Raw genomic sequence first — 115343 nt, 5'->3', positions numbered from 1 at the left:
CCACTTCCACTACTTCCGAATAAGGTTTGCGACGCACCAGAGCCAAACGAGGCCCCCATATCCGCACCCTTACCTTGCTGAACCAAAATCAAACCTATAATGGAAAGACCCGCCAACACATGTACTATTAAGATAATTTGTTCCATTACTCCGCCGCCCGACATATTGCGGAAAATTCCTGTGCATCAAGTGACGCACCACCAACTAACCCGCCATCAATATCCGCCTGAGCGAACAATTCACCTGCACTAGCAGCTTTAACACTGCCGCCGTACAGAATTCGCAAACCTTTAGCCAGCTGCTGATCTTTCTCTGCAAAAAGTGCACGAATAAATGCATGCACCTCTTGAGCCTGACTAGGGCTTGCCGTTTTACCTGTACCAATCGCCCAGACTGGCTCATAAGCAATCACAATAGATTGTAATTGCTCAAGACTCAAAGCCGAAAAAATCGGCTTAAGCTGGGCTGAAATCACATCAAGCGTAGCACCCTCATCGCGCTGTGATTCCGTCTCACCAACACAAACCAAAGGCACCAAACCCTGCAGCAAAGCCTGCTTGGCTTTCTCTGCAACTTGCTCACTACTTTCGCCATAAATGGCGCGACGCTCAGAGTGACCAACAATTACGTAGCGACAACCAATATCTGCCAGCATTAAAGCAGAGACTTCCCCAGTAAACGCGCCATCACTAGGCTGATCACACACATTTTGCCCTCCAACTGCTACTGGAGAGCCGGCTAAACCGGATAATACTGAACCCAAATACACCGTGGGAGGGAAAACTGCGATATCCACACCTGGCTCTGCAGGTAGCGATGTTTTCAAATCCGAGACCAACTGCTCAATGCTGGCACTATTGCCACACATCTTCCAGTTCCCAGCTACGAGATTACTCCGCATTCCATTTCCCTTAGCGCAAAATGGGCGCCAATCTTACATAAACTTACAAACACATACAAGAACAGCCACCACTTATGATGAAAGCTTTTGCACCTTTCCCGCCAAGCGCTGACAAAGGTCAGCAACTTGTGCAGCATTTTCACCTTCAACCATGACTCGCACTAAAGGCTCAGTTCCAGAGGCGCGCAATAATACCCTGCCTCGCCCTGCTAATTCCAGCTCTACTTGATCAACCTCTGCCCGCAATTCCGCATGATTCAAATCCATCGGCTTCTGAATACGGATATTCTGCATTATTTGCGGAAACTTACTTACCGGTCTTCGTAATTCATGCAAACTTTTACCGCTACCCACCACAGCTTGAACCACTTTTAACGCAGCAACTACACCATCACCGGTTGTACTTACATCGCCACAAATAATGTGCCCAGAGTTTTCCCCACCGAGCTGCCAATCAAGCTCATTCATACGCTCCTTGACATAGCGGTCACCCACATTTGCTCGCTCGAATGCAATACCTAAGGCTTTTAACGCTAATTCAAAACCAAGATTTGACATCAAGGTGCCAACAACACCACTACACTCTTTGCCCCGACGCAGGCGCTCAGCAGCAATAATATAAAGTATCTCATCGCCATCAACCAAATCGCCGGAAGCATCAGCAAACAATACGCGGTCGCCATCACCGTCAAAGGCAATCCCAAAATCAGCACACTCCTGAACCACCCTCGATTGCAATTCAGTGGGATGAGTCGATCCGACGTTAGCATTTATATTAAGGCCATCTGGCGAGACCCCCATTACAATGACCTCAGCACCCAATTCAGCAAAAACAGCTGGTGCAACGTGATACGTCGCTCCATTAGCGCAATCCAGAACAATTTTTAACCCGGCTAAAGACAAGCCAGTTTGCGCCGTAGATTTGCAATACTCTATATACCGCCCCGCCGCATCATCTATACGCCGGACCTTCCCCAGCTGCGCAGATTCCACTGTTGTCATTGACACATCAATTGCTTCTTCAATCGCCAACTCAAGTTCGTCTGGCAACTTCGTCCCATCAGCGGAGAAAAACTTTATCCCATTGTCATAATAGGGGTTGTGACTCGCACTAATAACAATTCCCGCGCGCGCTTGAAACGTCCTCGTGAGGTAGGCAATTGCAGGAGTAGGCATTGGCCCCAACAGCAACACATCCACACCCGCAGCAACCAAACCCGCCTCCAATGCAGATTCAAACATATAACCCGAAATACGCGTATCTTTGCCTATCAAAACCTTGCTTCGACCTTCACGAGCAAACACCTGCCCCACTGCCCAGCCCAGTTTAAGAACGAACTCTGGCGTAATGGCACCTTCGCCAACTCGACCACGTACGCCATCTGTTCCAAAATATTTTCTAGTCATTAGCCCGTTTCTCAAACATTACAGCCGCCGTCATTTTGACTGCATCAACCGTTTCTTTTACGTCATGTACTCGCACAATATGTGCACCGCGCTCCACAGCCATTACCGCCATGGCAACACTCGCCGCAACACGATCATCAACGCCACGCCCAGTAATTGCGCCCAACATGGACTTTCTCGACAAACCAACTAAAACCGGGAACCCCATTTCAACAAAGCTAGGCAGGCGTCGAAACAACTCAAGATTGTGAGCCACAGTTTTACCAAAACCAAAACCGGGGTCTATTAGAAAACGATCCCTAGCAATACCCATTGCCTCGCAGGCCAAAATGCGATCATTCAAGAAAGCACTAACCTCGTCAAAAACATTTTGATACTCTGGATTGCGCTGCATAGAACCAGGCTCACCATGCATATGCATTAAACACACTGGGAGACCATTCGCCGCGGCGACACTCTCAGCGCCGGGTCGTAACAAGGCACGCACGTCGTTAATCAAACCCGCACCCAAGCTCGCTGCGCCTCGCATGACTTCAGGTGTACTGGTATCAACAGAAACCACCACATCAAAGCGCTGAGCGATCGCCTCCACAACAGGCAAAACCCTTTCACACTCTTCGTCAACACCAACCGCTTGAGCGCCAGGTCGAGTTGACTCGCCACCAATATCAATGAGTGTTGCCCCCTGAGCGCAAGCCTCCTCAACACGACGCAATACCTTATCTAGCAGCAAACCACCAGCGTGGTAATCACCGCCATCAGAAAAGGAGTCGGGAGTAACATTGATAATTGCCATAACATGAGGCTCGCTTAGATCCAATAAGCGAGCACCGCAGCGAAGCTGCGGTGACGGGGAACTTAACAAGGGAGTCATTACAAACTCAGTGGTCACTCACAGAGCCAACAAAAGGATCTTCGGGACGATTTTTCTTATCTTCACTGGACTCTGAGCCTGACTCGCTCTCAGTCGCATCGGCTTTATGGCCACCAGTGCGGTCATCGTCATCCCAACCTGCAGGTTTACGCGGCTTACGCCCTGCCATTATATCGTCAATCTGCTTGGCATCGATGGTCTCGTACATCATCAGTGCTTCAGCCATCACATCAAGCTTACCACGGTTATCTTCAAGTATCTTTTGGGCAGTACCGTAACATTCGTCAATTATTCTGCGCACCTCTTCGTCAATCTGACGAGCGGTCTCTCCAGAAAAACTCTTACCCTGCTGACCGGCTGAACGCCCCAAGAACACCTCTTCTTCGGCCTCATCGTACATCAGCGGACCCATCTTTTCAGACAAACCCCACTTGGTAACCATTTTACGAGCGATATCAGTAGCACGCTGTATATCGTTAGACGCCCCGGTTGTTACACCGTCCACACCCAAGGTCATTTCCTCAGCGATCCGCCCACCAAACAACGAACAAATTTGGCTAATAATGTGTCGACGGCTCAAGCTATAACGATCTTCCTCTGGCAGGAACATAGTCACACCCAGAGCGCGACCTCGCGGAATAATACTGACTTTGTAAACAGGATCGTGCTCAGGCACTTCGCGACCAACAATAGCGTGTCCCGCCTCATGATAGGCCGTATTCAGCTTTTCTTTGTCAGACATCACCATTGATTTGCGCTCTGCGCCCATCATGATTTTATCTTTAGCTAAATTAAACTGCGCCATACTTACCAAGCGAGAATTAATACGAGCAGCAAACAAAGCAGCTTCGTTAGCAAGGTTGGCTAAATCTGCACCGGAAAAGCCTGGCGTGCCCCGCGCTATAATTGACGCTTCTACATCATCACCAAGAGGCAACTTACGCATATGAACTTTTAAGATTTGCTCACGACCACGAATATCTGGCAATCCAACCACAACCTGGCGATCAAAACGACCCGGACGCAGTAACGCGGGATCAAGCACATCAGGCCGGTTAGTCGCGGCAATCACAATAACGCCGTCATTCGCTTCAAAACCATCCATCTCAACAAGCAATTGGTTTAGGGTCTGCTCACGTTCATCGTGACCACCGCCCATTCCTGCACCGCGATGACGACCAACCGCATCGATTTCATCGATGAAAATAATACATGGCGCTTGTTTTTTAGCTTGCTCAAACATATCGCGAACACGAGATGCACCAACACCAACAAACATTTCAACAAAATCAGAGCCGGAAATTGAGAAGAAGGGCACCTTCGCCTCGCCAGCAATCGCCTTAGCAAGCAAGGTTTTACCTGTGCCCGGAGGACCGACCATTAATACGCCACGGGGGATACGCCCACCTAGGCGCTGAAATTTACCTGGATCACGCAAAAACTCAACAAGCTCTTGAACATCTTCCTTGGCCTCATCCACACCAGCCACATCAGCAAAGGTGGTCTTAATTTGGTCTTCACTTAAAAGTCGAGCCTTACTTTTCCCAAAGGCCATGGGGCCGCCCTTGCCACCACCAGCACCGCCCTGCATCTGGCGCATGAAAAACATGAAAATAGCCAGAATAATCAAAATCGGAAAACTAGCGACCAACAACTGGGTCCACAAGCTTTGGCGCTCAGGCTTGGTGCCCTCTACAACCACATTATGCTCTAATAAATCATCAATCAGCTTAGGGTCATCAAGAAGGGGCCGCACGCTCTCAAAACGACTGCTATCATTACGCTCACCGCTAATAACCAAGCCATCAATAACAACTTTGCGAACACGCTCATTCTGCACTTCAGTAATGAACTGCGAATAGTTGAGCTGTTCAGTCGGTGACTGGACGCTGAAGTTATTGAATACCGTCAACAAGACAGCAGCAATAACCAGCCACAATAATAAATTCTTTGCCATATCGTTCAAAAACCGATCCTCACGCTACACTGTTCGCAAAGTTCACAAAAGGGGAAATCAACCCCGACATTTGCCCACTCTACTACATTAATTGGGCACCCTCTACGCAATAATTAGCCGCGTAGACCAGTGGCTACTAGGTAAACCTCTCGTGACCTCGGCCTAGACGCCGCCGGCTTACGAGTAACTACCTTGCTAAACTGCTCTCGAAGAAGGCGCATATACTGATCAAAACCCTCCCCCTGAAATATTTTGGTGACAAATCCACCACCTGGACGTAATACTGAGCTAGCCATATCCAAAGCCAGCTCACATAAGTACATAGACTGCGGCTGATCAACATCCCTCATACCACTCATATTGGGGGCCATATCTGAAATTACAAGGTCAGCCTTCTGATTCCCCAAAAAAGCCATCAATTCATTAAAGACACTTTCTTCAGTAAAGTCGCCTTGAATAAACTCAACGCCAGCAATGGTATCCATTTCCAGAATATCAGACGCTAAGATCTGACCATGATGGCCCACCAACATAGCCGCAACCTGCGACCAACCGCCCGGTGCGCTGCCCAAGTCAACCACACTCATACCGGGCTTAATCAGACGATCTTTTTCTTGGATTTCCAATAATTTATAGCACGCCCGTGAGCGATAGCCATCTCTCTGGGCCATTTTGACGTAATGATCGTCAAAATGTTCCTTCATCCACGCGCCACTAGATCCAGTACGTTTAACCACGCTCACCCCATTATTAGCGAGAATTGATATTTCAGCTGGAACACCTTTCGAGTAAAATACTTAGCCACGCCTTTTTCGGTTTCAGAATATTATGTCTAAATTCAGCGCAAGCGATAAAAAACACCTCCGCAGTATCGGCCACAAACTCAATCCCGTGGTCATGATTGGCGACCGAGGATTAAGTGAAGGCGTCATGACCGAGATTGAACGCGCCTTAGATGATCACGAGCTCATCAAGGTTAAAGTAAATATAGCTGAACCTAGTGAACGTCGCGCAATGATTGACCAATTCTGTGCAAGTCATAAGGCACAACTAGTTCAAGCTATCGGAAAAATTGCTCTCGTTTACAGACCTGCAAAGAAACCAAACCCAAAGCTGTCCAACCTGCTTCGGGTATAGGCCAAAACCATATTACTCGGCGAGGTGTTGCACCTTGTCGATTTCATATTCGATAATCCCGCCAGGCGCTGTAACCATAGCGACATCACCCTCTTCCTTACCAATTAAAGCGCGAGCTATTGGCGAAGTCACTGAAATCTTGCCCTCTTTCACACTCGCCTCATCCTCACCAACAATACGGTAAGTGACTTCTTCATCAGTTTCGCAATTAATCAAGGTCACCGTAACCCCAAAAATCACTTTACCCGTGTAGGGAATCGCTGAAATATCGATAACTCGTACACCAGCAAGCTTGCTCTCTATTTCTTGAATACGACCTTCGCAAAAGCCCTGCTGCTCACGCGCAGCATGGTATTCCGCATTTTCCTTCAAATCGCCATGGGCTCGCGCTTCAGCAATTGCCTGAGTAATACGTGGACGCTCAACAGACTTTAATTTTTTTAATTCATCACGCAGCGCTTGTTCGCCGGCTACCGTCATTGGCACCTGATTCATTGCATCATACCCTCGTGTACGTCCTGTATACGACGCACTGTTTTCTCTTCACCAAAAGCCAAAGCCTGACAAATTGCCTCCGCTCCCGCAAGTGTTGTGGTGTAACTCACCTTATTTACCAAAGCACTTCGACGAATTAGCGACGAATCAGCAATCGCCTGCTTACCTTCGGTGGTATTAATAATTAAATTCACATCCCCATTTTTCACCATATCGACAATATGGGGGCGCCCTTCCAGCACTTTATTTACCCGCTTACACTCTAAGCCAGCCGCTGTCAGCACTTTGTGTGTTCCTCGGGTCGCGCACAAGACAAAACCTTGCTTAACTAGCTGCTCTGCAACGGCAACCACACCCTCTTTGTCAGGATCACGAACACTTATAAACGCTTTACCACTGGTTGGGAATACCTCACCCGCGCCAACGGCAGCTTTAGCAAACGCTTCTGCAAACGTTTCACCTAGGCCCATAACCTCGCCAGTCGACTTCATCTCTGGCCCCAAAATCGGATCTACGCCAGGAAACTTAGCAAAGGGGAAAACAGCCTCTTTCACTGAGAAGTATTTAGGAATAACTTCCGTTGTGAAGTTTTGCGCTGCCAAGCTTGTACCCGCCATACAGCGCGCAGCCACTTTAGCCAGGGACACACCAATGCATTTCGACACAAACGGTACGGTACGAGAAGCGCGAGGATTAACCTCAATAACGTAAATTTCGCCATCTTGCACCGCCAGCTGGACATTCATCAATCCAACCACGCCTAATTCCAGGGCCATTGCTTTAACAATCTCGCGCATGCGATTTTGCACATCTGCAGACAATGAATATGGGGGCAGTGAACACGCTGAATCGCCCGAGTGAACACCCGCCTGCTCAATGTGCTGCATGATCGCACCAATGACAACCTGCTTGCCATCAGACACCGCGTCAAGATCGACTTCTACTGCCGCGTTTAAAAAGTGATCCAGCAGTACCGGTGACTCATTAGAAACCCTTACCGCCTCACGCATATAGCGTTGCAGCTCTTCTTCTTTGTAAACAATTTCCATTGCTCGCCCGCCCAAAACATAAGATGGACGCACTACCAATGGATATCCAATTTTCGCGGCCGCCGATAACGCAGCCTCTTCCGAACGCACTGTAGTATTTGGCGGTTGCTTTAACTCTAGACGCTCGATCATTTGCTGGAATCGCTCACGATCTTCAGCACGATCAATCGCATCAGGCGATGTCCCAATAATAGGCACACCCGCCGCTTCAAGGTCTCGCGCCAACTTCAGTGGTGTCTGACCACCAAATTGAACGATAACCCCTTTTGGCTTCTCTTTAGCAACAATTTCTAACACGTCTTCTAGGGTAACGGGCTCAAAGTACAGGCGATCCGAGATGTCGTAATCAGTCGACACCGTCTCGGGGTTACAGTTGACCATAATGGTCTCGTAACCATCTTCACGCATTGCCAATGCCGCATGGACACAGCAGTAATCGAACTCTATGCCTTGGCCAATACGGTTAGGGCCGCCACCAATAACAAGAATTTTATCGCGACCAGTTGGCTGCGACTCGCATTCTTCTTCATACGTCGAATACATATACGCGGTCGATGTAGAAAACTCTGCCGCACAAGTATCCACCCGCTTATAAACAGGATGAATATCTAAACTATGTCTGAGGGTACGCAGTTGTTTTTCACTTACCGCCAACAGCACCGACAAGCGCTGATCAGAAAACCCTTTGCGCTTTAAACGCCACATTAAGTCCTTGGTAATATCAGTCAGTGCCAAGGTTTTAAGCGAGTTTTCGGTTTTGACAATATCTTCGATCTGCACCAAGAACCAAGGATCAATCCACGAGTGCTCAAAAACCTCTTCAACACTCATTCCAGCGCGGAAAGCATCGGCAACAAACCAAATACGCTCGGGACCAGGGTTCGTTAGCTCGGCTATCAAGATGTCACGCGCATCATCGCGATCTACATCAAGCTGATGTTCAAATCCTGCAGATCCCACTTCAAGGCCGCGCAATGCTTTTTGTAGAGACTCCTGGAAAGTTCGACCAATGGCCATTACCTCGCCAACAGATTTCATCTGCGTATGCAGTCGAGTCTGAGCCTCGCCAAACTTTTCAAAGGTAAATCGTGGAATTTTGGTGACGACATAATCGATAGCCGGCTCAAAGGACGCAGGTGTCGCACCGCCGGTAATATCGTTTTGCAATTCATCTAAGGTGTAACCGATCGCTAACTTGGCGGCCACTTTCGCTATGGGGAAACCAGTAGCCTTTGACGCCAAGGCCGAGGAACGACTCACCCGCGGGTTCATTTCAATAACTACTAAGCGCCCTGTATGCGGCTCCATACCAAACTGGACGTTTGAACCACCAGTTTCAACACCAATCTCACGCAATACCGCACACGAGGCGTTACGCATGATTTGGTACTCTTTATCGGTCAGGGTTTGTGCCGGTGCAACCGTAATGGAATCACCTGTATGCACACCCATTGGATCAAAGTTTTCTATCGCGCAAATGATAATGCAGTTGTCGTTTTTATCCCGGACAACCTCCATTTCAAATTCTTTCCAACCTATCAAGCTCTCATCAATTAGCAGCTCATTAGTGGGCGACAAATCTAGACCGCGAGTACAAATCTCCACGAACTCTTCTTTGTTATAGGCAATACCACCACCCGAGCCACCCATTGTGAAGCTGGGGCGAATAATCGCGGGATAACCGATGGAGTCCAAAACCTGCAATGCTTCTTCCATGCTATGAGCAATTGCCGACCTAGGGGTCTCTAGCCCGATACGCTTCATCGCCTTATCGAATAAAAGGCGGTCTTCCGCCATATCGATAGCATCTTTGGTTGCGCCAATCATCTCAACGTCATACTTGGCCAGCACACCTTCTCGATCTAGATCCAGCGCGCAGTTCAGCGCCGTTTGCCCACCCATGGTAGGAAGTATTGCGTCTGGGCGCTCTTTCTCAATGATCTTTGCAACCGTCTCCCAAACCACAGGCTCAATATAAGTGGCATCTGCCATAGACGGGTCGGTCATAATCGTTGCGGGGTTAGAATTCACCAAAATGACTCGGTAACCTTCTTCACGTAACGCTTTACACGCCTGAGCACCGGAATAATCAAACTCACAAGCTTGACCAATTACAATGGGGCCAGCTCCAAGGATAAGTATGCTTTGGATATCAGTTCTTTTTGGCATAAGTACTAATCATCTAACTCTGTGCTTCATAATAAACAGTCTGCTACTGGAAGCTAAGCAGCAGACACTAGCTAGTGTCGTTCTCTATCTACACCCGCCAAATGTGCAGGTGTGATCTAAGCCTTATTTAACCTGCTTAGCAGCCACAATCATATCAATGAATTGATTGAATAACGGCGCAATATCATGCGGGCCGGGACTCGCCTCTGGGTGGCCTTGAAAGCCAAACGCAGGAATGTCTGTACGCTGAATGCCTTGCAGTGAACCGTCAAATAAGGACTTATGACTGACTATGAGGTTTTCAGGTAATGAGTTTTCATCAACGGCAAAACCGTGATTCTGACTAGTGATATGCACCACCTTAGTGGTTAAATCTTGCACCGGATGGTTGGCACCATGATGACCAAATTTCATTTTTTGGGTTTTTGCGCCAGACGCCAAGCCAAGCAACTGATGCCCCAAGCAAATACCAAACACAGGCACAGCGGTTGCCAATATCTTTTTAATTGCTGAAATGGCGTAATCACATGGCTCTGGATCACCAGGGCCATTAGATAAAAAGACACCATCAGGATTCATCGCCAGCACTTCTGCAGCAGTTGTTTTGGCCGGCACCACGGTTAAGCGGCAGCCTCGATCCGTCAACATGCGTAAGATATTGCGCTTTACACCAAAGTCATAAGCAACAACATGATGAGGAAGTTCATCATCAGCATACGTTTTATGGCCTTCACCAAGCGTCCAGCTACCTTCGCGCCACTCATAACGCTCGGGTGTCGTCACTTCCTTGGCCAAATCCATGCCTTTTAAGCCGGCAAACTCTTTCGCCATGGCTAATGCTTTGGCGTCATCGATATCCCCCGCCATCAAGCAACCACTCTGGGCTCCTTTGTCACGCAAAATACGGGTTAAACGGCGAGTATCTATGTCCGCAATACCAACAATATTACGAGATTTCAGATATTCAGAAAGACTCTGTTCGCTACGAAAACTTGACGCAAGCATCGGCAAATCACGAATAACTAGGCCAGCAGACCAAATCGTTTCCGCTTCCTCATCTTCGCTATTCACGCCAGTATTGCCGATATGAGGGTAAGTGAGCGTCACAATTTGACGCGCATACGAGGGGTCGGTCAAAATTTCTTGGTAACCGGTCATTGCCGTATTAAATACGACCTCACCAACCGAATGCCCTTCGGCACCTATGGCGATGCCCCGAAAAATGCTGCCGTCTTCAAGGGCAAGTATGGCTGGAACCGTCAAGACTACCTCCTAGATAAAACTTGCAGCCGAGAGCCACCGCCGACACACACATCGGAACGACAACCTAGAGACCACAGAGGAAAATACGCGTGCAAAAAAGCGAGATGAAGATTGCTTCACCTCGCTTTTTTGCGGGGCTGCGGAGCTTATTCAGCTCGGCACCCTAATCTGATGCGCGATTTTACGCGAAATGCCCCCTGCACGTCCACCGCAATAAATACCACGCATTCACTTTGCCACCACTAAACCTTGGTCAACCGCTAACTAAAAGGGTATATAGGGCCAAATAAATACCAACTACTTTAAACCAAGCACATCTTGCATATCATAGCGCCCCGCAGACTGGGCACTAACCCAGGCCGCAGCACGCACCGCTCCGCGGCCAAATGACATACGAGAACTGGCCTTGTGGGTGATCTCCACGCGCTCACCTTCGGCACAGAACATGACAGTGTGATCACCCACCACATCCCCGCCTCGCACAGTCGCGAAGCCAATAGTGTCACGCTCGCGAGCTCCTGTTTGCCCTTCACGACCATAAACAGCCACTTTCTCTAAATCACGGCCTAGCGCATCGGCAACAACATGCCCCATGCTTAACGCCGTACCAGAAGGTGCATCAATTTTATGGCGGTGATGCGCCTCAACGATTTCAACGTCAACATCATCACCCAAGACCTTCGCAGCCATATCTAATAATTTAAAGCACAGGTTCACCCCAGTACTAAAATTAGAGGCCTGACAAATGGCAATCGGGGCGATAGCCGCCTCTAACTCGATTTTTTGCTCTTGATTAAAACCGGTTGTCCCAATCACCATCCCTTTACCAGCTGCACCACACGCCTTCGCATTGGCAAGCGTTGCCGCAGGCACTGTAAAATCAATCAACACATCAAAGTCTTCTAGCACCGAAGCCACATCGCCAACGATTGCCACCCCGTTTTTACCCAACCCCGCCAGCTCACCCGCATCCGCGCCCAATAAAGAGCTCTCTGGGCGCTCAATCGCTGCCGTTAATTCGCAATCATCATTCAGTGATACTGCTTCAATTAAAATGCGGCCCATCCGGCCTGCCGCACCTGTTACTGCTATCCGAACTGTCATAACACCTTCCAATATTTAAGAATTCAAACTCAATTTCTATCAACCCCNGCACTCACGCCCCCGCCATCGACCGCAACCTCTTCGTCATCAATGGCCATATCGCGAACAGTCGTCGATGCTAGCGCTTCTTCTAAAGCGGCATCAATAGCCGCCGTCACCTCAGCAACACCATGCACCGGCTTGCGAGGCACTCGCAGAGCAATCATTGGCACAGAACCGTCATTTCTTACTGCGTCAATTACGGTTTTTAATGACGTTTTCTCCAGGGGCACATTCGGCAAATATCGCGGCGGATCCTCGTGATCCTCTGCTACTAGGCCTGCCGCCCTTAATGCCCCAAGCACACGGGTTACACCTTGGATCTGCACCCGCAATCGATATACAAAATCACTTGCAGAAAATGGTTTTCGAGACTGATAGTGACGCTGCGCTATAATTGCCATTACCTGCAGCGCCAAGGTTTCTCGCTGCCGAATACTCAAATCACCGCTACGCCGCACTGGCGCAATATATTCTGGGTGCTGCACGTAAAAAGCCACACTGCTGCCCACCAGCAAAATTAACCAACTGATGTACATCCACATCATAAAAAGAATCAAGATTGCAAAACCAGAGTAAATTGCATATGTGCCGCTACCGCTAGCTGACACCACAACACTACCAAACCCCCAACCCAGGCTCTGAAACAAAATCCCTGACACCACCCCCGCCACAAAACCAGCACGGAAGGTAACTCTCGTGTTAGGAATAAACATATAAAAGAAAGTGAACGCCGCAATAATCATTAAATAAGGCGCGGCCTCCGTGGCAAATGCAATTAAATGCTGCACAAAGGGCAAATGGCTACTTAGGGTTTGCACAACACCACCGCTTAACACGCTGGCAGATAAACCAATTGCCGAAAACACTAATAACGGCCCAATCAACATCACACTGCCGTAATCCGCAAAACGACGACCAATACTGCGATGTTGGTCCAGACGCCAGATATAATTAAACGTCGCCTCAATTTTCTGGATCAGCGAGATCGCAGTATAAAATAACAGGGCAACGCCAAAAGTGCCCAAAACGCCAATTTTGACGTTATCAATAAATCCAATTATTTTTTCTGTAATCTCAACACCCTGAGCTCCCATGGGCGCAAGAAACTGAAGCATAACGGGCTCCAACTGCTTATTGTGCATCCCAAAGGCTTTCAGTACTGAAAAACTCACCGCCATCATCGGCACTAAGGACAGCAGAGTGGTATACACCAAGCTCATAGCGCGCAGTGTTAACTCACCCTTGGTTAGGTCATCCAACACCACATAAAGCAAGCGCAGCACATCAATGAGCTTTCGCTTCCACGCGCTGTAATGCACAACCTTATCTGACCACAGGTAGCTAGCTACAAATTTATTGAGGGTTTTATCCATTAATTCTGGCGCCTTTTATATAGATGGAAGCGTAGAATCTCCGCATTCACATGTCGCCAAGAATGGAGAAAAAATGGAGGGAAGTCGAGACCGGATTCCACTCAAAAGCAGAACCGGTCAATAAGAAGGGCAATTAATTAGAGCTTCATATCATCAAAAAAAGTTTTCACGCCATCGAACCACGTTTTCTTTCTTGGCGACTGCTTATCATCACCTTCCATACTAGCCTGCAATTCTTGAATTAACTCTTTTTGACGCTTGCTCAAGGAGACTGGCGTCTCCAATGTTACTTTGCAAATTAAATCACCGGTACTACCGCCACGCACAGGGGTAATCCCCTTACCACGCAAGCGAAATGATTTACCAGTCTGAGTCTCTGCTGGAATTTTTAGTTTTACCCGCCCTTCTAATGTGGGCACGTCTAACTCGCCCCCCAAAGCCGCATCAGCAAAACTAATTGGCACATCGCAATACAGGTTCTTACCATCGCGCTTAAATATGGGATGCGGCCGCACCGACATCTGCACGTATAAATCACCTGTTGGGCCACCATTGGGGCTGGCCTCGCCCTCGCCACTGAGGCGTATCCTGTCACCCGTGTCGACACCAGCAGGCACCTTCACAGACAATGTTTTAGTCTCTTCGATCAAGCCCTGACCATGACACGACGAGCACGGATCAGAAATAATGGTGCCTTTGCCACGGCACGTTGGACACGCTTGCTGGACAGCAAAAAAACCTTGCTGCATTCGCACTTGGCCAACACCGTTACAGGTGGAACAGGTTACCGGCTTAGAGCCTTTTTTAGCACCACTTCCATCGCAGGGCTTACACGCCACCAAAGTAGGTATACGAATTTTTGCCGTTGACCCGTGAACAGCCTGTTCAAGGTCAATTTCTAGGGTATAGCGAAGATCAGCTCCTGGTTGTGGCCCACGCTGACGACCGCCTCCACCGCCACCAAAGATATCACCAAAAACATCACCAAAAATATCACTAAAGCCGCCCGCCCCAGCGCCACCACCCGCGCCAGCATTAACACCCTCATGACCAAACCGGTCATATGTTGCGCGCTTTTCATCGTCAGAAAGCACTTCATAGGCTTCTGTCGCTTCTTTAAAAATATCTTCAGCCTTTGGATCATCGGGATTACGGTCGGGATGATTTTTCATCGCAATACGACGGTAGGCTTTTTTAATTTCCTTACTATCGGTATCCCGCGAGACACCCAGAATTTCGTAATAATCTCTTTTTGACATAGCTTTGTTTTTACACTGTCCAGGAGAGAAATAGCATCCAAGTGCCAATCCACTCTACTATATAAATTAATAACGTGGTTAAACGCCAAACGGGAAATCGATAGAACACCTACAGAACTTAACAGTCCCAGCGCCCCACGTCTCCCGTTAAGCAGAATGCAAGATTGGGGCCTTTCGACCCCAAAACTTACTTTTTATCGTCGTCTTTAACTTCTTCGAACTCAGCATCGACAACATCATCAGCACCCGATTGCGGTTGCTCAGCACCGCCCTCAGCTTCCGCTTGCGCAGCTTGCTCGGCATACATTTTCTGAGCCAAACCGCCCGATGCTTCAGTTAATTTCTTGGTGGCTTCTTCGATTTTCTCGACATCATCACCTTTAACTGCCTCATCAACCTCAGTCAACGCTGCTTCTATTGCCGCTTTCTCTTCTTCGGTAGCCTTATCGCCAGCTTCCTCAACTGTTTTACGAGTTGCGTTAGCCAAGCCTTCCGCCGTGTTACGTGCCGTGACTAAAGCTTCAAACTTTTTATCTGCCTCAGCATTAGCTTCTGCGTCACGAACCATTTGTTCAATTTCATCGTCGTTTAGACCACTAGACGCAGTGATGCGAATAGACTGCTCTTTGCCGGTAGCCTTGTCTTTAGCGGAAACATGCAAAATACCGTTGGCATCAATATCGAAAGTTACTTCGATTTGCGGCAAACCACGCGGTGCTGGTGGAATATCGGCCAAATCGAAACGTCCTAACGATTTGTTGGCTGCAGCTTGCTTACGCTCACCTTGAACAACATGAATCGTTACCGCTGTCTGGTTATCATCCGCTGTTGAGAATACCTGTGATTTCTTTGTAGGAATCGTGGTGTTTTTCTCAATCAAAGGTGTGGCAACGCCACCCATGGTCTCAATACCCAAGCTCAGTGGTGTTACATCAAGCAATAAAACGTCTTTTACTTCACCAGACAGTACCGCGCCCTGCAAAGCTGCACCCATCGCAACCGCTTCATCTGGGTTAACGTCACGACGCGCTTCTTTACCAAAGAACTCAGTCACCTTAGTTTGCACCAAAGGCATACGAGTCTGACCACCCACCAAAATTACTTCGTCAACCTCAGAAGCAGAAAGGCCAGCATCTTTTAATGCCACCTTCATAGGCTCTAAAGAGCGTGCAACTAGATCGCCAACCAATGACTCCAACTTGGCACGACTCAATTTCACAACCAAGTGCTTAGGACCAGTGGCATCTGCCGTGATGTAGGGCAGGTTAATTTCGGTCTGCTGACTAGAAGACAATTCAATCTTGGCTTTTTCAGCAGCTTCTTTTAAACGCTGCACAGCCAAAGAGTCACCCTTCAGGTCGATACTGTTTTCTTTCTTAAATTCTTCTGCCAAGTAATCAATCAGGCGCATGTCAAAATCTTCACCGCCCAAAAAGGTATCGCCGTTTGTAGACAACACTTCAAACTGGTGCTCACCATCAACTTCGGCAATCTCAATAATCGAGATATCAAAAGTACCACCACCAAGATCATATACTGCAACCGTGCGGTCACCTTTTGCTTTATCCATGCCGTAAGCCAATGCCGCTGCGGTTGGCTCATTGATAATCCGCTTCACATCCAAACCAGCTATGCGTCCCGCATCCTTTGTGGCCTGACGCTGAGAGTCATTAAAATAGGCAGGGACAGTAATAACTGCTTCAGTGATTTTCTCACCAAGGTAGTCTTCTGCCGTCTTCTTCATTTTCTTAAGAACTTCTGCAGAAATTTGTGGCGGCGCCAACTTCTCGCCTTTCACTTCTACCCAAGCATCGCCATTATCTGCCTTGCAGATACCGTAGGGCACCATGTTGATGTCTTTTTGCACAACATCATCTTCAAAGCGGCGACCGATTAAACGCTTCACTGCATAAAGCGTGTTATGCGGATTAGTAACCGCTTGGCGCTTAGCACTTTGGCCAACTAAAATTTCTTTGTCTTCTGTATAAGCGACAATAGAAGGTGTTGTACGCGCACCTTCTGAATTCTCGATTACCTTAACCTTGTCGCCGTCCATTACAGCAACACAAGAGTTAGTGGTACCCAAGTCTATACCAATAATTTTACCCATGATGATTCTCCACTTAACTAACTGTCGCCACATCTGGCGAAATGCTTTGTCTTGTTAACTAATATTGGCCCTTATCCACACATTTCAAGGGGACATAGCCTGTTTTTACTAAATTTACTTAGGGCGCTTTAGCAATCACGACCATCGCTGCACGCAGCAAGCGGCCATTCAAGGTGTACCCCTTCTGCATCACATCCATCACAGAGTTAGGCTCCACGTCCGGGTTAGGGACCATTGCCATCGCTTCGTGATACTCGGGATCAAAGGGCTCGCCAACAGGGTTCAACTGCTCAACATTGTGACGCGCCAACGCATCTACCAATGTTTTTCGAGTCAGCTCTACACCCTCTAAAATAGGTTTTAAGGCTTCATCTTCAACATCTGCAGAGGCCAATGCACGATCCAAGTTATCGACAACCGGCAGCATATCTCCAGCAAACTTCTCGAGCGCAAACTTACGTGCATTCTCGGCATCTTTTTCAGCGCGACGCCGAATATTCTGCGCCTCAGCTACCGCCCGTAACGACTGCTCCTGCGCATCAACAACCGCCTGTTTGGCCGCTTCAAGCTGCTCTTCCAAGCTTGGCCCCAGCTCGCCACTCAATTCAACGTCCTCTTGCTGCTCGTCAGGCTGAATATCTTCATCCTGCATTGCTGCTTTATCTTGTTCCTCTGTCACGTACCCAATCTCCGTCACATCCAATAGGTCTTGCGGACATTTTCCGCGTTGTCGCGTATATGGGGCTTAGCGCAAGTAATTCAAGGCAATTTCCAATATTTTTACATCAAGCGATTGACGGCTGCATCGAGCAGCAGTACTTTACTGTATATACATACAGACAACTTGTACGACAGCGAGCGACCATCATGCTGAGCAACCTCAATATCAGTAATTACGCCATTACCGAGCACCTCGACATTGAGCTCAAGGCTGGAATGACCGTACTAACCGGTGAAACCGGCGCGGGTAAATCCATTATGCTAGATGCGCTTGGCCTGGCACTGGGCGACCGAGCCGATAGCAATATTGTCCGCAATGGAAGTGATCGTGCAGATATTCATGCCCTATTTGACATCAGCGACATTCCAGCCGCCCACAAATGGCTAGAAGAACGTGATTTAGATGACAGTAATGAGTGTATGCTTAGGCGGGTGATTACCGCCGACGGTCGCTCACGCGCCTACATCAACGGTCAGCCCGCAACATTGCAAGACATTCGCGGACTCGGCAGCCTGCTCATCGACATTCACAGTCAGCACGCTCACCAATCACTACTCAAAAAATCTTACCAACGCGAGTTATTAGACGCTTACGCAGGCACCACGGAGCTAGCAAAGCAAGTCAATGAACACTGCCAACACTACCAGCGCAGTACCAAAACCCTCGCCGAACTAGAAGCAAATTTAGCCGAGCAAAACGCACAAGAACAACTCTTGCGCTACCAGCTTGAAGAGCTGCATCGCCTTGACCTAAAACCCGGTGAGGTCGACGAACTAGAAAATCTGCAAAAACAATTAGCCAATGCCGAGCAAATTCTTACCGCCAACCATCACAGCCTTAATCTCTGCCGCGAGGGCGAAGTTAACGCCATGGGCATTATTCACCAAGCCCTGTCTTCACTACAAAGCAGCCAGCACCAAAGTAACTCTCAGAATAACGCGGCCCAACTTTTAGAGAGCGCGCGAATTCAAATTGAAGAAGCCGCGAGCGAACTACAACGCGTCATTGATGACACCGAACTCGACCCAGAGCGCCTAACGGAAGTCGAAACACGACTTGACGCCATCTACCAAACTGCACGCAAACACCGAATCCAGGCTGATGACCTTCCGGACCTCCAAAACACCCTAGAACAGCAGCTCGAAGCTTTAAATGCTAGCGATGAAAAAATAGAGCAGCTGAGCAAAGAACAGGACCAAGCCCTTAAAGCATACTTAACGACATCCACCTCGCTGAGCAAAAAGCGTGAGAAAGCAGCCAAACTGATGAAACAAGGCATAGAAAAGCAGCTGCAGGCACTGGCCATGAAACACTGCGAAATTGAATTTGCCATGCACCCATTAAGTCACGATGAGCCCCACAGTCACGGCCAAGAAGATATCGAAATATTAATCAGTACCAATCCTACAACAGCAAAAGGCCCGCTGAGCAAAATTGCATCCGGCGGCGAATTGTCACGTATCAGCCTTGCCATTCAGGTCATTACCGCGCAAGTAGCCGCCATTCCAACGGTGGTATTTGACGAGATTGACGTCGGCATCGGCGGTGCTACCGCTGAAATTGTTGGCCAATTACTCAATGCACTAGGTAAACGCAGCCAAGTACTCTGTGTCACACATCAGCCGCAAGTAGCAAGCCAAGGCGACCACCACATCAAAGTCCAAAAAGTCGGCAGCAAAGCCAAGCTAACAACCAGCCTAGAACCACTAGAGGAAAATCAAAAAATCGAAGAAATTGCACGAATGCTAGGCGGCATAGCTATTACCGAAAATACCCTGGCCCACGCCAAAGAAATGCTGGGCACTCAACACTAAAGACTTACAACAGCCCAGATACAACAAAGGCGGCCTAAGCCGCCTCCAATAGAGCCAAGCTGTCATTAACTCTTTTTAGGACGCACGTACAACACCAAGCTGTGATCCACTAATTCATAACCACGCTCTTCAACCAGCTGATGCTGACGAGACTCGATCACCTCGTCGAAAAACTCGATAACGTCACCCGTCTCCATACATACAATATGGTCGTGATGATCACCCTTCTCTAATTCAAACACCGAATGACCCGTTTCAAAATTATGCCGCGTCACCAAGCCCGCCGCCTCAAACTGAGTTAAGACACGGTACACAGTCGCCAATCCGACGTCTTCACCAGACTCCATCAATGCACGATAGACATCTTCAGCGCTAAAATGCTGATTATCGCTCTCAGCCTGCTCCAGTAGCTGTAAAATCTTTACTCTGGGTAAAGTAACTTTGAGTCCCGCTTTACGAAGCTCTTGATTTTCTATAGACATATGCCCTGGACCTTAGCGTTGAGATTGGGTTTGCGCTATTATCCCACGCCTCTATAAGCGATTGGAACCCTTAGCATGTATAGACAACTTGCCACAGCCTGCCTGCTCGTATCCTTGGCCGCCTGCAGCTCTCTGGAATTTCCTGGTGTATACCGACTTCCCATTGACCAGGGCAACATTATCACCCAAGAAATGGTAGACCAATTAAAGATCGGTATGACCCGCAGCCAGGTTGAATACGTCATGGGCACACCACTGGTGCGCGACACATTCAGCCCAAACCGCTGGGATTACATTTATACCCTAAATGACCCCAATAATGAAAAGAAAGAGCACCACCAACTCACCGTCATCTTTAAAGATGACTTGCTTAGTGAATTCACCACTGACATCAAGCCAAGCGCTGCAGCGACCACCGACGTCGAAACTGAAATCACCTCCGACAGCGAGTAGTTACTGAGCCTCTTTGCGAGCCTTTACTTTGGCGGCTCGCTGCTTGCGGACTTCTTTGGGGTCCGCAATGAGAGGACGGTATATTTCAACGCGCTCACCGCTTTTCAAGGGTTGGGAATCCGGCGCGCCTACAGACTTACCAAAAACACCTAAATCCGCTGTGGCCAGATCCAAACCAGCAAATTGCTTATCAAGACCAGACTGTAAAGCCGCCTCACGTACCGTACACCCTTCTGGAACTTCTAAGGCAACAATTCGCTGCCTATCTGGTAGGGCGTAGGCCACCTCTACATGAATAGTACTATTTTTATTTTCCATATTGTTCATTCGCTCTTTTCACAAGGGCATCAACCAAATTATTTGCCACTGCATTAAATAACTGGCGCGTGGCCGCGCCAACCAAGCTATTTGTCAGCACAAATTGTAAATGCAAACTCACTTTACATGCATCTGCACCTAGCGGTAATAACGTCCACTCGCCACTCAAATTTTCAAATGGCCCTTCTAGCAAGGTCAGCTTCACGCTGCGATCAGGCGTTAATGTATTGCGTGTAACAAAACTTAACCGGATACCCGCGCGCGACAAATCCAAACGCGCATCCATTGCATCATCGCTTCGCGCCAACACCTCGGCACCGACACAACCGTCCATATACTGCGGATAAGCCTCAATATCATTTATCAGCCGATAAATAACCTCCGCAGGATATGGCAATAAAGCACTGCGTCGAATTTCATTCATAAGGAAGCCCTGAATCATTTGCACACATAAGCAAAATTTACTCAGTGAGCCGCAAATATAAACCAATAACCAACACTGCTAACACAGCAGGCGGCGCAATATACCGCAACAAGGCCTGCCAAAGCCAAAAAAACACCCTCTCCAACCAGCCATCGCGCACACCGTACACCAGCCTTGGCACCCGCCAGCCGGCAAACAAAACAAAACACCACGTACAAAGCGGCAAAATAATATTTGCCGCTGCAATATCTAGCCACTCCATTAAGCTTCGCGATAACCATCGCATTTCCGACTCTGCCGACATTGATAGCATCGCTAGATCGCTTACTATAAACACCAAGCTGCCGACCAATATCGCCGCCAACCAACGAAACACTCCCCAGCGCTCAACCAAATACGCAACCACGGGTTCCATCAGCGCAACCACCGTGGTCAGCGACAAGATAAACAGCAGCAAATAAAAAGCAGTACCGGCAATATCACCAAACACCAAATTCCCAAAAGAAAATGGTAGGCTAATAAACAACAAGGCAGGACCAGACCCCGGCACAATATGCTGATCAAACACAAGCGCCAAAATAGCCACGCCCGCCACAACCAGCACCACCACATCAAACACCGCCAATGCGATTAACTGACGCGCCACCGAGCGACCTGAGGGAAAGTAAGCACCGTAAGCCATCAATGCAGCAGTACCTATACACAAGGTATAAAAAGCATGCTGCAATGCAGAAAACACACTTCGCAAGGTTAAATCTTCAACACGCAAATCAAACATCCAGTGCAGCGCAGATTGAAAATCACCCAAAGCATAACCGTAATAAAGCAAGCCCAGTAACACCAACAGCAATATCGGCAATATCACCCTGAGCACAGCCGCCATGCCACGCACCACATTTAAAGCGGATAAAACAATCGCCATCAACAAAAATACTTGCTGCCAAAATCGCATCTCTTCAGGCGAGGCCAAAAGAGCCTGAAACTCTGCCGCAACCAAATCCAAACTAGCGGCATCCATCAGCCCAGAAGCCATTTTGACCACATAAGCCAGTAACCAGCCGGAAACCATTGAATAATTGACCGCTAATAACAAGGCACCTATACAAGCCAGCTGAGCGACCAGCGACCAATGTTTACTTGCCTTTGCGTAGTGTGCGACCTGATCCATGGCATGAACTGGGTTCCCGCGAGCGCGCACAGCAATACGCACCTCAGCCACCGCAATTGGCAACATCACAAAGAATAAGCAGGCGATGTACACAATAAGGTATGCACCCCCACCATTCTCGCCAAGCTCCTGTGGTGTCCTCCAGAAATTGCCTAAACTGACCACCAAGCCAGTAGCCGCCGCCAGAAACGTCCACCGACTGGCCCAGATACCTTGTATTTTTCGTTTTTTTAAAGCCATATGCCGTCGGTAACATCAATTTTTGCAAAGCAGCGGTCTTTTTACCTGACCCCAATAGGTTTTGCCAGCAACTCCCTCTATAATCGCCACCATGAGCAAAAAGAAACCTAAAAACACCAGCAGTACCATCGCCCAAAACAAAAAGGCGCGCCATGACTACAGCCTCACGGATAAGTTTGAAGCCGGTTTAGTGCTTCACGGCTGGGAGGTCAAAAGTCTGCGCCAGGGTAAAATCCAAATTACCGACACTTACGTCTTTCTTAAAGACGGTGAGGCGTTTTTACTCGGCTGTAACATCACCCCATTACTGAGTGCATCCACCCACTTTGTCACAGACCCAACCCGCACACGTAAACTCTTGCTACATGCAAAAGAACTGAGCAAACTGCAAGAGGCCGTTCAACAAAAAGGCTACACCTGTGTGTGCACTGCCCTGTATTGGAAAAAACACTTAGTAAAAGCTGAAATATGCCTAGCCAAAGGTAAGCAGGATCACGATAAACGTGAAACTGAGAAGAACCGAGACTGGGAACGACAGAAAATGCGCATTGTGCGCGACCATAACTAACACGAGCCACCCACGCCCGCTAATGAAAACGCTTTATTTGCTCCGCCACGCAAAATCCGACTGGGACGACGACGAGATTTCTGACGCCGACCGCCCTATTTCCAAGCGTGGCAAAAAGGACTGCCAGCTCATCGCCAACGAGCTACAGCGTAGTGAACATCACTTTAGTCACGTTTATTGCAGCCCCGCACGTCGCGCCCAAGACACCCTCAAGCGCTTTCAAGCATGCGCCAATGTATTTGACAGTGCCGAGATTGTTCACGAAAGTGCCATTTATACTTTTGAAGCAGAAGAACTACAGTCCTGGCTAAAAGAACTGCCGCAGTCGATAGAGCGCGCCCTACTTATTGGTCACAACCCCGCGCTTGCCGATCTCGCCAATTACTTATACGACGGTAAAATTGGCCATATAGGCACCTGCACCTTCATTGAACTAGAAATCAATATTGAATACTGGGACCAACTCAGAGCCGATAGCGCAAAGCTCTCAGGAATTATCCGCCCCAAACAATTCCGCTAAATCGCACTCGCCACAAAGGACACTAACCCGTAATGACTGCGCACCCGGCCTTAAAAGATATCAGTATTGTTAACGACATCCTCATTTTAAAGAAAAAGCACAAACTGATTCGCCGAATGCAAAGAGCATTACCAGGGCCAGAAATACACGGCTACCAAGTCTGGGGATCCTCGTTCTTGATCATGGACTACCTACTCGAAAACCCACCCAAGAAAAAGGCTAAAATGACCGAGATTGGCTGTGGCTGGGGCATATTGGGTATTTCATGCGCACAGCACTTTAAGGCGAAAGTGACCGCCGTTGATGCCGATGAGCATGTTTTCCCCTACCTGGAAGCCCACGCACTGCTTAACGATGTCAAAATAAGCAATCGCACAGCACGCTACGAACACCTAAAGCCAGCTGACCTAAAAGGTCACAGCCATATGCTGGGTGGCGACATTTGCTTTTGGGACAATCTAGTCAAACCACTGTATTCCGCCATAGAGGCAGCGTTAGACGCGGGCGTAGGCACCATCATTATCGCCGACCCTGGCCGCTCACCATTCCACAAACTAGCAAAACGCTGCCAAAAGGCATTTAACGCAGAATTACTAACGCGTGAAATCAGCAGCCCAAAAAAACTCAGCGGCGAGCTGCTGATCATACGCCAATAGACAAACCGCCTATTTCTTGGCTTTAGATTTACCGGGCTTTGCCTTCGCTTTTACCCTAGAGCGGTAATCTAACTTAGCCATTCTGGGTAACTTACCAGTACTCAAGAATTTATGCGTAAGCAGTTGTGAGCGAATTTTTGCAGAGCTCTTCTTTCTGGGTTTAAACGCATTACTTTGTGACGCATCTAAAATGCGTGCTTTCACATTATCAGCCCACTGCAAATCCAGAATCGACTGCAATGTTTGCTGCAAAGGCTCGCTGTAAACCGGACAGGTCACCTCCACCCGAAAATCTATATTCCGCGTCATTAAATCCGCAGAAGAAATAAAATAACGCGGCTTCCCAGCATTACGAAACACATAAACACGAGGGTGCTCTAAAAACCCATCAACAATACTAATGGCTTCAATATTTTCACTTAAGCCTTTAACACCCGGCACCAAGGAGCACATACCTCGCACAATCAAACGAACCGGAACCCCAACTGAACTCGCTTCATACAACTTATCAATTAGCTCACGGTCAACTAAATTATTGCACTTTAAAGTAATACCGCATTCAAGGCCCTTTTTCCCGTTGCGAATTTCACCTTCAACTAATTCCAGAATTCGATCCCGGCTATTCAAAGGTGACACCGCAAGATGTTTAAACTCATGGCGCTTGTAGTTATACGCAATAAAGTCAAAAACTTTTGCTACCTCGTCACCCAGCGCTTGATCATAAGTAAGCAGGCTAAAGTCGGTATAAATAGTCGCGGTTTTTTCATTAAAATTCCCAGTGCCAATATGAGAATAATACTTCTGAACATTACCCTCTTGACGCACAATAGAAATCAATTTGCTGTGAACTTTCAAACCCGGGACGCCCAAAATAACGTTTACACCGCCATCTGTAAGCCGCTGAGACAAGGCAATATTGGCCTCTTCATCAAAACGCGCCTGCAACTCAACCACTACCGTCACTTCTTTGTGATTGGCTACCGCATTCAATAAGGCATCAACCACGTGAGAATTTGAAGCCACACGATACAAGCTCGCCTTAATACTTTTTACTTGCGGATCAATTGCCGCCGTCTTAAGCAAATCAGTGAGGTAATTAAAACTGTGGTAAGGGTAATGTAGCAAAATATCCTGCTCTCGCAAACAGCTTAAAATATTCTCAGCATTATCAATAACCGGCACAGGCACGGCCGGCAAGCGCTTATTATCGAGATACGCAGGCCCTAAGTTGGGGAAGCGCATAAAATCTTTTGAGTTATGGTAGCGCCCACCAGGAATCATCGAATCCAAACGCCCCAAGCCCAAACGCTTAGTCAAATATTCCAGCAAATCATTAGGCATTGCGCTGTCGTAAACAAAACGAACCGGATCGCCTTTTTTACGACGCTTCAAACTTTGCGTCATTTTCTCTACAAACGTATGCGTAACTTCTTCACCCAACTCCAAGTCAGCATCACGAGTAAGCTTTATTGTAAAAGCGGCCGTTTCATCCATGGGAAAAATCCCACGAAAAACATCGGGTAAACAAACCCTGATCATATTCTCTAACGCTATTAATACTTTTCCACGGCGCCCTTTTCGGCCGGGGATACGAATAAACCGCTCGAGACGCGTAGTAGGAATTTCAAGTAACGCAAAACGCGTACTCTGTTCGCTACTCAACTTAATCGCTAAATATATTGACGCATCGTTAAGCTCTGGAATGGGGTTGGCATCATCCAGAATAATCGGCACTAACTCTTGCTGAATATGGGAATGGAAATAACGCCGCACAAAATCTGTTTGGGTAGTATCAAGCTGCTGCTCATTAACCAAATAAATTTTACGGCGTCGCAGCTCTTTTAAATTCTCGCGATACATCGCGTCAAAGCGATGCTGCAACTTCATTACCGATTGCCGAATTTCTTCCAGTAATACCTTATACTCTTCCTGCTTTGAGGGAGAAGAAAATGCCGCCAAACGCCGCACATCTGCAACCCGAACGCGGAAAAATTCATCTAAGTTATTAGAAAAAATCCCCAGATATCGAATGCGCTGAATGACTGGCACATCTGGATCAGCAGCCTCCTGCAACACTCTCTCATTAAACGAAAGCCAACTCAGCTCTTTTGCAATCCAGGTTGCCCCTTCGCTCTGCCCGATCATTACTCATCCTTTATATAAAATAACGCAACCAAAACAACCTACCAGTCTAATAAAAATATATGTCATTAATATGACTTATATAAGCAGTCGATTTTGCCTTGCTCAGCCGATACACTAAACCCTCACCAAGGAATTATTATTACAATGGCTCTAAATAACGACTCGTACGCTGCCCTCGACTTGGGATCCAACAGCTTTCATTTGCTCATCGCTCGTTTCCACGAAGACAAGCTCCGAGTTATCGATCGACACAAAGACATGGTTAGGCTTGCCGCAGGTTTAGATAATGATGGCCGGCTTAGCGACGATGCGCAAGAGCGAGCCCTAGCGAGCCTTGCCAAAATGGCCGATCGTCTACGCAGCGTGCCTCCACGACAAATCCGCATAGTTGGCACCAACACCCTCCGCGCCGCTACCAACGCCAACGACTTCATGGCAAAAGCAGAAGCGGTACTTGGTTTACCCATCAACATTATCTCCGGCACTGAGGAAGCCCGCTTAGTCTACCTAGGCGTTGCTAACGACTTCGCACCAGAAAAACAACGTCGCCTAGTCATCGACATTGGCGGTGGCTCCACTGAACTCGTCATAGGCACCAATGCACCGCGCCAGCTCGAAAGCTTGCCCATGGGCTGTGTTAGTTTCAGCATGCGCTATTTTGCAGACGGCAACATTTGCGACAAAGCCTTTAAGAAAGCCGTCAACGCCGCCAGACAAATGCTTAGCCCCTACGTCGAACCCTTTCGAGCCCAATGGGACGAAGCCGTTGGCTCCTCCGGCACGATTCGCAGTATCGGCAAAATATTAGCAGAACAACAACTCAGCGAAGCTGGCTATATCTCAGCCGATGGCCTGGAAAAATTAAAAAACCAAGTCTTAGCCATCGAAAACAATCAAAATCTAAACATTCCTGGCCTCAGCGACGATCGCAAAGAAGTCTTTATCGGCGGCCTTGCCGTGCTCTACGCCATATTTCAAGAGCTAGATATGCAAGGCCTACACGTCTCCGCCTATGCGATTCGCGAAGGCATTGTTCACGACCTAGCCGGCCGCCTACACCACCGCGACAAACGCGAAGACACCATAAAGCAATTAATAATTCAGTACGGCATCGACAGCGCACAAGGCGACCACGTTGCCGAATTATGTACTCGACTCCTGCCTGCGGTTTCCGCCCACTTAAATACCCCAGAATCAGAAGCCGAGGCGCTATTACGCTGGGCAGCCCAACTTCACGAACTTGGCCTTGCCATCGCCCACGGCGGCTATCACAAACACGGCGCCTATATTCTCGGCAATGCAGACATGCCCGGCTTCTCTCGCCAAGAACAAGCCCGCCTTAGCTTTCTGGTCGCCAATCATCGCCGCAAACCTAAGCAACCCAGCACGGTAACCTATGGCGTCACCGCCGACTGGCCACTGGTCTGCGTACTTCGCCTATCATGCATCCTTTATCGCCGCCGCCAACCCAAAGCCCTTCCAGAAAGCATCACCCTGGAAAACCCAAGCGCCGACGAACTCATACTATCAATCCCTGAAGACTGGCTCAGCATCAACCCACTCATTACCGCTGACTTAGAAGATGAAGCCGAGCTACTTAAAAAATCACTCGGCATCAAACTCCGCCTAGAAAGCAAAAGCGGATGAAGCCATAAACTAACTGGCCGCAGCCGATACAAAGCGTTACAATGTCCGGCCTGGGGCCGATTTGGATTCGACGCCGGTTACAACGCTCTGAGGTGCATGCCGTGATGACAGCCAATCACGTAAATCCAAAGCTGTAAACCTAATAGTTGCCAACGACGACAACTACGCTCTAGCCGCTTAAACCCCGGTTAGCGGTCGCTACCAGATGCTTGTAAATGGGACGCGACTGTCATATAGAACAAGCTAGCGAGTAAGGTATGTCTGAGACCGAGCCGCGAAACACCTTATCAGAATCGCCAATAACGTCCTGACCGTCGGGCTGTTTGCGGCTAAATTAATTGACGGAGACCAAGCATGTGAAGAGCCCTGAGTGGCGGACTGACGGACGCGGGTTCAATTCCCGCCGGCTCCACCAAAATTTTTTATATTTTTCAGCAACTTAGAGAGGTTTAAAATAGCAGGCGTCCACAAATCGTCCACATTACTTGAAGATACCACGCAGTAATATTGACAGGACGAGCGCGACGATAAGCCAGAATATTAATGACCGGATTGGATCGGTGGCCGCTGGCTCACCAATGGTATAGAGGGTTTCGCCGCGACGGTTAACAATGACAAGTCCGCTTTTGACGCCTAGGCGCTCCAGCAGGCTTGGCGGTGCATTTTCATCACTGCCGGTATAGACAGGTATGAATGGCCCCAGATTGGTTTTAGCGAATACGCGAACGTCACCGCCGGTCAGTGAATTAAGTAGGTACTGGCTGACGCTCATTTGCGTTTAGACGCTGTCCGCTTGCCACCTTTGCGGCCTGCTTTTTTGGCCGCTGGACTGCCCTTGATAAAACGCCCCTTACTGTTTCTGCCTTTCATTTTAGTTACCCAGTTTGATTTCTACTTGACGAATTCGATCACTGTGATTATTCAAGCGATCACCTTTTTTATTTAGATCATCCTTGATCCACTTTAGCTCTACGCGCATTGCCGCAAAGCTCCCCACAAAGCTAAAAACGGCCATGATTGCACCATACAGCAGGGTTTCAGCTAGTCCCACACTTTCACCTTTACCCACGCTACGAGCAAACCGGCCACCACGGCTGCGATAACTTGAATCAGCAGTGTTTGCCAGTTGATATTCACGCGCACCCCACCAGCGCACACACAAGCTCTACCGCAGCCGGTGCGAGCGCGATACTACCGCCACCCAACGAAATGCCCAGAATTACCAAACCACCCACTACGCGGCGATTTTTTAGCCGCTCATACCATTTCTGTTTATCGGTCATGCTAATGCCAACCCTTTGTTGATAGTGTCAATGCTTAGCGATGGATGCACCGCCCAAGCCACCCCGTTTTCATGTATCGCCATGGCGCGGAATAGCGCCGGTAAATCTGAATCACTGATCACACGATCATGTGCAAAGCCGGTACGGTTCGACACCGACGATATATAAGCAAAGGTCAGATTTTCAGACGATGGCGCAAACGTGGAAATTATCGCGGCCAAGGTTTTCACACCGCGCCGACGATAACTATCAATCACGCGCTTAGCTGCTCGGTACCCGTACTCGGGAGAAATGAACTCTTCAAAAGTGGCATCTGGATCAGTGTCTAATTCACCCACCCAGAAATCGCCGCCATCTTTCGGCTCTTTAATATTTAGCGGGTTATTGTTGCGAATCCCGCGAGGCGCTGCTAATGACATGATTGAATCCACCACTTTATCTATTACGTTATTTTCACCGCGAGCGGGGTTAACCTGACCGGCGATTTTAGGCGCGTTTTTTCGAGACTGAAAAACAAGAAGCCCGACCACAGACACCACAAGTCCAATAACCAGCATTACACGCCCGTTCCCCGCAATCACGACCTCCACCCACCATTTGTATCTATACAAATCCAAACAGACCCCAATCGCTCAAACGTCATACTTAACCTTTGCGATGCCAACCCAGCACCAATAGATGGCGCAGCCCTATAACTCGACCCCACAGCAAACGACACAGCACGCCCCCCCACCACATCTTGCTCTAGTATCATTCCGATCATGTCACCATCGACGAAACTTCCGACTGGCTCAAGCAGTTCCAAATCCCCCGATAAATTCATTTTATAATTTTCATCTGGCGCATAACTTGCGGCATACCCAACTACCTTTCGACACCGCTGAATTTTCCCTCTCAACAGCTCACTGGTTATAACCGTATTAAAAGTAGCATTTACCAGCGCCCCCCCAATTGCAGACTCACCAATAATGCACTTACCCACCACTCTTACAGGTCGCGTATTGCCAGACATTTTTAACTTTTCTATGCTGCTATTATTAGTCCTGAAAATCGCGGCATCAGCATTAGTTGTCTCACCGAATATATCTAGCTCTTTTAACTTAATCGCAGAATTTTCATTACTATCAACCAGCAACCCTGACGTACTAACAGCGTTTGATACTTTAATTTTTTCACCATCTAGCGATAGCGGCCAATTGCTTGCACCAAAATCCAACAACTTACCACCCGCCGTTCCCACTTTGACATTCAATCGCCCTAAAATTCGGACTCCCAATCCCGTCAATTTCACAGCCGACGAATAGCCGCCTGATCCGTTTTCACCATCCCAAGACTGCGCAGCCACTTCGACATTCCCAAACTTTGTCCCTCTTGATAACTCGCCCAACTGAACACACGCCACAGTGTAATAATCACCCACATCAAAATGACTGGCGTTAAGCCTCTGGACATCTGCATCCTCACTACCGAACGCGATTTCTATCGCCGTTCTTGTAAATTTCGACCGCTGTCTAAATACCGTTTCCCTTATACCGTTTCCAAAAACCCCGGCTTTACCTTCCGTTTCACACTCTATGACCCCACCGATAATTGCACCCGCATAGTATGCGTATCCATTATCCGACGACAATTTACCACCGATAATCGAAAAATTTTCTACGGCCTCCATTCGACCGACCCCGCCGTAGGTTGTCCTGTCGTACCCTAATCCCCTCGACATGGGAACGACCATAAACTCCCCCCCACCATCTATTGGCCTATCAACAATAATATCCAACCCGTCAACGCCGGTTACTTTTCGATGGAAAGTGAATGAAGGGATTCTCCTTGCCGGATCAGAAGACGTATTATCAGTAGTGCATACCACCACTAGATCGCCCGCCTGCGGCATATAATTTGCCGAACTCGTCCAATCCTCAGAAGTATTATTCCACCTCGGACCGATAGAGATAACCGAATCACCCTCCCCCAACACACCGGCTAAGTGTGCGGTCTCCTCTACTCCCGCAGCCCGACTAATGTCCTCCCTATTGCACTGACCTAGCAATATTCCGACATAATGAGGCGATGCAGCCGCACTATTATTTATCTCACCCCCAGAAAGCATTATCGTTACATTTGACCTTGCTTGAAGCGCAGACTGCAAACCGACAACATACTCCCCCCGTGCATCCAAAATCTCTAAACCGCCCTCAGACACATAATCCATTGCCGACTGTACATTCTCAAACGTATAGCCTCCGGCTTTCCACCAACTGAGCAACGGGAACCCACTGTATAATCTAACTAACACCTTAGTCGTGGCACTAAGATCATCAGCAACCGGAACAAAAATCGCCCCGGCAATATCTTTTGAAACCTGCTCAGAAAAATCCCCCGCAGCAACAACAAAGTCGCCTTGGTATCCGTCGCCTACTGCATTTAGCCCTAAACAATATATTTTCTGACCGACTTCCATTTTTGCAGCTTTTTGAACCATCAATGACTTGCTCGCCGCATTTTGCGATACACGACCCCGAACAATAAGCACCTCTGGACTTTGTACCGTGGCTTTTCCCACAATTACCCCTATCGCGGCACCAATGCCGCCAACTGATAAATACTTAAAAAACTGTCTACGTGTCTTCATCGCCGGCCCCTTTTCAATAGGGCCAGTATTACTAATTCTTATGCGCTAAGAAAGCGCCCTCTCAAACGGCAACACCTGAACCACGACATCATCGCCGTTCGGATTAAATGCATATAAGGCCGCTTCACAGTCTACGTAGTCGACCATGCCGATATCTAAATAGCCGCCCTGACCGGCAGCTATACTTGCTGCACCAAGATAAACGCCGCCGGCCTCGTCGCTTTTTATAGAGAGGCGCAAAGTCCTAGACGTACTAGCACCCGCTGCTGCAATTAAAATTTGATTGCTACCCGCTGGTACCGTCACTTCACCGATATTAGTAACCGAGTTTGCGCCTTGAATAATGCTAGTGGTATTGACGTTTACCGACTGGCTCCCGACCCTAATCTCTTCATTTGTCGCTTCAATTTCGTAATCTACTGCTACGCCATTTGCGTTATTTATCTGAATATCCAAGTTTTCAACGGTCGTGCTGAATTGATAGCTGTCATTTTCTTTAAGGCGAATAACACCGATCCCATTGGCGCTAATATCAATTGGCAACGTGGCCGACCGGATAAGAATAAACCGGCCCTGTATTGAGAATTTTTTAGATGCTCCCGCTGGCTGCGCATTGTTACCAAATAGCATTTTTTACCCCTTGTACACGTAGACGAGTGCAACCAGCACGACGCCGACGATTAACGCAATCGCGATTAATTTTGCTGTTTGTTCGTCGCCAAGTTTTAGCGACTCGGCCAGATTTTTAACCGCGTCAACTTGGTCATTGAGAATATTTCTAGTGGTATTTAAAACCGAACCTTGAGAGGCCGCGCTTCTCGCGCCCGCCTTGTCTGCCGCATCTAATGCCGCTGATGTCACGTTTTCATTTGCACGCAATGCTTGAGCAATTGCGCCATGATCCGTCACATTTAAATAATTATTACTACCTTCAATTCCTACAGTGGAATTAACCGCCACCGCAGAATCACGCGCCGCCGCGCCCTTGGTCGCTAATACCGCTTCGTCATTCAGCGCAGCATTAAGCGTTTCCGTTAACGTGTTACTCGTGCTACTGGTTGATGACTTCGACTTGCTGCCCATGCTAAACCCTTATCTGAAAAACATATTCGCGCAGCTCTGCACCCAATGGCGCCAATAATCTGCCTAACGCTGGACGCTCAGTATGAAACCGGATTGTTTTACAGCCTGACTTTTTAGCCGCCTGCACAATCACTTCACCGGCTCTTACTGCACCTTTACCGGCCATACACACCACCACAAGCTCTGAATCTTCACGCCGCGTTATGACGGCGGCTTGCCCTATTTCCCAGCATTGAGCAAAGCCCTTTTCCACTTCTTCGCGGATGATGTCGCGGTCATTGCCGAAGGCCGAAGACAACACACTGTCAACAGCACAGAACGGCACCCGCCGAACCATCAGCCCCAAATCAGCCACGCGACGAAAGCGACCAAGCCAATCAGCGCCACCCAAATGACCTGGCTTTCACTGCCGATATTTAAGCCGCCGATTTCCTGATTAAAACCAATTTGACTATCGCCACTTGTGGCCGACGCACTTGACGAGGCCGACAAACCGCCGCCACCCGTCAAGCTACCTAGACCACCTAATGCCGATACTGGATCGCCTGCCATAATTAACCCGCCAACGCTTTATAAGCGAAAAAGAACGCCATCAGCGTAAAGATAATTAACGCCATACGTAGCACGTTAGTTACACCATCAGACGAAAAGAAACCCAACACCCAACCAGCAAGACCAATCGCGGGATAGATTAGCAAGGGCATTAGAATGCCCTCGCCACTAGCACCGCCAAGACAATCAACACAATCAATGCGGCAATCATCATCGGCCAATATTGCGCGACATAGCCGCCAACATCGCCGCCAGCGATGTACGGCTGTCCTGTAGGCTGCAAACCTGTCTGCAAATACTCAGACGTTGAAGGATTCGCGCTGGCGTTTTCTTTGGTGATTTTCTCGTTCTTCACGACTTCAAGCGCCAAATCAGCCGCCTTTTTGCCGTACTCCCCGAAGAAATCACCCAAGCCACTAAGCCAGCTCGAATCGTCACCCACTACCTGCTCTGCCATGACAGACCCCTAATTAATTAACCGCTTCCACAGTTTCAAACAGCACATCAAAATCACCGGCACTAGATACAGTTGGGTTAATCTCGAAATTCTTACCCGCTGCCGTTTGTAACATGTCCGAAATGGCAAAGTGATACATCAGTGGATCAAAGTGATACCAACCCGATTGAGGTGATAACTGCTGACGAGCCAAGAGATAATCTTGCAACACCTTGTCACGCTCAAAACGAATAATATCGTCACGGATAATTTCTAAATCAGTGACCGGCCCGTTAAGGTGCAAACGACGAATACGAGGCCCACGCGGAAAGTTCCGGTATTTATTTTTACCGGTAGCACCAACAGGTATTAACTCTTTGTACATACGAGGCAAAAGCACACGCGCCGGCTGAGCAACGCCCATCACCGCATCAGCTTGCATAGTCGGCACAAGGCTACCTGAAATCTGACCAGCAGTAGCCGCAGCGGTACGCACCTCAAGCACCAAGTTATCACCGGCAACCGTTACCAGACCGGAAAGGTCTTGGCCTTCCTGCGATTTGTTGGTGAAGTCGGCAAGCGGAATGACGAAAAAGCTAGTTGGCTGCGTATAACCTTCGGCTGCATGCTTATAGTCTTCCACCATCCGCAAATCTTCGCCGGTCACATCATAAATAGCATCACCGTTCAGGGTTAACGTCACACGCGGAAGCTGATCATTATTCAGATTCGTGCGTAAATGGATTTCTTTGTAAGTCGGACCTACATCCATATTCAACGTGAAACGACTGGAAAAACCGCCGCCGTTAAAGCTGGATAGTTCCTTTGGAATATCGCGCATTTTTTGGTCTCCGGTTAACCGATCACGTTTTCAACAGCATCAACATTGTTTGATGCCCAGACGACAACTGCGGCAACCACAGCGGCCACAATTGCAAAATAAATTAAATCTTGTGTATCTGGCATGACTGCCCCCTATCAATGAATTTAAAAATCGCTTTTTGTTTGAATGCGATGGCAGAACCCTGCATTTGTTTGCAGAAGCCTGCAATGAGCTTTCCAAAAACGGGAGCGAACTTTTCCAAAAAACGGGGATTGCAGACGAAAAAAAAACCGCCCTTGGGCGGCTATCGATAAACGACGTTTTCAAACATTCCAATTCCAGAAGGCACCAATTCTTTTCCTGTTAAGTCCCTAAACCGAGGCCCACCCCTAGGCCATGATTTACGGGTTCTCGACTTCATAAAATCGACACTACCGCGAGTCACCACGCCTTTATCACTTGTCCACTGCAAAAATTTAAGCGGTTCACTAGGGATATTCTCGGTATCAATATCCAGCATTTCCCCTATATATTTCCGATCCTTTTGGGTAGTGTGCTTAGCGATATGAACATAAGTCGCATTGCTCAAAATCGATTTATCAACCTCCTGACCACGTTGGACAGTCCCGACAATGATCGGCCCCTCAGCCAAACCCTGCGACACCAACACACCCCATTTACCGGACGCTTTTCCGCTATTGGTCACATTCGCCAGCTCTTCACAAACAATCACCGCCATTTTTTGCCGGTTCCACTGCTTAGCCACTTGGCAAAAAAATTGAAAATCGTTTTTCTCAATAGCCACAAATGCAATTTTTGCATCACCCTTGGATGACGCCAGCGCCGATATTAATTGCGCTTGTGTATGACAAGCCTTAAAACCCAGCTCTCGCACATACTCGCCTTTTGGATCAAACGCGACAATTCGCCCGACCCGCTCTATCAGTGATTTCAAATACACCGACTTACCCGAACGAGAAACCCCGATCAGGATAGCCAGCACGCCATCAGGCCGGTTCAACATCGCCAGCCTCCACATCTTCCGGTGTCACGTCTTTGGCCTTTTTGGCCTTGCTCGCTTCACGCACTGCCGCGATGAACATCAACGTCGCGCCAATTGCGGCCAGTTCTTCCCGAAACACTGCCAGAAACTCAAACACACCGCCCCGATAATGCTTAACAATTAACGCGGCCCATGCCTTTGACGTATCCTCATATTTTTCCGGATTAATATCCAAACCGCTAATAGTGGACACGGCAAATTGCAGACCCGCAGATATTGCCATCTGCGCTGCCGCTATTTTCTCCGCCTCGCTTGCTGGATCAGGCCCAGTACTGGCCCCCTCACCACCAACCGTAGAACCCTGAAAATCGACGCCCTCAACATCATCAAAATTCAAGCCCCACTCAGCGCCAATTTTTTGCCATTCTTCCGAATCTGACGCCTCGATATTTTCCGGCTCTTCCGTTTCGTGTTTTTCCAAAACATCACCTGTCATACGGCCCCCTTAGCCACTCTGCGCAATTCTCTGCGCTGGCGACTCCGCTCAAAATAACTCGCTTTTTTTGGGGCTTTTTCCAAAGCCGGTTTTTTGGGAATTACCGGCGCTTTCACTTCCGGTTTAACGTGCTCCGGCTCCGGCTCTTCAATAGCGATTTTTTCGGGAATAACCTCACCGCCGCCCAAAAATTCACCGGCCTTTTCTGGCTGCTCTTTCCGCCACCGCGCCTTTATTTTTTCCTGACCAGACTTGCTCTGATATTTGAAAATGCCACAGGCACAATCTAAATAGATGAATTTGCGCTTATCGGCCTTTACAGCGCACGACTCGCCACACTCAGGACAGCCCACTTCTCCGACATGCTCAGCCATGACCAACGCCCTCTACATTCAATTTAATAAATCCGGCGATAATTTCATCGCTCAGCGCCTCAATTTTTTGAGACTGCCCAAACGCGGCTTTTAAAGCCGGTAATTTAGGAAGAATCCCCACTACCGCCGCTGGATTACTGCCAATTTTTTGCGGATCAATATCCGAAAATTCCCGCAAAACCGCATTGCGCTGACGCTGCAAAAGCCCGCGCTCGCGTATTTTTTCCTGAATCTCTTTTTTATTCACGACTGCACCCCCGTTTTATAAACCGCGTCAAAATCTGCCGCGCTCATTTCCCATTTAGCACCATAGGAATTTTTCACAACCACATCACCGGCCTCTATCATGCGGCCCCAATACATCGTTTTACCGCCGGTATTGTTAACCCAATAATCGACAATCTCGCGAGGCGCTGCCGGTTTTCTTACTGCTTTTGATGACTGCATTTTTCTAATCTCCGATCAGTTTATTAATTGACCATGCCAAGCGATTGCGCCAAGTCCACGGACGATTTACCCACTCTTTAAATTTTAAAAACTCTCTAACATGGAAATCATGCAGCACCGGGAACGGCTCGCTATCCTCAAATAGCGGCCCGTAAATCGTTCGGTCAGTAGTTGTCGTTCTTACTGACGATTTAGAACCCATAAATCACCTCTTAAAATTTATCGACATCCGTAACGATTTCAAAACTGGCACCTGCTGCCGATCGGCAAACCGAACCCCATTTAGCACGGTGCCGGTACACCCGCTGGCGACATGCATCACTGCAAAATATTCGATTTGTTCTCACCCGCCCCAACTGCTTTAAACACCCTTTGCAAATTTTGCTCATATCGAAACCCGTACAGTTATTGACACAAGTCCAAGTGCTACGCGCTAACCATCGCGTAAAACTCATAATCGTTAGCGGCTTGCCTAAATTCCAAATCAGACAGAACCGGAATGCGCCGCAAAGCCCTGCGCCAATAGTGCTGACGCTTAAATTCTGCGAACCATTGCGTATCTGGCCGTTCACCGTCGCGGTATTGCTCGCCCATTGGCTTTTCTGGCAACCAAGCAACCGCCGCCTCTGGCCAATGATGCCCAGCACGCGCCCACGCCATAAAATCGCGGAATGCGTCTTTTCCCTTAAGTAATACTTGATACTTGCTCGCCACTATCGGCAGTTCTGCGATCCGCTGCCGTACCCGCTGCAATCTATGGCCCAGTGAATAGCGTTTTTTGGTGCCTTTCGGCGCTTCGTCCATGCGCTGCTTTAATGCCCTGCGCTTGTTGTAAAGCTCGCCATATTTAACGGTTAGGTGGTCGTGAACGTCTGCAATTAGCCGCCCCATTATGTGTAGCTGTTTTTCTGCCAGTGTCGCCCAGTCTGGCGCCCTGGCCGCTGCGCTGATCCCGTACCGATTACCTCGGATTGTGCCTTGATCGTTTTTGCCCTGCGCTTTGCACAGATAACCCGCCGCTTTCATCATGTACGACGCTGCCGCCTCGCTGTCTTTGATTTTTTCGATATGCGCCACACCTTGGCCCCACAATGACTCGATACGCTTTGCCCACGCGGGAAATAGGGCATATTTAACGCGCCAATTTATTAATACGTGAACGTGTGGATTTATTTCGCCCTTGTCGTTATCGGGTGCCTCGGCCACCCACACATACAACAAATCGCGCTTTTGTGCCGGTTCGCCCTGTGGGAATCCATCGCGATCAGCGCAAAACATTTTGCGGCCATTAACGTCAAACTCTGCCACCCAACCGCGCCGCCACATTTTTTGCAGGCCATCCATAAACCGCGATACTTCTTTTTGAATGCTGGTTTCACCGGCTGCGATTGCTGCGCGGCTCTCGGTGTCAAAGGTCAACGTGAAAAACGTCCGGTAGCCGCCCTTTTTCAATGCGACATAGCTGCACGACTCCGCAACCTTACGCGCCGCCCTTGGTGTTAGGTTCTCGCTGATACGCGGCCCGCACTGTTCGGGGGGCTTAGTGCCTGCCGTTGTCTCGACTCTGGTTGAAATACGGTATTCGTCTGACCAATCTCTAAACTGAATCACGGTATACGCGGCAATCTGGCCCTCTGGTGTCGCCTTCACATCGTCAAACGTATGACCGGCCCACTGGCCACCTTTCACTTGCTTGACGCTGATCCCGTCAACCTCGACAAAACCACGCGGCCCACCGCTCAAAGCGCCGAAATTAGCCGGTTTGGTCGCTGTCGGACATTTGGAACCCTTGACTAGCCTATGCCGTTTCGCTTCGCTCAACGGCTCCCGCGCATCGGCTTGCACCTCTGCCAGCGTCATATAATCGGGAAACAAAAAAGCCGGATTCGTAGAACCGGCATAAGGTGGGATTGTTGATAAATCTAGTAAAGGCGACCTCATTGGCGCGCCTTTTTCGGCTTAGGGTAAACCGGCAATAATTGCGGCGAGGCCATCACGCCGCCACCTCCCTATCATCTTCATACGGGAAATTATGCGCCTCGCAAAACTCAATCATTTCCTGCGCTGTACTAAAAGCAATAGACAAACTCAGATCACCTATATCCAAATCTAAATAAGCTACCGGCCCCTTTATTTCTGGGTTTGGATGCGTACTTATGCGCGAATATCTAACCTCTATTTTCTCGCCATTAGTTCTAGCAGTAACATTGACCATCACGAAGCCCTCCGCAACATTGGACGCTTAGCGTCTTCTTGAGATTGACGCTGGCATTCCTGCCCCAGCGCGGTTAATAAAATCCCGTGGCCGTTACAATCTGGACACGGCAAGAACACGCCGCCTTCACAAATCACTTCACCATCGCCGCGAATGTATCGACGCTGGCACCGGATAAACCCCGTACCGCGTGACTGATCCTTTCCTGCACAGGTTAAGCAGCAAACGAAGTGGTGCGGCGACAAAGGCAACGGCGACACCCGCGCCCTGTCAATCTGGTCTTTGGTTTTAAAATTGGTTTGCTCGTGATTTTTGAAAATAGCTGCCGTGGTGCGGTCTTGGTCTTTGTAGCTGGCTCTTAGTGGCTCGTACATGGTTCAGCCCCCGTTAACGCTTTTGCGCGCACTATAGGATTCTATTTCGTCGGCTTGCTTCTCAGCCATGCGCTGGAGGTAAACCATATTCACATAACGCTTACCGCGCTTGCCGGCTTCGGTGAAATTCATCGTTGGCAAAACGCCAGAATCCACCATGTTTGAAACTGCCGCCTCTGACATTCCCCACTGTCGCGCCAGCTCTTTTACTGGAAGCATGGGAGGTAAATTTTCTGACGCCATGATAGGATTCTCCGTTGGCTTGCTTAGATATGCTTTAAATTGCCTAACAAGTACAATTGCACTTAATGAAGCAAAGATTAAGTGCAATTGGACTTAACGTCAATGGAGTTTCAATTGAATTTTTCTATCGAAATGACGCTTCGCGATAAGTTAAAACTATTGCGGAAAGCGGAAGGGCTTAGCCAACAAGAACTTTGCGACCTTGTCGACGTTCCTCAATCGACACTAGCCAAGATCGAAAATGGCCGCAATAAGTCCACCAGTGTCGACTTTCTTAATAAAATCAGCTCTCACCCTCGCCTTGTAAAATATGCAATTTGGTTGATGTTTGACCAGATAACCGAGGCTCAAGCACTGGACGCCCTCGAATTTCTAAAGAGCTTGCCTGAATACGTCGAACCGCCAGAAGGCGATTAAGGTCTGTTTGATGGCTCCACAGCAGGAGCAGCGCTTTTTTGTTTTTCATACTGTATGAATATACATGTAATTTTTAGTCTGGCAAATGAGAGTGCACATGCCAAAAAAAACCGAAAAAGGCTGGCTAGTAGACATGCGACCAGACGGGCGCGACGGCAGACGAGTGCGCCGAACCTTTGAGACTAAAGCCGAAGCCCTGCGCTTTAAAGCCTTCACCAAGGCCCAAGCCGACAAAGGCGAATGGAACCCGACGCCTGCCGACACCCGCCGACTCTCTGAACTCTGCCAACTTTGGTTTGATCACCATGGCAACCACTTAACGGATGGGGTTCGCCGCCTAAGTATTTTGAACCTGATCACCTCGGCTATGAATAACCCCATCGCAAGCCAAATAAAGCCCGATCATTATTTACGCTATAGGGCAAAAAAAGAGGCCCAGCCAAAAACCCACAATAACGAACTAGGCTACCTAAACTCTGTTTTTAATGAGCTGCACCGGCTGAATCATATCGACTATCCAAACCCATTAGCTGCAGTTAAACCCATAAAGCTATCTGAAAATGAACTTGCGTTTTTGACCGGCCAACAAATAACGGAATTGCTCGACTCTATACGCGCCAAGTCCGATAACAAGCACGTTTTATTAATCACAAAAATCTGTCTTTCTACTGGGTGCCGTTGGGGCGAAGCCGAAAGCCTACACCGCCGACAACTGCAAAGCGGAAAACTGACGTTCACTGATACAAAATCAAAGCGTAATAGATCGGTTCCGATATCGGCTGAACTAGAACGGGAAATAATCGCACATGGTAAAGGCCAGCTTTTCAGCAGCTCGCTAACATCGTTTAGACGTGCACTGGCACGAACCACAATAGAACTACCCAAGGGCCAAGCTGCCCACGTATTGCGTCACACCTTCGCATCACACTTTATGATGAATGGCGGCGATATCATCAGCCTTCAACGAATTTTAGGACACGCCAGTATTACAATGACCATGCGCTATGCTCACCTGTCACCGAGTCACCTAGCCGAAGCCGTAAAGCTAAACCCCCTGACAACACCCGCCGCATAGCGTCCACAAATTGACCACAATAGACACGCTTTAGCATGCTTTACGATGCCTGTTGTGAATTGTAAGTGTTTGATTTTGTTGTAAGTGCTTGATTTATAAGATGCGGCATTAGGGTTCAATTCCCGCCGGCTCCACCAAAATAACTTCCGAGAGATACCACGGAAGGCCTAGAACCCCAGTAAATCTGGGGTTTTTTGTGCCTGAATGGTCTATACGGTTCTGGGGGCATCTATTGAAACCCGGTAACAAGTGGGGGCACATACAGCCCTCATCGGATGATACTCGGCTTTCGCCTCGACAACTGCGGGTATCTAAAAGCCCAGAAGCTTCGCTCCATTGGCCACGATCAATAAACGGCTCGTGCGCACCTTCTTGCCATGCGCCACCGCAAAAAATCTCTCCCTAATAGACTCGATTCTTCAACAGCGTATAAATCGCATTGCGATTAAAAGCCTTACTAGTTTTAAGCTTTCCGGTTCAAGTACGCCAACGCTTAGTCTTCACATCTCTCACATACAAATCATTAAGAATCGCATTGATCGATTCATTGCTGGTGTATCTAGTGAAATTTCCTGCACTATTGTCGAATCCACTTGATCAACCACCAAACGATCACCCTTAACAACGTAAGCTAACGGGCATGAAGTCCCTTGTCAGCAGCCAAGCTTCTGGTGAACCGGTCCAGCCGATGCACAACCACGACAGAAGTCATTAAGAAGCGAACGAAAACCAGCCTACCGTATATGACTACCGGGCTACCCTCTATCCTCATAGGTGGTATCGACCACCCCCACCTTTTACTGACCTGAACCCCGATAAATTCTGCGCAAGCCATAAATTGGACGTTCACAGATTCAAAAGGATCGCTATTATCTTTTTCTAAGGACGAATGGGAGTTAGATTGCACAGCGTTTAATCTGGAGCTGAGATGAGTTGTCTACGCCACGAAGATCATATATGGCAATAATTTACGCTTGAAGCAAACGACGCAGAAGAAGAGATTGCATATCGCGGCGGCCATCAGCGATCACCATCACATAAACATGCTTACCAATAATTCGATAAATAATACGGTAGGGCTTGAAATAGAGCTCGCGATACTCTCGCAGGCCGACAGCGAGCAATTCATTTGGGTAAGTTCCGCGCTCTGGATTATTGGCTAGGCTTGAAAACGCCTCCTCGATTTTGTCGAGAACGTAATCAGCTTTTTCGGGCGCATCATGAGATTCGATATAGTCGTATAAATTTTCAAGATCGAAAGCAGCATCGTCAGTGAGAGATACCTGATAACTCATTAGCGATTCTTGCTCCGGCTACGAAGTTTGGCAACAACATCACCCGCAGGCTGAACTTTCCCTTCGTCGATCTGACGCTGACCCAGTGCCAACATCTTAAGCAGCGCCATAGTCTCTTGTGTTTGCTCATAGCTTTTGATGTCCTGCATTACAGCCTTAGCCTCACCGTTTTGAGTGATCACCAAGGGCTCCATTTGAGTCGACAGGTTACGTACGACTTCTGCAGCATGAGCCTTCAAATAGCTAATAGGTTTAATTTGGTCTGATAATTTCATAAGTACCTCTCATTAGGACTAAATATAGTCCGAAAACAGGTCGTCAGTCAATTTAAAAGGTCCTTTGATACTTTCCCTCGAACGACTTTTCATATTGATAATTGCCACCAAAAAACTCCAACAGATCGACTTTGTTGGTTTTTTTTACATTAAAAACAAATAACACGCCTCGCTGACCATATTTTGACTACAGGCTCTCGCCAAAGCTATCAACATTTTGCAGTACTTGCCTCGCTATCAGCCAATGAAGCCTTTCTTATAATTCTGGGAAAAGTATCCAAACTAGCCGCTACTTGGCACATACGATCAAACAGCTTGCCCTCTAGGTAACTTTATCTTCGACGCTTTTAGAGCCCGACGAAATACACTATGAGATAGTGAAAAAATTGGTATTTATCTAAATGCCAAAATACCTCTCAATGCGATTGATCAGATGCCGAAACACTCCGATTTTTTACCACTTTTTGTACTAATGAATGACACCTGTTTCAAAACGGGTAACGCTCTCTTTTTTAAGAAGATGCGTCAGATCAGACTTGGACTTCCACAATTTAGGGTATCGAGTAGATCGCTATGAATTTGGTAGCAATACCCTGATATCAGAAGACCTATTTTTGGTCGATTGCAAAGGCTGGTCACTGCACCGGCCTTGATCTTTAAAAATTGAAAGTTACCGGCAATCTTTGTAGTAGCGCTCTGAGATATCACGCTTTCGCTTATGGTAATAATTACTCTCACGCACGTTATAACCTTTACGCATTGCTTCTTGAATTCTCTCTAAAGTTTCCAGATAACCTTTACATGGGTAAGTATCATCTCGAGAGCGCCCAATCCCAGCCCGTTTTATTAGTGTTGCTTGAGGCCCACTCGATTTAACTTTTTTAGGTTGGCTGTATTTCTGTGGTTTAACAGGCTCAGCCGTATGAACATAGGGTAAATCGAATTCGGTACGAGATTTATAGGGTGTTCCATCTGGCGGTTTTACGTCAGAGTATTGAACACGGCCATCTGCATCGGTCCACTGATAGACCTCTGCAGATAACGCCGAAGTGAAACCGCCAACCACCAGAACAAGTAGCAAGCTGATAAACCGCATATTTCTTCCTTGATAACTTAGATAGCATTACGGTTGTGAAGAATTGTCCAACCGCTCAGCCAACCAAACCTTGATAATAGATTGGCGAGTCACGCCTAAACGGGCCGCCTCCATATCCAAAGAATTAATCATCCACTCTGGAAAATCCACATTCACGCGACGTGACGCCTGATTAGTACGTTTCGCCGTAGACAAATCGAGATCATCTAAAATATCTGTCTCGTTGTCATCAAATTTTTTGTCAAAGCTGTTAGCCTTCATATAGTGCCACCCCCGCCTGCCGTGATCGTCGCACAGAAATAATCCGGACCCGCGAATCACGATAGGTAATAACTGCCGACCAGTACTTACCTTGTATTTTACCTACGACCACAAAACGCGATCCATCATCTGAGCGAGCAGCCACACAAGTAAATTAAAATCGCTGCACAAAATCGATTCCATGCCTTGCCAAATTAGCGAGACGTTTATCTTGATTAAACTCTATCATGGTATATAAATTATACCTTTATTACTCAACCGACAAATAGTACCCACTTTTACGAAATGGCACCTCGAAGTTGCCAAATAAGGTCAAAGGATTAGATATGCTCTACAGACGCTGTACTCATAAAATTGATTAGACTAAACCCCCTCACCAATTAACGTTTAATGTACTTTAAGCCGGAGCAATAAAAGTCACCGTTCATTGCCTGTTAAATCACAATCTACTTTTCAGACTTAAAGCTTTTGCTGTTTCCATAGCCGGTGCGTTACATTAAGGCGAGTAAAGCTCTTCCTACAAAACGGAAGGTCACGGATACAGAGCACAATATGACATTGAGGGAACAATGGCGCCGGGCAAACAAAACCATAATAGCGGCAACTTCGCGTTCTTAAGTGAACACGATCCTATATTGATCCAGCTAGCAACAACCGCCGAGAATGCGTTTTTCAGCGACCCTAACACCACGCTCATCAAACTGCGGCAACTCGGTGAAGCCTTAGCACAGGATGTTGCCTTACGCGCGGGCGTGGACTTTGACGCCAGCACCAGCCAAGCAGACTTACTTTATCGGCTCTGCCCCGCCATCAACCTAGACCCAGATGTTCGCAAACTTTTTCATGTTCTACGCATTGAAGGCAATAAAGCCACGCACCAATTTCAAACCCAGCATAAAGAGGCCATACAAGGCCTAAAAGTGGGTAAAGAGCTCGCCGTTTGGTACCACAGAGCCTTTGGCAAACAAGAAACCGCCTTTAAGGCTGGTCCTTTCTTGCCACCACCAGATCCAAGTCAAAAACTGCGAGACCTGCAAACACAAATCGACCAGCTCAATGCCGAACACAGCGCGCAGGCAGACCAACAAAACATTGACCAGCAGCGTGACGATCTACTTGAACAAGAAAAAGTAGAGTACCAGCAGCTCGCCGAATTAATGGATCAAGAGGCCCAGCAGTTCAGGCAACAAGCGGAAGATGCCGAGCAGGCGCTTTCAACTCAAAGATCACAGTTCGAAGCGCAAATCGCTGAGCTAAAACAACAGCTTGCCGACAACCCCTCACCCATAGAGAACCAACGCCAAGCAGTACAAAACAAAACCCAGTCCGCCAGTAAAACCCTGGTCATGGACGAAGAACTCACCCGCGTTGTCATTGACCTGTTACTCATTGATGCCGGCTGGGAAACCGACAGCCAAGAACTCAGCTATAAATCCGGCACGCGTCCAGAAAAAGGCAAAAACAAAGCCATTGCCGAATGGCCCACCGTCACCGGCCCCGCAGACTATATTTTATTCGCCGGACTCACCCCCATTGCCGTGGTGGAAGCCAAGCGCGAAAACAAAAATGTGGCAGGTATGATCCCCCAAGCCGAGCGCTACGCAAAAGGCTTTACGCCCAATGCCAATATTATTCCCGCGTGGCAACTTGCAGGTCGCACCATTGCCTGGCCCGATGAAAACACCGGCCACTACCAAATTCCCTTTGTTTACTCCTGCAATGGCCGCGACTTCATCAAGCAACTGGCCGAACAGTCCGGCACATGGTTTCGGGATGTGAGAGAAACCAGCAATCTCAGCCGCGCCCTGCAAAGCTTTCACAGTCCCGCAGGCTTGTTAGACCTTCTCGCCCGCGACAAACACAAAGCCGAACAAGAGCTACAAAATGAAGGCTTCGGCTATTTACGCCTGCGCGACTACCAAGAGAAAGCCATCGTTGAAGTGGAGTCAGCGCTAGAGCACGAACAACGCGAATGCCTGCTCGCCATGGCCACCGGTACCGGTAAAACCCGCACCATCATTAGCCTCATGTACCGCTTTCTCAAAGCCGAGCGCTTTAAGCGTATTTTGTTTTTGGTAGACCGCAGCGCACTAGGCCAACAAGCTATAGACGCCTTCAATGAAGCGCCATTGGAACAAAACCAGCCACTCAGCAAAATTTACAATATCAAAGAACTGGGCGATATGGCCGCCGAAGCCGAAACCCGCATCCAAGTCGCCACCGTGCAAGCCATGGTGAAACGGATTTTTAGCAGCGACAATCCACCGCCGGTAGATCAGTTTGATTGCATCATCATCGACGAAGCGCATCGGGGCTACACCCTCGACCAAGAAATGACCGATGGCGAAATGGCCCTGCGCGATACCCGCCAATACCTGTCCAGCTACCGCCGCGTACTAGACTATTTTGATGCCATTAAAGTCGGCCTCACCGCCACCCCCGCCAAACACACCAGCGACATTTTTGGCAAACCGGTCTACACCTACTCTTACCGCGAAGCAGTAGCCGACGACTGGCTAATTGATCACGAGCCACCCATACGCTATGAAACCTTGCTCAGCCAAAACGGTATCAAGTTTGATAAAGGCGACACCATCCACGCCATTAATACCGCCACCGGCGAAGTTGAAGCCTCAGAGTTAGAAGACGACCTCGGCTTTGAAGTAGAGTCCTTCAACCGCCGCGTTATCAATGAGAATTTCAACCGGGTTATTTGCCAGCAACTCGTCCATGAGCTAGATCCCTTCGGTGATGAAAAGACTCTGATTTTCTGCGCCACCGACCTTCACGCCGACATGGTAAAACGCCTGCTCGACGAAGCCTTTGTCGACATTTACAACGGCGACTACCCCGAGGCCGCCGTTGCCAAAATTACCGGCCAAAGTGATAAAGTCAGCCAGCTAATACGCCGCTACAAAAACGAGCGCTACCCCAATATCGCCATTACCGTAGACCTACTTACCACCGGCATCGACGTACCCAAAATCGCCCACATCGTCTTTTTGCGTCGCGTGCGCTCACGTATCTTGTACGAGCAAATGGTCGGCCGCGCCACCCGCCGCTGCGACGAGATTGGCAAAACCGTGTTTCGTATTTACGACCCGGTAGGTATATACGCCGCACTAGAAGATGTCTCCACCATGAAGCCACTGGTGAAGAACCCCAATATCACCCTAGAACAACTTTGCGACGAACTCACCAACCCCGCCAAACTAGAGCAAAGCCTAAACGCACCCGGCGAAGCCCACGACACCAGCCACGCCGACACCGTATTGAGTCAGCTCGGCCAAAAAGTCATGCAAGTGCTACGCAAGGCAGAGAATAGAGCCGAGAACAATCCGCAAGTCCGTGAAAAATTAAACGAACTGCAATACAGCTGGGGCGTAGAGCCCGCCAAGCTCCACCAACACTTGCACACCCTCGGCCCCACCCAAGCCGCCGCATTTTTGCACCAACACAGCGGCTTTATCGACCAACTCGCTCAAGTCAAAGCCATTATGGGCAGCGAGCGGCTACCGATTATTTCTGAGCACGAAGACGAGCTGCTGGTGCGCGAACAAAACTACGGCCAATACGACAAACCCCAAGACTACCTAGACAGCTTCAATCAATTTGTTCGCCAGCAAATGAACGAATCAGCCGCCCTCAGCGCCGTGGTCAATAAGCCCCGCGACCTCACTCGCCAGCAACTTAAAGACATTCGCCTGCTGCTCGACAGCAAGGGCTACACCGAAGCCAGCCTGCAATCAGCGTGGCGCCAACAAACCAACCAAGACATTGCCGCCAGCATCATTGGCCATATTCGCCGCGCCGCCATAGGCGAAGCCATGATCCCCTTTGAGCAACGCGTACAACAGGCCGTGAACACCATTCTAGGCCAACAAAGCTGGACCGCCCCACAGCGTAAATGGCTAGAGCGCCTGGGCAAACAACTCACCCACGAAATCATCATCAACCGCGACACCATCAACCAACTCCCCGCGTTTCAGGGTGGCGCCAANCAGCTCGACAAAATACTCAACAACCAGCTCGACAGCGTGCTAGAGGCCATTAATGACGAACTGTGGGAAGCCTCTTAGCCCTATATGTATACAAAACCCGTTTATTTATACATATTTTCAAAACGTGTCTATTTTTAGCCGTTTTTTATACATAACACAAAAACATGTCGATTATTTTAACTTTTTTGAACACGTTTTCTTGTCATGTCGATACTATCGACAAGATAAAATAACGCCACCCTTTATTTTACGTTTAGCCTTAAGTTAAAATAAAAACCCGCTTATTTTACGGACACCACAATGGATAGAGGTCTTACAGGGCATTACGTAGCGAGCGTCGCAGGTGGCGTAAACTGCAAGGCGTTTGTTCCCGCCCCGCTACCACCACGGCCCGAATTAAACATTAGCGGCAAGCTACAAACACGGATTAATCAGGCCATGCTCGCCCTTGGCCGACTCGACGCCATCAGCATTCTGTTACCCGACGCCCAGCTGTTTTTATATAGCTATGTTCGCAAAGAGGCCGTTATGTCGTCACAGATCGAGGGCACCCAGTCCTCGCTGAGCGACTTAATGATCTATGAGATGGACGGAATGCCCGGCGTGCCAATGGATGACGTGCAAGAAGTGTCCTGCTATGTCAACGCCCTGTCATTAGGTATGCAGCGCATTGATGAAGGCCACCCCATCGCCTTTCGGCTACTCATGGAGCTCCACCAATCTTTGATGACCTCCGGCAGAGGCATTAACAAACAACCCGGCGCATTCCGTAACAATCAAGTGTGGATTGGTGGCCACCGCGCCGACGAAGCCACGTTTGTGCCCGCGCCCGCCAATGAGCTTGCACATTGCTGGGCCGATCTAGAACGCTTTATTAACGATGTACCAGACGCAACAGACCCACTGATCAAAGCGGCGCTGGCCCACGTTCAATTTGAAACCATTCACCCCTTTTTAGACGGCAACGGCCGCCTGGGGCGGTTGCTCATACCGCTCATATTGGTCTCCAGCGGCGTACTCAGCCAACCCCTGCTGTATCTTTCTGTGTTTTTCAAAAAACACCGTCAAACCTACTACGACCGCCTCCAGCAAGTGCGCTTAACCGGCGATTGGGAAAGCTGGCTACTGTTTTTTGTCGATGCCGTTGCTGACACCGCCAGCCAAGCGGTCGCCACGGCGCAGCAACTTAGCGAAATGCGTCAGCAACATCGCGAGCAACTTTTGACCCTAGGCCGTATAGCACCCTCGGCACAACAGGTACTAGACGTTTTGTTTGAACACCCTATTGCCAACATCAATACCCTTGTGCAAGGCAGCCAGCTCACCCCCGCCACCGTCGGCAAGGTCATGGACCGCATGGCGCAAGCAGACTGCGCGCTAGTGCGCGAACTTACCGGCCAAAAGCGCAACCGCGTATTTGCCTACAGCGCTTACATCGATATTTTGAATCAGGAATAACAATGACCCAAAACGACATCGTTCAAAAACTCTGGAACCTCTGCGACGTTTTAAAAGACGACGGCATTAACTACAGCGACTACGTCACCGAGCTGGTGATGCTGCTGTTTATGAAAATGGTGCACGAAAACACCGAGTCCGGCATTCTCAAAAAACACACCCTGCCCGAAGGCTGCCGCTGGACCGACCTCAACACCAAGTCTGGCATCAATCTAATGGACAGCTACAAGCGGGTGCTGTTATCGCTGTCTAGCGGCAAAGACGATGCCGGCAATCAAGTGCATGAAAACCAGCTCATCTCCGCCATTTACGCCGACGCCCAAACCCGTTTGCGCGAACCCCGCCATTTAGAACAACTAATAAGATCGCTAGACCAAATCGACTGGTATAGCGCCCAACAAGACGGCTTGGGCGATCTTTACGAAGGTCTGCTGCAAAAGAACTCCACCGAAACCAAATCTGGCGCCGGCCAATACTTTACTCCGCGCCCGCTTATTAACAGCATGGTGCGCTGTATTCAGCCCCAAGCCGGTGAGGTAATACAAGACCCCGCCGCCGGCACCGCCGGTTTCCTGATTGCCGCCGACCGCTATATAAAAGACCACACCGACGAACTCTTTAACCTCGACGCCAAAGCGCAAAACTTTCAGCGTAACAAGGCCTTTCTCGGTGTAGAACTGGTGCCCAGCACCCGCCGCATGGCCTTAATGAACTGCCTTCTGCACGGCATGGAGGGCGACGACGAAGGCGTCGTTCACCTCGGTAATAGCTTGGGCATGGTCGGCGCCAACTTAGCCAAGGCCGATATTATTCTCGCCAACCCGCCCTTTGGTTCCTCTAAAGGCGGCGAGGCCAGCATCACCCGCGACGACCTCACCTACAAAACCAGCAACAAACAACTGGCCTTTTTGCAGCATATTTACCGCAACCTCAAACCCGGTGGCCGGGCCGCCGTGGTCTTACCAGACAACGTTTTGTTTGAAGCGGGCGTGGGCACCGAAGTCCGCCGCGACCTAATGAACAAGTGCAATCTGCACACCATACTGCGCCTGCCCACCGGCATCTTTTACGCCCAAGGCGTAAAGACCAATGTTTTGTTCTTCACCAAAGGCCACCCCAAAGATAAACTCCAAGACGAACACTGCACCGAAAACGTCTGGGTCTACGACCTACGAACCAATATGCCCAGCTTTGGCAAACGCACACCCTTTACCGAAGAACACTTAAAGCCCTTTGAAAAGGTTTACGGCAAAAAATCTGATGGCAGCTCAAAGCGCAATGAAGGTGAGTGGAGCTTTAACGCTAAAGAAGCCGACGTTGCTGAGGGCGCAGAAAATAGCGACCTAGCCAAAAGCCGCTGGCGGATCTTCACCCGCGACTGGATACGCGACAGCAAAGGCGACTCTCTCGACATCAGCTGGTTGAAAGACGCGGACAGCGTAGACGCCGCCAACCTGCCAGAACCGGAAATATTGGCCGCAGAAGCCATGTCGGAACTTACCGAGGCATTAAGAGAAATTGATGGCTTAATGCGAACGCTAGGGGCGGGGGATGAGGCCGATAGCCAGAAGCAATTATTGCAAGATGTACTGGGTGTTGGGAGTGAGACAGTTTAATGAGCAATACCAATTCCCAAGATAAGGTCGCGGAAGTAACAGCAAATTATGCCGCTATTACGCCTGAAGCCAAGCGTCATTCCCGCGAAAGCGGGAATCTAGAGATACCCAATTGTTGGACAAGTGCCAAACTAACCGATATTGCTATACTAAACATGGGGCAATCTCCATCTAGTTCTGATGTAAATACCAATGGAACTGGCATTGTATTTTTCCAAGGAAAAGCTGAATTTGGAAAGCTCTATCCAACCCCAAAGAAATACTGCACAGCCCCCAAAAAAATTGCCGAATCAGGCGACATCTTATTATCAATAAGAGCTCCGGTCGGCCCAACCAATCTCGCTAATCAAAAGACTGCTATTGGACGAGGATTAGCGGCTATAAAAGCAACCCCTAGTTTAACGGATCCTAAATTTCTCCTACATTACTTTCGCGCACTCGAACCTTGGTTGAGTCAACAAGGCACGGGCACGACATTTAAAGCCGTATCAGGTCAGTTTTTGAAAGAAATAACAGCCACACTCCCTCCCCTAGCCGAACAAAAAGTCATCGCCGACAAACTCGACGAATTACTGGCGCAGGTCGACACCCTAAAAACCCGCCTCGACGCCATCCCCGCCATCCTGAAACGCTTCCGCCAATCCGTGCTCGCCGCAGCCGTGAGCGGGAAATTGACGGAGGAGTGGCGCGACAACAAGCATTCTTTCACTACGAAGGAGCTTATAAAAAAATTAGATGCCGAACGAAGGGAAGTTTTAGAACAAGAAATTTCGCAAGGTAATAAAGAGACAGCTAGGCTTTTAAAGAAAATAAAATCTCACTCACCGAAGCTTCCAGACGAAACCCTACCCACCAACTGGGAATGGACTACTTTCATGCAAGCTATGGAAAGAGTAGTTGATTGTCACAATAAGACCGCGCCATATGAAAATGATGGAATTCCTTTAATAAGGACACCAGACATCCGAGATGGAAAAATTTCCCTCGACGGCGCGAGATACATTTCTCAAAAAACTTATGAATACTGGTCAAGAAGGTGCCCCCCTGAACAAGGCGATATTATTTTCACTAGAGAGGCTCCAATGGGTGAGGCTGGCATCGTCCCCAAGGGCGTAACCCTATGTATGGGCCAAAGAATGATGCTTTTACGGCCTATGCCCAAATTCGTAAACCCAGAGTACACACTCCTAAATATACAATCGGTGCAATTTCAGGAACGAATGTTAAAACAAGCCATTGGCACTGGAGTAAAACATTTAAGGGTGGCCGATGTTGAAGCACTAGTATTCCCATTAGCCCCTCTAGCAGAACAAACCGAAATAGTCCGCCGCGTAGACCAGCTCTTCGCCTACGCTGACCAAATCGAACAACAGGTCAAAAACGCCCAAGCCCGCGTTAATCAACTCACCCAGTCCATCCTCGCCAAAGCGTTCAGGGGCGAACTCACCGCGCAGTGGCGTGAGGAAAACCCCGAACTGATCAGCGGCGAAAACTCCGCCGAGGCTTTACTTGAGCGCATTAAAGCCGAGCGGGCTGCGGCCACCACGAAAAAAACCCGAACAAAGAAACCCGCCACAAGGAAGACCAAGGCATGAGCGACATCAAACTCTTTCAATTATCAGGGCAAGCCGCCGTAGAGCTGCCGGGCAAAGTCGCCAAGCTAGAAAAACACCTGCAAGAGCATATTGAAAAAAACATGGATGTGCTGCTGGGCGTGCGCTACTTGGCATCAGAATACAGCACCGGCAAAACTCATAAAGGCCGCATCGACTCACTGGGCCTAGACGAAAACAACTGTCCCGTTATTGTGGAATACAAACGCCACAGCAACGAGAACGTAATAAACCAAGGCCTGTTCTACCTAGACTGGCTGCTAGACCACCAAGCCGAATTTAAATGGTTGGTCATGGAAAAAATCGGCAAAAAAGAGGCCGCCAATATTGAATGGAACGGCACGCGACTCATCTGCATCGCCTCTGACTTTAACCGCTACGACGAACACGCCGTACAACAGATTAACCGCAACGTAGAACTCATGCGCTACCGCTACTTTGGCGACGAACTGCTCTTACTAGAGCTCATCAATGCGCAAACTGCTCAACACCCAACCGCTACGCCACAAAAAACCATTTTAACACCAACCCCCAAAACAAGTAGCAGAGACAAAACCCAGCAAGAACGACTAAGCGAAGCTCCGCCGGAATTACTCGCACTCTATCAAACCGTCTGCCACTACATCGACCAACTCGGCGACGAAGTACAGCAAACCGAATTAAAGCTCTACACCGCCTTTAAACGCATACGTAACTTCGTCACCATTTTGATGCAATCCGGCAAAGATGCCCGCCTGCAGATATACCTAAAACTCCCCGGCGAGCTTGGAGAAGAAAACGAATTTAGCCGCGATGTTACCAACATCGGTCACTGGGGTACTGGCAATCTAGAAATCAATGTACGCACTGCTGAAGATTGGGAAAAAGCGAGACCGCTAGTCGAGCGGGCATATAACGAAAGTTAAAGGCTCACTCATAATGCCTCTTGAGCATTCGACAACTAACATATAAGCTCAGCTTTGCCAGTGATCTAGAAAATCAACATAAGGAAAGCCCGTGATCGTAAGGAAGGCACTCATTATTGACAGCCCATGGATCGAGAAAATACTCACCGGTGAAAAAACCTGGGAAATGCGTTCAACCAGAGCAACTCACCGCGGCCCTTTCGCCTTAATACAAAAAGGTAGCGGCCAAGTAAAAGGCATTGCTCATCTAGATAGTGTGTCTGGCCCATACAGTAACGCCGAAATTGGCCAGTTTTTTCATAAACACCACGTTGGGCCAAGCATTTATGAGCAAGCCGACTATAAATGGCGTTATGCGTGGGAACTAAGCCAAGCAAATAAGCTTAAGCAACCAGTAGATTACCGACACAAGAACGGGGCTGTAACGTGGGTTGATCTCGACGACGACGACGCCACCCATGCCATAGCCATACAGCTAGGTGCAGAGATCAAAAATGCACCGGTAGACATACCGCCTTCTACATCTCTCGCTAAGAAGCATTTCTCGTCCAATCACAGTACCATGGTACCTGTTGCCAAAGATGGCTCTTTCTTTTCCCCGACCTGTAATCGATCTGGCACGTTCACTGTTGGCGAGAAAGGTAACGAAGTTCGATTCAACAGTTTTTCCGAAGCACTCAAATACCTTCAAAAAATGCCAACTGCCAAATGGCGACGCCCCAACAGTAACGGAAATTGGGGCATTGTAAGTGCGCGCGAATGGCAAACCATGGACGAAATAGAGGCAATTAAGCAATGAGCAACCAAGTATTAGATGTATCCAGCCTTATACCTGACTTAGCATTAATTGCTCAGGGTGATTTCAGGACGCCCGACGGTTTCAGTGCTTTTTTGGTTGCCGCCCTATTCACAATTTTTCTGATTTTTCTTGTACTGACTATTACCAGCTATTTCCGCGCAAGAAAACAACTTGGTTTCTACAGTCGCCTAGTCAAAGATTTAAAGGCAGAAGAGCTCTTAACACAACGGCAAGATATTACTAACCGCGCGAAGGAACACAAAACTTACCGGCAACTTTGGCAAGAATTCAATGAATCACTTGTAGAAGTGAATAAGTCCAATCGTTTATGTAACACTATTGACGCTGCACATTTCTTTAATACGCATACCCTAGCAAAAGGACTTACCGAGAATCGCCTTATTGCAGCCGTACCAGGCTTTTTAACCGCGATTGGGGTTATAGGAACCTTTGCGGGGTTGCAAATGGGGTTAGATAAATTAGGTGTATCAAGCTCGGAAACGGCCAGCTCGAGCGAATTAACCAAGGGCATATTTGGCATGATAGGTGGCGCGTCGATTGCCTTTATGACCTCTGTATGGGGCATCTTTTTCAGTGTTTTATTTAACTTCATAGAAAAGTCATTTGAACGCAATATCCGCAATGCCATATCTGCTTTTCAGAATAAGATTGATTATCTCTATCCCCGTATTACCGCTGAGCAAAGCCTGTCTCATATCGAAGAGTTCAGCCGTCAAAGCAATGAGCGCCTAGCCGAGTTAGATGAGAAAATTGGCAACCGGCTCCAGGAGGCAGTTCGCGAAAGCTCCGCGGCCATTCAGCAAGGCATACAAGACAGCCTACATAAAGTATTGGCCCCAGCTATAGAGCAGCTTGTTAACAATGCTAATAGTGGATCAGAAAAAGCACTTGGTTCACTGCTCGACAAATACATGTCGGGAATGGGGGATATGGGCTCTCAGCATCAAAAGTTGATTGACGGGGCAACTGAGCAACTTGGCAATGCCGCCCAGAATATGACTCAGGGCATGGACGGTTTCCTTGGCAAGCTGGATGAGCATGTTGGCAATATTTCTAAGCAGAACGATTCCGCACTTGAGAATATGCAAAGCAAGCTAGCTAGCCAGCTTGAAGTCCAACAAGAGAAAGACGATAACCGCCAGCTTTTAATTAACGAACAAATACGAAAAGTTGATCATTCTCAATCAGCACTGAGTGAAAAGTTAGGACAAATCGTTGAGGGACATGATGTTCAATACTCTAAAATTTCTGCAAGTATTGACGCGCTCCTATCTAGGTTTCAGCAGCTTATGGATAGTCACACTCTTGCCACAAACTCAATGAAGTCAATCTCAGGGGAAATTCAGGGGGCGTCCAATCAATTAGGCGTACTTTCACAAAACACAAAAGAAGCCAATTCGGCGATGAAAGAGGGTGTAGAGCATCTATCTGACTCGTTAGAGCGCACAACAAGTGAAAACCGTAAAACCTTTGAAGAGAGCCAAAAAGTCCAAGAGAATATTAGTAAGTTGCTGTTATCAGTGGAGGAAGTGAGCAATAAGTTACAGAGGACAGCAGAGTTCGCAGATTTAGGCCTAAAATCAGTCGGCCAACATTTTAACGAGCTAGGAACAAGCCTACACGAACACGTCGATAAATTAGAAAGCCAAGTTAGCCATCTACTTAATGAATATTCATCTCAGGTTCAAGCGCAGACAACAGAACGACTCAACCATTGGAATAATCAAACCGCGCAATATACCGGAGAAATGACTCGAGCAGTACAAACTCTAAGTAGTATTGTGGATGAAATGGAAAGCAAGCTAGACGCTTGAAGGAGAGCTTGCGATGGGATTTTCTAGAACAAGCCAGAACAATACTCACCTCGAGGAAGATAACCCATACTGGGTGTCTTTCTCTGACATCATGGCAGGGTTATTGGTTATTTTTATTCTGGCATCAATGGCCTTAATACTGCAGCTACAAGATAAAAACGAGCAAGTTAACGATGCAATTAAAGATTACAAAAAAGCAGACGCAGTAAGGCGAACTATTATTGAAGAAATCGTCACTGAACTTAAAATTGCGAATATAGAGGTCACAGTCGGAGAGAATCACACCGTGATTCGGATACCAGAAGATGTGATTTCATTTGATCAAGGCCGCTTCACACTACCCAGAAATCCAAATATCCGTAAAAATATACTTAAAATTGGTGAAGTATTGGGCGAGTCGATTAGGAAAGACAAGCGCTGGGAGCAACTCGACACAGTATTTGTTGAAGGGCATACTGATGAGCTTCATTGCCCTAAGCGACTTTGTCCATTAGGTAACTGGGGGCTTTCGGCAAATAGAGCAATATCAGTCTGGCGATTTTGGGACGAAGGGCTAGCCGACGAAAAGAAGCTAGATCAATTAGAGAATCACATTGGCGACAAACTTTTTTCAGTGAGTGGTTATGCAGAAACTCGACCAGAAGAGAGCACTGTTGGCATCCCCCCAACAAGGGAAAGCCGCGCAAAAAATCGCCGTATTGATGTTCGCTTTACTATTCGACGACCCAATCTCACAGAGTTCGAAGATATGAAGGCAGGGCTCTGATGGCTAGCCTTCCAAATGAACTGTCATTTACCCTTCCAGACTGGAAAACGTCGAGTTTCGAGGCATTCCGGCAAAATGAACGAAAAATGAAGTCGCTTGTTAAACGTGCCGGAACAAACTCAGAAAAATTTACCCGTCGCTGCCAATACTTACGATCAGTTGTTCAACAAGGTTCCAGCGTAGGCTTGGTAGAAGCTCTTAGTACACCAATTGATGCACGCGCATTCACCTACCTACTTGCGTCAAATCAAAATTTCGCAAAATCTGTATCTATATCAACCGCACTCCTCGATGCACTAAAGGCTTCACGCAAGTACCTTAGTAGATTGACTCTACTGCAGCTAATTCATGCTTTTTTCAATTTTTTTGATGACGCCTTCTCATCAGATAATTTGAGGTTATTGAGCGGCTTTATAAAGTCTCAATTAGATAAGTTTAAGACTTCCGATAGCAACGATGAGTTCTCTACATTTTCTACCCACGCAAACACATTATTTTCAGCTAATGGAGCGGCTAATGTTGTCCAGTTCGCAATCGACAATGGCATTGATTTAGACGATGCTTTCGCTCGATTAGATCTTACGCCACTCGCAAGTTCTCGTTTCGCTACTATTTGCAACTACCACTACTACCTTGAAACACTTCGAATCATTCCAGTAGGAGATGACCACGCTATTCTTAGCGAAATTGTAAAACCTGATGTTAAACTTTCACCACAGGCGGATGGCGAAGGCTTACTCGGCCACGAATTCCTTAGGATTCTTATTGATCGAAGTGGCAACTCAGTTAGTGATCGATGGCAAAGTATAGTACTCGACATCGCAGGTGACCCACGGGTACCAAAAACAAATGAAAAATATCGCAGATGGTGGGCATTTTTAGACGAAAACCAGATAGCAAAGGTTCGTGGTTGGCTCAGTAAATTAGACTTAGCCTTATTCCTCAAGATCCTTGAACAAAGCGCCATTGACTCTGGAAATCAAGACATGATCAATATGTTTAAACCTCGGCGGAAGTTTATGGAAGGACTACTTGACCAAGGGGCTGTATCAGAAACCCGTCTTTTCCTCAGTAGCTGGGCCACGCAGTACCTTCGTAAGCATTACAACGCTAGCGAGCTTCCATCTTACGCAGAAGTACACAGCGGCCAAACATCAATGATTTACCTAAACTTACAATCAAAAGTGCACATGATTGAAGGCAGCCACAGCTTTAAATTAACTCTGCTTGACCGACTGCCAAGTAGATTTAAATTAACTAATTATGGGTTCACCAAATTTCGAGACAGCCAGATAAGAAAAGAGCCATTCGAGCTATATATGTCAGAGTATATGAATGATGAGGGTGCTCAACAATATGTTCATGACAAACCCGGTAACTGGCGAGGAAAAGCAATTAACTATATGAGAACTGTTGGGCTTGATATCGATAATTCAAAGCTGATGACCGTTCAAGAAAGTCGCAGCTTCCATCAAAAATACGGATACTAAGCAATGGCTCTAAAGGACTTTATCAAGCGGTTTAGGTCGAACGACGCAGAACCAAAGCTGAGCTGGAAGATAGACCCCTTTGAAGGGGTTGCCTTCGTTTTTGAAGAGTCTATTGTAAACTCCCCGGAAGACTACGCACTACAAGACCCACTCTTTGGTATGCAATATACCTACCTAAAAGGTCTTGAAGAACAAGGAATGGCAGAACGTTTTCGAAATGGCATATTGGTCTACTCACGATTTATTACCGAGCAAGACGATCAATTTGCGTTGTTGTTTGAATTACCTCCACTTTACTCTGGTAAATACCAAGCACGTATTGAAGGCAACTCTTCACGGGCTAACTTTTCAGTGGAGCTAGATCTTCTTCTACCAGACGGGTCCACCGTTACCCGCTATCAAATACAAGGGCCATTTCTGAAGCTAAGCGAATCCGAACTATTCAGAATGAGTACGGCTGACTGGTTAGCGTTAGAGCACCTCAAAAAGCATCAACAACTCCCCCCTGAAGAAAGAACAGAATTTGAAAACAATTGGCTTATATTTGAGCTACAAACTGCTGCAAAAGCAGGAATGCCTATTGATCTTGCGCAGTTCAAAAACATCGACATTGTTCATCCCGAATCGATAGGTGTCTCGATGGACCTTCTTAGCAATGGAGATCTATTACTTACCCCCTCATTTGGTGAAGGGGTTAACCCTGATGACGTTAGAGCTCGCCTCGGCCAGTTCAGGGGCTCAGATAAGCACGCGATACTCCGTGTTAAAAACAAGTTCGTCCTACTAGATGAAGATAGGATTAATGCGGCAGAAGAGATATTAACTCAAAAGCGTATACCCAAAGATCAAATTCAGCAGTTTTTAAAAACGCCTACTGCTTATCTAGATGCCGCTTTGATTGATTTAGACACTGGATTTTCTTTACGAGTTGATGGTGCGGAGCGATACGAGCATCATTATTTCGGTGAAGTAGAGCAGTCATCTACAGACTGGTTTGCAACATCACTCCGTGAAGTTGAACCGTTCAATCTAATCACAAGTCATTTAGATTCGTCAGAGAAAATTATTGAGATTGAGGAAATAATTGAAAATGCTAAAAAAACTTCTTCTGATGCTGTTGAGTTCGAAGGTAAAAAATATGACATAAGTAATTCCGAGAGTGTGTCTTCTACGCTCGATGTAGCAAAAAGCAGACTTAAAGAACATGCTCATCAAGGCATCACTAACGATGAAGCTGAAGATGACCACGGGCTGTCACTTGATAAAGCTGTTGTATCTATCAAAAAAAATGATGACGAAGCAGATTTTTCTCAATCATCAGTATCAAGACAACTAGATATAACCTCCCAATCTTTCGTCCGAGACAACTTAAAGCGTGATCCATATCCGCACCAAGAAGAAGGAATACAGTGGCTCCTTGCTCACCTCGAATCATCAAGACAAAGTGAAACAGCAAGCGGAGCTCTTCTAGCAGATGATATGGGGTTAGGTAAAACCTACATGGCATTAGTAGGTATCTCAGAATGGATTTACCGAATAAAAAAATCTGGTAAAGCTGGAAAACCATATCTCATAGTTGCGCCATTAAGCTTATTAGAAAATTGGGTTGCTGAAGTAGAGCAAACCTTCATTAAATCTCCCTTCAAAGACATTGTCACTCTGCAATCAAGCGTAGACCTAAATCGATTTCGTATTAAGGGTGCTGGACGGGAAACACAGCAATCATTCGGTGATGAAGAATTAATTGCCGGCGATGAGAAAATTCGCTACGCCCTAAAGATTGGCAGCCATTACGGTGTTGATCGCCTTGACGTCCCCGGACGGCTCGTATTAACAACTTACCAAACGCTCAGGGATTACCAGTTTTCACTGAGCCGAGTTGACTGGTCAATTGCCACTTTTGATGAAGCACAAAACATCAAAAACCCAAATTCTATGGCGACGATTGCAGCGAAAGCACTTAAGGCTGACTTCAAACTACTCGCAACAGGCACGCCAGTAGAGAACTCTCTTAAAGACTTTTGGTGCATTATGGACACTTCTGTACCGGGACTATTGGGGTCTTGGCAAGATTTTAGGAATAAATACATAGCCCCTATCACGTCTTCCGAAAATATTGACGCTGTGCGTGAGATAAAAGCAAAAATAGGCCGCCAGCTCAGGGAGCAAGTTGGTGACATTATGCTACGACGAACAAAAGCTGAAAAGCTCGATGGACTACCCAGTAAGCTAATTTATACCGGTGACACAAATTCTGAGGAAGGCGTATACCTTCAAGAGCTCGAAGGTATGATGACGGGAAGACAGCTTGCTTTCTACGATAATATTATCGACCAAGTAAATGCCGCACAAACTAGTGACAAACGCTCCATTGTATTATCCAGTCTCCATCAGATGAAGCTAGCAAGTATAGATCCCAGTATTGCAGCTAAAGAAACTATTCCAAGAAGCAAACAGGAGCTAGTCAAACAGGCTGAAGAATCTGTCAAAATTCAATCACTCCTTAAAATTTTAAGCGCTATCCAAGGCCGCAATGAAAAAGCGCTTGTATTTGCTATATCGAAGTCTGTTCAAGCCTATCTGGTCGCACTTGTTCAGACAGTGTTTGGTATTCCTGTGGAGATCATAAATGGCGATACTGCGGCCGTATCATTACGCGACCCCAGCCAAACCCGCAAAGGAATTATTGATACATTCCAAAACAAACCTGGATTCGGTGTAATCGTCATGTCTCCAGTCGCCGCAGGTGTCGGCTTGACAGTAGTTGGAGCTAATAACGTCATCCATTTAGAGCGTCATTGGAATCCAGCGAAAGAAGCCCAAGCTACAGATCGTGTATATCGCATTGGACAGACCAAGGACGTAAATGTGTACCTTCCCATTGCTTTACACCCAAATAAACGATCTTTCGATCAACACTTAAGCTACCTGCTTGCTGGAAAGATTGACCTCAGCGATGCCGTCGTTTCTCACGATACAGTAGAGCAAGATGAGATGATGGACTGTTTTTGATATTTTCTATTCTTATTACAAATAACATCTTAGGTAAACGGCCCGCTGGGTAATAAGAAGCCGTGAATATCTCAAAGAAATTTACTATCGACGCCAATAAACGGGGGTACATATAAATACCAATATTTTATTATCAATATAAAACAACAAGTTAACAATTAAGTTAAAGTGACGCCGGCCCACCAAGTATCAAACCCCAAGTCGCAAGACTTGGGGTTTTTTATTGCCCGCTTAAAATACTCAACAGTTTCTGGGCATTTCTCACAATTCTCCCTCTCCGGGAAACCAAAACAAACCCTTAAAATATCCGTAGTAATCTCCGGCAGCTCATCCATTAAGCGTGGCCGGAGTTTCAGTTCGATTAATACAGTTTTTACTGGGTAGTATCACAACTCTCGATTGGATCGCTACTAACACCTATGTGTGAAAAGTTTATTCAATCGCCTCATACAAAGCGGCGATGTCGTTATAGCGCTGTCGGTTTAGTCCCATGTCAGAATACCCTGCACGGCTTGATGAGCGATAGTGAACACGCTGAGCTTTTTCATCGAGCCAAAACTCTACGTCATCGTGATAATGCATCAAAGAAGTGGTAAACACCACGTATAAATAGTCCGCGTCCTCGGCCTCTATTTTGCCATTTCCATAGCTGGCAACGGCTTGTTTTAATGCGGTCATGGTGCTTTTCTTTGAAGACTTAAATGGCAGCGTGGCGACTTTTTTATCGGGGTCGTCGGTTTGGGTTGATACATTATTCGGTTTGCTGCTTATCTCTGTCAGCTTACCGTCTTTTACCCCCAGCTCTGGCACTTGGCTATTTTGAATCGTGACACGCACTATAAATGCGAAAGCTAAGACTCCGAAAACAATCAAAAGGAACCGCATATTTTTTCGCATATTTGCCTCTAACACCACCATTATTATGTACAGAAAATAGTGGCAGGCGGCTTTTAAACTGTCAATCATTTACGCATAAAGTAAGCCCCCTACTCCCCCCCTAGCCTGTTCACTCCCCCTCAACTGAAAGCCATACTAGAGTCGTTAAGTTTACCCACATCAGCGGTAAGTAAACTCAGCAACTTATTGGCAACGCGCCTGAATTTTACAGTTACTACACCCACAAGCACGCCTAAACACAATGGCACGAATTTTTAAATCGTGCATTTAGGCCTTGCATTTTAGCGGCAGGTTATAGGACTATTACTAACTCGTTACACATGGCGGCATCTGTGTATTAGCGTGATAGCGTAACGATGACGACTTAATACCCGCCCTCTAACTCTTCAGAGGCCGATTTTAAGTCATGTCACCTCATTGAATACGCCCACACATCACCCAACATTCCAGACGGCAGGTGAATGAATGAAATTCCAGCTATTAGCCCTAATTCTATGCTCTTCAACACTCGTCGCCTGTGGTGGCTCAAGCTCATCAAGCTCAGGAAATGGCGGCGGAAACCCAACCCCCGTCACTGATACGCCCATTACCCGCTATGACATGGCGAACGGTTGCTACGCCCTGCAGTCAGCAGACACTGAAATGTACACAGTGGCGGCATCTGACGGCACCTTCACAGCTAGCGTAGACTCAAGTGATGAAGCTGCCCCCTTGTTTATGCAGCCCGCCACGCTAGGCAAATACCTCTTTTACACTGCTGATCAAAAATTACTTACCGCTGCTGATGGTAGTGTTAGTGGCGAGACCACCGCGAGCGATGACGCGATTTGGACTATTGATACAGTAGAAGACAGCGAAGCATTTACCATTGTTTCAGAAAGCACCTCCCAAGCCATACTGGTTAACGAGAGCGGCCAATTAGTCACCAGCGACGATACTAGCGATCCAAGTGGTCAATTCAAATTCACGGCAACCACTAACTGTACAGACTACCCAGAAATGCCGACGGCAATTTCTGGTGAAACGTTTAAAGGTAACGGGATAGATAAGCCGCTGATTGGCTTTGCCGATGTTCATACCCACATGGGGATGTCTAGTGAGATGTCTTACGCCGGTGATGTTGGCCCCTCTGCTGGCGGGGTGTTTTACGGCGAGGTTATTCACCGTTTTGGGGTAGACCACGCCCTTGAAAACTGTGACGAAATACACGGCCCTAACGGGATTACTGACGGCAACAATGTAATTAGCGGCAACCCAACCGACACCCATGAAACAGAAGGATGGCCCACTTTTGTTGACTGGCCACGCCGAGACTACCTGACCCACCAAGTGATGTATTACAAATGGGTAGAGCGCGCCTATCTATCTGGTTTACGCCTAATGGTGAACCACGGAACAAACATTGCGGCACTCTGTAATGTAGGGAAAGTATTGGCGACCAACGCCACTGCAGACTGCGACGATATGAGCGTTGCCGTAAAACAACTTGAATACCTGTACGACGTACAAGACTACGTGGACGCACAATCTGGCGGTCCGGGAGAAGGCTGGTATCGTATCGTTGAGAGCCCTCAAGAAGCCCGCGAAGTAATTAATGATGGCAAAATGGCGGTTATTCTTGGTGTTGAAGTTGCTCAAGTATTTAACTGCGGGGTAACCATGCTACCCGGTGGCAACGAAGTACGCCAATGTGACGAAGCTCAAATTGACGCCGAAATTGATCGCCTTTGGGAGCTTGGTGTTCGTCATGTCTATCCCTTCCATGACATTGACAGCTCTCTGGGCGGTGCCGGTATTTTCAGCGGCGATGTGATTAACTTCCTCAACTTTTTGGATACTGGCGCATTTTGGACGACCACTGAATGCCGTGACTACCCAGAAGACGAACCCTCTGTTCGCACCCCCGGTCAGGAAATGACAACAGCTATTCCTGGCACCGGCAGTGACCCTCTCACCCAAATAATATTAGATGCCACCCAAGGTGTAACGCCACTTTATCCCGCTGGCCTGCGTTGTAATGCCCGCACAGTCACCGACCTTGGCGAATATGCACTGCGCGCCATAATGCAGCGGGGCATGGTTATCGACATAGACCACGCGGCCTATCACAGCAAAGATATTATGCTGGATATTGCCGATGAGCAGGTTCCTAGTTATCCGCTTTCATCTGGTCACGATGCTCACGGCGGTTTAACCAGCGACCAAGTAGCTCGGATGTTGAAAAACGGTGGCATAATTTACCCATATAAAGGCAACGGTATTAAGCACAAAGAATTTTTAGAGAAATTAAAATTCTGGCGCGATAAAGCCGGCATTAACGACGAAGATCATCTTTTGGCTCTTGGTTACGGCGCCGACGCTAACGGCTTTGGCGGCCACCCCGGTCCACGTGGCGGCGACTCAGACCCTGTCCAATATCCGTTTACCATATTTAGCGGCGACGATTGGGGCTCACAGTTTGACGACATTTCACCGGTTAATGTAGAAATGCTCTTAATACCAGAAAGCGGTAAATACTGGCATATTGATGAAACCGGCATGTCTCATTACGGTTTAGTCGCAGACTTTGTTGAAGAAGTGCGTCTTGAAGGTGGCAAAGAAGCCCTAGATGCCCTATACAATTCAGCAGAAGGCTATGTACAAATGTGGGAGCGCGCCTACTACCGCAACGGAAATGAATAAATGCGTCAAAAGCTGATTTTTTTACTCTGTGCGGTTTTCATACTCACCGGCCTTTGGCTGGTGATGAAACCCAAAATGACCACACCAACAGACGGGAGTAATACGGCCACCACCACAGCGTATTACTTTGCTATTCTCAGCGGCAGTATTCCAGAGCCGCAGGTCATCAAGCTCAAACTAGGTGATGTTGCCCAACTGGGTTTTGTGAGCGACAAAGACGCCGCCGTTCATATTCACGGCGTAGAAATGCATATTGAGCTAAGCGCAGGCGTAAAAGAAAATGTGACGTTTACCGCAACACAGGTAGGCCGGTTTGCCTTAGAAGTGCATGTTAGCGAAGTCCAACTTGGCACCATTGAGGTTTATCCGCGCTAATGCGCTATAAAATTCAAGCGCTCGCCACGGGGCTTTGCACACTGCCTTCTTATGCTCTTGGCCATTCCTTTGGCGAGCCTTATAAATTACCCATGCCCTATTGGATGTATATTTATGGGGCGATGGCCGCACTCATTTTATCATTTTTAATTTTAGGTTTTTTCTACAGCGCCGATAATGCAAACCGCCCCCACCGGCAAATACTCATCGCGACTCACCGCCTGCGTCGAATTATCCAGCGTTTAAAATTACTCACAATACTGCAAGTCCTACTCGCCTTGTGTTTTTGCCTAGCCATCATCAGCGGCATTATTGGCAGCCAAGATCGCTACCGCAATTTTAATATGACCTTTTTTTGGATTAGTTTTGCGCTTGGCGCATGCTATCTCAGCGCTATATTCGGCAATTGGTATCATTACCTTAACCCGTGGAAATTGCTGGCCATTAAGGCGCGTAATTTTAATCGTGGCCGTTACGACTACCCCAACCAGCTCGCCTATTGGCCAGCGGTATGGCTATACATGGGATTTATTTGCCTTGAATTATTTGGCAATACCAAGCCCTTTTCGCTCTCACTTATTTTAATTGCTTACACCATTTTAAATATCAGCTGCATTTATTTGATCGGCGCTAAAGCATGGTTTCGCTACGGTGAGTTATTCTCGGTTATGTTAAGACTCATTGCTAAAATGGCGCCCATACATCACTGCCATACCACACAACAACTCGCATTACGCATGCCATTTAGCGGCCTACTTCATCAGCGCATTGAGCATCGCAGCTTACTTATTTTTTTATTATTTATGTTGTCATCTACCGCTTACGATGGCCTTCGCGAAACCAGCTTGTGGTTTAACCTTTTCTGGAAAGATCCTTTTCATATTTTAGAACCCCTACTCGGGCAACACCCAATATACGCTTACGTCATGCTACGCCCTTGGTATATCGCATTTGAAACGCTGTGCCTTTTACTATCGCCCTTTCTTTACTTAGGTTTATTTTTATTTTTTCTTTGGCTTGGCAAAAAACTAACGCGTAGCTCATTATCTGTTACTGAACTATCACTGCGTTTTGGTTATAGCTTGCTACCCATTGCATTGGTTTACCACATCACCCATTACTACACCTTAGTGCTTAGCCAAGGTTTTAAACTACGCGGATTATTTTCAGACCCCTTTGGCTGGGGATGGGATCTATTTGGCACGGCCATTAGCGGAAGAATTCCAATTTTGCCGGACATGGGGTTTATCTGGAACAGCCAAGTATGGCTCATTTTGATCGGCCATGTGGCCAGTGTTTTTTTAGCCCATGCCGAAGCACTACGCAGTTTTTCAAACGCTAAACAAGCGAGTATCAGCCAGCTACCCATGTTACTACTTATGGTGATTTTTACAGGTGCGGGGCTGTGGATACTCGCTCAACCGTTACAAGGCTAAACCTTAGGCCCTCTATTTTTTGGGCGATATATGCATAGAGATTTCGGCATCAAATACCACATCACCCGCCGTATTTTTTACCTCTACCGTTACCGGCACCAGGCCTTTTTCACCCACAACAATATCGCGCATCGTCGCGTAACCCCGCAACACGCCCTTTGCACTCCCCAAATAGCGCACAGTCATACCAGCAGGAATCCAACGCATACCCGCAGGCATTGATGCCTCGCATACAACGCCTCCGGCCACTTCAGCCAAGTTACATAAGGCGATCGCATGAACACTGCGAATATGATTATGCAGGGCGCGGCGCTCTTTAATTCGCACCACAGCACGCCCCGTATCCAGCTCTTCAAACACCGGCTTAATCGTGCCAAAGTAAGGCGCTTTAAGACATACGCCCTTAGAAAATAACTGTCGACCAGCAGGATACGCAGCCATTTTCTGCCACAGTTTCAAGGTTGGGTTCATTGTTTCACTCTCCATCAATATTGAGTGAACATTAGCACGGCGCCCAATGTAGACCATTGACTACAGCACCAACCTTGCTACGCCATAACAGTCAATCGCTGGTAAGAACACCTGAGTATGGCTGCCAAGAGGCTCATTTTTAGAAAAGCAGAGAGGGTATAAGGTGAACAAAAAAAAGCCCAGTGCTATAAACACTGGGCTTTCAAAATAAAGAATTGCGATTAAAAACTTACTCAGCACTCGCCTGTGCTGTGGCGGTTTCTTGAACCAAAGTTTTCAGCTCACCGCTTTCGTGCATTTCACAAATAATATCGCAGCCACCCACCAATTCACCGGCTACCCATAATTGTGGGAAAGTTGGCCAATTAGCAAATTCTGGCAGCTTTGCGCGAATATCAGGGTTAGACAAAACATCCACAAACGCAAAACGCTCACCACACTCCATCAATGCCTGTGATGATCTTGCAGAAAATCCACACTGTGGTTGATTGGGAGAACCCTTCATATAAAGAATAATTGGGTTTGCTGTAATTTGCTGCTTGATTGCTTCAATCGTGTCCATGGGTCACCTGCTGTCGGATAACGGTGATAAGGCCTAATTCACGGGGCGCTTATCCGGGGAATGTTAGCGCCATTCTAGCAATTTCAATCGCAAAAGTAATGCCCACGTGTTTAAGCCTCACCCCAACCACCCCCGCCCGGGGTCTCAATGGTGAGTATATCGCCCATCGCGGCATGCTGACTCACCTTTGCTGGCAGCGAACGACCATTTAAATAGTTCATCCCAGGCTGTCCATCACCACCCCCTGCTAGCCCCCACGGCGCAAGTGAGCGGCGCTCTGTTAGCAAGGTGAATTGAGCTGGCGCTAAAAACTCAAATTCACGCACCACGCCCAACCCACCCTGATATTTTCCGCGTCCTCCCGAGCCTTCTCTTAAAGCATAGCGACGCAATCGCAGTGGATAATGCATTTCCAAACTCTCTACAGGGGTATTTAAGGTGTTTGTCATATGGCTCTGCACCGCACTCAGGCCATTGCCCTGCGCATGCGCCCCCATCCCCCCCGCGATAGTTTCATAATAATTCCAAGCCTCGTTTTTACCATGCGTGTTTACTGTCCCGCCCATCGCAATATTATTCATGGTCCCCTGGCTCGCCGCGGGAATACGTTCAGGAATAGCCTGCGCCAAGGCACCCAAAACCACGTCAGTAATTCTCATTGAGGTCTCAACATTACCGGCGGCTACCGCTGCAGGGCGATTAGCATTTAGCAGGGAACCCTTTGGAGCAGACAATGAAATTGGCCTAAACAACCCCATACAAACCGGAACCTCTCCCGGCATTAAACAACGGAAAACGTAATACACCGCCGCCGCTGCAACAGACAAAGGACAGTTAATATTACCCGCCACCTGGGGTGCCGTGCCGCTAAAATCGACGATGACACCGGCTTCAGTTAAATTAATGCACACCGCAATTGGCAGTTTTTCGCCACCAAAACCATCGTCATCCATGTAATCAACAAATCGATAAGTTCCTAGCGGCAACTCAGCCAAACGACGTCGAGCAATGTTTTCTGCATAATCTTGCAGCTGGGCAACGGCCTCAGAAAATAACACCGGTAATGCGCCAATAACCTCTGACAATCGCGTTAAGCCTGTACGATTAGCACTGACCTGAGCGATGAAGTCGCCGTGCTGACCATCACCAAACCAACCCGTTAACAGCGCCTCATTTAACTCGCCGTTACGCACCAAACAAGTAGGCGGAATCACCACACCCTCTTCATCCAGATGCCGAGACAATGGCATCGAACCCGGAGTGCTAGAACCAATATCGGCATGATGAGCTCGGTTAACCACAAAGGCCAACAGCTCATTCTGCTCGTCAAAAAAAGGCGCAATAACGGTAACGTCGGGTAAATGTGTGCCGCCCAAAAACGGATCGTTCACCACCACCATATCGCCAGCGCGCCACTCATAGGCGCTGACAATATCTGCCATGGCGTAGGCCATGCTGCCCAAATGAACGGGAATGTGTGCAGCCTGCGCGCACAAATCGCCAGCTGCATCAAATATGGCGCAGGAGAAATCCAAGCGATCTTTGATGTTTGGTGAGAAAGCCGCACGCTGCAATACGGCGCCCATTTCCTCACACACCGACTCCAAGCGGCTAACAAATAAGCCGAGCTTAACGGGGTCTAACTGAGGAGATGTAGCCATTAGATGTTTACTCAAAAATAAGAACTGTGATTATCGCTAATATGCCTAGTGATACCAACCATCCGCAAGTCCCTTGCTGCCGAATACAATTTTTCGCGTGGAAAACACCGAATGCACATCATCCAATATCGTCACTTTTGGCCTTACCGGTAAGTGCGAACTTTTCAATAACGCACACTCAACGATGGCAACTCACTTGCACTCAGCGCCTGACCAAGATTAAATCACCCCCATAAAAAATGACGAGAGTTCAACCATGACCGCGAATATCAACCTGCCTCGAATACTGCGTATTGGCTCCGGCGCCAGCCGCAATTTAACTGCGGTACTGACCGAACTCGGCCTTAAAAAACCCTTACTTGTTAGTGATGATTTTATCGTCAGCCTCGGTTGGCTAGGCGAGCTAGAGACTCAACTCAAGGACCAAGGGTTTAGCTACAATAGTTTTACCGGCGTGGTTCCCGACCCAACCACCGACGCCATCACCGAAGGCCTAGCAGTATTGCACCAAGACCAACATGACTGTGTGGTTGCTCTGGGTGGCGGCAGTACAATTGATACAGCCAAAATGATGGCGGTCATGGCTACTCGCGACCAGCCACTACGCAATTACAAAGTGCCGCACACACTGGATGACGGCCTGCCGATCATTGCCATTCCCACCACCGCAGGCACCGGCTCAGAAGCTACCCGCGCCGCCGTAGTCACCGACACCGAAACCCACGAAAAAATGCTGTGCATGGGGCTGGGCTTAATGCCGCTTGCCGCCCTAGTCGATTTTGAACTGACCATAACCATGCCGCTACGCTTAACCGCTGATACCGGCCTTGATAGCCTATGCCATTCATTAGAGGCTTACGTAAGCCGGCGCGCCAATAGCTTTGCTGACACCTTCGCACTCGCCTCCATGTCGGCCATCGCCAAACACTTGCGCAACGCCTGCAACGAACCCGACAATCGCGTAGCCAGAGAAGCCATGATGCTGGCCGCCACCCAAGGCGGAATTGCATTTTCTAATGCCTCGGTTACTCTCATTCACGGTATGAGCCGCCCTATTGGTGGCTTATTCCATGTGCCTCATGGCATGAGCAATGCCATGCTATTACCGGATATTACCGCGTGGTCAATCATCGGCGCGCCAGCGCGTTACGCCACCTGTGCACGTGCCATGCAGTTTGCTAGCGCCAGCGACAGTGATGAACAAGCCAATCACAAATTAATTGCCGGCCTTCGCCAACTGTGTTCAGACTTACAGGTGCCAACACCGGCGAGTTATGGCATTGATCAAAGCCAATGGCAGCAAGCCATCCCCATTATGACCCAGCAAGCACTGGACTCAGGTTCGCCAGCAAATAACCCCCACATACCCAGTGCCGAACAAATATCGGCGCTCTACCAAACCGTGTGGAACAACTAATTTGTTACGCCCCCAGCGCAAACGAACACAGCAACTCACTCAAGCTGGAATAACAAGGCCTGCACCGTAAGTTAATACTGACACCAAAAACCTGAAGATCGATGCTTTTCCACCACCTAGGCCTAGAATTTCGGCCTAGTTCCTTATATTATTGAGGGTCTGACTGGGCAGCGCTGGCTGCCCTTTTGCGTTTTAAATCCTTTGTACTGTTTTTTTGCACTGTTTATCGCACCTTGATGTGCTATTCACAGCGCATGGAGATCTGTTGATGACACAGCCGGCTATAATGAACACCTACGGACGTCTACCGGTATCGTTTACCCGGGGCGAGGGTGTTCGCCTGTTCGATACAGAAGGCAAGCGCTATCTCGACAGTATTAGTGGCATCGGCGTCAATGCGCTTGGGCACAGCCACCCCGCCGTTACCGAAGCCATTCAGCAACAAGCTGGCCAATTGCTGCATACATCCAATTTATACTCGGTGGAAAAACAGCAGGCACTCGCCGAGGCGCTGTGCAGCGTCAGCGGCATGGACAATGTGTTTTTCTCTAACTCTGGCGCCGAAGCCAACGAAGCCGCGATTAAATTGGCCCGCAAACACGGCCACAATCGCAACATCGAGATTCCCCACGTTGTCGTAATGGAGCAAGCCTTTCACGGCCGTACCTTAGCGACCTTAACGGCCTCGGGTAACCGCAAAATTCAAGCAGGTTTCGAACCACTGGTACGCGGTTTTATTCGCGCCCCCTTTGGCGATATTGCCGCCTTAGAAACCATTGCCCATAACAACGACAGTGTTTCTGCAATTTTAATTGAACCCATTCAAGGTGAAGGCGGCATACACACCCTGCCAGCGGAATACCTTGCGCAATTACGCGCCCTTTGCGACAGATACGACTGGCTACTTATGCTAGACGAAGTGCAAACCGGCAATGGTAGAACCGGCAAATATTTTGCCTACCAGCACACCGACATCATGCCGGATGTGGTAGCCACAGCTAAAGGCCTTGGCAATGGCGTGCCCATCGGCGCCTGTCTCGCCCACGGTAAAGCCGCCTCATTGCTTCAACCCGGTAATCACGGCTCTACATTTGGCGGCAACCCACTGGTTTGCGCCGCCAGCCTTGCCGTGGTCAACACGCTTACTAGCAATAACACCATTGAACAAATAGCGGAAAACGGCCACTATTTGCTAGCCGGCCTTAAACAACAACTCGCCGGTGCCCCGCATGTAAAAGAAGTGCGCGGCCAAGGTTTAATGATTGGTATAGAGCTGAACACACCCTGCGCGGGCCTTGTTTCACAAGCACTAGCCAAAGGCTTACTCATTAACGTGACAGCAGAGCGGGTGGTACGTTTATTACCACCCCTAATTATTAACCAACAAGAGATTGATGAATTGCTCTCTATTCTTTGCCCGCTTATTTTAGCGTGGCCAGAACAGAGCAGCGCGGCATAATGCCGGTTCAGCAGCAAAGGTAGCCGAATGGCCTTACGACACTTTTTAACTCTCACGGATTTGAGCCCCGCCGAACTGGAACAACTTATTCAGCGTGCCATTGAACTCAAAGCCGAACACAAAGCCCGTAAAACGAGCATTCAATTTCCTAACTATGTCTTGGGAATGGTGTTTGAGAAATCCTCTACCCGCACTCGTATTTCATTTGAAGCGGGCATGGCGCACTTGGGCGGCCACGCTATTTTCTTATCGTCACGCGACACCCAGTTAGGTCGCGGCGAACCCATAGAAGACAGCGCCAAAGTAATATCATCAATGTGCGACATTGTGATGATTCGTACCTTTGAGCACGACATTATCGAACGCTTTGCTGCCAACTCTCGCGTTCCCGTTATTAACGCACTCACCGACGACTACCACCCCTGCCAATTGCTTGCCGACATACAAACCTTTGTTGAAAATCGCGGCAGCATGAAAGGCAAACAAGTTGCTTGGGTTGGTGATGGCAACAATATGTGCCAGTCCTATATAAACGCTGCGGTGATGCTCGACTTTAAATTAATGGTGGCCTGCCCAGAGGGTTTTGACCCCCGCGCCGACCTTGTTGCCGCCGCCGGCGACCACGTTGAAATTGTTCGCGATCCCGTTGACGCCGCCCGCGGCTCCGACCTGCTAGTGACTGACGTTTGGGCCTCTATGGGCCAAGAAGAAGAAAAAGCAGAGCGCCGCCGCAAACTTGCTGGCTATCAAATCAATCGCACCCTCATGGACCTCGCTAATCCCGACGCCCTTTATATGCACTGCCTACCCGCCAAACGCGGCGAAGAAATCAGCGCAGAGTTAATGGATGACCCCAACACCGTCATTTGGGATGAAGCGGAAAATCGCCTGCACGCTCAAAAAGCGCTGCTCGAATTTTTACTCAAACAAGCTGAGGCATAACAGCAGCCCGGCAAGCTACGCTGATAACGTGGCTTGCCACTCACGCCAAACCAACCAACCCACAACTCATACCTGCATCCAGCAAGCACAACAAAACCTAGCCCATCACCGCAACAATAAACATAAATGATAAGCTTTAGCATGTACGCTAAGCGCAATATTGCTTACCATGGCGAGCTACCATTACGCCCTCACTACTAAGGCCCGTACATTGCTGCAAGTTCAAGAAATCCAGTGCCAATACGAGAGCGACATCGTTGTCGACAAAGTCAGTTTCCACGTTAACGACGGTGACATCTGTAGCTTACTCGGCCCCAGCGGTTGCGGAAAAACCACCATACTGAGAGCCATCGCCGGCTTTCAAGCGCTCACCCACGGCAACATCACACTGCGCGACCACTGCCTTAGCCAACCCAATCTACTTATCGCGCCAGAACAGCGTAATATCGGCATGGTCTTTCAAGACTACGCACTTTTTCCTCACTTAAGCGTTAAAGACAATATTTGCTTTGGTCTGCGTAAGCAGCCCAGCGCCCAGCAAAACAGCATTGCTAAACGCCTATTAGACTTAGTCCAACTTGGTAACGTAGCGCACCGCTACCCCCATGAATTATCTGGCGGCCAACAACAGCGCGTCGCACTTGCCCGCGCCCTGGCCCCCAGCCCCGACCTCTTGCTGCTAGACGAGCCCTTTTCAAACCTAGATGCCGAGTTACGCAAGCGCCTCAGCTTAGAAGTGCGCGACATTCTCAAAGAACTTCACATTAGCGCCATCTTAGTTACCCACGACCAACAAGAAGCCTTTGCCTTTAGTGATCAAGTTGGGCTGTTACACGGTGGCCAACTGCAACAATGGGATATTCCCTTTAACCTTTACCACGAACCCAGCAATCGCACCGTGGCCGACTTTATCGGCGAAGGCTGTTTTCTCCCCGGCGTGATCGGCACTGAAACCAACACCATCACCACCGAACTTGGCACCCTAATGGGCAACCGCCCCTACCCATGGCTACCCGGCTCACCAGTAGATGTATTATTACGCCCTGACGACATCGTATTGAGTGACTTCGGCGGTATCTCCGCCACCGTGGAGAAAAAGGTCTTTTCTGGTAGCGCTACGCTCTACACCTTAAGCCTACCCACCGGCAGTCGAGTAGAGGCCCTGCTTCCCAGCCACCGCAATTACGCCATTAAAGAAACCGTACAAATCACGACAGAGGCAGACCATCTAATCGCCTTCAGCCGCGAAGCGTAAAAACCTCATCTAACCTAAATTTTTACGCTATAAAAAAACTGTTTTTATTCACAATCCGTCTACCCACAGGCACCAGCTGCAGAGCACCACCCACAACCAAGCTGAAACCCACGCCTCATGGGCCTCTCCAACACCGCACCATTTTTACGCACCGGTTACCGACACTTTATCCACAGAAAACGCACTAAATCTAACACTTGCGAATTCAAGCAAACCGCATTATCTTGTATCCCAACTTCAACCGAACCCCATATATAGGGTTTCAGCCTAGTAAAATAACAACGGACTATGTATCCGACCTGAAACCATGTTTCAAGGTTGTTGAAGCCCCATACAAAGCCCTCCTCCTCGCCATCGGGGACAATAAGAGGCAACGCAGGACGACTGCCGTACAAACGTTAAAGAACATCAGCAAGGGCCCGGAGATATCATGCAAACCCAACAAGACAGCAGCACCAGCGCCACAACGATTCCCCCGCACAACAACAACGACGCAGAACTCAAAGCCACCGCGCCCGGACAATTACGGGTTATTAAACGCAATGGTTCTGTCGTGCCGTATACCGACGACAAAATCAGCGTCGCGATTACCAAAGCCTTTTTAGCCGTAGAGGGTGGCAATGCCGCCGCATCTACCCGCATACATGAAACGGTTGCCAAATTAACTGATCAAGTCAGCGCCACGTTCAAGCGTCGCATGCCGTCTGGCGGCACTATCCACATTGAAGAAATTCAAGACCAAGTGGAGCTGGCGCTCATGCGTAGCGGCGAGCATAAAATTGCCCGTGGCTATGTTTTGTATCGCGCGGCCCGCGCTGAAGAACGCAGCCAACTCGCTCCTGTTGGCGAAAAAATCCACCCCAGCATTCGCGTTAAACACGCTGACGGCAGCGAGTCGCCACTGGATCTGGGTCGCTTAGAATTCATCGTTCAAGAAGCCTGTGAAGGCTTACAAGATGTTTCTGCTCAAGCGGTTCAAGACGAAGCCCTAAAAAGCTTGTACAACGGTGTACCCGAAGACGAGGTCAACACCTCACTGGTAATCACCGCCCGCGCCATGGTTGAAAAAGAGCACAACTACAGCCTGGTGACAGCGCGCCTACTACTAGACAAACTACGCGCCGAAGCCCTGAGCTTTTTAAATATTGCGCAAAGTGCAACTCAGCACGACATGAGCATCTACTACCCACAGGCGCTGCCTATCTACTTAGCTAAAGGCGCTGAACTGGAATTGCTAGATCCCCGCCTAGCCTCTGAATACGACGTTGCCGCACTGGGCGAAGCCATCAAACCCGAGCGCGACATGCAGTTCCATTACCTTGGCCTGCAAACCCTGTACGACCGCTACTTTATTCACAGCAATGAAGTCCGTATCGAGCTGCCGCAAATCTTCTTTATGCGTGTTGCCATGGGTTTGGCAATGAACGAAGAAGACCGCAATGCCCGCGCTATTGAGTTCTACGACTTGCTCAGCTCTTTCGACTACATGAGCTCAACGCCGACCTTATTCAATGCCGGCACCCTGCGCCCACAATTGTCATCGTGCTACCTCACCACCGTGCCCGACGATCTGCACGGCATATACGGCGCGATTCAAGACAACGCCATGCTGTCTAAATTTGCTGGCGGCTTGGGTAACGACTGGACACCGGTTCGCGGTTTGGGCGCTTACATTAAAGGCACCAACGGCAAATCACAGGGTGTTGTACCTTTCCTAAAAGTGGTCAACGACACCGCAGTAGCGGTAAACCAAGGTGGTAAACGCAAAGGCGCGGTGTGTGCTTATTTAGAAAGCTGGCACATCGATATTGAAGAATTCTTGGAGCTGCGTAAAAACACCGGCGACGACCGCCGCCGCACCCATGACATGAACACCGCCAACTGGATTCCTGACTTATTCATGAAGCGGGTATTCCAAGACGGTGAATGGACGCTATTCTCGCCCAACGACGTGCCAGATCTTCACGACCTGTACGGCAAGGCCTTCGAAGAACGCTTTGAGCACTACGAAGAATTGACCCGCAAAGGTGAAGTCAAACTTTACAAACGCGTAAAAGCCGGCGACTTGTGGCGCAAAATATTGTCCATGCTGTTTGAAACAGGCCACCCATGGATCACCTTTAAAGACCCATGTAATCTGCGCAGCCCGCAGCAACACATTGGCGTGGTTCACTCATCCAATCTGTGTACAGAAATCACGCTGAACACCAATAAAGATGAAATCGCCGTCTGTAACCTCGGCTCGGTCAACCTCGCGCAACACACCGGCGACAGCGGCCTAGACTTGGTGAAATTAGAGAAAACCGTTAAGACCGCGGTGCGTATGCTCGACAATGTCATCGACATTAACTACTACAGCGTGCCCCAGGCTAAAAACTCAAACTTCAAGCACCGCCCTGTCGGTCTTGGTTTAATGGGTTTCCAAGACGCGCTGTACAAGCAGCACATTCCCTACTCGTCTGACGAAGCGGTGGAATTTGCCGACCGCTCAATGGAAGCCATCAGCTACTACGCCATTAAATCCTCAAGCGATCTCGCGGCGGAACGCGGTTCTTACCAAAGCTACGAAGGCTCATTGTGGAGCCGTGGCATTCTGCCCATCGACTCTGTTGGCATCTTGGCTGAAGAGCGCGGCGCGGATTACATTGAAGTAGACCGCAGCGAAACCTTAGACTGGGCAGGCCTGCGCGCCACGGTTAAATCACAGGGCATGCGCAACTCAAACGTCATGGCGATTGCACCAACGGCCACCATTGCTAACATCACAGGTGTGTCGCAGTCTATCGAACCAACTTACCAAAACCTGTATGTGAAATCTAACCTGTCTGGCGAGTTCACAGTAGTAAACCCTTACTTGGTAAAAGACCTTAAAGCACGCGGCCTCTGGGACGCGGTCATGGTCAACGACCTTAAATACTACGAAGGCTCGGTAAACAAAATTGACCGCATACCAGACGACCTAAAAGCACTGTACGCCACCGCGTTTGAAGTAGAGCCGCGCTGGCTGGTAGACGCTGCAAGTCGTCGTCAAAAGTGGTTAGACCAAGCCCAGTCATTGAACCTTTACATAGCGGGCGCATCCGGTAAAAAGCTGGACATCACCTACCGCATGGCATGGTACCGTGGCCTAAAAACCACTTACTACCTCCGCGCCCTTGCTGCCAGCTCCACCGAGAAATCCACGGTTTCTCAAGGCTCAATGAACAAGGTGTCATCGCAATCTGCCGCACCCAAAGCCGCCGCCACGGCGTCTGCAGCAGAACCACAAGCAGCGCCCGTACCCTTGGCCTGCTCGCTGGACGATCCAGACTGCGAAGCTTGCCAGTAGCCACAACTAAGCGCTCCCAAGTTTGAACGGGAGCGCTTATAAACGCCTAGCGTTTACAAACAAACACCAACACACCAAGAATACAGAGGTTTTACCATGCTAAGTTGGGACGAATTCGACAAAGACGAAGCACCCGCACCTGCGTCAGCAGCCAAGCCCCAAGAGCCTGCCGCGGAACCCGTTGTCAGCGCAGCACTAGACAGCATGAACCAAGAAGATGCCGCCAGCGTTGCCGACCAATCCGTGCTCGACAAAGCTAACAGCGCCATCGAACACCTAGACGTTGCCGCCGGTTTAGAAGAACTGGAAATGGGCGCCGCACGCCTGCGCGTAGAAGATAAGCGCATCATTAACTGCCACCTCGACTTAAACCAACTCGTTCCTTTTAAATACGATTGGGCATGGCAGAAATACCTCGACGGCTGCGCCAACCACTGGATGCCGCAAGAAGTTAACATGACCGCCGACATCGCCTGCTGGAAAAACCCAGAAGGCCTAACCGACGACGAACGCCGCATCATCATGCGCTCGCTGGGTTACTTCTCAACCGCCGACTCTCTGGTTGCCAACAACTTGGTACTGGCGGTATATCGCCACATCACCAACCCAGAGTGCCGCCAATACCTATTGCGCCAAGCCTTTGAAGAAGCCATTCACACCCACGCCTACCAATACTGCGTAGAGTCACTGGGCATGGACGAGGCCGAAGTCTTCAATATGTACCGTGAACTGCCCTCCATCGCCAAAAAAGCCGCGTGGAGCCTGCAGCACACCCAAGCCCTGGGCGACCCCAACTTCCACACTGGCACCCCAGAAACAGACCAAGAACTGCTCCGCAACCTGATCGGCTTTTACGCCGTAACAGAAGGCATCTTCTTCTACTGTGGCTTCACCCAAATACTGTCTATGGGTCGTCGCAACAAAATGACCGGCGTCGCCGAACAGTTCCAATACATCCTTCGTGACGAGTCCATGCACCTCAACTTCGGCATCGACATGATCAACCAAATCAAATTGGAAAACCCACACCTCTGGAGCGAAAAATTCCAAGGCGAAGTGACCCAAATGATCGTAGAAGGCATGCAGCTAGAAATTGAATACGCCAAAGACTCCATGCCCCGCGGCGTACTCGGCATGAACGCTGGCATGATGGAAGAATACCTGCAATTCATCGCCAACCGTCGCCTAAGCCAACTCGGCTTAAAAGAGCAATTCCCCGGCGCGCAAAACCCCTTCCCATGGATGAGCGAAATCATGGACTTGCGCAAAGAGAAGAACTTTTTTGAGACTCGGGTTATTGAGTATCAGACTGGTGGGGCGTTGAGTTGGTAGGTTAAAACCATCCCCCTAATTCGCGCTAGAGGAAATATTTTAGCGCTAATTAGAGACTGCGCCCGGAAGGATTCACTGGGCGTAAACTCAATCAGCTAAACTCTCTTGATAAAGAGTCCGACAAAAGGGATCTACGGTTGAACGGCTGGCATGAATACAACTCATCAAATACGGTTTTTATTTACATACACGGATTGTTTTCAAATTCAGAGAAATGCTGGACGACGAGCGAAGGAGTGTTTTGGCCTGACTTGCTAAAAGCAGACCCCCGATTCAATAAACCCAGCATTTATCTTGCGGAATTTTACACCTCGATAAAATCCAACGATTACGGCATTAAAAATTGCGCAACTGAGGTTTTTAGCGCGCTATCTCGAACATGCAACAACAACCATCCCGCACCAATAGAGAAAACAAATATTATATTTGTTGGGCATAGTACCGGAGGGATAATCGCACGATATATTATTGAAGCCAATTCCGATGCATTCATCGGAAAAAAAATTGGCCTTTGCCTATACGCCTCACCGTCCTACGGCTCCAAGTTATCAAATAGCCTAGGATGGCTAGCCTCACTATTCAACAACAAACTAGCCAAAGAACTAAGCTGGGGAAGCAGCATACTAGATGATTTAGACGATCGATTTCTTACCTTACTAGAAAGCAAACAGATTGATATCTCAGGTATGGAAGCATACGAAAACAAAGCCCCATTCAAAATTCCATTTTCCAGAAAAAGAGTTGTACCAAAAATTTCGGCTGCAAGATACTTCTCCAAAAGAGTATTAGTTCCAAACACCGACCACTCGTCAATTTCAAAACCAACGTCTACAGATTCACTTTCCCATCAATATCTATTTGACTTTTGCAAGCACTCCGACCTCCTCACATCAAACAGGACAGGACTAATTAGCAGAGATTCTCTTTTCGATCGATATGAACCAAAGTATGAGAATTACTATATCGAGAGAGAAGCTGACATCGAACTTTCAAACCAGATAAAAAACTACAGCATCTGGGTTTGCGGAGAATCAGGGACAGGAAAGACAGCGTCAATCACAAGAATGTTCTCACTTCAAAAACAAACCCCTCAATTTATCTCACTTGGTCGATACATCGATCACTCACCCGAAAGTCTAATACAAGAAACGTACATAGAGATATCAAACAAGCAAGACTTAGGAAAAGTTATCGGAGTAAATGAATGTCTTTCGAGAATAATTAATGAAATTAATTATCTAACCAGAGAATCGACATACCTTTTATTCATTGAAGAAATTCCAATTACAGATCAAGAAATGTTTTCGAAGTTTTCAAATTTTATATACATAATTATCTCTTCGATAGAGAAGCAAAAAAATTTCAGAATCGTTTTGTCCTCCATCTACAAACCGAATATCGATTTAGACCCCGAGCTTATAAAAACTTTCGAACGGTTCAAAATTCTGGAATGGAATCGCTGGAACGAAAAAGACATAGATCGACTTATTATGACAATTTCAAAAGATCTGAATTTAAACGAAAATCCATTAACAGCAGCCGATTTCAATGGGACGCCACGAAGCGTAAAAAACAAATTCAGAGAATTAATTTCGAGAGTACGATAGGAATATGAAGCAAAAAAAACTAATACCAAGCACAATCATACCTAAAAATTTGTACATTGACCGCCTTGCCGACAAACAGCTGCGAGAAGTGATCGAAGATATGGGGCGACCTGGCTACATATTAGTTGCACGACAAATGGGAAAAACGAACCTCCTAATCAATGCCAAGAGAACACTGGAGGGAAAAAATGACATCATTTGCTACATTGACCTTTCAAACAGAAGCAGCTCAGACAGGGAATGCTTCAGAAATATTATTGATAAAATATTAGAAACAAATACTGAAAAACTAAGTGAAATAACTGATGAAATCCACAAAAAGAGAGAAGAATTAAACTCCAACCCTCAAAGAGAGCACGTAAGAGAACTAAGACTAATTTTGGGGGAAATCCAAGGGAAACTAATTATCAATCTTGACGAGATTGACTCACTCACAACTGCAGATTACTCCGACAAAATATTCGCACATGTTAGAAGTATTTATTTCGAAAGAATAAATTTCAAAGAATTCGAGAGACTTAGCTATATCATTTCAGGGGTTGCTGAACCTAGTGAAATAATAAAAGATAAATCCATATCGCCCTTCAATATAGGGCAAAAAATACTACTCGGAGACTTTAATTACAAAGAGTTCGAAGAACTTCTAAAAAAAGCCGACATCGAATTATCTAGAGATGTAAAAGATAGGATATTTTATTGGGCAAATGGAAACCCTAGATTGACATGGGAAATTTGCTCTGCGGTCGAGGACAATATAATCGAAGGACTTAATCTTTGCGGCGAATCTGTCGATGAAATTGTATTTAACAATTACCTGACGAGTTTTAACAAGCCGCCAGTAGACCATATAAGAGCGTTAGTGCGAGCCGACAAAGAACTACGTGAAGCAGTTGTCGCTATTAATTATGACAAATCAGACATTCTTTCCGACAGAGTCAAAAGCAGACTTTATCTCGCCGGAATATTGGGATCAGACTACGAATACGGCGATATTCGAATTAAAAACAGAATCATAGAACACGCCCTGGATGAGACATGGCTTGCGGATATAGATAGAGCAGAAAAACTATCCTTTAACAAAGCGGAAGAGTATTTCGAAAAAAGAAGATATGGCGACGCAATAGAAATTTACAAACAAGTCAAATCTGAAGCCAAAGATGGTGACCAAGAATTTATGGCCGCATCTTACAAGCTAGGTCTTAGCAACTTCCACTTAGGCAACTATCAAAAATCAATTAATGAAATGGCGGATGCCCTTTACGATAAAAAAGGTTATCGCGATTTATATATGGATCAAATTTATACTTTAGGCATGTGTAACTATAAAATCGAAAAAGACGAGCAATCTCTTAATTATTTCAATGAAATAATTTCAGATAAAAACAATCCTTTTTACCATGAGGCACTTATAAATAAAGCGGCCATTCTAGTAAGAAGTGGTCAAGATGACTCAAGAAATGAAGCTATATCACTAAATAAAGTCGTCATAAACTTACATGAGCAAGGCGAAATTATAAAGAGTCAAGCCATTTCAGGCGCTTACTACAATGTAGCCACTCTCTCAAAAGAAGACCCTGAATATTCGTACGCTAATTTCTGTAAAGCAGCAACTGCGGCCGAACCTAAAAATTCAGTATCACCTTTAATAGAAGCAATAAACCTAAATTCAAAATCAATAGCGACTCACTTCCCAGAAATTATTGAGGCACTAAAATTTAATGAGATAAAGCTGGATGAGGCAGGATTCAAATCAGGGCTAGAGCTAAGCGGAGCCAAGCTGGCAGATCTTATCACTACTCTGCACACAGCCAAGAAAATTGATCTAGTAGATGAACTATTTTCAATCATACAAAATCATTGCTTCAATGAGATATCAAACTGCGCTGAAGCAATTCTTGATATTTCATTGCTATGCCTTAATTCAAATGAAATTGACACAGCTAAGCTAGCCCTCAACAAACTCAAGGGGCTTGACCGAAAGTTCAGCACTCCAGAAGCGGTGTTTTTAGGAAACAAATACCTTTCTTTCATCGATCCAAATGATGAAACAGCAATAGACTTCTATCTCAAAGGCTTTCAAAATTATATTGAAACTACTGATCACGTTGATGTAGCAATATTTGAACGTGAAATTTCGAAGTTGATATCTAACAGTGAAAATGATAAAGCTGTTAAATATGCAAACTTAATTATCAATCTTGATGGTTTAAATCATGGAACTATTGGTGCTAAGCTGCTTACCATACTTTTTTTAAAAATGAATGCCCAAAAAGAGCAATCAAAAGTAGTAGAAGAAGCGCTGACTATTAGGAAAATAATTTCGAACATTGAGAAGGACGGGCTCCCATTGTCGCCCTCTGGCAAGGACAATCTCCCTTACATCAAGAGGACCACAGAGCGGATGTTGATTTCCAATCAACCCATTAAACAATTTATAAGAGAAGAAAAGAAATATGGGCGAAATGATATAATAAAGGTTAAATATGAAGACGGGAGGATGGAAACCAAAAAATTCAAGTATGTTCAGGAATCCATAAAAGCAGGTCTATGTATAATTGTTGAATAATACTTAGTCATCCTACTCAACGCATGAGGGTCAAGTCTTGAGAGGAAACGGGGTCGGGTCTTGCCTTTTGCCCCGCTAACCACAAGACCAAAGAACTCCCGGGACAATTTACTTATTTCCAGCACATCGCGGCTTTGTCACGAAAACCACGATCACGTAATTTTTGAGAAAAGCGATGATAGTCCACTCGGGTAGCTACATCGATAATGACATCTACATCATCAGCTCTACGAATGCCAAATCGCGCTGACTCGTCCACCAATAATATGGTTGTACTGCCACCAACAAACGTGACCTGTGGCAGCAAATCACCTAAAGCTTTTGCGGCCGCCTCTAGTTGCAGCAAGTTAAGATCTTTCATCGACTATCAATTCCCTTTGATCAGTTGCGTTAACATCTCCCTAGCAATAGCAAGCTCTCGCGGCTTCCCGCCTCGAATAGCTTCTACCAAAGCCAGCGCCTTATACAGCCTGTCATTTTTGCTAGTGGCGATTGGCACGGCGTTATGAATTGGCCGAACCCACGCACCCTCTACTGAGCCACCACTAACCGGCCAAACTTGCGCGGGAGCCGGAGGGCTAAGATCGCTATTAAGTAACGGGCAGTTCCACGATGTTGGCATCCCTCGCCCATAACCCACCACCTCTTGAGGGTAAGCATAACGAAGCCCATAACACAGCCATTCCAGTAGCGCGTTTGCGTCAACAAACAGACCAGCAGATCGCTGCACCACTAAGTGCGAGGCCTTGAGCCGCTTAGTGGCCTTACTCACCTCACTAGGACTAATACCAAGCGCCTCAGCAATATCACGCACGCTCGCGGTATCGCCATCCCGATTTAAAGACCAGTATTTAAGGGCAAGTAAGGTATCTTGTGGTTTAAGCTCCAATTATGATCACCGCTCAAGCTGTTTCCTGTTTCGACATAGGAAACAATCTAGATCAAGCAACCAAAGTTAGTCAAGTACTTATTCAACAAGCCCAAGAAATGAAAATTTAGAGGCGGAGTAAAAATTCCCTCCGACGAAGGTCTTTGACTAACCACCCCCCGCCCCACCCTTACTAACCCTCCGCGACACAGGAATAATAAAACCCACTTCCAAACCAAAAGGCCTAGCAATTTTCTTCAGGGTTTCCAGTGTCGGGTTGCCCTTGTCTCGCTCTAATTCCATTAATACCCGCGGCGCAATGCCCAACACATTTTTGGCGTATTGCTCTTGCGTCATGCCGACAATTTTGCGCATTTTGCGGGCGGCTTGGCCTAGAGAAAGTTCGCCGTCGGCGAGCTGACGCTGCAATTCCAGTTTTTTCTCGGTGGGGTTACTCAGTAGCTTCATAAGGTTACCCCTTCAAACCAGAGAGTGCAGCCGTTTCCCAATCAATGGCGTGCTTACGCTGCCGAATGACTGCTGCCTCTACACCTTTTTGAACCATACATATTGTCTCTGTATTCACAAAAAGCCCCGCACTGTTCTGGCCAAGCAAACAGGCCATCATAGTAGCCAAAAAAGTGAGCAGCACGAGTAAAGTAGATACTTTAGTATCCTAAAAATAGCATCAACCCAATTAAATAGGCTACTTTAATATCTAAATTCTTAACCCTGCTACTGAGCCATATTGAACTCGACGACAAAAGCCCGCGTTTACGCCAATACGGCTCAGAGAGAACTATTCCCAGCGCACACCAAATGCAAAGGAAATTATCAGCCACCCAAAGAGAAAAACTTCTTTGAAACTAGCGTGATTGAATATCAGGCTGGTAGCACCACAACTCAATAAGTTGTACTATTTTACCACATTCCCCATTAATTCATTGTTTGCACTACTATTATGCAACAAATTTCGCTACCCGAGCTTGGCAAGCGCTTAAGCGCAGCCCGCAAAGAACGCTTCCCAAAAGATGGTGTACGCGGTTTCGCGCCACGTATTGGCGTCAGCGTCTCAACCCTAGTAAAAATGGAACAGGGTAAATTGTCGGTGTCACTCGGCAACTACCATGAGGCCGCCAGAGTTCTTGGTCTGGAAGAGCAATTCAACCAGCTCTTCGTTATGCCGACGTCCTTATTCGATGATTGATAAAGCTCGCTACGCGCTACATATCGACCTACCAAGCACTGGGCGAATCCAAGCCGCGGACATTGTGATCATTGAAGATCACGGGCATGTTGAACAAGTCGGTTTTCGGTATCGCCCTGAATACCTTGAGCTACCGAGCGCTATCGCCATTGATCCGATTTGCCTGCCGTTGTCACCCAAAGAGCGCGCCATAGCATGTCGCGGCGGTCTGCCCGCCTTCCTTGACGACTACCTACCAGACGCTTGGGGCCGTCGTGTACTTAGTTATGCGGTGCTGAAGAAGACTGGCGAGAAGATGAACGCCAATAGTGCTATCGCCTGTCTAAACGCCTTACGACGCAGCCGAATTGGCGCACTGGAACTCACCGCAGTCAACGAGCAGCCGTTGTACCAATTAGGTATTGCTTGGGAAGAACTCGCTCAAGCTGAAAAAATTGCTCATCAAATTGATACCTTATCATTTGAAGAAATTCCGGCCGAATCCCTAGATCTAATATACCTAGCCAACGAAGGATCCGGCGCTGGCGGCGCTCGCCCAAAATCCTTGGTCTATCGGGGTGACGACGCCTTTCTTGCCAAATTCAACCGGCTAGGAAGCGATCAATTCAACGTCGCTCGCGTTGAGCTAGCGTGTCTCAAGATGGCCAAAGCCGCCGGTCTACGTGTCTATGGCGGCGAACTGATCGAAGATATAAGCGGTCGCGATGTGCTGTTACTGCAGCGCTTTGATATTTCTGGCTCCCACCGGCGTCACCTTATTTCTATCAATGGCTTACGCAAGGACGCTTACCAGCGGGACGACGTGGGTGTCTTTCGATACGACGACATTCACAGATTACTGCAATCACACAGCACCCATTTTCGTGAAGATGCAGAACAGCTGTTGCGGCAAATGCTGTTTAATCGAGCGATCAACAATACCGACGATCACGAGCGCAATTTCTCAATGATCAATGACGGCAGTGGTTATCGCCTATCGCCCGCCTACGATTTAGTGCCCAGCTTAACAACGGGGGCGTATCATGTTGCTGGTTATCAATACTCGCCCTATCCGCCAAAACCCAGCGAAATCATAAACCACGGGAAAGTATTCGGATTAGACAAAACTACGGTAAAAAACATATCAGACCAGATTATAGATGCCATTCAGCAATGGAAGGATTTCGCATCAGAGTGTAAGGTCAGTGATCCAGATTACGAATCGATAACACGCTTACTAGCAGTTTAAAAAATGTCGCCCATTTGACACCTGAAACACCCAGCCCGCAAGGAGGTGATCAAGGCATCAAATCAGGCGCCACGGGAAGCACAAGGAACACTCAATTATATGAAAATGACAAAATTAGTCTTTAGCGTGTTAGTACTGCTTACTGTGCTACTTACCAGCGCCTGCGGCCCACTTATTCACGCCAGCAGCCCAGCAGCCGATGAGGAAGCTGTGCTTGCTAACGGGCACGCTCTTCTAGACGCCTTTGAAGCCAAAATCCAACAAGGGCAGTACACCCTTGAAGAGCCCAATGGCTATTCTCGGAGGACCACCTTTCGTGATTCATCAAACAGAGAAATACCTCTAAGACACTTTGAAGACTACTCTTGCCTGAGCATATACAAGCTATGGCCCAATGAAAATTTCAATGCCTATGCTAAGAATGATGGCCTGATTCGCGCCTTAGAAGAGCGCTATGGGATCTTATATCAGAAACAGAGAGAAGAAGATTTTTATTGGGACTACACCTATGACCATCCCAAAATGCATATCACCTCACGGCGTGTCTTTGTGGTGGGTGATGGCACTCAGGTGTTTGAGGTCTATCAGAAAACCTTGGACCCAAGAAGGGGCTGCGCTCTACTAAACTTATCAAGAGGCGATGCCTATGTTAAGCAATATATCAGGCTCTACAGCATCCACGGTGAGCCGGATTTGGCGCGCCTAACAGCGCCTGTGACCGATCCCGAAGCCTATATTAAAGCGGTAATAAAGGTGGATGGTTCCTACGATTACAGCGCGCGAAAATATGCTGAGGCGCTTGAAAACAACGGCCGAAGAAATGCCGCATTCGAGTTGCGAAATCGCGAGAGCGCCCGAATGAGCAACGAGCACTTTGCCGCCACGTATAACCGCGTCATGAGCCAAACCGCCGCTACCGCAAAAGCTAACTCCGAGTTACACCAGCGCTATCGCGACCGAGCCAATAACAGTTATCAGAGCCACAAATGGCGTTCTAACGGCGGTAGTAGTAGCTCTAACGGCGGCAGCGTTAGCAGTGGAAGCTCTAGCAGTGGTGGCTCCAACAGCTGGGACAAGGACTTTGCAGAAAGAAGAGAACGCGCCCGTAACGAGGAAATGCGCAACACCGTACTCGCCACAGAAGCCATTGAGAAAAGCCAACAACGACAGGAGGCGCGCACAACGAGCGAGCCCGTAAAAGGCACGCAATACACAAAAGTAAGCTTGGAAGCCTACGGCACCACGGATATGCACTTTGCTTATGATCAGGCCTTAAATTTGGCCGAAACCAATGCCTACAATGCAGCAGCTAGCTCCTGCGCCGCTCAAAATGGTCGATTAGAAAAAGGTAGCGGCACCATGGCCAAAAAGAACTGCAAAGAAAATGGGTCAGGCGAACACCGCTGTGAAGTCAATATGCTGTTTACCTGCAATAAACGATAATAAGCAGTCGTTCAGATTTATCCTAACCGCTAGCTGTTTTTACACTGTGCATTCCGCTCAGTTTAAAAACGCCTAGCAATGAGGGCCGTGAACATGCAATCACGCGCCCTCGACACTTAGCTTTTTTGCCGATGTGATACTGAAATATTAAACCCCAGTTCAAAACCATTGGGCCAGAAAATTTTCTACAGGGTTTCCAGTGTCATGCCGAAGCACAATTCAGCCAAACAGGTGAATAGTGAGGCTTTCCAGTAATATTTTCTTTAGCGCGATGACTACAGCAAATACACGTATAAGACGAGAAGCGAAATCATCTCTAGTATAAATTTCCACGCGCCAATACTTACTAGGCATCACCAATTGTAGCCAGGCTGTGAGCTAACTTATTATTTCGATGATAACTGACCATTAGCGCTGTTTGCGCTCGAGTCATGCCCACATAAAGTCGACGCACATCTTCGATCAACCCATCTTCATCCCCATCTTCGCGTCGTGGAGAAAAGCTACCATCAAGAATAACAACCGTATCAAACTCCAACCCTTTGCTGCTGGGTATTGGAATTATATTGATAAGTTCAGCAGTATCAGAATACATTTTTTTCTTAGCACTATTTTTTAAATGTAAAAACGGTATTCCACTTTCTTGAAGCGCCGACGCCATCTTTTCCCCCACCGAACCACCTGGATACAATATGGCAATCTTATTCCACTCTTTACCTTTATTGTTCCATGCCTCGATGCAACGAAGACAATAATTAATTTCTTCGTCAAGACTATTAAATTTTCTAACCGCTGGCTGATTCCCAGACTTACCTGCCGCTTCCGGCTCGATCAATGGAACATCTGGATCATCGGACTGTGTAAAGTATTGTTTCGCAAAGCGATATGAAAAATCTAAAATTTCACGCGTATTCCGATAATTAAGGCGAAGAATTGTAGTACGCCCCTGAGCCTTTATTCCCACACTAGATAATGTAAATTTAAGCGCTGATTTTTTCCTGTAAATTGTTTGCGCATCATCATATAAAAGCAGAAGTGAATCGGTATCTGGGTCAACCATTTGCGTCACCAGCTGTAACCAAGCAGGTTCGAAATCGTGCCCCTCATCAATAAGTAACGCACCATACTGACCACGAGGAATACTCCCGCTTTCTACCCCATTGATGACACTTTCAACTTGTCGCTCCCATATCGGCGCATCACCATTAGGTACTGCCACATGATAGCTACGTAGCATTTCGCCACACCAATCATGAAAATGGTAAATTTGAACGCGGTCGTCGATTCCCCGTGCATACATAAAACCACGAAGCCGAGCTGCGAGAGTGATATTAAAACACAAGACCAATATGGGCTTATTCAATGCTTGTGCGAGATGAAGGCAACGATATCCAAGAATGAGTGTTTTACCTGAACCGGCCACGCCATGAATAACACGGTGGCCATCCCCAAGACTTCGCGCCAATTGCTCCTGCTGCAAATCCATAATATGTAGAATATCTGGAATATTGGGGTTTTCCACAGGAGAGCTAGCCTGCTCCTCATTTTCTTGAAATATATCTAACTGTCCTTGATCAATACGGATTTCAGGAAATAGATGCCACCGAATTCTATCTATTTGCGGAAGACTAAGCTTCTCACCAAATTGATAATTAAACATACTCCAGAGACGTTCCTGAAATTGTTCGGCATCTGCATTTTCGGTCATTTCATCTTTGCAAATCATTAGATGACCTGGGAGGATTCGCTGACGTATCTCATCGGGAATCCCTTTATCAAATGCATTACGAGTGATATTAGTAAATACGACGCCCCAACCATAAGGAAAACATAATTTCCCGCCATATTTGCCATTTTTCTGTAGTAACTGAGGGTCTCTCTCTAAAACCTTAAGAACTTCATAGCTGCACTGCCTAGCCTGCTCCATCGGATTAGGCACGACTTTACGACCATTAGGGGTTAGTAACTCAAATTCACTGTGATTCATCTTTTTGAGGGTGCTAGGCTTCCAATCCTTGACCTCCAAGAATAGTAAGCCACGTGATGGGTGCAAAATAACAAAATCGGGGTATCGACGCTTATCACCCAATGGTAGGTCATACCAACAAAGGTAGTCGTCTTCTAAAAGACTCTCTAGACGCCTAGCAAATCGGCGCTCACCCGATGTCATTCGACTCAAACAAGTGGAGATAGGAGGAATTATGACCGCCACGTAACATCCCTATGTGCAGCAAAACGCTAATTTACACGCTATCCCCAATTTCTCCAACTACCCTATAAATATATTTCACGCGCCAATCACACAACGTCTAGGTGTACATGAAGATGCTGGAAAACTTGTGAGGGAGATAAACTGCGACGACAAATGACTTGTCACAAGCCACAAGCCACAAGCCACAAAACAAACTGTCATCTAATTGACAATTATATACCTGCAGATTTGTTATCATCGCGCACATTCAGGTGCGATAGACGCGCCCATTTGCATAACAAAGAGAGTAGCGATGCGACTGATCAAGACTGTATTACTTTCATTACTGGTGGTTATTGCCATCGGCCTGTTTCTGATTAGCCGCCCGCTGAAACCGGTTGGCCCTGTGCTTGCGGCCAATGCGCCCGTTGAACTGAGCACCACAGCGCTGCAAAGCGCCGTGGTGGTAGGCAGCAATTGGGACGGCACCGCCGAGGTGTTCGACCCCGAGTCCTTTGAGATTTTAGCGCGCTACAATCTAGTGCCAGATATCGACGAACGCTTTGCCGAGATTAACGACAGCCTCTACCGGCGCATTGCCGCGCGGTTTATTCGCACTGTGATTGGCGAAGGCAATGACCAGTTAGTCGACGACCTCTTCCCCTCTAAAGATGGCCGCTACTTGTTTGTGTCCCGCCCCAGTTTTGCCGACGCCATTGCGCTGGATGTGACAACGGGAAAAATCGCTTGGCGCACTAAAGTGAAGGGCGTTCGCTCTGACCATGCGGCGCTTTCGCCAGACGGCAAGATATTTCTAATTTCTGCGTCTACCGGCGGCGTGGTTCACGCCATTGATACCGCGACCGGCGACATCGTCGATAACTTTTATCCCGGCGACCAGCCTCACGAAAGTAACTACTCCAAAGACGGCCAACGTATTTATCACGCCTCTATTGGTCGCGTGTTCGTTCCCACCACGGCCGACTGGCTAGATGGACTTAAGGGCGAACGTCGCTTTGTGGTTGCCGACGCCAACACCTATGACGTACTCAAAACCGTGGATATGCGCGAGAAGCTTGAGGAATACGGCATGGACTGGGTCGATTCTGCCGTGCGGCCAATGGCGATTATGCCGGATGAAAGCTACGCCTATATGCAAATTTCCTTTTTTCACGGCTTCTTTGAATACGACCTAAAAGCGCACCGCATCACTCGTCATATTGAACTGCCGGTACCACCGCAGATTCAAGCCATGCCCCTGAGCCAATACCAACTTAACTCCGCCCACCACGGTTTGGCGCTAAACCACGCGGGCACCAAGCTATGCGTTGCGGGCACGATGTCTGGCTATGCGGCGATAGTGGATCGGGAGAGTTTTGAGTACACCATTGTCACGCTGTCTGAAGAACCCCTGGGATCTAAGCCATACTGGTCCACCGAAAGCGAAGACGGTAAGCACTGTTACGTGTCGAGCAGCGAGCAGGACAGCGTTGTTGTCATCGACTTTGAAACCGCTGAGCTAGTCGCCACCGTGCCGGTTGGCAACCACCCGCAAAGAATACGCACGGGCAAATTGCTGTTGCCCATGCGTTAAAAAATTGACTGGATCACGCTTTTCTTTTTTTTAGGGGAGCGGGGGCTCAGAGTAAAAACTCGCCTTGGGCTTCGCCTCGATTGCCCAGTTAGTTATCCACTTCAATCGCGCCAATGTCGCCAAGCGCATTTGCTGGCCGTGCTTGACCGAGTTGATCAGTCGCCAGTAAACTCACATTGCTAGTGCGTTCGCTGAGGCGGACGGTGATGCCGTTAAAGCTACCGCCGCTGGCGCCAAGGAGTTCGGTCCAAACGTCATCATTGATTACCGCCGGCCCGAGATCGGTAATTTGATCGACATTCACGGCGGCAATCTCGCCCGCTAGGGCCCGGTCGAGATGATGCCAAAATTCGATATAGGCGAAGTTGTATTCCTCTTGGGGCCAAGTTTGAGACGGGCCACACCAAAAAGCCTGCTCAAGGGTATTTATTAACACATCATCGCAGTTGCGATATTGCTGGGCGCCCTCTGTATCAGAATCGATATCCGCCAGGTAGTTTTCAAAGTAGTCTCTAAACTCACTGACAAACCCGACTTGCGCATAGATTGCTTCAATTCGGTCAAGTACCAGAGGTAAAAGCAGCGGTGTCATGCCTTCATTTTCAGGGCCGTCTAACTCGCCAAGCACTTCGGTGAGAAGGTAGTCATCGCCAGGCACTTGATTCAAAGCAGTGCCCACAGGTGCATAGTAGAGTACCGCGAAGGGATCGGACTCAAGGCCAGCCGAGGGGATAAACGCGGAACGGGTCTCATCGCCTAGCACCTCTGCGCCGACAACACCGTCGATATCGTTTGTTTGCGGATAGTGCTTGCGCGACAGCGATGCCCACGCCGGCTCGCCAATGGGCACCAGTATCTGACTAAAGTCGATAACGCCAATGCGGTTGTAACCGAGGCTGCGGAATTCAAATACCGAGCCAGTAAAAATATCATGGGAATAACTGCGCGCTATCGTATAGCCACTGGCGTCCACGCCGCCAATCTCATGCACGGTGTTGTCGACAACAATAGATTGGCCAATGATCATATCTTCTACGGCATGGGCATTGCCGATGGTTGCGGCAATACCACCCGCCAGATTCGGTTTGTCGATCTCGGTATTTCGCGGCTTTCCATACACCTGATTCTCGACAATAGTACTGCCCCTAATCTGCATATAGCCGTTGGACATATACACTCCACCACCGCGCCAGTAGCCAATATCAAGCAGGCTAAACAAAAAGCTGGGCAGCAGCAGGGGCTCAACCACATTTCGTGCAATGGTGCTGTTGCTGACATGAATTCTAGTCGACAGACCGATGCCACCGCCGTCTGAATACACGCCGCCACCGTAGGCAAAAAGCCCCGTAATACGATTTTCTGTAATCGCCGATTGGCTAATAGACGACACCGCGACCCCAGTATCACGACCGCCAACCGCAAACACACCACCCCCAGCCGCGCCGCCACCAGACACCGTGTTGCCGCTAACAATGCAATTTTCCATCACAACCGTATCGGCATAGACCCCGCCGCCATAGGCGCCGCCATCCCGCGATGTATCTTGATCATCACCCACGGCGTGATTGTCGTAAATGCGGCAATTACGCAAGGTGGCAACGCCCCAGACTGCGAGTCCCGCGCCTCTTGCCAAGGTTGAGGCCTGTTCGTCGTCGGGGTGCTGACCAACATCTGCCGCGGTAGTAAACATACTATGGCCGCCGGTGACCGCAACATTGCTCAGCGTAAGATCGCCATCCACCGCCAGAATCCGCGCAGGCTCAGTGCCATTCCAGTTAAGCGTAATCCCATTGCTCAGATTCGAGGCATCGATGATGAGATCTTTGGCCGCAAAAAGTGCTGATCGGCCGTAATCCCGATCAAAATAGCCAATAAGAAAGGAGATGTTATTTGCGGTATCAAAGCCCAACACCTCACCGACGAGTACCGTGTGCTCTTCACCCACAACGCTTAAATCGATCGTGCCACCATCAAGACTCGGATCAAATGTAATCTGCTGCCCTGACGACGCGGCAGCAATCGCAGAACGCAGGGTTACGGTGTCACCCGAGGGTGAGGCTTCGTCCAGTAGACTGTTTACTACGATAGATGATAACGTCGATCCGCCACCACCGCTGCCGCCACAACTTACTAGCGACGCCATTAATATGAACAACATGACAACGCCGGTAAGTCGAGTTGGGGGTTGGTCGATAACGGTTCTACGCTTCATCGTTCACCTCGTAACAGCTAAATTAGCAGTGATATTCAGGATAGCTAGAATATTAAAGATAGCCTGTTGCTAGGATTAACGCCATGATGACAATCTCAGAAACGGAGTCGTTATAAAATCCCCTAAAAATATTGTTTAGCGTTTTAAAGTAAAAAATCAAAACTAAACGAAAATATTTGCAAGACGAGTGATTGAACATCAAGCTAGTAGGACTTTGGCGTACTCACGCAGAGAGCGCCCTCCGTAGCTAAAGAGATTGCCATTAAAGAGCTGAACGACTGGGGCGGATAACTAAAACCATGACAGACACACTGACATCAATGCTATTGAACAACCCGCAATACGCGCTTGCCATTGTGTTTTTAAATGCCCTTTGTGAAGCCACTGTATTATTAGGGCTATTTGTTCCAGGAGCCGTTCTGGTCGTCGTCACTACCTTCATCTTTTCGCAAGGGATAGCGAGCTTAACGGAAATTACCACCGCCGCCTTTTTTGGCGCCTTGCTTGCAGATAATGTAGGTTTTCATCTTGGCAGACTGCTTGGCCCTAGCTTTCACGAATCACGCTTTGCGCTTCGATACACATCAAGTTTGCATAAGGCTGAAAACTTAATTCAACGCTATGGCTGGGGAGCAATATTACTTGGTCGCCTACTAACCGCCATCAGAAGTATTGTTCCATTATTGACAGGTATCAGCGGCTTTCCGGCTTGGCGTTATTTTATTTTTGATATTATTGCCTGCGCAATATGGGCTATAGGCCTAGGCTTAATTATCACAGGCGTGGATAACGTTATAAACTGATCTCTTGCTGTGCCTATGAATAACTGGAAGCAACTAGAGATCTTCCATTTATTCAGCAGTGCGATGACTTATCTTTTTCAGAAAAATTAAAAATTAAGAAATGCCACACTCATGCCCTTTCACTTTTTTGCCTACTTCAGCGCACCATCCATCCCATTAACACCTAGCTCGCAATGATGATTAGCACCTTGCCAATCATCATTGCGTCAATCACCTACGCACTGGCTATATTGCCATAACGTTAAGGCATCAAGCTGGGGCCTGCCACGTAGGGAATGGATCAGGCAAGGCCTCCCAATGTTCACGCCCAGCTAAGACTTCCTCATCACTTAGCAGACAGCTATCTAAAGTGTTAATAAAGTGATCTTTGTCGAGGTTTTGACCAATAAACACCAGCTCCTGGCGCATATCGCCAAAAGGCTCCTGCCAGTTGCTTCTTATAGAGGCGAGATATTCTTCATCCTCTGGCCAGCGATCTTCGGGAATCGCTTTCCAAAACATACCGGCAAAGCCGTGACGCGCCATGCCTCCTGCTTGACTCCACTGCCCAGCAAACTCTGGACGACTGGCAAGCCAAAAATAACCTTTGGAGCGAATCAGCTTGCCTTGTATGTCCTGACCATGAAGGAAGTCATGAAATTTTTGTGGGTGAAAAGGTTTTCTAGCGGTGTAGGTAAAGCTGGCAATGCCGTATTCCTCGGTTTCGGGAACATGTTCACCACGCATTTCTTTCAGCCAGCCAGGGGCTAGCTGAGCGCGCTCAAAACTGAATTTTCCTGTACCCAATACGCGACCAATATCTACGTCACCATTGAGAATTGGAACAATTTCAGCTTCGGTATTCAGGGTTTTCAGTACAGCTATAAGACGGTCTAAGGTGGCCTCATCGACCAAGTCAGTTTTGCTGATTAACAGCACATCGGCAAATTCCACCTGCTCCACAAGTAGGTCGGCAACACTGCGCTGATCTTCTTCGCCTAAATGTTCGCCGGTTTCCTGTAGGAATTTAGCCTCGTCATAATCTTTAAGAAAATTTAACGCATCCACCACCGTGACCATGGTATCCAACTTGGCAACATCAGACAGGCTAACCCCGTCTTCATCAGCAAAGGTGAAAGTTTCAGCTACCGGCAGCGGCTCGGAAATACCGGTGGACTCAATGAGCAGATAATCGAAACGACCTTCGCTGGCCAAGCGACGGACTTCCAACAACAGATCTTCCCGCAGGGTGCAGCAAATACAGCCGTTGCTCATTTCCACCAGTTTTTCTTCACTGCGGTTGAGCTCAACCTCATTTTGCACTGCGCTCGCGTCGATATTGATCTCGCTCATATCGTTCACGATCACCGCCACTCGGCGGCCATCTCGATTGTTTAAAACATGACTTAGCACGGTGGTTTTACCTGCACCGAGGAAGCCAGATAAAACCGTAACCGGCAACATATTAGCGGCGTCTGCCATAGTGTTTCTCCTTCTCTTCCATTTGTTTTTTAACTTCTGCGCAATATTCAGCGGTGGGACGGATCAGCAAACGCGCTGTGCCAATAGGCTCGCCACTGCTAAGGCAGTAGCCATAATCCCCTATGCGAATGCGCTCCAAAGCGGCATCGATTTTGGGGAGTAATTTTGTCTCTCTATCCACAATACGCAACGCCATGCGGGATTCTTCTTCGTACTGGGCCAGATCAGCCTCGTCGTTAAGCTCCGGACGATCACTGAGGCTTTTCTGTGCCCTGTAAATACAAGCTAGAGTTTCCGATTTCAAAGTGAGTAAGTGACTGGAAAAAAACGCCAGTTGCTGCTCATTCATATACGGTGTTGCAGGAATGTCTTTCGGTAACGCCATAGCGGTTCAGTCGCCTTCTGTGTAACTCAATGTTAATTGAATCCATACATCGTTATGATATAACATATCATAAATGGTTGACCAAATTCCGGCAAGTAACAATTACCAACAAAATGACAACAGGAGAAGGGCTTGAAACACTATATAGGGAAGTCGGCAGTTTTGAGGGGGTTAGGTCTGACGATGCTTATTCTGGCATCACCACTCTCTGTTTTGGCAAGTGACACCGCCGAAAATGAATCGGAAAAAATGGAGACCATGACTGTCACTGCAACGCGCACGGAAAAAAACCGTCAGGACGTTCCCGTGTCAATTAGCGTACAAGAAATGGAAGCGCTATTAGAGCAAGGCTTTACCTACGGCACAGACGAATTTAGAGGCGTACCTGGAATTTCCTTTCGACGCGGCGAAGGCGGCGGCGACGTGTTTCCGTTTGTATCGTTCCGCGGCTCTTCAGGCACCGACGGCTACCTCGCCTTGATTGATGGTGTGCCCTACGTTGGCGTTTTTGAAGAAGCACCACTGGACCAGATTCCTTACGGCGTTGTCGAGCGGGTTGAAGTTGTTAAAGGACCGGGCTCGACACTGTATGGGCGTGGCGCGGTATACGGGCTGGCAAACTACATCCTTCGCCGAGTTGAGGGGGACGAGAACAAGTTGTCCCTGACCGGCGGAAGCAATGGCTACGTCAAGGGACAGGGATCGCTTACGCGTCGCCTAGACAGTGGCGTTGGCGTACTGCTCGACGCCACTATTGACGAATACGACGGTTGGCGCGAGCGCGGCGGCTACAGCAAGCTAAACTTGTTTGGCAAAATAGAAATGCCGATTAGCGACCGGACTGATATCACCGCCTACCTAAACTACTATGAATCCGATAAAGGCATCACAAACGGTATCCCGCTCGACAATGAGGGCAATTTACTACCTGTGGCGGGTGGACGAACGGCATTCTTGGGCTTCGGCACACCTAAAGATGACCAGCAATTATGGTTTGGAACCCTGAAGATCGACCATTCATTAAACGCAAATCTTGCCCTTTCTGCCTCACTGCAATTGCGCCACAGTGAGCGTGATAATAATTTGAATTTTTATGATGCGTTTGGCTTTGCCCCCGACCGGAACGTCTACGCCGTCAACGGCTTTCGCAGCGAAAAAGAACAGGACGCAGCGGTTTTCGATGGCAGTCTACATTGGCAAAGTGAGCGACATAATGTGGTGGCAGGCATGAGCTTCGACCACGCAACCTCCTCCGCATTAGATATGTGGTCTGGCCAACATGGTTTTACTGCAGAGTGTGGCTTTAACTTCTTCCTCATTGAGGTGGATTACGCCACAGGGCAAGTGATCAACCGAGACCACCCTTGCTTTGTGGTCGACCTTCCCTTCAGTGATAACGAGGTGGAAAATACCGCTTGGGGTATCTTCGTTCAAGATGAAATCAGCTTAACGAATACACTCACTGCAACGCTGGGCATCCGCTATGACGCCTTCAAGCGCGATGCAGAATTCGACCCCGTAGCCGGCTCTTCTGCCAGCGGTGACTTAAGCGGCGATACCGATGCTATCTCGCCCCGTTTTGCCCTCGCATGGGATAGCGCCATCGGCAACCTCTACTTTTCTTATGGTCGAGGCTTTAACTCCAACTTCGGTCCCATCTTTGAGTGGAATCCCGCGAATTACGCGCGCCCCGAGAATAAGCCAACGACCATCGACAGTTATGAAATTGGCCTAAAAACAGCGACGGAAGACAATCGACTGCAATTGGAAGTAGCCATCTTCCAAACAGTTCAAAAAGACCGCCGCTCAACAATACCCAACCCCGCAGCAGAAGATGACTTCAGCCAACCATCCAATCTGATTAGCTACGGCCAACGCTATGAAAGTCGGGGGTTTGAATTTTCTTTAGCTTATCTGCTCACACAGGATGCACGCCTCGCCGTATCGGCAAGTTATATCGATCCCGAATGGGATGAATACATCATAAATAGTTGGGGCACGGTGATCGACCTTTCTGGCACCACACCAGTAGGTGTCGCCCAAAACACCTACTACCTCTCTTACGATCATCGTTTAGCGCCGTGGATCGAGTTACGTGCAGTCTACGAATACTATGGCGATTACCAAATTACACAGGATAATCGAGTTGATGGTGGGCAATACGATCTATTAACCCTTGGCGCGAGTATCTATCCAGTCTGGTGGCCTGATATCACCTTCAAACTCACTGCCCTGAATGCCTTAGATGAGGAATATTATTTCTACTTTGGTGATCAAACTGCACCCACTTATGCAACACCGGGACCGGAGCGCGAGCTAAGAGCCTCTGTGGAGTACAAATGGTAAAGTCCATAAGCGGATGGGTGCTGTGCCTGTCCCTGCTTTTGGTTGCCTGTGAGAAAAATAGCGACCCTATTTCACCCGCGGTCGACACAGCAGCCGACACCGGAAACAACAACGCTGTGGCAATGAACTTAAACTTTGCCAAAACCTTCAGCGCCGTCCAACAGGACGGCATGTGGATAATAGACCTGAAGGCCAGCATCGCAACCTGGGGCAGTGAAGCAACCGGACCGGAACAACGCGCCCGCATTCTCTTGGTACCTAAAGACAGGCCTGTACCCACCATGGAAGGTGAGTTCGCGGACGCACAGCTTATTCGCATACCCGTCGAGCGCATTGCAGTTAATCTGGCGCCGTTTGAAGCCATGTTGACCGCGCTGGAAGAAGACAACCGCTTGGTTGCCGTGGGTGGCCCCAAATCCTACAACGACTCGATTCGCAAACGGGTACTGGCAGGCGAGATAGCGCAGATCGGTTATGGCTGGCACATACCGCCCATCCTTGATGCTCTGCTGGCTGCGGAACCAGATCTACTGTTAATGGCCATGGGCGATCTCAGCCACAGCAGTCAAATGGCGCGGATTCGCGACCTAGGCGTGCCGGTATTGCCGATGTTTATCAATTCCGAACCCCATTACATGGGTAAGGTGGAATACATCCGCTTGCTAGGCTTACTGACCGGGCAAGACCAAGCCGCAGAGCAATTTGTGGCGATGGTGGCGGAAAAAGTCGACGCGCTTAAAACCGCTGCCGCCGCTCAAGCTAGCAAGAATGTAATTTCTGCGTGGTACAGCGGCAGTGGCCGCTGGATGGCCACGGTGCGAAATTCAGAAGCGGCACTGCTGCGCGATGCCAATGGACAAAACCTCTTGGCGGAGCCCGACGACCCCAGACGTGATGAGTTTCAAAAATTGGCCACCGAGCAACTGATCATTCGCGGTGCCGATGCGGATTGCGCCATCCTCCGAGATAGTCATTCCCAGGTCTTTCGTGATCGCAAAACCTTGGAACAATTTCGCGCCTTTCGCAACGGCTGTGTGTTCGCCATCGACGGTATGAATAAACTCCAAGCAGACGCCTACGATTATTACGAAGGCGCGGTGATTCGGCCAGACCGCGTACTCCGAGATCTGGTTCACATGCTCCACCCACAGCTACGTGACGACACCTCTTTTATGTACATTCAACCGGACAAACCCTTTTATGATTAATCGCCATCGTATCGGCACGGGGTTGGCAGCACTTGGCCTGTTACTATGCACCTTGGCGGCGGTGTCCCTCAGTATCGGGCAGGTCACTGTTGATCTACCAAAAGTCATCGCCGCGTTGCTGGAGAGTTCCGGCAGTAATATTATTGATCACATCGTCGTAGACATCCGCCTGCCTCGCGTCCTTATGGCAGCGCTCGCAGGTGCGGCACTCGGCATTGCGGGTGTTTTGATGCAAACGCTTTTTCGCAACCCCATGGCGGATGCCTGGTCTTTGGGGCTGACCGCCGGTGGCCAGCTCGGGGTGGCAATGGCCGTTGCCGCTGCAGGTTTTGTCGGCCCGGCAGCGATTGCATTTATTCAAGTCTTTGAAGGGATAAGCTTAACCCTTGCGGCGGGACTGGGGGTGCTACTGTCAGCTTTAGGCATGATGGCCCTGTCTCGTCGTGTAAGTACCATTTCTTTACTGGTGGTGGGCTTAATGCTGGGCTTTTCAGTACAGGGACTAGTCAGCGTGATTATCCATTTTGCTAACAGAGTAGGCGGCAAGGTATATTCAGGATGGGCAGACGGTAGCTTTGCCTCCGCAACCTTCGACAACATTGGCATGATGATGTTGCCCATTACCGCAGGTATCGTTTTAGCGGTTATCAATGCCAAAGCCCTAACCACCTTGCTACTGGGAGAGACCTACGCCCGCAGCTTAGGTACGGATGTTATTCGACTGCAACGGATGACATTGCTGGCGGTGGTTTTACTCGTGGCGCCGGTCACCGCCTATTGTGGCCCCATCACCTTCCTTGGCCTGATTGTGCCCCATTTGGCTAGGGCGATTTCTCGCTCTGCGCACATACTCCCCCTGCTACCCCTCTCTGCGCTGGCGGGGGCGGTTTTGGCTTTAGCGGCTGATTTGGTGGTGCACCTACCCTGGGATGTTCACTTCCTGCACCTTAATGCAGTGCTTGGCATTGTCGGCGCGCCGGTGGTTATTTTTCTATTGATATTTTCTTCCAGCGTGAGGCGGCAAACATGATCCAGCTTAATAAGCTCAGTGTGGGTTATCCCGACGTCGACGACGCGGTGCTAAAACACCTCGATATGGCCGTTAAACCGGGGAACTTTGTTTGCCTACTAGGTCGCAATGGTGCAGGTAAATCCACCTTATTACGCACACTGGCAGGATTGCAAAACACCAAGGCAGGGCAAGTTTTAATTCACGACCAAAATGTTCACTCCCTGAATCCAGTGGAACGGGCCCGACACATTGCCGTGGTATTAACTGACCGCCAATTCGGCTTGGGCTTAACCGTGGATGATGCGGTCGCCATGGGCAGGCAGCCGCACACAGGCTGGCGCGGAAAGCTTAGTCACCATGACTGGGACTTGGTAGCAAAAGCGCTGAAGCTAGCCGATGCTTCAAACTTAGCGGGACGATATTTGGACGATCTCAGCGACGGCGAAAAACAGCGAGTTATGATTGCCAGAGCCGTTGCGCAAGCCCCCAGAGTCATGCTACTAGATGAAATAACCGCCTTTCTTGATTTACCGGGACGGGTCGCCAGCATGATGATGCTAAAACAATATGCTGTAGCTAATTCAGCCACTGTCGTGCTTTCTAGCCATGATCTGGAACTGTCATTACAACTTGCCGATACTATTTGGCTATTGGACGGTAAAGGAAACTGCCTTACAGGTACCCCAAGTTCGCTGCAAGAAACGGGGGCGATCGCCGCCGTGTTTGACACCAGGGACGTTAAATTCTCCGCCATCACAAAACAATTTGAACTACAAAAAAACCTAAACTGAATACTTTTCGCCCTGTTGCAGCAATTCAGGCGCGCCCAACAAATCATTAATTTTCGATAAATCAATTAAGCCCTCAAAACCGCCAGTGCTTCCGTGCTGGCTAATATGAGACAGTAAGGCCTGAGCTTGCGGTACAAATAAATGCAGTAAGGCTGCGGGGTATAATGCAATTTTATAGCCTAGTTGCTCCAAGCCATCAGCGGAGTCGATTGGCGAGCCGCCGCCTTCAACTAAGTTGTGTACCAAGGGAATTCGGCTGGCAAATTGCTGAGAGATAATCTGCATCTGTTCAGGCGTTTTGGGAGCCTCAATGAACAGCACATCGGCACCCGCCTCCACATATTTTTCTGCTCGCTCTAGCGCATCGTCAAGTCCATTAACGCCTAGCGCATCCGTTCGTGCAATGATGACGGTATTGGCGTCTTGCCGAGCATCTAAAGCCGCTTTGATTTTGCCTACCATTTCATCTGCATTGACCACCTGCTTACCCGCCATGTGACCACAGCGTTTGGGCATCACTTGGTCTTCAATCTGTAGCGCCGAAGCACCGGCCCGCTCAAGCACCCGCACCGTGCGCTGAACATTTAAGGCATTGCCAAACCCAGTGTCGATATCGACCGCCAGAGGCATACTCACTCGTTCACGCATCACCGCGACCACATCGGCCACTTCTGACATAGAAACCAAGCCCATATCCGGCCGGCCATGACGAGCAAAAGCAATACACGCTCCCGACACAAAGCCCAACTGGAATCCCGCCTGCTCGGCCAATAATGCCGATAGCCCGTCATATACGCCTGGCGCACGTAGACAGTGTTGTTTTGCCAAGTGCTGACGTAATTGATAGGCATGAGACATAGGTTAATTCCGTGAAGTAATCTGTTTTACAAAAAAAAGAGGGGCCGTACAGGTGTATCGCTCTAAACGCTAAACCAAGCCATTCGCTAACTTAGCTGCCAGCCAGAAATTTTTTGTGGCGATTTAAACATCTACGTTCTATACAGCCAGTTTAAACTATCCAAGCAGTTGATATAAACGCATCATCATTCATCCCAATAAGACACCGCGTTCATCCTGTAATGCTGAAATTCATCGCCCATCATACCAAAAACCTGCGGATGCAATTGTTCAAGAAATTGACCTATCTCCATATTCAGATTTTTATTGCGGCCGTAAAGCATTTTCACTTGGTCTTTCACCTGTTCGAACTGACTAGATAAAGCCATCCCGCGTGACCTCTCAGCATTATAATCCGATTCTATGTCCTCTAATTTATCTCTCGCCCAGTCGCGCTCATCAATGCAATCATCAATTTGCTCGTTTACATCCGCAATAGCTCTCTTCTCTTGAAAATTACAACTATTCAAACAATCCATATCAGGTTTGTTACGGTAAGTACCCAAAATAGGATCCCTAACTCGCCGCTCACAGCGGTTACCGCAATCAAAATCAACCTGTTCAGCACGACAATTCAAACTTGCGTCATCACTATAATTGTCGGCTTTACTTTGATAGCCATCCAAATTTTCAACAATAGCGGACAGACGTTTTTCTAAACTTTCACGCTCGACAACTAGCGCCGACAAGCTTGTATGACTTTCATTAAAAGACTTCATTTTCTCGTAAATCTTAACCAACTCTTCCGCTCCCTTTCCGGTCACTTGTTTAGTGATCTTCGAAAGGTTAGCAATACCATCTTGGTAAAGGTCGACTTTCTCCTCCTCGCTGTCTGCACCGTATACCCATAAATCAATCTTTTCTTCATATTCATCGCAAGGGCTATTCTTAAAGAGCTGTTTGACTTTTTTATTTTTAAAAAATGTATTACTGCACGTCGAATATATGTCGTAAAACTGATCATGCAACTGCGCCAACTCACTGTCAGCGGCGTCACTTTCCTCGGGCGAGGCCGTCTTTAATCGCTCAATTTCATTTTCTATATCGGTAATCGCTCTAACAACGTCGGCCAAGGTCTCTGCTACTTGATCATCAGGAAGGTTAGCAATATAAACATGCATTTCTTCAATCGTATCAGCATCTGGCATTTCCCCAATGACCGTCCCGTGTTCTTCCAAAACCTGAATCAGCCGCGTATGAGCTACATCTAACTCCGCTCTCATTTCGCCAGTATCCGCATTGGCTAACGGTGCAAACAAAGTGATTAAAGCCAAACATAGTATGGCTAAAGCAAGGCGAGTCGATGGTGTATTACTGCGAAACAAAAGAGACATTAAACAAAACCCAACAAAAGACATGTAGTTAAAAAAGATAAATCACATTTTAAAGGCTAATTACTGCCAATACCCACTAAGATTTTTTCGACACAATCGTCGCTCGCCCATAGGCGACCAAGCCGGCACCAAATAAATACATCGTCAGACCATATACCATAGATGGAATGGCCATTTCCTGCGAATGTAGAATTGTGGTCGCAAGCAGAATCCCAATAGTGCTGTTTTTAATACCTAATTCTACCGCAATCGCCAACTGATCAGCGCGTTGCACACCGGAAAGACGTGCAGACAACAAGCCGACACCAATACCCAGCACATTAAGAAGCAAACAAGCAGGCCCCGCCTGCACCAATAGCCCCACAAGCTGGTCTCGTAAACCGTAAGATATCAGCACAATCAAACTGAGCAACACCACTGCGCCAAAACCATTAAAAGCTTTCTCTGATTTAGCTGCAATCATCGGAGCCTTTGCCCTAACCAACATACCTATACCGGTAGGAAGTAAAACAATAATAACTAACATAGCGATTGTGTCGACAACCGGCATACTTACATTAGCTGCACGACCAAACTGCCAGCTCAATGCTTGATTAACCAACAGCGGCAAAGTGACAATAGTGGCAACACTTGCAATGGCGGTGATAACGATAGAAAGCGCCACATTGCCCTTGGCTAAATAAGTAATCACATTGGATGTCGCTCCGCCGGGGCAGGCTGCCAATATCACCAAACCAACCGCAATGGCAGGCGGTAAGGTCAAGCCCCAAGCCAGTAAAAACCCCAGTGCCGGCAACAGCAATAACTGGCCGATACTACCTACGATTGAAGCCCTAGGATGCCGCGCCTCTTTTACAAAATCATCAACAGTTAAGCCAAGGCCCATGCCAATCATGATAATAAATAACGACACCGGCAAACCAATATCAATAAACACGTTCTGTTCCATGTACTTTCCTTATTGTTGTAATGCCAAGACCTGGTACCGCAGTGTAAATTGACGCAAGTTAGATATCTGTAAACTGAGCGACAGTTATCCTCCCCCTCTCAATATACACAAGCCCTGCATTCAGCACGATTTATTATGCCCACGCCAAGCTAACCAATAACGTCACTCAGCAAAGGGGTGAGCTTGTGAATACTAAAATCTGCCCTATATTGAGAGACAGGTGATAGTGAGTAGCTTTAAACCAAACACCATCATCTATGAAAATCCTAATAAAAATTATAAAGGGGTAACTCAATGAGCTACATTAAAACCATACAATTACCGATTGGTATCTGTCTTTTGTCCCTCGTAGCTAGTGATCTTTACGCACAAGAGGACAACACCTCCGGCAGCGTAAAAGAGATTGAAGAAGTGGTGGTATTAGGGTCTCGCAAGCCGGGGCGCTCCGCTGTCGACATGCCGGTTCCGGTTGATTCACTGGGGTCCGAAACCCTGCGCCAAACTGGGCAAACTGAAGTTGGCCGAATGCTCCAATCACTTGCTCCCTCATTTAACTTTTCCAGCTCTTCAATCAGTGACGGCACCGACGCCCTCAGACCAGCTACATTACGCGGTTTAGGGCCAGATCAAACACTGGTATTGATAAACGGAAAACGACGCCATACCAGTGCACTTATACACGTTAACACGTCAGTGGGGCGCGGCACCTCTGGCGTTGATATGAACGCAGTGCCAGGAGCCGCCATTAAACGAATTGAAGTATTACGAGATGGCGCCGCCGCACAATATGGCTCTGACGCCATTGCCGGTGTCATCAATATTGTACTTAGCGACGAACCCGAAGCAGGCCGTATTGGTGTCTCATACGGCGAGTATTCCGAAGGAGATGGCGAAACCCTTAATATCGACCTCAACAAGGGCTTTGCATTAGGCGATAATGGTTTTGTGAATGCGACACTAAACCTCCGTGATCGAGGCTCAACCAACCGGGCCGGGCTCAGTGGTCAATGCCAATATTTAGCCGGCTGTGATGCCAACAACGATGGCATTGGTAGCGCCGACCCAGATGGAATCGACGAGGCCGCCGATCCACGAGAAGCCTCATTCCCTCGCCAAAATTTTAGAATTGGCGATGCAGAATCGGAACAATTAGCCGTCATCCTTAACGCAGCCTACCAACTCGATTCAGGCGAGCTCTACGGCTTTATGACTTACTCTGACCGCGAAAGTACCTCGGCAGGATTTTACCGCCGAGCCAATCAAACCGAAAACAACCCCACCTTAGTTGATGGCGAGGCCTTTGCTCCCAATGGCTTCCTGCCGTTAATCAATACCCAGATTGACGACTTCTCGGCCAACATGGGTTATAGCCGCGAATTTGCCGACGATATGACCATGGATTTATCCTACACCGTCGGCTGGAACGATTTTGCCTTTATGATAAGTAATTCCGTGAATGCCTCTTATATCAACGAATTGCGCTACGGACAAAATCTCAGTGATGCCGATATTCGAGCAAATGCATCAAGAAGTGCTGACGCCGGCGAACTTAGCCTAGGCCTGCAAACCATCAACCTCGATTTCACCCAGTTGTTTGGTGCATTAAGCGTGGCTTGGGGTGCCGAGTTACGGCGCGATGACTATAAAATCACCGCAGGCGAAGAATACTCTTACTTTGACTACGACACCGATGCCAATGGCACGTCAATGTACGCTGCCGATGCCAGCGCGGGCATACAAGTGTTTCCCGGCTTTCAACCCGGCAATGAGCTCGATGAAAGTCGCGATGTTTGGTCACTTTATGTAGACGCAGAATACGAAATATCAGAGGCATGGTTAGCCAGTGGTGCGATTCGCTACGATGATTACGATGATTTTGGTGGCACCGCCAATTTCAAATTAGCCAGTAGCTTTAGAGTAACCGACCGAGCCAGTATTCGAGGCGCGATTAGCACGGGTTTTCGCGCACCCTCTATGCAGCAACAATACTTTAATAACATTAGCACCCAGTTTGTATCTGACGGCATGGGCGGCTTAGTAGCACAGGAGCGCGGCACCTTCCGCAACGACAGCCCAGTAGCGCAAGCCATTGGCATACCCCAACTGAAAGAAGAAGAATCACTCAACCTCAGCTTTGGGGTGGTATTGGAGCCCATCGACAGCTTAACCATAACGGTAGACGCCTATCAAATTGATATTGAAGATCGCATCGTACTGAGCGGCGGCTTAACTTCTGCATTGGGTGATGCCAATCTAACCGCCGCGTTAGCAGCAGCCGGTGCGAGCAGTGCACAGTTTTTCCTAAACGGCGCCGACACCGAAACCCGCGGTATCGATATTGTGAGTACTTACATGATGGCCGCAGGAGAAGGTGATTTGGCCATTTCATTTGCCGCCAATTTTACCGAGACCGAAGTTACTGACACCTTTACCGGTGGCGGCTTGTCTACTCTAGATCCAGACGATGTATTCAGCCCACAAGATATTTCCATTATCGAAGAATGGCAGCCCAAAGATCGTATTAATCTCAGTTTTAATTATTCACTAGAAAAACTGACGGCGGTCGTTGCCTTCAATCGTTACGGTGAATACACGGTGTGTGAAGGCAGCTGTGATAACTCAACAAACCGGCAAACCTTTAACGCCAAAATATTAACCGACGTCAATGTGAGTTACCGCGTAAAAGATGATGTCACCGTGAACGTCGGAGCTAACAATATCTTCGATGAAAATCCTGATAAAAATCGGATCGGCCAGAGTCGTGCAGGAACCATCGCCGATGGTAGCGGTGACGTTTTTGTTGACTCACCTGGCGTGTTTTTATACTCGCGGCGCTCAGCGCCATTTGGTTTTAACGGCGCTTACTTTTTTGCTGGCGTCACCTATGATTTTTAAACCGATAACGAAGCAAGCGCTTATTTAAGGCGCTTAGAGAAATTATAAAAAAGGCGTGCTGTATTCAGCGCGCCTTTTTTATTGAGTTTAAGTTTAGCCCTTAATCTCCACGGCTCTCCCGTTCACAGCCTCACGAAACCAAGGGCTTGGCCATGGGCGAACTTACCCGCACCGAAAACGGCATTTGAATTTCGTAGGTCACACCAGCCACCCTCGTCGGTATCAACGAACCGGGTTCAAGCTCTGGCGGGAAGATACCTAGTGGCCGACTGCGCTGACCAGAAACATAGATACGATCACCGCTAGGCGCAATGGCCACGCCAGTGACTTCCGTCAATTGCGCGCTGCCGGGCAACTGTAGCAGCGGAATGGTGGTACGATCTGGCAATAAAACCATACAACGCATATAGCCACCATCTTCTACTACCAGCATTTCACCATCTAAGGTCATGGCGATATTATCAACACCGGTTAAAGGCTCTTCATCGCTATCAAAGGGAGAACCGGCAACGTCATTTCTGGGTTCATAAATACTTTCAATGGTTTGCCCTTCAACATCGATAACCCAAATATTATTATCGCCCTTGGTTGAGAAGAAAATAAAACCACTTAGGCTCCAAACGCCTTCATTACCGCCAAAAATGGTTGCATCAACCATGTCTACGGTCGCTGGCTGGGGCGTACCATCATCAATCGCATCATTCCACACAATGGGGGTAGGGCCAGCTCGTGCGACATCAATTCCAGCGGGCACATAAAGTACCTGTAATTTACCCGCATCCATATCGGGTCGTTGATCCGCTACTGGCCAGCTGCTTGAATCCCATAGCGTACGGTAAAAACGGTCGGTCTCAGTGTCGATATCTTCAGTGTGATAAATAGCGCGGTTATCCGCATCCACCGCAACCATCTCGTGAGCCTTGCGACCAAAACGAGGTAGCTCTACATACTCACCACCATCACGTAAGGGACTGCACTCAAACATTTTGCCGTCCCAGATTTCCTCACCGTTAATCCATGTTCCCCACGGCGTTGCACCACCAGAACAATTGGTAGTGGTGCCGCGCTGGCAAGGATAGGCATCAACTAAATTACCCTCGACATCAAATCGCAAGGCACTGACGCCGCCACCAAAAAAGGGTGGCAGAAACTCTGCTGTTTCACGATCCAAATTAGAAAGGAATACACCTGTTGGATTCAGAGCACGCACCGTGGTCAGGTCACGTGCTTCAGAATTACTGACGTAAATCCAACCACCATCTTCGGTCCTAAATGTACCACCACCGTCGGGGTCTGAATGCCAGAAAAATAAAGGATCAACCTCCGGCACAGGCGGCGCACCAAACACCGCAAGCTGTCTAGAGGTAAACCCTTCTGGTAAACGAATGCCGTCGTCATTGGGCTCTAACAGTGGGCCCATGGTTTTAAATTTGCTTGAAAAATTGGCAAAGTTACTGTCATCGCTGGAGCTAGAGCTTGATCCACCCCCGCAGGCAGTCAACCAATTTGCCGTTGCCACACTGCCAGCAGAATACAATAAATTGCGCAAAAAAACACGGCGTGACCAACCTTTACGCTCGACTTCTTTAAGTAATGGATTCACATGCACTCCTCACCCTTTCATATAATTCAGCTGGAGTATCAATGTGTAACATCTAACACCGTAGCCACCTCTTTAACAGCAAACCCTTTTAACATAATAAAATGACAGCAATATGTCATCTTACCCTGTTGGAACCACGACCTACAGTGACTCTGCAAGAGAGGCCTTGCAAGCCGTTAATATAACCGCGTGGAAAGCCAAGTCCGACAAAATCCACACACCGGCCGCTGAGCTCGACATGATGTATCAGAAGGCGTCAACGGTCATAAAAAGCATTTTTGCTTTGGCGATTTTTTGATAAATATCCGCCTAACAAAGTAATATTTTCGCAACGGAAAATCCCGCGACTTATTCTTACTTCTGTTATCTTCAATTAATAGTGCTATGGGGTTAGTCCAATGAGATGAGGTTTAAACGGTGTTAAATTCGCTACTTGTTCGTACTAACCGCAAGATGCCTTACCTTTCGGCGGGAAAGTTTTGCAACTAAAGTCTTACTCCCTACGCTGCCATCGTTTAACGCTAACTAATGAAGCCAAGTCAAACAATAACCAAGTAATCTGTCTATTCTAAAGAAGCTGCCGGTTAAGCTATATGGCAGAGAAAATTCGAATAACAATGCAATTATGTATGCCTTCGAGGGAAAGTAATGAGCCAACCTATTGACTACCGAATCGCGAAAACACTAGGTTTAGTTGGAGAACTATATCCGGCCGCAGAGTCCGGCCCACTGCCAATTCGAAACGCGCCTTCGCCACTACGCGTTTTTTTACCGTTTATTGGCCAACGCGAAGAGCGTCGCAAGCGACGAAATACTGAACAGCCAAAAACGCTTATGGGCAAAGTGCTTCAGCGGATGACTTTACGAGCAGACAACCAATGGCAAGACAGTGAAATTACATTATCTCCTGGTGAAGTTTTGTCGGTAAGTGCAACTGGCCACTTGTTTATCTCCCGAGCATTAAATGTCAGTATTGGGCCAAAAACCTGCTTGTGGTATCGCGTCGACGATGGAGACATTCATCGCCTTCCCAGTGATACGGGAACGATTACTTCCACAAAGGGAGGAAGGCTGTATTTCCAAGTTGCGCTGCCGGGTGCATTTGGTAATCGTGCTGGAGAAACTAGCACGGAAAGCCCTCCGCCCCCTATGAGCGGTACGATTGACGTTGAAATCTATTCTGGCTCAGGGGCAGAAGACAGCCCAGAGCTTCCTCAAGGATGGCATTATTACTGGCGTTTAGGTGAAGGGTCGATTTACCGTAAAGGCGGTGATGATGAACCAGCTCTTTGCTGCGATACACATGGTGATGTTGGAATTATTAAGTATCCAATTGATCAGCCGTTGACTGACGACATGCAATTCTCATGGGACTGGTTCGTGGATGCTTTACCGTCAACTCTTCCAGAGCATGTGCAACCGACGCACGATTATTTGTCGATTGCTGTTGAGTTTGAAAACGGCTTGGACCTGACTTATATGTGGAGTAGCACATTGCCAGCCGATACGATTTTTCAATGCCCGTTACCTTGGTGGGACAAACGTGAAACGCATTGGGTATTGCGTCGACCTGAAGATGGTTTGAGTATGTGGCACCATGAGTCTCGCAGTATTAAGGACGATTACATAAAGGCTATAGGCGGAGAGGTGCCAAAACGCATTGTCGCTGTTTGGTTAATTGCTAACTCTGCATTTCAAAGCGGGCACGGTAAGTGTAAATATCGGAAAATTAAGCTGGGGCCACGTGAAGCACAGCAATCCATTTTCTAGTTCAAACGTGTCCATTCTAGCAAATTCTTAATCACAGATTGCTGGAGCCCAACAAACCGCAGGTGGTGCTTAATCGACCACCTATCATTCGTGCCGTAAAAGGGGATGGCGCCTCAGACTAGGCTATGAGGCGTTATACATAATTCTATTTGAATGTCCGCTTTTCCCATTTAGCGATTAATTCCCTCAAAACGAGAACGACCGCGCCTAGGGTGGTATTGGAGCCCATCGACAGCTTAACCATAACGGTAGACGCCTATCAAATTGATATTGAAGATCGCATCGTACTGAGCGGCGGCTTAACTTCTGCATTGGGTGATGCCAATCTAACCGCCGCGTTAGCAGCAGCCGGTGCGAGCAGTGCACAGTTTTTCCTAAACGGCACCGACACCGAAACCCGCGGTATCGATATTGTGAGTACTTACATGATGGCCGCAGAAGAAAATGCAGGTAAAAGTCGGCCAATGCCAGCGCGAAGATCACCGCGCAAACACAAATCCATCACTAATTAAATCGCTTAGGCGGCAGTGTATTCTTCAACCCACCGCTGCAGATTGAACCAAAGCTGCTCAGCAACCAGCGAATCACGCATTTGAGGACTAATCGGTACTTGCCGACGATCGCAATAGTATTTACCCGAAACGAGCCTTTCTTTGGGTGCCGTCGCGCAAAACAACTGCGTTTGCGCCCCCTGAGCCGGTGATTTCAACAAGAGCTTCTCGAGTGGCGCCATAGCATTGCGCACTAACTCCACCACACCTGAATTTGCTAAGCCTTTCCCTGCGACGTTGGTGTACACCGCCCCGGGGTGCAAACAATAACTTGTGACCCCACATTCAGCGTAATGCTGATCAATACTGTCGGTAAGATGCACCAGCGCTAACTTAGACTGGCCATAGGCATTCCACGAATTATACGGCCGCTGTGGATTTTCAAACTCACTATTAAGGCCTCTTTTGTAGAGCTGTGACACCACGCTCACCACGCGACTGTCACCACTCTGCGCCGCCGACACTTGTAACAGGGGCAATAGTCGCCACGTTAAATGGGCGGTGCCTAAATAGTTAACTCGCCACTGGATTTCAAAGCCGTCAGCGCTGCGCTGTGGCGACGCCCACTTAGACATTAGGTCGAGATGGATACCGGCATTATTAATAAGAACATCTAGGGCTAAGCCCGTTGCTTTGTAGCCACCAACAAATGTTTCAACCGATGCGTATTGCGACAAATCCAAGTTAAACGCATAGATATTTTTATGGAAGCAAGCTGGTAGCTGCTGACGTAAAGCATCGGCAATGGCATTGCAATTACAGCGCACCGTAATTGCCACCACGGCGCCGTGAGTTAATAATTGCAGAGCCGTGGCATAACCGAGCGAGCCTTGTGCGCACCCCGTCACAAGGAAGTGGCGGCCTTGAAGATCAGGTAACTCCGCCATTTTGGCTCGGCGAATTAAGCGCCATCTATTTTTTAACATCGCGCTTACCACACCCCCTCTGACCAGACAGCTATACGTTGGCATTTCCGCAAGCTCACATCTTGCTGTGTCAAGTACGCCACTCTACTACCTCAGCCAATAACCACACCATCAATCAAACGGATGATATTGACAATCGTTTCCCGAATCTTAATAGTGATTACCACTTTGGCGAGCGCGTATCGCCATAGCGACATCTGCAAGCTAGAATACCCTTAAACACCTGCAACCAAACGAGCACAGCCTTCGCCCTTATGATGACCACAACCAAAAACAAGCTCATCACCAAATACCGCGCACGTATCCGCGAAGGCGCCATCAGCAATGCTAAAAAACAACTCGCGTTAAAAGGAATTACCGCTGGTGAATTAACACCCGATGAGCTTGAAATCCTGGTGTATGACGAAGAGCTAAAACTTCGTGGCCGCTTAAAAAACTATAGCCTTGCCGCCTTGATTGCCGTGCTAACACTGGGTAATTTTTAATGTTGATTCCAATTTTACGCAGCGGCGCGCTGTACTTACTATGGCGCCGCCATATACGACGACGCGCATTTGGCCTTATTGTTACCGCAGCCCTTATCTTGGCGGTAAATTTGATTCACTCAGAAGCACTGGCATTTTTTTCTGCCACCGAACGCTTGGACCTAGCTCCCCTAGCGTTTTATTTTCGCTGGTGCGCTTGGTTAATAGCGGGAATCGGCTATCTATGGTTTGTGGAACGGAAATTAGCTAAGGATGCCCAACAGAACCGCAGTAAAACCAATAAAGACCTCAATAAATCCAAGGATTCAATTCCCGCCAAGCCTGTAGAGCAGCATGACGGCTTTGATGCCTTGCGGCATAACGCCCCGCTGCGCTCACGTGCAGAAATTTTAATGGAACAAAAACGTCGTGAAAAATCAGACGACGCTTAAGCACTTACTCGCCGACTGGGATAGCCGCGATCACACTATTATGGCGGTGCTATGCGACATTGATGACGATTTAGCCAAGGCTGAGGTGATCGCAGAACAAATACGCTGGATGTATCACTCCCGCACTAGGCACAGTATTAAACGCAGCGTTAAGCGAGTAACTAGACAAGACGCTAGCAATGAAATGCCTTGCCCAAGCTATGAGGCCTTGCTGGCTGCCGCAGCTAAAAAATTGGGTATCCACAAACACTGCACATTAGTTGACGAGTACGAACGCTATATTCCGCAAGCGGTTATTGTTGCGGCGCTGACCAAAATGAACCCCATGCAACGGGATCGTTTTTTCAGTGAAGAATTTAATGCCGCCCCCATGTGGGAAGCAGCGGGAATAAAAAGTCGAGAGATCACCGGAATACGCACTGCCGCCAGTGTATTGGCCATTGCCAATGCCTCCGGCTATGCCGTGTATGCAGGCGCCACCACGGCACTGGGTTTTGCCACCCACGCGGTTGGCATTACCCTGCCCTATGCCGCCTACACAGGTTTGTCGGCAACCATCGCGCAACTGATTGGCCCGCCCGGTTGGCTGGCGCTG

The 115343-nt window shown here is 48.2% G+C and carries 107 protein-coding genes and 1 other RNA gene (2 of these 108 only partly in view); 47 read left to right on the top strand and 61 right to left on the bottom strand.

Going from position 1 to position 115343, the window contains the following annotated elements:
- The 6 genes from secG to rlmE form a co-directional block, all read right to left on the bottom strand.
- Positions 1-146: the start of a preprotein translocase subunit SecG gene (secG, locus tag AELLOGFF_RS01655; RefSeq protein ID WP_159267033.1), read on the bottom strand. It extends 262 nt beyond the left edge of the window; 146 of the gene's 408 nt are visible here — the first part of the coding sequence; its start codon is at positions 144-146; the stop codon falls past the left edge of the window.
- Positions 146-901 carry a triose-phosphate isomerase gene (tpiA, locus tag AELLOGFF_RS01650; protein WP_159267032.1) on the bottom strand — a complete coding sequence of 252 codons (756 nt, stop codon included), beginning with the start codon at positions 899-901 and terminating at the stop codon, positions 146-148. Before tpiA ends, secG begins: the two co-directional genes overlap by 1 nt.
- Positions 902-973: 72 nt before the next feature.
- Complete coding sequence (gene glmM, locus AELLOGFF_RS01645; RefSeq protein WP_159267031.1) at positions 974-2308, bottom strand: phosphoglucosamine mutase; 1335 nt, start codon at positions 2306-2308, stop codon at positions 974-976.
- Positions 2301-3182 (bottom strand): dihydropteroate synthase, encoded by an 882-nt coding sequence (gene folP, locus AELLOGFF_RS01640; protein WP_235035588.1) that lies wholly within the window; start codon positions 3180-3182, stop codon positions 2301-2303. Before folP ends, glmM begins: the two co-directional genes overlap by 8 nt.
- Before the next feature lie 7 nt (positions 3183-3189).
- Positions 3190-5139, bottom strand: coding sequence for an ATP-dependent zinc metalloprotease FtsH (gene ftsH / locus AELLOGFF_RS01635; protein WP_200842679.1), 1950 nt, complete (start codon positions 5137-5139; stop codon positions 3190-3192).
- 113 nt (positions 5140-5252) lie between these two features.
- Positions 5253-5876: a 23S rRNA (uridine(2552)-2'-O)-methyltransferase RlmE gene (rlmE, locus tag AELLOGFF_RS01630; RefSeq protein WP_159267029.1), complete on the bottom strand. Its 624-nt coding sequence runs from the start codon at positions 5874-5876 to the stop codon at positions 5253-5255.
- Positions 5877-5967: 91 nt separating this feature from the next.
- Here rlmE and yhbY point away from each other — a divergent pair, with 91 nt between their 5' ends.
- Positions 5968-6276 carry a ribosome assembly RNA-binding protein YhbY gene (gene yhbY / locus AELLOGFF_RS01625; RefSeq protein WP_159267028.1) on the top strand — a complete coding sequence of 103 codons (309 nt, stop codon included), beginning with the start codon at positions 5968-5970 and terminating at the stop codon, positions 6274-6276.
- Between the two features lie 12 nt (positions 6277-6288).
- Here the strand turns inward: yhbY and greA are convergent, their stop codons facing one another.
- The 8 genes from greA to grpE form a co-directional block, all read right to left on the bottom strand.
- Positions 6289-6771: a transcription elongation factor GreA gene (gene greA / locus AELLOGFF_RS01620; protein WP_159267027.1), complete on the bottom strand. Its 483-nt coding sequence runs from the start codon at positions 6769-6771 to the stop codon at positions 6289-6291.
- Positions 6768-9989, bottom strand: coding sequence for a carbamoyl-phosphate synthase large subunit (carB, locus tag AELLOGFF_RS01615; protein ID WP_159267026.1), 3222 nt, complete (start codon positions 9987-9989; stop codon positions 6768-6770). The genes greA and carB overlap by 4 nt, the downstream gene beginning before the upstream one ends.
- 123 nt (positions 9990-10112) lie before the next feature.
- Positions 10113-11252, bottom strand: coding sequence for a glutamine-hydrolyzing carbamoyl-phosphate synthase small subunit (gene carA / locus AELLOGFF_RS01610; RefSeq protein WP_159267025.1), 1140 nt, complete (start codon positions 11250-11252; stop codon positions 10113-10115).
- Between the two features lie 297 nt (positions 11253-11549).
- Complete coding sequence (gene dapB / locus AELLOGFF_RS01605; protein WP_159267024.1) at positions 11550-12356, bottom strand: 4-hydroxy-tetrahydrodipicolinate reductase; 807 nt, start codon at positions 12354-12356, stop codon at positions 11550-11552.
- 29 nt (positions 12357-12385) lie between these two features.
- Positions 12386-13771, bottom strand: a complete 1386-nt coding sequence (locus AELLOGFF_RS01600; RefSeq protein ID WP_159267023.1) for a YihY/virulence factor BrkB family protein — start codon at positions 13769-13771, stop codon at positions 12386-12388.
- A 137-nt stretch (positions 13772-13908) separates the two neighbouring features.
- Positions 13909-15030 carry a molecular chaperone DnaJ gene (gene dnaJ, locus AELLOGFF_RS01595; RefSeq protein ID WP_159267022.1) on the bottom strand — a complete coding sequence of 374 codons (1122 nt, stop codon included), beginning with the start codon at positions 15028-15030 and terminating at the stop codon, positions 13909-13911.
- 187 nt (positions 15031-15217) lie between these two features.
- Complete coding sequence (gene dnaK / locus AELLOGFF_RS01590) at positions 15218-17140, bottom strand: molecular chaperone DnaK (RefSeq protein ID WP_159267021.1); 1923 nt, start codon at positions 17138-17140, stop codon at positions 15218-15220.
- A gap of 118 nt (positions 17141-17258) precedes the next feature.
- Positions 17259-17819 (bottom strand): nucleotide exchange factor GrpE, encoded by a 561-nt coding sequence (grpE, locus tag AELLOGFF_RS01585; RefSeq protein WP_159267020.1) that lies wholly within the window; start codon positions 17817-17819, stop codon positions 17259-17261.
- A 188-nt stretch (positions 17820-18007) separates the two neighbouring features.
- On the opposite strand from grpE, the gene recN reads away from it, so the two are divergent.
- A complete protein-coding gene (recN, locus tag AELLOGFF_RS01580; RefSeq protein WP_159267019.1) occupies positions 18008-19675 on the top strand; it encodes a DNA repair protein RecN in 1668 nt (555 codons plus the stop codon).
- 65 nt (positions 19676-19740) lie between these two features.
- Here recN and fur read toward each other — a convergent pair whose 3' ends face one another.
- Positions 19741-20157: a ferric iron uptake transcriptional regulator gene (gene fur / locus AELLOGFF_RS01575; RefSeq protein WP_200842582.1), complete on the bottom strand. Its 417-nt coding sequence runs from the start codon at positions 20155-20157 to the stop codon at positions 19741-19743.
- A 75-nt stretch (positions 20158-20232) separates the two neighbouring features.
- Between fur and AELLOGFF_RS01570 the strand changes: the two genes are divergently transcribed.
- Entirely contained in the window at positions 20233-20610 is a 378-nt protein-coding gene (locus tag AELLOGFF_RS01570; protein ID WP_159267018.1) for an outer membrane protein assembly factor BamE, read from the top strand.
- Here AELLOGFF_RS01570 and AELLOGFF_RS01565 read toward each other — a convergent pair whose 3' ends face one another.
- From AELLOGFF_RS01565 to AELLOGFF_RS01555, 3 genes are read right to left on the bottom strand one after another with little or no spacing between them, the layout of a single operon-like run.
- Entirely contained in the window at positions 20611-20928 is a 318-nt protein-coding gene (locus tag AELLOGFF_RS01565; RefSeq protein WP_159267017.1) for an RnfH family protein, read from the bottom strand.
- Positions 20918-21352 carry a type II toxin-antitoxin system RatA family toxin gene (locus AELLOGFF_RS01560; protein WP_159267016.1) on the bottom strand — a complete coding sequence of 145 codons (435 nt, stop codon included), beginning with the start codon at positions 21350-21352 and terminating at the stop codon, positions 20918-20920. Before AELLOGFF_RS01560 ends, AELLOGFF_RS01565 begins: the two co-directional genes overlap by 11 nt.
- A 37-nt stretch (positions 21353-21389) precedes the next feature.
- Complete coding sequence (locus AELLOGFF_RS01555) at positions 21390-22760, bottom strand: sodium-dependent transporter (RefSeq protein WP_159267015.1); 1371 nt, start codon at positions 22758-22760, stop codon at positions 21390-21392.
- Between the two features lie 91 nt (positions 22761-22851).
- On the opposite strand from AELLOGFF_RS01555, the gene smpB reads away from it, so the two are divergent.
- Genes smpB through AELLOGFF_RS01540 form a run of 3 tightly spaced genes read left to right on the top strand, consistent with a single transcriptional unit; the run spans position 22852 to position 24504 of the window.
- Positions 22852-23328, top strand: coding sequence for an SsrA-binding protein SmpB (gene smpB / locus AELLOGFF_RS01550; protein WP_159267014.1), 477 nt, complete (start codon positions 22852-22854; stop codon positions 23326-23328).
- 22 nt (positions 23329-23350) lie between these two features.
- On the top strand, positions 23351-23848 hold the full coding sequence (locus AELLOGFF_RS01545; RefSeq protein WP_159267013.1) for a SixA phosphatase family protein: 498 nt from the start codon (positions 23351-23353) through the stop codon (positions 23846-23848).
- Positions 23849-23880: 32 nt separating this feature from the next.
- Positions 23881-24504 (top strand): class I SAM-dependent methyltransferase, encoded by a 624-nt coding sequence (locus AELLOGFF_RS01540; RefSeq protein WP_159267012.1) that lies wholly within the window; start codon positions 23881-23883, stop codon positions 24502-24504.
- 9 nt (positions 24505-24513) lie between these two features.
- Here AELLOGFF_RS01540 and ppk1 read toward each other — a convergent pair whose 3' ends face one another.
- The gene (gene ppk1 / locus AELLOGFF_RS01535) at positions 24514-26649 is read right to left on the bottom strand and encodes a polyphosphate kinase 1 (RefSeq protein ID WP_159267011.1); all 2136 of its coding nucleotides are present in this window, start codon (positions 26647-26649) and stop codon (positions 24514-24516) included.
- Positions 26650-26793: 144 nt separating this feature from the next.
- On the opposite strand from ppk1, the gene ppx reads away from it, so the two are divergent.
- Together ppx and ssrA are read left to right on the top strand one after the other, a co-directional pair.
- Complete coding sequence (gene ppx, locus AELLOGFF_RS01530) at positions 26794-28296, top strand: exopolyphosphatase (RefSeq protein WP_159267010.1); 1503 nt, start codon at positions 26794-26796, stop codon at positions 28294-28296.
- A gap of 52 nt (positions 28297-28348) precedes the next feature.
- Positions 28349-28711, top strand: a transfer-messenger RNA (tmRNA) gene (ssrA, locus tag AELLOGFF_RS01525).
- A 66-nt stretch (positions 28712-28777) separates the two neighbouring features.
- Here ssrA and AELLOGFF_RS01520 read toward each other — a convergent pair.
- The 21 genes from AELLOGFF_RS01520 to AELLOGFF_RS01420 all read right to left on the bottom strand — a co-directional run bounded on the left by AELLOGFF_RS01520 (position 28778) and on the right by AELLOGFF_RS01420 (position 40254).
- A complete protein-coding gene (locus AELLOGFF_RS01520; protein WP_159267009.1) occupies positions 28778-29068 on the bottom strand; it encodes a hypothetical protein in 291 nt (96 codons plus the stop codon).
- Positions 29069-29167: 99 nt separating this feature from the next.
- Positions 29168-29452, bottom strand: coding sequence for a hypothetical protein (locus AELLOGFF_RS01515; RefSeq protein WP_159267008.1), 285 nt, complete (start codon positions 29450-29452; stop codon positions 29168-29170).
- On the bottom strand, positions 29430-29579 hold the full coding sequence (locus AELLOGFF_RS01510; RefSeq protein WP_159267007.1) for a hypothetical protein: 150 nt from the start codon (positions 29577-29579) through the stop codon (positions 29430-29432). The genes AELLOGFF_RS01515 and AELLOGFF_RS01510 overlap by 23 nt, the downstream gene beginning before the upstream one ends.
- Entirely contained in the window at positions 29576-30160 is a 585-nt protein-coding gene (locus AELLOGFF_RS01505; RefSeq protein WP_159267006.1) for a hypothetical protein, read from the bottom strand. The genes AELLOGFF_RS01510 and AELLOGFF_RS01505 overlap by 4 nt, the downstream gene beginning before the upstream one ends.
- A complete protein-coding gene (locus tag AELLOGFF_RS01500; RefSeq protein WP_159267005.1) occupies positions 30157-32208 on the bottom strand; it encodes a hypothetical protein in 2052 nt (683 codons plus the stop codon). The genes AELLOGFF_RS01505 and AELLOGFF_RS01500 overlap by 4 nt, the downstream gene beginning before the upstream one ends.
- 45 nt (positions 32209-32253) lie before the next feature.
- Entirely contained in the window at positions 32254-32838 is a 585-nt protein-coding gene (locus tag AELLOGFF_RS01495) for a hypothetical protein (RefSeq protein WP_159267004.1), read from the bottom strand.
- Positions 32839-32841: 3 nt separating this feature from the next.
- Positions 32842-33291: a hypothetical protein gene (locus tag AELLOGFF_RS01490; protein ID WP_159267003.1), complete on the bottom strand. Its 450-nt coding sequence runs from the start codon at positions 33289-33291 to the stop codon at positions 32842-32844.
- 1 nt (position 33292) lies between these two features.
- A complete protein-coding gene (locus AELLOGFF_RS01485) occupies positions 33293-33682 on the bottom strand; it encodes a hypothetical protein (protein ID WP_159267002.1) in 390 nt (129 codons plus the stop codon).
- On the bottom strand, positions 33628-33843 hold the full coding sequence (locus tag AELLOGFF_RS01480; RefSeq protein ID WP_159267001.1) for a hypothetical protein: 216 nt from the start codon (positions 33841-33843) through the stop codon (positions 33628-33630). Before AELLOGFF_RS01480 ends, AELLOGFF_RS01485 begins: the two co-directional genes overlap by 55 nt.
- Positions 33844-33845: 2 nt before the next feature.
- Positions 33846-33995, bottom strand: a complete 150-nt coding sequence (locus AELLOGFF_RS01475; RefSeq protein WP_159267000.1) for a hypothetical protein — start codon at positions 33993-33995, stop codon at positions 33846-33848.
- On the bottom strand, positions 33995-34300 hold the full coding sequence (locus AELLOGFF_RS01470; protein WP_159266999.1) for a hypothetical protein: 306 nt from the start codon (positions 34298-34300) through the stop codon (positions 33995-33997). The genes AELLOGFF_RS01475 and AELLOGFF_RS01470 overlap by 1 nt, the downstream gene beginning before the upstream one ends.
- 13 nt (positions 34301-34313) lie before the next feature.
- Positions 34314-35120: a major capsid protein P2 gene (locus AELLOGFF_RS01465; protein WP_159266998.1), complete on the bottom strand. Its 807-nt coding sequence runs from the start codon at positions 35118-35120 to the stop codon at positions 34314-34316.
- Positions 35121-35406: 286 nt separating this feature from the next.
- A complete protein-coding gene (locus AELLOGFF_RS01460) occupies positions 35407-36126 on the bottom strand; it encodes a hypothetical protein (RefSeq protein WP_159266997.1) in 720 nt (239 codons plus the stop codon).
- Positions 36110-36601, bottom strand: coding sequence for a hypothetical protein (locus AELLOGFF_RS01455; RefSeq protein WP_159266996.1), 492 nt, complete (start codon positions 36599-36601; stop codon positions 36110-36112). Before AELLOGFF_RS01455 ends, AELLOGFF_RS01460 begins: the two co-directional genes overlap by 17 nt.
- Complete coding sequence (locus AELLOGFF_RS01450; RefSeq protein ID WP_159266995.1) at positions 36598-36975, bottom strand: hypothetical protein; 378 nt, start codon at positions 36973-36975, stop codon at positions 36598-36600. The genes AELLOGFF_RS01455 and AELLOGFF_RS01450 overlap by 4 nt, the downstream gene beginning before the upstream one ends.
- Complete coding sequence (locus AELLOGFF_RS01445; protein WP_159266994.1) at positions 36968-37222, bottom strand: hypothetical protein; 255 nt, start codon at positions 37220-37222, stop codon at positions 36968-36970. Before AELLOGFF_RS01445 ends, AELLOGFF_RS01450 begins: the two co-directional genes overlap by 8 nt.
- A complete protein-coding gene (locus AELLOGFF_RS01440; RefSeq protein ID WP_159266993.1) occupies positions 37219-37422 on the bottom strand; it encodes a hypothetical protein in 204 nt (67 codons plus the stop codon). The genes AELLOGFF_RS01445 and AELLOGFF_RS01440 overlap by 4 nt, the downstream gene beginning before the upstream one ends.
- 426 nt (positions 37423-37848) lie before the next feature.
- Entirely contained in the window at positions 37849-39363 is a 1515-nt protein-coding gene (locus AELLOGFF_RS01435) for a rolling circle replication-associated protein (RefSeq protein ID WP_159266992.1), read from the bottom strand.
- 52 nt (positions 39364-39415) lie between these two features.
- A complete protein-coding gene (locus AELLOGFF_RS01430; RefSeq protein ID WP_159266991.1) occupies positions 39416-39640 on the bottom strand; it encodes a hypothetical protein in 225 nt (74 codons plus the stop codon).
- Positions 39637-40011 carry a hypothetical protein gene (locus AELLOGFF_RS01425; protein WP_159266990.1) on the bottom strand — a complete coding sequence of 125 codons (375 nt, stop codon included), beginning with the start codon at positions 40009-40011 and terminating at the stop codon, positions 39637-39639. The genes AELLOGFF_RS01430 and AELLOGFF_RS01425 overlap by 4 nt, the downstream gene beginning before the upstream one ends.
- A gap of 3 nt (positions 40012-40014) precedes the next feature.
- Positions 40015-40254: a hypothetical protein gene (locus tag AELLOGFF_RS01420; RefSeq protein ID WP_159266989.1), complete on the bottom strand. Its 240-nt coding sequence runs from the start codon at positions 40252-40254 to the stop codon at positions 40015-40017.
- Positions 40255-40368: 114 nt separating this feature from the next.
- Between AELLOGFF_RS01420 and AELLOGFF_RS01415 the strand changes: the two genes are divergently transcribed.
- Both AELLOGFF_RS01415 and AELLOGFF_RS01410 read left to right on the top strand, forming a co-directional pair.
- Positions 40369-40671, top strand: coding sequence for a helix-turn-helix transcriptional regulator (locus AELLOGFF_RS01415; protein ID WP_159266988.1), 303 nt, complete (start codon positions 40369-40371; stop codon positions 40669-40671).
- A 97-nt stretch (positions 40672-40768) separates the two neighbouring features.
- Positions 40769-41746, top strand: a complete 978-nt coding sequence (locus AELLOGFF_RS01410; protein WP_159266987.1) for a tyrosine-type recombinase/integrase — start codon at positions 40769-40771, stop codon at positions 41744-41746.
- Between the two features lie 968 nt (positions 41747-42714).
- On the opposite strand, the gene AELLOGFF_RS01405 is transcribed toward AELLOGFF_RS01410, so the two are convergent.
- The 5 genes from AELLOGFF_RS01405 to AELLOGFF_RS18195 all read right to left on the bottom strand — a co-directional run bounded on the left by AELLOGFF_RS01405 (position 42715) and on the right by AELLOGFF_RS18195 (position 44818).
- Positions 42715-43041: a type II toxin-antitoxin system RelE/ParE family toxin gene (locus tag AELLOGFF_RS01405; protein WP_159266986.1), complete on the bottom strand. Its 327-nt coding sequence runs from the start codon at positions 43039-43041 to the stop codon at positions 42715-42717.
- A complete protein-coding gene (locus AELLOGFF_RS01400) occupies positions 43041-43316 on the bottom strand; it encodes a type II toxin-antitoxin system Phd/YefM family antitoxin (protein WP_159266985.1) in 276 nt (91 codons plus the stop codon). The genes AELLOGFF_RS01405 and AELLOGFF_RS01400 overlap by 1 nt, the downstream gene beginning before the upstream one ends.
- A gap of 670 nt (positions 43317-43986) precedes the next feature.
- Positions 43987-44412 (bottom strand): DUF4124 domain-containing protein, encoded by a 426-nt coding sequence (locus AELLOGFF_RS01395; protein WP_159266984.1) that lies wholly within the window; start codon positions 44410-44412, stop codon positions 43987-43989.
- Between the two features lie 27 nt (positions 44413-44439).
- Positions 44440-44673: a type II toxin-antitoxin system BrnA family antitoxin gene (gene brnA, locus AELLOGFF_RS01390; protein ID WP_159266983.1), complete on the bottom strand. Its 234-nt coding sequence runs from the start codon at positions 44671-44673 to the stop codon at positions 44440-44442.
- The gene (locus AELLOGFF_RS18195; RefSeq protein ID WP_419183915.1) at positions 44663-44818 is read right to left on the bottom strand and encodes a BrnT family toxin; all 156 of its coding nucleotides are present in this window, start codon (positions 44816-44818) and stop codon (positions 44663-44665) included. Before AELLOGFF_RS18195 ends, brnA begins: the two co-directional genes overlap by 11 nt.
- A 424-nt stretch (positions 44819-45242) precedes the next feature.
- Between AELLOGFF_RS18195 and hsdR the strand changes: the two genes are divergently transcribed.
- The 10 genes from hsdR (at position 45243) to AELLOGFF_RS01335 (ending at position 62168) form a co-directional block, all read left to right on the top strand.
- Positions 45243-48752, top strand: a complete 3510-nt coding sequence (gene hsdR, locus AELLOGFF_RS01380; RefSeq protein WP_159266982.1) for a type I restriction-modification system endonuclease — start codon at positions 45243-45245, stop codon at positions 48750-48752.
- 222 nt (positions 48753-48974) lie between these two features.
- Complete coding sequence (locus tag AELLOGFF_RS01375; protein WP_159266981.1) at positions 48975-50132, top strand: Fic family protein; 1158 nt, start codon at positions 48975-48977, stop codon at positions 50130-50132.
- 2 nt (positions 50133-50134) lie between these two features.
- Entirely contained in the window at positions 50135-51748 is a 1614-nt protein-coding gene (locus AELLOGFF_RS01370) for an N-6 DNA methylase (protein WP_159266980.1), read from the top strand.
- On the top strand, positions 51748-53343 hold the full coding sequence (locus tag AELLOGFF_RS01365; protein WP_159266979.1) for a restriction endonuclease subunit S: 1596 nt from the start codon (positions 51748-51750) through the stop codon (positions 53341-53343). The genes AELLOGFF_RS01370 and AELLOGFF_RS01365 overlap by 1 nt, the downstream gene beginning before the upstream one ends.
- The gene (locus AELLOGFF_RS01360; protein WP_159266978.1) at positions 53340-54266 is read left to right on the top strand and encodes a DUF5655 domain-containing protein; all 927 of its coding nucleotides are present in this window, start codon (positions 53340-53342) and stop codon (positions 54264-54266) included. Before AELLOGFF_RS01365 ends, AELLOGFF_RS01360 begins: the two co-directional genes overlap by 4 nt.
- Positions 54267-54357: 91 nt before the next feature.
- Entirely contained in the window at positions 54358-55065 is a 708-nt protein-coding gene (locus AELLOGFF_RS01355) for an ASCH domain-containing protein (RefSeq protein WP_200842580.1), read from the top strand.
- Positions 55062-56900 carry an anti-phage ZorAB system protein ZorA gene (gene zorA / locus AELLOGFF_RS01350; RefSeq protein WP_159266977.1) on the top strand — a complete coding sequence of 613 codons (1839 nt, stop codon included), beginning with the start codon at positions 55062-55064 and terminating at the stop codon, positions 56898-56900. Before AELLOGFF_RS01355 ends, zorA begins: the two co-directional genes overlap by 4 nt.
- Before the next feature lie 13 nt (positions 56901-56913).
- Entirely contained in the window at positions 56914-57666 is a 753-nt protein-coding gene (locus AELLOGFF_RS01345; protein ID WP_159266976.1) for an OmpA/MotB family protein, read from the top strand.
- Positions 57666-59156: an EH signature domain-containing protein gene (locus AELLOGFF_RS01340; RefSeq protein WP_159266975.1), complete on the top strand. Its 1491-nt coding sequence runs from the start codon at positions 57666-57668 to the stop codon at positions 59154-59156. The genes AELLOGFF_RS01345 and AELLOGFF_RS01340 overlap by 1 nt, the downstream gene beginning before the upstream one ends.
- A 3-nt stretch (positions 59157-59159) precedes the next feature.
- Positions 59160-62168, top strand: a complete 3009-nt coding sequence (locus tag AELLOGFF_RS01335) for a DEAD/DEAH box helicase (RefSeq protein WP_159266974.1) — start codon at positions 59160-59162, stop codon at positions 62166-62168.
- Positions 62169-62600: 432 nt separating this feature from the next.
- On the opposite strand, the gene AELLOGFF_RS01330 is transcribed toward AELLOGFF_RS01335, so the two are convergent.
- A complete protein-coding gene (locus AELLOGFF_RS01330; RefSeq protein ID WP_235035540.1) occupies positions 62601-63005 on the bottom strand; it encodes a DUF1499 domain-containing protein in 405 nt (134 codons plus the stop codon).
- Between the two features lie 525 nt (positions 63006-63530).
- Between AELLOGFF_RS01330 and AELLOGFF_RS01325 the strand changes: the two genes are divergently transcribed.
- Genes AELLOGFF_RS01325 through AELLOGFF_RS01315 form a run of 3 tightly spaced genes read left to right on the top strand, consistent with a single transcriptional unit; the run spans position 63531 to position 67558 of the window.
- On the top strand, positions 63531-65747 hold the full coding sequence (locus AELLOGFF_RS01325; protein WP_159266972.1) for a peptidase M19: 2217 nt from the start codon (positions 63531-63533) through the stop codon (positions 65745-65747).
- On the top strand, positions 65748-66122 hold the full coding sequence (locus AELLOGFF_RS01320) for a hypothetical protein (protein WP_159266971.1): 375 nt from the start codon (positions 65748-65750) through the stop codon (positions 66120-66122).
- A complete protein-coding gene (locus AELLOGFF_RS01315; protein ID WP_159266970.1) occupies positions 66122-67558 on the top strand; it encodes a hypothetical protein in 1437 nt (478 codons plus the stop codon). Before AELLOGFF_RS01320 ends, AELLOGFF_RS01315 begins: the two co-directional genes overlap by 1 nt.
- A gap of 12 nt (positions 67559-67570) precedes the next feature.
- Here the strand turns inward: AELLOGFF_RS01315 and AELLOGFF_RS01310 are convergent, their stop codons facing one another.
- From AELLOGFF_RS01310 to AELLOGFF_RS01300, 3 genes are all read right to left on the bottom strand, one after another.
- On the bottom strand, positions 67571-68029 hold the full coding sequence (locus AELLOGFF_RS01310; RefSeq protein ID WP_159266969.1) for a hotdog fold domain-containing protein: 459 nt from the start codon (positions 68027-68029) through the stop codon (positions 67571-67573).
- 229 nt (positions 68030-68258) lie between these two features.
- Positions 68259-68591, bottom strand: coding sequence for a Grx4 family monothiol glutaredoxin (gene grxD / locus AELLOGFF_RS01305; RefSeq protein ID WP_159266968.1), 333 nt, complete (start codon positions 68589-68591; stop codon positions 68259-68261).
- 110 nt (positions 68592-68701) lie between these two features.
- On the bottom strand, positions 68702-70252 hold the full coding sequence (locus AELLOGFF_RS01300) for a hydantoinase B/oxoprolinase family protein (protein WP_159266967.1): 1551 nt from the start codon (positions 70250-70252) through the stop codon (positions 68702-68704).
- Positions 70253-70508: 256 nt separating this feature from the next.
- Here AELLOGFF_RS01300 and AELLOGFF_RS01295 point away from each other — a divergent pair, with 256 nt between their 5' ends.
- From AELLOGFF_RS01295 to AELLOGFF_RS01260, 8 genes are all read left to right on the top strand, one after another.
- A complete protein-coding gene (locus AELLOGFF_RS01295) occupies positions 70509-71669 on the top strand; it encodes an iron-containing alcohol dehydrogenase (protein WP_159266966.1) in 1161 nt (386 codons plus the stop codon).
- 268 nt (positions 71670-71937) lie between these two features.
- On the top strand, positions 71938-73128 hold the full coding sequence (locus AELLOGFF_RS01290; protein WP_159266965.1) for an acetylornithine transaminase: 1191 nt from the start codon (positions 71938-71940) through the stop codon (positions 73126-73128).
- 27 nt (positions 73129-73155) lie between these two features.
- Positions 73156-74070, top strand: coding sequence for an ornithine carbamoyltransferase (gene argF / locus AELLOGFF_RS01285; RefSeq protein WP_159266964.1), 915 nt, complete (start codon positions 73156-73158; stop codon positions 74068-74070).
- A gap of 169 nt (positions 74071-74239) precedes the next feature.
- Positions 74240-75325 (top strand): ABC transporter ATP-binding protein, encoded by a 1086-nt coding sequence (locus tag AELLOGFF_RS01280; protein WP_159266963.1) that lies wholly within the window; start codon positions 74240-74242, stop codon positions 75323-75325.
- 430 nt (positions 75326-75755) lie between these two features.
- On the top strand, positions 75756-78653 hold the full coding sequence (locus tag AELLOGFF_RS01275; protein WP_159266962.1) for a ribonucleoside-diphosphate reductase subunit alpha: 2898 nt from the start codon (positions 75756-75758) through the stop codon (positions 78651-78653).
- A 96-nt stretch (positions 78654-78749) separates the two neighbouring features.
- Positions 78750-79985, top strand: a complete 1236-nt coding sequence (locus AELLOGFF_RS01270; protein WP_159266961.1) for a ribonucleotide-diphosphate reductase subunit beta — start codon at positions 78750-78752, stop codon at positions 79983-79985.
- Between the two features lie 137 nt (positions 79986-80122).
- Complete coding sequence (locus tag AELLOGFF_RS01265) at positions 80123-81592, top strand: hypothetical protein (RefSeq protein ID WP_159266960.1); 1470 nt, start codon at positions 80123-80125, stop codon at positions 81590-81592.
- 4 nt (positions 81593-81596) lie between these two features.
- A complete protein-coding gene (locus tag AELLOGFF_RS01260; protein WP_159266959.1) occupies positions 81597-84158 on the top strand; it encodes an AAA-like domain-containing protein in 2562 nt (853 codons plus the stop codon).
- Positions 84159-84270: 112 nt separating this feature from the next.
- Here the strand turns inward: AELLOGFF_RS01260 and AELLOGFF_RS01255 are convergent, their stop codons facing one another.
- From AELLOGFF_RS01255 to AELLOGFF_RS01245, 3 genes are all read right to left on the bottom strand, one after another.
- Positions 84271-84519 carry a hypothetical protein gene (locus AELLOGFF_RS01255; RefSeq protein WP_159266958.1) on the bottom strand — a complete coding sequence of 83 codons (249 nt, stop codon included), beginning with the start codon at positions 84517-84519 and terminating at the stop codon, positions 84271-84273.
- Between the two features lie 6 nt (positions 84520-84525).
- A complete protein-coding gene (locus AELLOGFF_RS01250; RefSeq protein ID WP_159266957.1) occupies positions 84526-85047 on the bottom strand; it encodes a MarR family transcriptional regulator in 522 nt (173 codons plus the stop codon).
- A 147-nt stretch (positions 85048-85194) separates the two neighbouring features.
- On the bottom strand, positions 85195-85494 hold the full coding sequence (locus AELLOGFF_RS01245; protein WP_159266956.1) for a helix-turn-helix transcriptional regulator: 300 nt from the start codon (positions 85492-85494) through the stop codon (positions 85195-85197).
- 493 nt (positions 85495-85987) lie between these two features.
- Here AELLOGFF_RS01245 and AELLOGFF_RS01240 point away from each other — a divergent pair, with 493 nt between their 5' ends.
- From AELLOGFF_RS01240 to AELLOGFF_RS01230, 3 genes are all read left to right on the top strand, one after another.
- Positions 85988-86233: a helix-turn-helix domain-containing protein gene (locus AELLOGFF_RS01240; RefSeq protein WP_159266955.1), complete on the top strand. Its 246-nt coding sequence runs from the start codon at positions 85988-85990 to the stop codon at positions 86231-86233.
- Positions 86226-87461, top strand: a complete 1236-nt coding sequence (locus AELLOGFF_RS01235; RefSeq protein WP_200842579.1) for a type II toxin-antitoxin system HipA family toxin — start codon at positions 86226-86228, stop codon at positions 87459-87461. Before AELLOGFF_RS01240 ends, AELLOGFF_RS01235 begins: the two co-directional genes overlap by 8 nt.
- Before the next feature lie 99 nt (positions 87462-87560).
- On the top strand, positions 87561-88904 hold the full coding sequence (locus AELLOGFF_RS01230) for a hypothetical protein (RefSeq protein WP_159266954.1): 1344 nt from the start codon (positions 87561-87563) through the stop codon (positions 88902-88904).
- Positions 88905-89250: 346 nt separating this feature from the next.
- On the opposite strand, the gene AELLOGFF_RS01225 is transcribed toward AELLOGFF_RS01230, so the two are convergent.
- A complete protein-coding gene (locus tag AELLOGFF_RS01225) occupies positions 89251-91116 on the bottom strand; it encodes a 3'-5' exonuclease (RefSeq protein ID WP_159266953.1) in 1866 nt (621 codons plus the stop codon).
- A gap of 292 nt (positions 91117-91408) precedes the next feature.
- Here AELLOGFF_RS01225 and AELLOGFF_RS01220 point away from each other — a divergent pair, with 292 nt between their 5' ends.
- The gene (locus tag AELLOGFF_RS01220; protein WP_159266952.1) at positions 91409-92689 is read left to right on the top strand and encodes a YncE family protein; all 1281 of its coding nucleotides are present in this window, start codon (positions 91409-91411) and stop codon (positions 92687-92689) included.
- An 88-nt stretch (positions 92690-92777) separates the two neighbouring features.
- Here AELLOGFF_RS01220 and AELLOGFF_RS01215 read toward each other — a convergent pair whose 3' ends face one another.
- Positions 92778-94901, bottom strand: a complete 2124-nt coding sequence (locus tag AELLOGFF_RS01215) for a CSLREA domain-containing protein (protein ID WP_159266951.1) — start codon at positions 94899-94901, stop codon at positions 92778-92780.
- 299 nt (positions 94902-95200) lie between these two features.
- Between AELLOGFF_RS01215 and AELLOGFF_RS01210 the strand changes: the two genes are divergently transcribed.
- Positions 95201-95704: a DedA family protein gene (locus tag AELLOGFF_RS01210; protein ID WP_159266950.1), complete on the top strand. Its 504-nt coding sequence runs from the start codon at positions 95201-95203 to the stop codon at positions 95702-95704.
- A 249-nt stretch (positions 95705-95953) separates the two neighbouring features.
- Here the strand turns inward: AELLOGFF_RS01210 and zigA are convergent, their stop codons facing one another.
- Together zigA and AELLOGFF_RS01200 are read right to left on the bottom strand one after the other, a co-directional pair.
- The gene (zigA, locus tag AELLOGFF_RS01205) at positions 95954-97165 is read right to left on the bottom strand and encodes a zinc metallochaperone GTPase ZigA (protein ID WP_235035544.1); all 1212 of its coding nucleotides are present in this window, start codon (positions 97163-97165) and stop codon (positions 95954-95956) included.
- Positions 97149-97550 carry a TraR/DksA family transcriptional regulator gene (locus tag AELLOGFF_RS01200; RefSeq protein ID WP_159266949.1) on the bottom strand — a complete coding sequence of 134 codons (402 nt, stop codon included), beginning with the start codon at positions 97548-97550 and terminating at the stop codon, positions 97149-97151. Before AELLOGFF_RS01200 ends, zigA begins: the two co-directional genes overlap by 17 nt.
- Positions 97551-97682: 132 nt before the next feature.
- On the opposite strand from AELLOGFF_RS01200, the gene AELLOGFF_RS01195 reads away from it, so the two are divergent.
- Genes AELLOGFF_RS01195 through AELLOGFF_RS01180 form a run of 4 tightly spaced genes read left to right on the top strand, consistent with a single transcriptional unit; the run spans position 97683 to position 102907 of the window.
- Positions 97683-99896: a TonB-dependent receptor gene (locus AELLOGFF_RS01195; protein WP_159266948.1), complete on the top strand. Its 2214-nt coding sequence runs from the start codon at positions 97683-97685 to the stop codon at positions 99894-99896.
- Complete coding sequence (locus AELLOGFF_RS01190) at positions 99890-101104, top strand: ABC transporter substrate-binding protein (RefSeq protein ID WP_159266947.1); 1215 nt, start codon at positions 99890-99892, stop codon at positions 101102-101104. Before AELLOGFF_RS01195 ends, AELLOGFF_RS01190 begins: the two co-directional genes overlap by 7 nt.
- The gene (locus tag AELLOGFF_RS01185) at positions 101097-102134 is read left to right on the top strand and encodes a FecCD family ABC transporter permease (RefSeq protein WP_159266946.1); all 1038 of its coding nucleotides are present in this window, start codon (positions 101097-101099) and stop codon (positions 102132-102134) included. The genes AELLOGFF_RS01190 and AELLOGFF_RS01185 overlap by 8 nt, the downstream gene beginning before the upstream one ends.
- Positions 102131-102907, top strand: coding sequence for an ABC transporter ATP-binding protein (locus AELLOGFF_RS01180; RefSeq protein ID WP_159266945.1), 777 nt, complete (start codon positions 102131-102133; stop codon positions 102905-102907). The genes AELLOGFF_RS01185 and AELLOGFF_RS01180 overlap by 4 nt, the downstream gene beginning before the upstream one ends.
- On the opposite strand, the gene AELLOGFF_RS01175 is transcribed toward AELLOGFF_RS01180, so the two are convergent.
- From AELLOGFF_RS01175 to AELLOGFF_RS01165, 3 genes are all read right to left on the bottom strand, one after another.
- Positions 102899-103765: an isocitrate lyase/PEP mutase family protein gene (locus tag AELLOGFF_RS01175; RefSeq protein WP_159266944.1), complete on the bottom strand. Its 867-nt coding sequence runs from the start codon at positions 103763-103765 to the stop codon at positions 102899-102901. The genes AELLOGFF_RS01180 and AELLOGFF_RS01175 overlap by 9 nt on opposite strands.
- A gap of 185 nt (positions 103766-103950) precedes the next feature.
- Positions 103951-105138, bottom strand: coding sequence for a hypothetical protein (locus tag AELLOGFF_RS01170; protein WP_159266943.1), 1188 nt, complete (start codon positions 105136-105138; stop codon positions 103951-103953).
- A 76-nt stretch (positions 105139-105214) separates the two neighbouring features.
- Positions 105215-106087: a bile acid:sodium symporter family protein gene (locus AELLOGFF_RS01165; protein WP_159266942.1), complete on the bottom strand. Its 873-nt coding sequence runs from the start codon at positions 106085-106087 to the stop codon at positions 105215-105217.
- Positions 106088-106381: 294 nt separating this feature from the next.
- On the opposite strand from AELLOGFF_RS01165, the gene AELLOGFF_RS01160 reads away from it, so the two are divergent.
- Complete coding sequence (locus tag AELLOGFF_RS01160; RefSeq protein WP_159266941.1) at positions 106382-108982, top strand: TonB-dependent receptor plug domain-containing protein; 2601 nt, start codon at positions 106382-106384, stop codon at positions 108980-108982.
- Positions 108983-109112: 130 nt separating this feature from the next.
- Here the strand turns inward: AELLOGFF_RS01160 and AELLOGFF_RS01155 are convergent, their stop codons facing one another.
- Positions 109113-110585 (bottom strand): alkaline phosphatase PhoX, encoded by a 1473-nt coding sequence (locus tag AELLOGFF_RS01155; RefSeq protein ID WP_159266940.1) that lies wholly within the window; start codon positions 110583-110585, stop codon positions 109113-109115.
- Positions 110586-110697: 112 nt separating this feature from the next.
- Between AELLOGFF_RS01155 and AELLOGFF_RS01150 the strand changes: the two genes are divergently transcribed.
- The 3 genes from AELLOGFF_RS01150 (at position 110698) to AELLOGFF_RS01140 (ending at position 112867) form a co-directional block, all read left to right on the top strand.
- A complete protein-coding gene (locus tag AELLOGFF_RS01150; RefSeq protein ID WP_159266939.1) occupies positions 110698-110883 on the top strand; it encodes a hypothetical protein in 186 nt (61 codons plus the stop codon).
- A gap of 350 nt (positions 110884-111233) precedes the next feature.
- Positions 111234-112355, top strand: coding sequence for a DUF3047 domain-containing protein (locus AELLOGFF_RS01145; RefSeq protein ID WP_159266938.1), 1122 nt, complete (start codon positions 111234-111236; stop codon positions 112353-112355).
- Positions 112356-112567: 212 nt separating this feature from the next.
- Positions 112568-112867 carry a TonB-dependent receptor gene (locus tag AELLOGFF_RS01140; protein WP_159266937.1) on the top strand — a complete coding sequence of 100 codons (300 nt, stop codon included), beginning with the start codon at positions 112568-112570 and terminating at the stop codon, positions 112865-112867.
- Positions 112868-112872: 5 nt separating this feature from the next.
- Here the strand turns inward: AELLOGFF_RS01140 and AELLOGFF_RS01135 are convergent, their stop codons facing one another.
- A complete protein-coding gene (locus tag AELLOGFF_RS01135; protein ID WP_159266936.1) occupies positions 112873-113832 on the bottom strand; it encodes an SDR family NAD(P)-dependent oxidoreductase in 960 nt (319 codons plus the stop codon).
- A 254-nt stretch (positions 113833-114086) separates the two neighbouring features.
- Here AELLOGFF_RS01135 and AELLOGFF_RS01130 point away from each other — a divergent pair, with 254 nt between their 5' ends.
- The 3 genes in view from AELLOGFF_RS01130 to AELLOGFF_RS01120 are tightly spaced (each overlapping or abutting the next) and all read left to right on the top strand, a layout consistent with a single transcriptional unit that may run on beyond the window.
- Complete coding sequence (locus AELLOGFF_RS01130) at positions 114087-114317, top strand: hypothetical protein (protein ID WP_159266935.1); 231 nt, start codon at positions 114087-114089, stop codon at positions 114315-114317.
- Positions 114317-114748, top strand: coding sequence for a hypothetical protein (locus tag AELLOGFF_RS01125; protein WP_159266934.1), 432 nt, complete (start codon positions 114317-114319; stop codon positions 114746-114748). Before AELLOGFF_RS01130 ends, AELLOGFF_RS01125 begins: the two co-directional genes overlap by 1 nt.
- Positions 114726-115343, top strand: partial view of a hypothetical protein gene (locus AELLOGFF_RS01120; protein ID WP_159266933.1) — the 5' portion only. Its footprint extends 120 nt past the window's final position; the window shows 618 of its 738 coding nt (coding positions 1-618); its start codon is at positions 114726-114728; the stop codon falls past the right edge of the window. Before AELLOGFF_RS01125 ends, AELLOGFF_RS01120 begins: the two co-directional genes overlap by 23 nt.

Origin of the sequence: Zhongshania aliphaticivorans (assembly GCF_902705875.1) — a bacterium.
Taxonomy (GTDB): Bacteria; Pseudomonadota; Gammaproteobacteria; order Pseudomonadales; family Spongiibacteraceae; genus Spongiibacter; species Spongiibacter aliphaticivorans_A.
Note: the sequence above shows the minus strand (reverse complement) of the source record. Positions and strands in the feature narration are given on the sequence as shown.

Bases quoted from the DNA above. Each gene is read 5' to 3' on its own strand.
- AELLOGFF_RS01245 (WP_159266956.1), bottom strand. From the start codon at position 85,494: ATGAAGCTACTGAGTAACCCCACCGAGAAAAAACTGGAATTGCAGCGT.
- ppk1 (WP_159267011.1), bottom strand. From the start codon at position 26,649: ATGATCGGGCAGAGCGAAGGGGCAACCTGGATTGCAAAAGAGCTGAGT.
- AELLOGFF_RS01210 (WP_159266950.1), top strand. From the start codon at position 95,201: ATGACAGACACACTGACATCAATGCTATTGAACAACCCGCAATACGCG.
- AELLOGFF_RS01190 (WP_159266947.1), top strand. From the start codon at position 99,890: ATGGTAAAGTCCATAAGCGGATGGGTGCTGTGCCTGTCCCTGCTTTTG.
- AELLOGFF_RS01125 (WP_159266934.1), top strand. From the start codon at position 114,317: ATGTTGATTCCAATTTTACGCAGCGGCGCGCTGTACTTACTATGGCGC.
- AELLOGFF_RS01425 (WP_159266990.1), bottom strand. From the start codon at position 40,011: ATGTACGAGCCACTAAGAGCCAGCTACAAAGACCAAGACCGCACCACG.
- fur (WP_200842582.1), bottom strand. From the start codon at position 20,157: ATGTCTATAGAAAATCAAGAGCTTCGTAAAGCGGGACTCAAAGTTACT.
- AELLOGFF_RS01540 (WP_159267012.1), top strand. From the start codon at position 23,881: ATGACTGCGCACCCGGCCTTAAAAGATATCAGTATTGTTAACGACATC.
- zigA (WP_235035544.1), bottom strand. From the start codon at position 97,165: ATGGCAGACGCCGCTAATATGTTGCCGGTTACGGTTTTATCTGGCTTC.
- brnA (WP_159266983.1), bottom strand. From the start codon at position 44,673: ATGAAGGCTAACAGCTTTGACAAAAAATTTGATGACAACGAGACAGAT.
- AELLOGFF_RS01500 (WP_159267005.1), bottom strand. From the start codon at position 32,208: ATGAAGACACGTAGACAGTTTTTTAAGTATTTATCAGTTGGCGGCATT.
- AELLOGFF_RS01410 (WP_159266987.1), top strand. From the start codon at position 40,769: ATGCCAAAAAAAACCGAAAAAGGCTGGCTAGTAGACATGCGACCAGAC.
- recN (WP_159267019.1), top strand. From the start codon at position 18,008: ATGCTGAGCAACCTCAATATCAGTAATTACGCCATTACCGAGCACCTC.
- AELLOGFF_RS01320 (WP_159266971.1), top strand. From the start codon at position 65,748: ATGCGTCAAAAGCTGATTTTTTTACTCTGTGCGGTTTTCATACTCACC.
- AELLOGFF_RS01510 (WP_159267007.1), bottom strand. From the start codon at position 29,579: ATGACCGATAAACAGAAATGGTATGAGCGGCTAAAAAATCGCCGCGTA.
- zorA (WP_159266977.1), top strand. From the start codon at position 55,062: ATGAGCAACCAAGTATTAGATGTATCCAGCCTTATACCTGACTTAGCA.
- AELLOGFF_RS01310 (WP_159266969.1), bottom strand. From the start codon at position 68,029: ATGAACCCAACCTTGAAACTGTGGCAGAAAATGGCTGCGTATCCTGCT.
- AELLOGFF_RS01255 (WP_159266958.1), bottom strand. From the start codon at position 84,519: ATGAAAGATCTTAACTTGCTGCAACTAGAGGCGGCCGCAAAAGCTTTA.
- AELLOGFF_RS01475 (WP_159267000.1), bottom strand. From the start codon at position 33,995: ATGCCCTTGCTAATCTATCCCGCGATTGGTCTTGCTGGTTGGGTGTTG.
- AELLOGFF_RS01560 (WP_159267016.1), bottom strand. From the start codon at position 21,352: ATGAATGAAATTCGACGCAGTGCTTTATTGCCATATCCTGCGGAGGTT.
- AELLOGFF_RS01565 (WP_159267017.1), bottom strand. From the start codon at position 20,928: ATGGAAAATAAAAATAGTACTATTCATGTAGAGGTGGCCTACGCCCTA.
- grxD (WP_159266968.1), bottom strand. From the start codon at position 68,591: ATGGACACGATTGAAGCAATCAAGCAGCAAATTACAGCAAACCCAATT.
- AELLOGFF_RS01280 (WP_159266963.1), top strand. From the start codon at position 74,240: ATGGCGAGCTACCATTACGCCCTCACTACTAAGGCCCGTACATTGCTG.
- AELLOGFF_RS01185 (WP_159266946.1), top strand. From the start codon at position 101,097: ATGATTAATCGCCATCGTATCGGCACGGGGTTGGCAGCACTTGGCCTG.
- AELLOGFF_RS01135 (WP_159266936.1), bottom strand. From the start codon at position 113,832: ATGTTAAAAAATAGATGGCGCTTAATTCGCCGAGCCAAAATGGCGGAG.
- AELLOGFF_RS01545 (WP_159267013.1), top strand. From the start codon at position 23,351: ATGAAAACGCTTTATTTGCTCCGCCACGCAAAATCCGACTGGGACGAC.
- AELLOGFF_RS01520 (WP_159267009.1), bottom strand. From the start codon at position 29,068: ATGAGCGTCAGCCAGTACCTACTTAATTCACTGACCGGCGGTGACGTT.
- yhbY (WP_159267028.1), top strand. From the start codon at position 5,968: ATGTCTAAATTCAGCGCAAGCGATAAAAAACACCTCCGCAGTATCGGC.
- AELLOGFF_RS01325 (WP_159266972.1), top strand. From the start codon at position 63,531: ATGAAATTCCAGCTATTAGCCCTAATTCTATGCTCTTCAACACTCGTC.
- ftsH (WP_200842679.1), bottom strand. From the start codon at position 5,139: ATGGCAAAGAATTTATTATTGTGGCTGGTTATTGCTGCTGTCTTGTTG.
- AELLOGFF_RS01345 (WP_159266976.1), top strand. From the start codon at position 56,914: ATGGGATTTTCTAGAACAAGCCAGAACAATACTCACCTCGAGGAAGAT.
- AELLOGFF_RS01150 (WP_159266939.1), top strand. From the start codon at position 110,698: ATGTCATCTTACCCTGTTGGAACCACGACCTACAGTGACTCTGCAAGA.
- AELLOGFF_RS01215 (WP_159266951.1), bottom strand. From the start codon at position 94,901: ATGAAGCGTAGAACCGTTATCGACCAACCCCCAACTCGACTTACCGGC.
- AELLOGFF_RS01275 (WP_159266962.1), top strand. From the start codon at position 75,756: ATGCAAACCCAACAAGACAGCAGCACCAGCGCCACAACGATTCCCCCG.
- AELLOGFF_RS01270 (WP_159266961.1), top strand. From the start codon at position 78,750: ATGCTAAGTTGGGACGAATTCGACAAAGACGAAGCACCCGCACCTGCG.
- AELLOGFF_RS01375 (WP_159266981.1), top strand. From the start codon at position 48,975: ATGGATAGAGGTCTTACAGGGCATTACGTAGCGAGCGTCGCAGGTGGC.
- AELLOGFF_RS01335 (WP_159266974.1), top strand. From the start codon at position 59,160: ATGGCTCTAAAGGACTTTATCAAGCGGTTTAGGTCGAACGACGCAGAA.
- AELLOGFF_RS01420 (WP_159266989.1), bottom strand. From the start codon at position 40,254: ATGGCGTCAGAAAATTTACCTCCCATGCTTCCAGTAAAAGAGCTGGCG.
- dapB (WP_159267024.1), bottom strand. From the start codon at position 12,356: ATGACAGTTCGGATAGCAGTAACAGGTGCGGCAGGCCGGATGGGCCGC.
- greA (WP_159267027.1), bottom strand. From the start codon at position 6,771: ATGAATCAGGTGCCAATGACGGTAGCCGGCGAACAAGCGCTGCGTGAT.
- glmM (WP_159267031.1), bottom strand. From the start codon at position 2,308: ATGACTAGAAAATATTTTGGAACAGATGGCGTACGTGGTCGAGTTGGC.
- AELLOGFF_RS01315 (WP_159266970.1), top strand. From the start codon at position 66,122: ATGCGCTATAAAATTCAAGCGCTCGCCACGGGGCTTTGCACACTGCCT.
- AELLOGFF_RS01450 (WP_159266995.1), bottom strand. From the start codon at position 36,975: ATGGCTGAGCATGTCGGAGAAGTGGGCTGTCCTGAGTGTGGCGAGTCG.
- AELLOGFF_RS01490 (WP_159267003.1), bottom strand. From the start codon at position 33,291: ATGGGCAGCAAGTCGAAGTCATCAACCAGTAGCACGAGTAACACGTTA.
- AELLOGFF_RS01130 (WP_159266935.1), top strand. From the start codon at position 114,087: ATGATGACCACAACCAAAAACAAGCTCATCACCAAATACCGCGCACGT.
- AELLOGFF_RS01455 (WP_159266996.1), bottom strand. From the start codon at position 36,601: ATGACAGGTGATGTTTTGGAAAAACACGAAACGGAAGAGCCGGAAAAT.
- AELLOGFF_RS01145 (WP_159266938.1), top strand. From the start codon at position 111,234: ATGAGCCAACCTATTGACTACCGAATCGCGAAAACACTAGGTTTAGTT.
- AELLOGFF_RS01460 (WP_159266997.1), bottom strand. From the start codon at position 36,126: ATGTTGAACCGGCCTGATGGCGTGCTGGCTATCCTGATCGGGGTTTCT.
- AELLOGFF_RS01465 (WP_159266998.1), bottom strand. From the start codon at position 35,120: ATGCGCGATATTCCAAAGGAACTATCCAGCTTTAACGGCGGCGGTTTT.
- AELLOGFF_RS01570 (WP_159267018.1), top strand. From the start codon at position 20,233: ATGTATAGACAACTTGCCACAGCCTGCCTGCTCGTATCCTTGGCCGCC.
- AELLOGFF_RS01360 (WP_159266978.1), top strand. From the start codon at position 53,340: ATGAGCGACATCAAACTCTTTCAATTATCAGGGCAAGCCGCCGTAGAG.
- AELLOGFF_RS01290 (WP_159266965.1), top strand. From the start codon at position 71,938: ATGACACAGCCGGCTATAATGAACACCTACGGACGTCTACCGGTATCG.
- AELLOGFF_RS01180 (WP_159266945.1), top strand. From the start codon at position 102,131: ATGATCCAGCTTAATAAGCTCAGTGTGGGTTATCCCGACGTCGACGAC.
- AELLOGFF_RS01405 (WP_159266986.1), bottom strand. From the start codon at position 43,041: ATGAGTTATCAGGTATCTCTCACTGACGATGCTGCTTTCGATCTTGAA.
- AELLOGFF_RS01480 (WP_159267001.1), bottom strand. From the start codon at position 33,843: ATGGCAGGCGATCCAGTATCGGCATTAGGTGGTCTAGGTAGCTTGACG.
- AELLOGFF_RS01160 (WP_159266941.1), top strand. From the start codon at position 106,382: ATGAGCTACATTAAAACCATACAATTACCGATTGGTATCTGTCTTTTG.
- AELLOGFF_RS01440 (WP_159266993.1), bottom strand. From the start codon at position 37,422: ATGCAGTCATCAAAAGCAGTAAGAAAACCGGCAGCGCCTCGCGAGATT.
- ppx (WP_159267010.1), top strand. From the start codon at position 26,794: ATGGCTCTAAATAACGACTCGTACGCTGCCCTCGACTTGGGATCCAAC.
- AELLOGFF_RS01220 (WP_159266952.1), top strand. From the start codon at position 91,409: ATGCGACTGATCAAGACTGTATTACTTTCATTACTGGTGGTTATTGCC.
- carB (WP_159267026.1), bottom strand. From the start codon at position 9,989: ATGCCAAAAAGAACTGATATCCAAAGCATACTTATCCTTGGAGCTGGC.
- AELLOGFF_RS01400 (WP_159266985.1), bottom strand. From the start codon at position 43,316: ATGAAATTATCAGACCAAATTAAACCTATTAGCTATTTGAAGGCTCAT.
- folP (WP_235035588.1), bottom strand. From the start codon at position 3,182: ATGACTCCCTTGTTAAGTTCCCCGTCACCGCAGCTTCGCTGCGGTGCT.
- dnaJ (WP_159267022.1), bottom strand. From the start codon at position 15,030: ATGTCAAAAAGAGATTATTACGAAATTCTGGGTGTCTCGCGGGATACC.
- AELLOGFF_RS01260 (WP_159266959.1), top strand. From the start codon at position 81,597: ATGAAGCAAAAAAAACTAATACCAAGCACAATCATACCTAAAAATTTG.
- tpiA (WP_159267032.1), bottom strand. From the start codon at position 901: ATGCGGAGTAATCTCGTAGCTGGGAACTGGAAGATGTGTGGCAATAGT.
- AELLOGFF_RS01300 (WP_159266967.1), bottom strand. From the start codon at position 70,252: ATGGCTACATCTCCTCAGTTAGACCCCGTTAAGCTCGGCTTATTTGTT.
- argF (WP_159266964.1), top strand. From the start codon at position 73,156: ATGGCCTTACGACACTTTTTAACTCTCACGGATTTGAGCCCCGCCGAA.
- AELLOGFF_RS01200 (WP_159266949.1), bottom strand. From the start codon at position 97,550: ATGGCGTTACCGAAAGACATTCCTGCAACACCGTATATGAATGAGCAG.
- AELLOGFF_RS01370 (WP_159266980.1), top strand. From the start codon at position 50,135: ATGACCCAAAACGACATCGTTCAAAAACTCTGGAACCTCTGCGACGTT.
- AELLOGFF_RS01235 (WP_200842579.1), top strand. From the start codon at position 86,226: ATGATTGATAAAGCTCGCTACGCGCTACATATCGACCTACCAAGCACT.
- AELLOGFF_RS01170 (WP_159266943.1), bottom strand. From the start codon at position 105,138: ATGTCTCTTTTGTTTCGCAGTAATACACCATCGACTCGCCTTGCTTTA.
- AELLOGFF_RS01175 (WP_159266944.1), bottom strand. From the start codon at position 103,765: ATGTCTCATGCCTATCAATTACGTCAGCACTTGGCAAAACAACACTGT.
- AELLOGFF_RS01230 (WP_159266954.1), top strand. From the start codon at position 87,561: ATGAAAATGACAAAATTAGTCTTTAGCGTGTTAGTACTGCTTACTGTG.
- smpB (WP_159267014.1), top strand. From the start codon at position 22,852: ATGAGCAAAAAGAAACCTAAAAACACCAGCAGTACCATCGCCCAAAAC.
- AELLOGFF_RS01470 (WP_159266999.1), bottom strand. From the start codon at position 34,300: ATGGCAGAGCAGGTAGTGGGTGACGATTCGAGCTGGCTTAGTGGCTTG.
- AELLOGFF_RS01555 (WP_159267015.1), bottom strand. From the start codon at position 22,760: ATGGCTTTAAAAAAACGAAAAATACAAGGTATCTGGGCCAGTCGGTGG.
- AELLOGFF_RS01495 (WP_159267004.1), bottom strand. From the start codon at position 32,838: ATGCTATTTGGTAACAATGCGCAGCCAGCGGGAGCATCTAAAAAATTC.
- AELLOGFF_RS01240 (WP_159266955.1), top strand. From the start codon at position 85,988: ATGCAACAAATTTCGCTACCCGAGCTTGGCAAGCGCTTAAGCGCAGCC.
- AELLOGFF_RS01340 (WP_159266975.1), top strand. From the start codon at position 57,666: ATGGCTAGCCTTCCAAATGAACTGTCATTTACCCTTCCAGACTGGAAA.
- AELLOGFF_RS01395 (WP_159266984.1), bottom strand. From the start codon at position 44,412: ATGCGGTTTATCAGCTTGCTACTTGTTCTGGTGGTTGGCGGTTTCACT.
- dnaK (WP_159267021.1), bottom strand. From the start codon at position 17,140: ATGGGTAAAATTATTGGTATAGACTTGGGTACCACTAACTCTTGTGTT.
- AELLOGFF_RS01165 (WP_159266942.1), bottom strand. From the start codon at position 106,087: ATGGAACAGAACGTGTTTATTGATATTGGTTTGCCGGTGTCGTTATTT.
- AELLOGFF_RS01365 (WP_159266979.1), top strand. From the start codon at position 51,748: ATGAGCAATACCAATTCCCAAGATAAGGTCGCGGAAGTAACAGCAAAT.
- AELLOGFF_RS01435 (WP_159266992.1), bottom strand. From the start codon at position 39,363: ATGAGGTCGCCTTTACTAGATTTATCAACAATCCCACCTTATGCCGGT.
- AELLOGFF_RS01295 (WP_159266966.1), top strand. From the start codon at position 70,509: ATGACCGCGAATATCAACCTGCCTCGAATACTGCGTATTGGCTCCGGC.